At 72.4% G+C, this 113,967-nt stretch carries 114 protein-coding genes (2 of these 114 running past the window's edge); 89 read left to right on the top strand and 25 right to left on the bottom strand.

Annotated features, from left to right (window positions below):
- From rpsC to map, 17 genes are all read left to right on the top strand, one after another.
- Window positions 1–575: the 3' portion of a 30S ribosomal protein S3 gene (gene rpsC, locus IEX42_RS08045; protein ID WP_188779311.1), read on the top strand. The gene continues 280 nt to the left of window position 1, outside the view; 575 of the gene's 855 nt are visible here — the last part of the coding sequence; its start codon lies beyond the left edge, outside the window; it ends in the stop codon at window positions 573–575.
- Between the two features lie 4 nt (window positions 576–579).
- The gene (gene rplP / locus IEX42_RS08040; protein ID WP_188779310.1) at window positions 580–996 is read left to right on the top strand and encodes a 50S ribosomal protein L16; all 417 of its coding nucleotides are present in this window, start codon (window positions 580–582) and stop codon (window positions 994–996) included.
- Entirely contained in the window at window positions 996–1,235 is a 240-nt protein-coding gene (gene rpmC / locus IEX42_RS08035; protein ID WP_188779309.1) for a 50S ribosomal protein L29, read from the top strand. Before rplP ends, rpmC begins: the two co-directional genes overlap by 1 nt.
- A complete protein-coding gene (rpsQ, locus tag IEX42_RS08030) occupies window positions 1,232–1,501 on the top strand; it encodes a 30S ribosomal protein S17 (RefSeq protein ID WP_188779308.1) in 270 nt (89 codons plus the stop codon). Before rpmC ends, rpsQ begins: the two co-directional genes overlap by 4 nt.
- Window positions 1,502–1,585: 84 nt before the next feature.
- The gene (rplN, locus tag IEX42_RS08025) at window positions 1,586–1,954 is read left to right on the top strand and encodes a 50S ribosomal protein L14 (protein ID WP_188779307.1); all 369 of its coding nucleotides are present in this window, start codon (window positions 1,586–1,588) and stop codon (window positions 1,952–1,954) included.
- 4 nt (window positions 1,955–1,958) lie between these two features.
- Window positions 1,959–2,321: a 50S ribosomal protein L24 gene (rplX, locus tag IEX42_RS08020; protein WP_229660708.1), complete on the top strand. Its 363-nt coding sequence runs from the start codon at window positions 1,959–1,961 to the stop codon at window positions 2,319–2,321.
- Window positions 2,321–2,896 (top strand): 50S ribosomal protein L5, encoded by a 576-nt coding sequence (gene rplE, locus IEX42_RS08015; RefSeq protein ID WP_188779306.1) that lies wholly within the window; start codon window positions 2,321–2,323, stop codon window positions 2,894–2,896. The genes rplX and rplE overlap by 1 nt, the downstream gene beginning before the upstream one ends.
- 1 nt (window position 2,897) lies before the next feature.
- Complete coding sequence (locus IEX42_RS08010; protein WP_188779305.1) at window positions 2,898–3,083, top strand: type Z 30S ribosomal protein S14; 186 nt, start codon at window positions 2,898–2,900, stop codon at window positions 3,081–3,083.
- A gap of 106 nt (window positions 3,084–3,189) precedes the next feature.
- Window positions 3,190–3,609 carry a 30S ribosomal protein S8 gene (gene rpsH / locus IEX42_RS08005; protein ID WP_188779304.1) on the top strand — a complete coding sequence of 140 codons (420 nt, stop codon included), beginning with the start codon at window positions 3,190–3,192 and terminating at the stop codon, window positions 3,607–3,609.
- Window positions 3,610–3,634: 25 nt separating this feature from the next.
- Window positions 3,635–4,177 (top strand): 50S ribosomal protein L6, encoded by a 543-nt coding sequence (rplF, locus tag IEX42_RS08000; protein WP_188779303.1) that lies wholly within the window; start codon window positions 3,635–3,637, stop codon window positions 4,175–4,177.
- Between the two features lie 2 nt (window positions 4,178–4,179).
- Complete coding sequence (gene rplR, locus IEX42_RS07995) at window positions 4,180–4,563, top strand: 50S ribosomal protein L18 (RefSeq protein WP_188779302.1); 384 nt, start codon at window positions 4,180–4,182, stop codon at window positions 4,561–4,563.
- 46 nt (window positions 4,564–4,609) lie between these two features.
- Window positions 4,610–5,224 carry a 30S ribosomal protein S5 gene (rpsE, locus tag IEX42_RS07990; RefSeq protein WP_188779301.1) on the top strand — a complete coding sequence of 205 codons (615 nt, stop codon included), beginning with the start codon at window positions 4,610–4,612 and terminating at the stop codon, window positions 5,222–5,224.
- Entirely contained in the window at window positions 5,224–5,412 is a 189-nt protein-coding gene (gene rpmD, locus IEX42_RS07985) for a 50S ribosomal protein L30 (protein ID WP_188779300.1), read from the top strand. Before rpsE ends, rpmD begins: the two co-directional genes overlap by 1 nt.
- Window positions 5,413–5,417: 5 nt before the next feature.
- Entirely contained in the window at window positions 5,418–5,858 is a 441-nt protein-coding gene (gene rplO / locus IEX42_RS07980; protein ID WP_188779299.1) for a 50S ribosomal protein L15, read from the top strand.
- 174 nt (window positions 5,859–6,032) lie between these two features.
- A complete protein-coding gene (gene secY, locus IEX42_RS07975) occupies window positions 6,033–7,337 on the top strand; it encodes a preprotein translocase subunit SecY (protein ID WP_188779298.1) in 1,305 nt (434 codons plus the stop codon).
- Window positions 7,337–7,912, top strand: coding sequence for an adenylate kinase (locus IEX42_RS07970; protein WP_188779297.1), 576 nt, complete (start codon window positions 7,337–7,339; stop codon window positions 7,910–7,912). Before secY ends, IEX42_RS07970 begins: the two co-directional genes overlap by 1 nt.
- A 4-nt stretch (window positions 7,913–7,916) precedes the next feature.
- Complete coding sequence (gene map, locus IEX42_RS07965; protein WP_188779296.1) at window positions 7,917–8,756, top strand: type I methionyl aminopeptidase; 840 nt, start codon at window positions 7,917–7,919, stop codon at window positions 8,754–8,756.
- Between the two features lie 35 nt (window positions 8,757–8,791).
- Here map and IEX42_RS07960 read toward each other — a convergent pair whose 3' ends face one another.
- Window positions 8,792–9,271, bottom strand: coding sequence for an SRPBCC family protein (locus IEX42_RS07960; RefSeq protein WP_188779295.1), 480 nt, complete (start codon window positions 9,269–9,271; stop codon window positions 8,792–8,794).
- A 256-nt stretch (window positions 9,272–9,527) separates the two neighbouring features.
- On the opposite strand from IEX42_RS07960, the gene IEX42_RS07955 reads away from it, so the two are divergent.
- The 8 genes from IEX42_RS07955 (at window position 9,528) to rplQ (ending at window position 14,922) form a co-directional block, all read left to right on the top strand.
- Window positions 9,528–10,571, top strand: a complete 1,044-nt coding sequence (locus tag IEX42_RS07955) for an LLM class flavin-dependent oxidoreductase (RefSeq protein ID WP_229660707.1) — start codon at window positions 9,528–9,530, stop codon at window positions 10,569–10,571.
- Window positions 10,572–10,831: 260 nt separating this feature from the next.
- Entirely contained in the window at window positions 10,832–11,053 is a 222-nt protein-coding gene (gene infA / locus IEX42_RS07950; protein WP_056536352.1) for a translation initiation factor IF-1, read from the top strand.
- Window positions 11,054–11,079: 26 nt separating this feature from the next.
- On the top strand, window positions 11,080–11,193 hold the full coding sequence (gene rpmJ / locus IEX42_RS07945; protein ID WP_188779293.1) for a 50S ribosomal protein L36: 114 nt from the start codon (window positions 11,080–11,082) through the stop codon (window positions 11,191–11,193).
- A 315-nt stretch (window positions 11,194–11,508) separates the two neighbouring features.
- Complete coding sequence (gene rpsM, locus IEX42_RS07940; protein WP_188779292.1) at window positions 11,509–11,883, top strand: 30S ribosomal protein S13; 375 nt, start codon at window positions 11,509–11,511, stop codon at window positions 11,881–11,883.
- Between the two features lie 70 nt (window positions 11,884–11,953).
- Window positions 11,954–12,355, top strand: coding sequence for a 30S ribosomal protein S11 (gene rpsK, locus IEX42_RS07935; RefSeq protein WP_188779291.1), 402 nt, complete (start codon window positions 11,954–11,956; stop codon window positions 12,353–12,355).
- Between the two features lie 27 nt (window positions 12,356–12,382).
- Window positions 12,383–12,991 carry a 30S ribosomal protein S4 gene (gene rpsD, locus IEX42_RS07930; RefSeq protein ID WP_188779290.1) on the top strand — a complete coding sequence of 203 codons (609 nt, stop codon included), beginning with the start codon at window positions 12,383–12,385 and terminating at the stop codon, window positions 12,989–12,991.
- Between the two features lie 149 nt (window positions 12,992–13,140).
- Window positions 13,141–14,160 (top strand): DNA-directed RNA polymerase subunit alpha, encoded by a 1,020-nt coding sequence (locus IEX42_RS07925; RefSeq protein WP_188779289.1) that lies wholly within the window; start codon window positions 13,141–13,143, stop codon window positions 14,158–14,160.
- Window positions 14,161–14,328: 168 nt separating this feature from the next.
- Window positions 14,329–14,922, top strand: coding sequence for a 50S ribosomal protein L17 (rplQ, locus tag IEX42_RS07920; protein WP_188779288.1), 594 nt, complete (start codon window positions 14,329–14,331; stop codon window positions 14,920–14,922).
- A gap of 58 nt (window positions 14,923–14,980) precedes the next feature.
- On the opposite strand, the gene IEX42_RS07915 is transcribed toward rplQ, so the two are convergent.
- Entirely contained in the window at window positions 14,981–16,675 is a 1,695-nt protein-coding gene (locus tag IEX42_RS07915) for an NAD(P)/FAD-dependent oxidoreductase (protein WP_229660706.1), read from the bottom strand.
- A 37-nt stretch (window positions 16,676–16,712) separates the two neighbouring features.
- On the opposite strand from IEX42_RS07915, the gene truA reads away from it, so the two are divergent.
- Window positions 16,713–17,564: a tRNA pseudouridine(38-40) synthase TruA gene (truA, locus tag IEX42_RS07910; protein WP_188779287.1), complete on the top strand. Its 852-nt coding sequence runs from the start codon at window positions 16,713–16,715 to the stop codon at window positions 17,562–17,564.
- Window positions 17,561–18,166 (top strand): class I SAM-dependent methyltransferase, encoded by a 606-nt coding sequence (locus IEX42_RS07905; RefSeq protein ID WP_188779286.1) that lies wholly within the window; start codon window positions 17,561–17,563, stop codon window positions 18,164–18,166. The genes truA and IEX42_RS07905 overlap by 4 nt, the downstream gene beginning before the upstream one ends.
- Window positions 18,167–18,170: 4 nt before the next feature.
- Here the strand turns inward: IEX42_RS07905 and IEX42_RS07900 are convergent, their stop codons facing one another.
- On the bottom strand, window positions 18,171–18,458 hold the full coding sequence (locus IEX42_RS07900) for a Dabb family protein (RefSeq protein ID WP_188779285.1): 288 nt from the start codon (window positions 18,456–18,458) through the stop codon (window positions 18,171–18,173).
- Window positions 18,455–18,997: an HAD domain-containing protein gene (locus IEX42_RS07895; protein WP_188779284.1), complete on the bottom strand. Its 543-nt coding sequence runs from the start codon at window positions 18,995–18,997 to the stop codon at window positions 18,455–18,457. The genes IEX42_RS07900 and IEX42_RS07895 overlap by 4 nt, the downstream gene beginning before the upstream one ends.
- 134 nt (window positions 18,998–19,131) lie before the next feature.
- Here IEX42_RS07895 and IEX42_RS07890 point away from each other — a divergent pair, with 134 nt between their 5' ends.
- Window positions 19,132–19,617 carry a DUF4190 domain-containing protein gene (locus IEX42_RS07890; protein ID WP_188779283.1) on the top strand — a complete coding sequence of 162 codons (486 nt, stop codon included), beginning with the start codon at window positions 19,132–19,134 and terminating at the stop codon, window positions 19,615–19,617.
- Between the two features lie 65 nt (window positions 19,618–19,682).
- On the opposite strand, the gene IEX42_RS07885 is transcribed toward IEX42_RS07890, so the two are convergent.
- The gene (locus IEX42_RS07885) at window positions 19,683–20,534 is read right to left on the bottom strand and encodes an MOSC domain-containing protein (protein WP_229660705.1); all 852 of its coding nucleotides are present in this window, start codon (window positions 20,532–20,534) and stop codon (window positions 19,683–19,685) included.
- Between the two features lie 73 nt (window positions 20,535–20,607).
- Between IEX42_RS07885 and IEX42_RS07880 the strand changes: the two genes are divergently transcribed.
- Together IEX42_RS07880 and IEX42_RS07875 are read left to right on the top strand one after the other, a co-directional pair.
- A complete protein-coding gene (locus tag IEX42_RS07880) occupies window positions 20,608–22,341 on the top strand; it encodes an ABC-F family ATP-binding cassette domain-containing protein (protein ID WP_188779282.1) in 1,734 nt (577 codons plus the stop codon).
- Between the two features lie 53 nt (window positions 22,342–22,394).
- Window positions 22,395–23,621 (top strand): pyridoxal phosphate-dependent aminotransferase, encoded by a 1,227-nt coding sequence (locus IEX42_RS07875; protein WP_188779281.1) that lies wholly within the window; start codon window positions 22,395–22,397, stop codon window positions 23,619–23,621.
- A 150-nt stretch (window positions 23,622–23,771) separates the two neighbouring features.
- Here the strand turns inward: IEX42_RS07875 and IEX42_RS07870 are convergent, their stop codons facing one another.
- The 3 genes from IEX42_RS07870 to IEX42_RS07860 are packed head-to-tail and all read right to left on the bottom strand — an operon-like array spanning window position 23,772 to window position 27,212.
- Window positions 23,772–24,338: a DedA family protein gene (locus tag IEX42_RS07870; protein WP_188779280.1), complete on the bottom strand. Its 567-nt coding sequence runs from the start codon at window positions 24,336–24,338 to the stop codon at window positions 23,772–23,774.
- A complete protein-coding gene (locus IEX42_RS07865) occupies window positions 24,335–25,105 on the bottom strand; it encodes an MBL fold metallo-hydrolase (RefSeq protein WP_188779279.1) in 771 nt (256 codons plus the stop codon). The genes IEX42_RS07870 and IEX42_RS07865 overlap by 4 nt, the downstream gene beginning before the upstream one ends.
- 7 nt (window positions 25,106–25,112) lie before the next feature.
- Window positions 25,113–27,212: an alkaline phosphatase family protein gene (locus tag IEX42_RS07860; protein WP_188779278.1), complete on the bottom strand. Its 2,100-nt coding sequence runs from the start codon at window positions 27,210–27,212 to the stop codon at window positions 25,113–25,115.
- A gap of 23 nt (window positions 27,213–27,235) precedes the next feature.
- On the opposite strand from IEX42_RS07860, the gene IEX42_RS07855 reads away from it, so the two are divergent.
- From IEX42_RS07855 to IEX42_RS07830, 6 genes are all read left to right on the top strand, one after another.
- Window positions 27,236–27,925 carry an HAD family hydrolase gene (locus tag IEX42_RS07855; RefSeq protein ID WP_229660704.1) on the top strand — a complete coding sequence of 230 codons (690 nt, stop codon included), beginning with the start codon at window positions 27,236–27,238 and terminating at the stop codon, window positions 27,923–27,925.
- Between the two features lie 78 nt (window positions 27,926–28,003).
- Window positions 28,004–28,285, top strand: coding sequence for a pyrophosphorylase (locus IEX42_RS07850; protein WP_188779277.1), 282 nt, complete (start codon window positions 28,004–28,006; stop codon window positions 28,283–28,285).
- 113 nt (window positions 28,286–28,398) lie between these two features.
- Window positions 28,399–33,792 (top strand): DUF6531 domain-containing protein, encoded by a 5,394-nt coding sequence (locus IEX42_RS07845; RefSeq protein WP_188779276.1) that lies wholly within the window; start codon window positions 28,399–28,401, stop codon window positions 33,790–33,792.
- A 149-nt stretch (window positions 33,793–33,941) separates the two neighbouring features.
- Window positions 33,942–34,292, top strand: coding sequence for a hypothetical protein (locus tag IEX42_RS07840; RefSeq protein ID WP_229660703.1), 351 nt, complete (start codon window positions 33,942–33,944; stop codon window positions 34,290–34,292).
- 50 nt (window positions 34,293–34,342) lie between these two features.
- A complete protein-coding gene (locus IEX42_RS07835) occupies window positions 34,343–34,642 on the top strand; it encodes a MafI family immunity protein (RefSeq protein WP_188779274.1) in 300 nt (99 codons plus the stop codon).
- A 246-nt stretch (window positions 34,643–34,888) separates the two neighbouring features.
- Entirely contained in the window at window positions 34,889–35,143 is a 255-nt protein-coding gene (locus tag IEX42_RS07830) for a hypothetical protein (RefSeq protein WP_188779273.1), read from the top strand.
- Window positions 35,144–35,281: 138 nt separating this feature from the next.
- Here IEX42_RS07830 and IEX42_RS07825 read toward each other — a convergent pair whose 3' ends face one another.
- Entirely contained in the window at window positions 35,282–35,848 is a 567-nt protein-coding gene (locus tag IEX42_RS07825) for a DUF4291 domain-containing protein (protein WP_229660702.1), read from the bottom strand.
- Between the two features lie 219 nt (window positions 35,849–36,067).
- On the opposite strand from IEX42_RS07825, the gene IEX42_RS07820 reads away from it, so the two are divergent.
- The 4 genes from IEX42_RS07820 (at window position 36,068) to IEX42_RS07805 (ending at window position 41,274) form a co-directional block, all read left to right on the top strand.
- Entirely contained in the window at window positions 36,068–36,307 is a 240-nt protein-coding gene (locus IEX42_RS07820; RefSeq protein WP_188779271.1) for a hypothetical protein, read from the top strand.
- Between the two features lie 175 nt (window positions 36,308–36,482).
- Complete coding sequence (locus IEX42_RS07815; protein ID WP_229660701.1) at window positions 36,483–38,093, top strand: long-chain-fatty-acid--CoA ligase; 1,611 nt, start codon at window positions 36,483–36,485, stop codon at window positions 38,091–38,093.
- 26 nt (window positions 38,094–38,119) lie between these two features.
- On the top strand, window positions 38,120–39,130 hold the full coding sequence (locus IEX42_RS07810) for a class I SAM-dependent methyltransferase (protein ID WP_188779270.1): 1,011 nt from the start codon (window positions 38,120–38,122) through the stop codon (window positions 39,128–39,130).
- Window positions 39,127–41,274: a glycosyltransferase gene (locus IEX42_RS07805; protein WP_188779269.1), complete on the top strand. Its 2,148-nt coding sequence runs from the start codon at window positions 39,127–39,129 to the stop codon at window positions 41,272–41,274. Before IEX42_RS07810 ends, IEX42_RS07805 begins: the two co-directional genes overlap by 4 nt.
- Before the next feature lie 9 nt (window positions 41,275–41,283).
- On the opposite strand, the gene IEX42_RS07800 is transcribed toward IEX42_RS07805, so the two are convergent.
- Window positions 41,284–42,342 (bottom strand): class I SAM-dependent methyltransferase, encoded by a 1,059-nt coding sequence (locus IEX42_RS07800; RefSeq protein WP_188779268.1) that lies wholly within the window; start codon window positions 42,340–42,342, stop codon window positions 41,284–41,286.
- Between the two features lie 94 nt (window positions 42,343–42,436).
- Between IEX42_RS07800 and IEX42_RS07795 the strand changes: the two genes are divergently transcribed.
- From IEX42_RS07795 to IEX42_RS07780, 4 genes are all read left to right on the top strand, one after another.
- Window positions 42,437–45,631, top strand: coding sequence for a glycosyltransferase (locus IEX42_RS07795; RefSeq protein ID WP_188779267.1), 3,195 nt, complete (start codon window positions 42,437–42,439; stop codon window positions 45,629–45,631).
- A 26-nt stretch (window positions 45,632–45,657) separates the two neighbouring features.
- On the top strand, window positions 45,658–46,788 hold the full coding sequence (locus IEX42_RS07790) for a glycosyltransferase family 2 protein (protein WP_229660700.1): 1,131 nt from the start codon (window positions 45,658–45,660) through the stop codon (window positions 46,786–46,788).
- Between the two features lie 69 nt (window positions 46,789–46,857).
- Window positions 46,858–47,676 carry a class I SAM-dependent methyltransferase gene (locus IEX42_RS07785; protein WP_188779266.1) on the top strand — a complete coding sequence of 273 codons (819 nt, stop codon included), beginning with the start codon at window positions 46,858–46,860 and terminating at the stop codon, window positions 47,674–47,676.
- 4 nt (window positions 47,677–47,680) lie between these two features.
- Window positions 47,681–48,502 (top strand): class I SAM-dependent methyltransferase, encoded by an 822-nt coding sequence (locus tag IEX42_RS07780; protein ID WP_188779265.1) that lies wholly within the window; start codon window positions 47,681–47,683, stop codon window positions 48,500–48,502.
- Window positions 48,503–48,557: 55 nt separating this feature from the next.
- Here the strand turns inward: IEX42_RS07780 and IEX42_RS07775 are convergent, their stop codons facing one another.
- On the bottom strand, window positions 48,558–49,865 hold the full coding sequence (locus IEX42_RS07775; RefSeq protein ID WP_188779264.1) for a UDP-glucose dehydrogenase family protein: 1,308 nt from the start codon (window positions 49,863–49,865) through the stop codon (window positions 48,558–48,560).
- Window positions 49,866–49,988: 123 nt separating this feature from the next.
- Between IEX42_RS07775 and IEX42_RS07770 the strand changes: the two genes are divergently transcribed.
- On the top strand, window positions 49,989–50,318 hold the full coding sequence (locus IEX42_RS07770; protein ID WP_188779263.1) for a hypothetical protein: 330 nt from the start codon (window positions 49,989–49,991) through the stop codon (window positions 50,316–50,318).
- Window positions 50,319–50,385: 67 nt separating this feature from the next.
- Here IEX42_RS07770 and IEX42_RS07765 read toward each other — a convergent pair whose 3' ends face one another.
- A complete protein-coding gene (locus IEX42_RS07765) occupies window positions 50,386–54,060 on the bottom strand; it encodes a putative Ig domain-containing protein (RefSeq protein WP_188779262.1) in 3,675 nt (1,224 codons plus the stop codon).
- A 208-nt stretch (window positions 54,061–54,268) separates the two neighbouring features.
- Entirely contained in the window at window positions 54,269–57,955 is a 3,687-nt protein-coding gene (locus IEX42_RS07760; RefSeq protein WP_188779261.1) for a putative Ig domain-containing protein, read from the bottom strand.
- A gap of 217 nt (window positions 57,956–58,172) precedes the next feature.
- Here IEX42_RS07760 and IEX42_RS07755 point away from each other — a divergent pair, with 217 nt between their 5' ends.
- A complete protein-coding gene (locus tag IEX42_RS07755; RefSeq protein ID WP_188779260.1) occupies window positions 58,173–59,426 on the top strand; it encodes an MFS transporter in 1,254 nt (417 codons plus the stop codon).
- Window positions 59,427–59,761: 335 nt separating this feature from the next.
- Here IEX42_RS07755 and IEX42_RS07750 read toward each other — a convergent pair whose 3' ends face one another.
- Entirely contained in the window at window positions 59,762–61,069 is a 1,308-nt protein-coding gene (locus IEX42_RS07750) for a citrate synthase (protein WP_229660699.1), read from the bottom strand.
- A gap of 303 nt (window positions 61,070–61,372) precedes the next feature.
- On the opposite strand from IEX42_RS07750, the gene rplM reads away from it, so the two are divergent.
- From rplM to IEX42_RS07725, 5 genes are all read left to right on the top strand, one after another.
- On the top strand, window positions 61,373–61,816 hold the full coding sequence (gene rplM, locus IEX42_RS07745) for a 50S ribosomal protein L13 (protein ID WP_188779259.1): 444 nt from the start codon (window positions 61,373–61,375) through the stop codon (window positions 61,814–61,816).
- Window positions 61,817–61,855: 39 nt separating this feature from the next.
- On the top strand, window positions 61,856–62,356 hold the full coding sequence (gene rpsI / locus IEX42_RS07740; protein ID WP_188779258.1) for a 30S ribosomal protein S9: 501 nt from the start codon (window positions 61,856–61,858) through the stop codon (window positions 62,354–62,356).
- 124 nt (window positions 62,357–62,480) lie between these two features.
- A complete protein-coding gene (gene glmM / locus IEX42_RS07735) occupies window positions 62,481–63,836 on the top strand; it encodes a phosphoglucosamine mutase (RefSeq protein ID WP_188779257.1) in 1,356 nt (451 codons plus the stop codon).
- A gap of 61 nt (window positions 63,837–63,897) precedes the next feature.
- Window positions 63,898–64,332, top strand: a complete 435-nt coding sequence (locus IEX42_RS07730) for an organic hydroperoxide resistance protein (RefSeq protein ID WP_188779256.1) — start codon at window positions 63,898–63,900, stop codon at window positions 64,330–64,332.
- Window positions 64,333–64,347: 15 nt separating this feature from the next.
- Window positions 64,348–65,343, top strand: a complete 996-nt coding sequence (locus tag IEX42_RS07725) for an NHL repeat-containing protein (protein ID WP_188779255.1) — start codon at window positions 64,348–64,350, stop codon at window positions 65,341–65,343.
- Between the two features lie 3 nt (window positions 65,344–65,346).
- Here IEX42_RS07725 and IEX42_RS07720 read toward each other — a convergent pair whose 3' ends face one another.
- A complete protein-coding gene (locus IEX42_RS07720) occupies window positions 65,347–66,339 on the bottom strand; it encodes a DUF389 domain-containing protein (protein WP_188779254.1) in 993 nt (330 codons plus the stop codon).
- A gap of 133 nt (window positions 66,340–66,472) precedes the next feature.
- Here IEX42_RS07720 and IEX42_RS07715 point away from each other — a divergent pair, with 133 nt between their 5' ends.
- Genes IEX42_RS07715 through IEX42_RS07705 form a run of 3 tightly spaced genes read left to right on the top strand, consistent with a single transcriptional unit; the run spans window position 66,473 to window position 68,865 of the window.
- On the top strand, window positions 66,473–67,129 hold the full coding sequence (locus tag IEX42_RS07715; protein ID WP_188779253.1) for a hypothetical protein: 657 nt from the start codon (window positions 66,473–66,475) through the stop codon (window positions 67,127–67,129).
- A 36-nt stretch (window positions 67,130–67,165) separates the two neighbouring features.
- Window positions 67,166–67,981 carry a S24/S26 family peptidase gene (locus IEX42_RS07710; RefSeq protein WP_188779252.1) on the top strand — a complete coding sequence of 272 codons (816 nt, stop codon included), beginning with the start codon at window positions 67,166–67,168 and terminating at the stop codon, window positions 67,979–67,981.
- Entirely contained in the window at window positions 67,978–68,865 is an 888-nt protein-coding gene (locus IEX42_RS07705; protein ID WP_188779251.1) for a LamG domain-containing protein, read from the top strand. Before IEX42_RS07710 ends, IEX42_RS07705 begins: the two co-directional genes overlap by 4 nt.
- A 15-nt stretch (window positions 68,866–68,880) precedes the next feature.
- Here IEX42_RS07705 and coaA read toward each other — a convergent pair whose 3' ends face one another.
- A complete protein-coding gene (coaA, locus tag IEX42_RS07700) occupies window positions 68,881–69,864 on the bottom strand; it encodes a type I pantothenate kinase (protein ID WP_188779250.1) in 984 nt (327 codons plus the stop codon).
- A gap of 84 nt (window positions 69,865–69,948) precedes the next feature.
- Between coaA and glmS the strand changes: the two genes are divergently transcribed.
- Window positions 69,949–71,796: a glutamine--fructose-6-phosphate transaminase (isomerizing) gene (gene glmS, locus IEX42_RS07695; RefSeq protein WP_188779249.1), complete on the top strand. Its 1,848-nt coding sequence runs from the start codon at window positions 69,949–69,951 to the stop codon at window positions 71,794–71,796.
- Window positions 71,797–71,803: 7 nt separating this feature from the next.
- Window positions 71,804–72,157: a holo-ACP synthase gene (locus IEX42_RS07690; protein ID WP_188779248.1), complete on the top strand. Its 354-nt coding sequence runs from the start codon at window positions 71,804–71,806 to the stop codon at window positions 72,155–72,157.
- 26 nt (window positions 72,158–72,183) lie between these two features.
- On the opposite strand, the gene IEX42_RS07685 is transcribed toward IEX42_RS07690, so the two are convergent.
- Window positions 72,184–72,801 carry a DUF559 domain-containing protein gene (locus tag IEX42_RS07685; protein ID WP_188779247.1) on the bottom strand — a complete coding sequence of 206 codons (618 nt, stop codon included), beginning with the start codon at window positions 72,799–72,801 and terminating at the stop codon, window positions 72,184–72,186.
- Window positions 72,802–73,206: 405 nt separating this feature from the next.
- Here IEX42_RS07685 and IEX42_RS07680 point away from each other — a divergent pair, with 405 nt between their 5' ends.
- Genes IEX42_RS07680 through IEX42_RS07655 form a run of 6 tightly spaced genes read left to right on the top strand, consistent with a single transcriptional unit; the run spans window position 73,207 to window position 78,915 of the window.
- Window positions 73,207–74,595 (top strand): NAD(P)H-hydrate epimerase, encoded by a 1,389-nt coding sequence (locus IEX42_RS07680; RefSeq protein WP_188779246.1) that lies wholly within the window; start codon window positions 73,207–73,209, stop codon window positions 74,593–74,595.
- A gap of 12 nt (window positions 74,596–74,607) precedes the next feature.
- On the top strand, window positions 74,608–75,756 hold the full coding sequence (alr, locus tag IEX42_RS07675) for an alanine racemase (RefSeq protein WP_188779245.1): 1,149 nt from the start codon (window positions 74,608–74,610) through the stop codon (window positions 75,754–75,756).
- Window positions 75,757–76,836 carry an alpha/beta fold hydrolase gene (locus IEX42_RS07670; RefSeq protein WP_188779244.1) on the top strand — a complete coding sequence of 360 codons (1,080 nt, stop codon included), beginning with the start codon at window positions 75,757–75,759 and terminating at the stop codon, window positions 76,834–76,836. It begins immediately after the preceding gene.
- Window positions 76,833–77,852 carry a tRNA (adenosine(37)-N6)-threonylcarbamoyltransferase complex ATPase subunit type 1 TsaE gene (tsaE, locus tag IEX42_RS07665; protein ID WP_188779243.1) on the top strand — a complete coding sequence of 340 codons (1,020 nt, stop codon included), beginning with the start codon at window positions 76,833–76,835 and terminating at the stop codon, window positions 77,850–77,852. Before IEX42_RS07670 ends, tsaE begins: the two co-directional genes overlap by 4 nt.
- A complete protein-coding gene (gene tsaB / locus IEX42_RS07660; RefSeq protein WP_229660698.1) occupies window positions 77,852–78,490 on the top strand; it encodes a tRNA (adenosine(37)-N6)-threonylcarbamoyltransferase complex dimerization subunit type 1 TsaB in 639 nt (212 codons plus the stop codon). The genes tsaE and tsaB overlap by 1 nt, the downstream gene beginning before the upstream one ends.
- Entirely contained in the window at window positions 78,487–78,915 is a 429-nt protein-coding gene (locus IEX42_RS07655; protein ID WP_229660697.1) for a GNAT family N-acetyltransferase, read from the top strand. Before tsaB ends, IEX42_RS07655 begins: the two co-directional genes overlap by 4 nt.
- 26 nt (window positions 78,916–78,941) lie before the next feature.
- On the opposite strand, the gene IEX42_RS07650 is transcribed toward IEX42_RS07655, so the two are convergent.
- Entirely contained in the window at window positions 78,942–79,655 is a 714-nt protein-coding gene (locus IEX42_RS07650) for a PaaX family transcriptional regulator C-terminal domain-containing protein (protein WP_188779242.1), read from the bottom strand.
- Between the two features lie 122 nt (window positions 79,656–79,777).
- Between IEX42_RS07650 and IEX42_RS07645 the strand changes: the two genes are divergently transcribed.
- The 5 genes from IEX42_RS07645 to IEX42_RS07625 all read left to right on the top strand — a co-directional run bounded on the left by IEX42_RS07645 (window position 79,778) and on the right by IEX42_RS07625 (window position 84,690).
- A complete protein-coding gene (locus IEX42_RS07645; RefSeq protein ID WP_188779241.1) occupies window positions 79,778–81,409 on the top strand; it encodes an acyl-CoA dehydrogenase family protein in 1,632 nt (543 codons plus the stop codon).
- A 33-nt stretch (window positions 81,410–81,442) separates the two neighbouring features.
- On the top strand, window positions 81,443–82,507 hold the full coding sequence (gene tsaD / locus IEX42_RS07640) for a tRNA (adenosine(37)-N6)-threonylcarbamoyltransferase complex transferase subunit TsaD (RefSeq protein WP_188779240.1): 1,065 nt from the start codon (window positions 81,443–81,445) through the stop codon (window positions 82,505–82,507).
- An 80-nt stretch (window positions 82,508–82,587) separates the two neighbouring features.
- Window positions 82,588–83,688 carry an S-(hydroxymethyl)mycothiol dehydrogenase gene (locus IEX42_RS07635; RefSeq protein ID WP_188779239.1) on the top strand — a complete coding sequence of 367 codons (1,101 nt, stop codon included), beginning with the start codon at window positions 82,588–82,590 and terminating at the stop codon, window positions 83,686–83,688.
- Window positions 83,688–84,317 (top strand): MBL fold metallo-hydrolase, encoded by a 630-nt coding sequence (locus tag IEX42_RS07630; RefSeq protein WP_188779238.1) that lies wholly within the window; start codon window positions 83,688–83,690, stop codon window positions 84,315–84,317. Before IEX42_RS07635 ends, IEX42_RS07630 begins: the two co-directional genes overlap by 1 nt.
- A complete protein-coding gene (locus tag IEX42_RS07625; RefSeq protein ID WP_188779237.1) occupies window positions 84,310–84,690 on the top strand; it encodes a VanZ family protein in 381 nt (126 codons plus the stop codon). The genes IEX42_RS07630 and IEX42_RS07625 overlap by 8 nt, the downstream gene beginning before the upstream one ends.
- Here IEX42_RS07625 and IEX42_RS07620 read toward each other — a convergent pair.
- The 3 genes from IEX42_RS07620 to IEX42_RS07610 form a co-directional block, all read right to left on the bottom strand.
- On the bottom strand, window positions 84,678–85,172 hold the full coding sequence (locus tag IEX42_RS07620) for a pyridoxamine 5'-phosphate oxidase family protein (protein WP_188779236.1): 495 nt from the start codon (window positions 85,170–85,172) through the stop codon (window positions 84,678–84,680). The two genes, IEX42_RS07625 and IEX42_RS07620, sit on opposite strands and share 13 nt — an antisense overlap.
- A gap of 76 nt (window positions 85,173–85,248) precedes the next feature.
- Window positions 85,249–86,703, bottom strand: a complete 1,455-nt coding sequence (locus tag IEX42_RS07615; protein WP_188779235.1) for an MFS transporter — start codon at window positions 86,701–86,703, stop codon at window positions 85,249–85,251.
- Complete coding sequence (locus IEX42_RS07610; RefSeq protein ID WP_188779234.1) at window positions 86,700–87,869, bottom strand: class I SAM-dependent methyltransferase; 1,170 nt, start codon at window positions 87,867–87,869, stop codon at window positions 86,700–86,702. The genes IEX42_RS07615 and IEX42_RS07610 overlap by 4 nt, the downstream gene beginning before the upstream one ends.
- A gap of 212 nt (window positions 87,870–88,081) precedes the next feature.
- On the opposite strand from IEX42_RS07610, the gene groES reads away from it, so the two are divergent.
- From groES to IEX42_RS07545, 13 genes are all read left to right on the top strand, one after another.
- Entirely contained in the window at window positions 88,082–88,375 is a 294-nt protein-coding gene (gene groES, locus IEX42_RS07605) for a co-chaperone GroES (protein WP_188780994.1), read from the top strand.
- Between the two features lie 191 nt (window positions 88,376–88,566).
- On the top strand, window positions 88,567–90,186 hold the full coding sequence (gene groL / locus IEX42_RS07600) for a chaperonin GroEL (protein WP_188779233.1): 1,620 nt from the start codon (window positions 88,567–88,569) through the stop codon (window positions 90,184–90,186).
- A 114-nt stretch (window positions 90,187–90,300) separates the two neighbouring features.
- A complete protein-coding gene (locus IEX42_RS07595) occupies window positions 90,301–91,086 on the top strand; it encodes a GNAT family N-acetyltransferase (protein WP_188780993.1) in 786 nt (261 codons plus the stop codon).
- Window positions 91,087–91,128: 42 nt separating this feature from the next.
- Complete coding sequence (gene guaB, locus IEX42_RS07590) at window positions 91,129–92,637, top strand: IMP dehydrogenase (RefSeq protein ID WP_188779232.1); 1,509 nt, start codon at window positions 91,129–91,131, stop codon at window positions 92,635–92,637.
- Window positions 92,638–92,646: 9 nt separating this feature from the next.
- Window positions 92,647–93,138 carry a GNAT family N-acetyltransferase gene (locus IEX42_RS07585; RefSeq protein ID WP_229660696.1) on the top strand — a complete coding sequence of 164 codons (492 nt, stop codon included), beginning with the start codon at window positions 92,647–92,649 and terminating at the stop codon, window positions 93,136–93,138.
- Window positions 93,139–93,202: 64 nt separating this feature from the next.
- A complete protein-coding gene (locus IEX42_RS07580; RefSeq protein WP_188779231.1) occupies window positions 93,203–93,841 on the top strand; it encodes a TetR/AcrR family transcriptional regulator in 639 nt (212 codons plus the stop codon).
- A 190-nt stretch (window positions 93,842–94,031) separates the two neighbouring features.
- Window positions 94,032–94,733 (top strand): response regulator, encoded by a 702-nt coding sequence (locus IEX42_RS07575; RefSeq protein WP_188779230.1) that lies wholly within the window; start codon window positions 94,032–94,034, stop codon window positions 94,731–94,733.
- Window positions 94,730–96,019: a sensor histidine kinase gene (locus IEX42_RS07570; RefSeq protein WP_188779229.1), complete on the top strand. Its 1,290-nt coding sequence runs from the start codon at window positions 94,730–94,732 to the stop codon at window positions 96,017–96,019. The genes IEX42_RS07575 and IEX42_RS07570 overlap by 4 nt, the downstream gene beginning before the upstream one ends.
- Before the next feature lie 68 nt (window positions 96,020–96,087).
- Window positions 96,088–96,822, top strand: a complete 735-nt coding sequence (locus IEX42_RS07565) for a DUF4232 domain-containing protein (RefSeq protein WP_188779228.1) — start codon at window positions 96,088–96,090, stop codon at window positions 96,820–96,822.
- 78 nt (window positions 96,823–96,900) lie between these two features.
- Window positions 96,901–98,007 carry a GuaB3 family IMP dehydrogenase-related protein gene (locus IEX42_RS07560; protein WP_188779227.1) on the top strand — a complete coding sequence of 369 codons (1,107 nt, stop codon included), beginning with the start codon at window positions 96,901–96,903 and terminating at the stop codon, window positions 98,005–98,007.
- 53 nt (window positions 98,008–98,060) lie between these two features.
- Window positions 98,061–99,185 (top strand): endonuclease/exonuclease/phosphatase family protein, encoded by a 1,125-nt coding sequence (locus tag IEX42_RS07555; protein WP_188779226.1) that lies wholly within the window; start codon window positions 98,061–98,063, stop codon window positions 99,183–99,185.
- Window positions 99,186–99,261: 76 nt separating this feature from the next.
- The gene (locus IEX42_RS07550) at window positions 99,262–100,980 is read left to right on the top strand and encodes a glycerol-3-phosphate dehydrogenase/oxidase (RefSeq protein WP_188779225.1); all 1,719 of its coding nucleotides are present in this window, start codon (window positions 99,262–99,264) and stop codon (window positions 100,978–100,980) included.
- A gap of 77 nt (window positions 100,981–101,057) precedes the next feature.
- Window positions 101,058–101,450 carry a GatB/YqeY domain-containing protein gene (locus IEX42_RS07545; RefSeq protein WP_229660695.1) on the top strand — a complete coding sequence of 131 codons (393 nt, stop codon included), beginning with the start codon at window positions 101,058–101,060 and terminating at the stop codon, window positions 101,448–101,450.
- 4 nt (window positions 101,451–101,454) lie between these two features.
- On the opposite strand, the gene IEX42_RS07540 is transcribed toward IEX42_RS07545, so the two are convergent.
- The 4 genes from IEX42_RS07540 to IEX42_RS07525 all read right to left on the bottom strand — a co-directional run bounded on the left by IEX42_RS07540 (window position 101,455) and on the right by IEX42_RS07525 (window position 103,646).
- Window positions 101,455–101,913 carry a nuclear transport factor 2 family protein gene (locus IEX42_RS07540; protein WP_188779224.1) on the bottom strand — a complete coding sequence of 153 codons (459 nt, stop codon included), beginning with the start codon at window positions 101,911–101,913 and terminating at the stop codon, window positions 101,455–101,457.
- 167 nt (window positions 101,914–102,080) lie between these two features.
- The gene (locus IEX42_RS07535; RefSeq protein ID WP_188779223.1) at window positions 102,081–102,830 is read right to left on the bottom strand and encodes a DUF899 family protein; all 750 of its coding nucleotides are present in this window, start codon (window positions 102,828–102,830) and stop codon (window positions 102,081–102,083) included.
- A complete protein-coding gene (locus IEX42_RS07530; protein WP_188779222.1) occupies window positions 102,827–103,183 on the bottom strand; it encodes an ArsR/SmtB family transcription factor in 357 nt (118 codons plus the stop codon). The genes IEX42_RS07535 and IEX42_RS07530 overlap by 4 nt, the downstream gene beginning before the upstream one ends.
- 22 nt (window positions 103,184–103,205) lie before the next feature.
- The gene (locus IEX42_RS07525) at window positions 103,206–103,646 is read right to left on the bottom strand and encodes an SRPBCC domain-containing protein (RefSeq protein WP_188779221.1); all 441 of its coding nucleotides are present in this window, start codon (window positions 103,644–103,646) and stop codon (window positions 103,206–103,208) included.
- A 318-nt stretch (window positions 103,647–103,964) separates the two neighbouring features.
- Here IEX42_RS07525 and mfd point away from each other — a divergent pair, with 318 nt between their 5' ends.
- The 9 genes from mfd to IEX42_RS07480 all read left to right on the top strand — a co-directional run.
- Window positions 103,965–107,531: a transcription-repair coupling factor gene (gene mfd, locus IEX42_RS07520; RefSeq protein WP_188779220.1), complete on the top strand. Its 3,567-nt coding sequence runs from the start codon at window positions 103,965–103,967 to the stop codon at window positions 107,529–107,531.
- Window positions 107,528–108,214, top strand: a complete 687-nt coding sequence (locus IEX42_RS07515) for a hypothetical protein (RefSeq protein ID WP_188779219.1) — start codon at window positions 107,528–107,530, stop codon at window positions 108,212–108,214. The genes mfd and IEX42_RS07515 overlap by 4 nt, the downstream gene beginning before the upstream one ends.
- Window positions 108,211–108,849 (top strand): nucleoside triphosphate pyrophosphohydrolase, encoded by a 639-nt coding sequence (locus IEX42_RS07510; protein ID WP_188779218.1) that lies wholly within the window; start codon window positions 108,211–108,213, stop codon window positions 108,847–108,849. Before IEX42_RS07515 ends, IEX42_RS07510 begins: the two co-directional genes overlap by 4 nt.
- Window positions 108,850–108,859: 10 nt before the next feature.
- The gene (locus IEX42_RS07505; RefSeq protein ID WP_188779217.1) at window positions 108,860–109,456 is read left to right on the top strand and encodes a class I SAM-dependent methyltransferase; all 597 of its coding nucleotides are present in this window, start codon (window positions 108,860–108,862) and stop codon (window positions 109,454–109,456) included.
- A gap of 96 nt (window positions 109,457–109,552) precedes the next feature.
- Window positions 109,553–110,836, top strand: a complete 1,284-nt coding sequence (gene eno / locus IEX42_RS07500; protein ID WP_188779216.1) for a phosphopyruvate hydratase — start codon at window positions 109,553–109,555, stop codon at window positions 110,834–110,836.
- 7 nt (window positions 110,837–110,843) lie between these two features.
- Window positions 110,844–111,332: an FtsB family cell division protein gene (locus tag IEX42_RS07495; RefSeq protein WP_188779215.1), complete on the top strand. Its 489-nt coding sequence runs from the start codon at window positions 110,844–110,846 to the stop codon at window positions 111,330–111,332.
- Entirely contained in the window at window positions 111,329–111,814 is a 486-nt protein-coding gene (locus IEX42_RS07490) for a DUF501 domain-containing protein (protein WP_188779214.1), read from the top strand. The genes IEX42_RS07495 and IEX42_RS07490 overlap by 4 nt, the downstream gene beginning before the upstream one ends.
- Before the next feature lie 153 nt (window positions 111,815–111,967).
- Window positions 111,968–112,900 (top strand): Ppx/GppA phosphatase family protein, encoded by a 933-nt coding sequence (locus IEX42_RS07485; RefSeq protein WP_188779213.1) that lies wholly within the window; start codon window positions 111,968–111,970, stop codon window positions 112,898–112,900.
- A gap of 25 nt (window positions 112,901–112,925) precedes the next feature.
- Window positions 112,926–113,967 carry the 5' portion of a YhjD/YihY/BrkB family envelope integrity protein gene (locus IEX42_RS07480; protein WP_188779212.1) on the top strand. 317 nt of this gene lie beyond the right edge of the window, so only the first 1,042 of its 1,359 coding nucleotides appear in the window; the start codon lies at window positions 112,926–112,928; its stop codon lies off the right edge, out of view.

Genomic DNA, 113,967 nt, shown 5'->3' with positions numbered 1-113,967 from the left:
AGCTGGAGAAGCTCACCGGCAAGCAGGTGCAGCTCAACATCCTCGAGGTGAAGCAGCCCGAGATCGACGCGCAGCTGGTCGCCCAGGGCGTGGCCGAGCAGCTCGCCGGCCGCGTGCAGTTCCGGCGTGCGATGAAGAAGGCGATCCAGACCTCGATGCGCTCGGGTGCCAAGGGTGTCCGGATCCAGTGCTCGGGCCGTCTGAACGGTGCCGAGATGTCGCGCTCGGAGTTCTACCGCGAGGGTCGGGTGCCGCTGCACACGCTGCGCGCCGACATCGACTACGGCTTCTTCGAGGCCAAGACCACCTTCGGCCGGATCGGCGTGAAGGTCTGGATCTACAAGGGCGAGGTCGCCGGCACCCGCGCCGAGCGTGAGGCGGCCCAGGCCGCGCGCGCCGGTGCTCCCGGCCGCAACCGCGGTGCTCGTGGCGAGCGTCCGGGTCGTGGCAACCGGCCGACCCGCGCCGACCGTCAGGGCGGCGAGGCCACCGAGAACGCACCGGCCGAGGCGACCGGTGCGGCTCCCGCCGAGTCCGCCGCCCCGGCGGCGGCTCCGACCGGACAGGAGGGCTGACCTCATGCTGATGCCCCGCAGGGTCAAGCACCGCAAGCAGCACCACCCCAAGCGCACCGGCGCCGCCAAGGGCGGCACGTCGCTGGCGTTCGGTGACTACGGCATCCAGGCGATCGAGAGCCACTACGTCACCAACCGGCAGATCGAGTCGGCGCGTATCGCGATGACCCGTCACATCAAGCGAGGCGGGAAGGTGTGGATCAACATCTACCCCGACCGTCCGCTGACCAAGAAGCCCGCCGAGACCCGGATGGGTTCCGGGAAGGGCTCGCCCGAGTGGTGGGTCGCCAACGTCAAGGCCGGCCGCGTGATGTTCGAGCTGTCCGGAGTCCCGGAGGACGTTGCTCGCGAGGCGATGCGACGCGCGATCCACAAGCTCCCCATGAAGTGCAAGTTCGTGACCCGGGAGGGTGGTGCCTGATGGCGACGCAGAGTCTGGCGGCCGAGCTCGACGACCTCAACGACGTCGACCTCGAGACCCGCCTCAAGGACGCCAAGGAGGAGCTGTTCAACCTCCGCTTCCAGGCGGCCACCGGCCAGCTGGAGAGCCACGGGCGGCTGCGCACCGTGAAGCGGGACATCGCCCGCATCTACACCGTGGTCCGCGAGCGCGAGCTCGGGATCCGCACCGCGCCCGGTGCCCAGGAGGAGAAGGCATGAGCGAGAACACGTCTGTGCGTACGAACCGCAAGGTCCGTGAGGGCCTCGTCGTCAGCGACAAGATGGACAAGACCGTCGTGGTCTCGGTCGAGGACCGCGTCAAGCACGGGCTCTACGGCAAGGTGCTGCGTCGGACCTCGAAGCTGAAGGTGCACGACGAGGAGAACACCGCCGGTGTCGGTGACCGCGTCCAGATCATGGAGACCCGGCCGCTGAGCGCCACCAAGCGCTGGCGCCTGGTCCAGGTCGTCGAGAAGGCCAAGTAACCCCCGTACCCATCACGTTCCCCCAGGCTCGCACCGCCACGAAGGCGGCGTCTCGAGAACCAGGGCGACAAGGAGAACTAAGCAATGATCCAGCAGGAGTCGCGACTCAAGGTCGCCGACAACACCGGTGCCAAGGAGATCCTGTGCATCCGCGTGCTCGGTGGCTCCGGTCGCCGGTACGCCGGCATCGGTGACGTCGTCGTGGCCACGGTCAAGGACGCGATCCCCGGCGGCAACGTCAAGAAGGGCGACGTCGTCAAGGCCGTGGTCGTGCGCACCGTGAAGGAGCGCCGCCGCGCCGACGGCTCGTACATCCGCTTCGACGAGAACGCTGCCGTCATCCTCAAGGCCGACGGCGAGCCGCGCGGTACCCGCATCTTCGGTCCCGTGGGTCGCGAGCTGCGCGAGCGTCGGTTCATGCGCATCATCAGCCTGGCCCCGGAGGTGCTCTGAAGTCATGAGCAAGTCGCTGAACATCAAGAAGGGCGACACCGTCAAGGTGATCGCCGGCAAGGACAAGGGCGTCGAGGGCAAGGTCATCGCGGTCCACCGCGAGAACGACCGGGTCGTCGTCGAGGGCGTCAACCGGATCAAGAAGCACACGAAGTCGATCGACCAGGGCGGTCGGGGCGGCAAGTCCGGCGGCATCGTGACGACCGAGGCGCCGATCCACGTGTCCAACGTGATGCTGACCTCGGGCGACGGCGTGACCCGTGTGGGCTTCCGCCGCGACGAGGTGACCAAGCGCCGGGCCGACGGCTCGGAGAGGAAGGCGCAGCGCTCCGTCCGGGTCGCGCGCAAGACGGGTGATGAGATCTGATGACTGACACCGCCACCGAGAAGACCACCAGCGGCCCCCGGCTGCGTGCGACGTACCGCGAGGAGGTGCTCCCCGCCCTGCGCGAGGAGTTCTCCATCGCGAACGTGATGCAGGTCCCCGGCCTGACCAAGATCGTGGTCAACATGGGTGTGGGCGAGGCCGCCCGCGACTCCAAGCTGATCGAGGGTGCCGTGGCCGACCTGACCGCGATCACCGGTCAGAAGCCGCAGGTCACCAAGGCGCGCAAGTCCATCGCGCAGTTCAAGCTGCGCGAGGGCATGCCGATCGGGTGCCACGTCACGCTGCGCGGCGACCGGATGTGGGAGTTCCTGGACCGGCTGCTGTCCCTGGCGCTGCCCCGGATCCGCGACTTCCGCGGCCTCTCGGACCGCCAGTTCGACGGCCGGGGGAACTACACCTTCGGGCTGACCGAGCAGGTGATGTTCCACGAGATCGACCAGGACCGCATCGACCGGCCTCGCGGCATGGACATCACGGTCGTCACGACGGCGACCGACGACGACCAGGGACGTGCGCTGCTTCGGCGGCTGGGCTTCCCGTTCAAGGAGAACTGACATGGCCAAGACCGGTCTGAGGGCCAAGGCGGCCCGCAAGCCCAAGTTCAAGGTCCGCGCCTACACCCGCTGCCAGCGCTGCGGCCGGCCCAAGGCCGTCTACCGCAAGTTCGGCCTGTGCCGCGTGTGCCTGCGCGAGATGGCGCACCGCGGCGAGCTGCCCGGCGTCACCAAGAGCTCCTGGTGATCGCTCGGGGTCGCGTCCGCGGCCCCGGTGACCACCACATCCCACGAACGCTGCAGGTCCCGCCCGACGTGGCGGGAAACCACAACGAGAGAGAACGAACCAGACCATGACGATGACTGACCCGATCGCAGACATGCTCACCCGTCTGCGCAACGCCAACCAGGCGTTCCACGACGACGTGACCATGCCGTACAGCAAGCTGAAGGAGGGCGTTGCCGAGATCCTGAAGCAGGAGGGCTACATCACCTCCTGGAAGGTCGAGGACAACGTCGACGGCGAGGGCAACCCCTCCGTCGGCAAGGCCCTGACCGTGACGCTGAAGTACGGCCGCAACCGTGAGCGCTCGATCGCCGGTGTCCGGCGGATCAGCAAGCCCGGGCTGCGCGTGTACGCCAAGCACACCGGTCTCCCGAAGGTGCTCGGCGGCCTCGGCGTCGCGATCATCTCGACCAGCCAGGGCCTGCTGACGGACCGTCAGGCCAACTCCAAGGGCGTCGGCGGGGAAGTCCTCGCCTACGTCTGGTGACCAGGGATAGCGAGGAGAACGAGTAATGTCGCGCATCGGCAAGCTGCCCGTCGCCGTCCCGTCCGGGGTCGACGTGAGCATCGAGCAGGCCACCGTGAAGGTGAAGGGCCCCAAGGGGGAGCTCTCGCACACGGTCGCCGCCCCCATCACCGTCGTCCGTGACGACGACGGTGCGGTCAAGGTGGAGCGGCCCGACGACGAGCGGGAGTCCCGCTCGCTGCACGGGCTGACCCGCACCCTGATCAACAACATGGTCCTGGGCGTCACCGAGGGCTTCGAGAAGAAGCTCGAGATCGTGGGCGTGGGCTACCGCGTCCTTTCCAAGGGCCCGACCCAGCTGGAGTTCCAGCTCGGCTACTCCCACTCGATCACCTTCGACGCGCCGCAGGGCATCACCTTCACCGTCGAGAACCCCACCCACCTCGGGGTCCAGGGAATCGACAAGCAGCTGGTCGGTGAGGTCGCGGCCAACATCCGCAAGCTGCGCAAGCCCGAGCCGTACAAGGGCAAGGGTGTCCGTTACGTGGGCGAGCACGTCCGTCGCAAGGTCGGAAAGGCTGGTAAGTGACCATGGCGATCGCACTCAAGACCGGCAAGCACACCAGCGCCCGTGTCGCGTCGCGACAGCGGCGTCAGGTGCGCGGCCGCAAGAAGGTCTCGGGCACCGCGGAGCGTCCGCGCCTGGTGGTCACGAGGTCCTCCAAGCACATCACCGTCCAGGTCGTCGACGACCTGGTCGGCAAGACGGTGGCGTACGCCTCGACGATGGAGGCCGACCTGCGCGGCTCGTCCGACGACAAGACCGCGAAGGCCAAGCGCGTGGGCGAGCTCGTCGCCGAGCGCGCCAAGGCCGAGGGTGTCGAGTCGGTCGTGTTCGACCGGGCCGGCAACCGCTACCACGGCCGCGTCGCCGCTCTGGCCGACGCCGCTCGTGAGGGTGGGCTGACGTTCTGATGCGTACCCACCACCAGTTCAGCTACGACGACAAGGGAGCAATCCGATGAGCGGACCGCAGCGCGGACGCGCCGGGGGCGACCGCCGCGGCGGGCGTGACGGCCGTGGCCAGCAGGGCGACAAGAACCAGTACCTCGAGCGCGTGGTGGCGATCAACCGCGTCGCGAAGGTGGTCAAGGGCGGACGACGCTTCAGCTTCACCGCCCTGGTCATCGTCGGCGACGGCGACGGCACCGTCGGGGTCGGCTACGGCAAGGCCAAGGAGGTGCCGGCGGCGATCGCCAAGGGCGTCGAGGAGGCCAAGAAGAACTTCTTCCGGGTCCCCCGCATCCAGGGCACGATCCCGCACCCGGTGCAGGGTGAGAAGGCCGCCGGAGTCGTGCTCCTGCGCCCCGCGTCTCCCGGTACCGGTGTGATCGCCGGCGGTCCGGTGCGCGCGGTGCTCGAGTGCGCCGGCGTCCACGACATCCTCAGCAAGTCGCTGGGCTCGTCGAACCAGATCAACATCGTGCACGCGACCGTCGAGGCGCTGCGCTCGCTGGAGGAGCCCGAGGCCGTGGCCGCTCGCCGTGGTCTCCCGGTCGAGGACGTCGCCCCGGCCGCCCTGCTCAAGGCCCGCAACGAGGTGCCCGAGGGTGTCTCCGAGGAGGTCACCGTCTGATGGCCACCCTGCAGGTCACTCAGCTCAAGTCCACCATCGGCTGCAAGGCCAACCAGCGCGACACGCTTCGTACGCTGGGGCTCAAGCGGATCGGTGACGTGGTCGTCAAGGAGGATCGCCCCGAGGTTCGTGGGATGGTCCACACCGTCCGTCACCTGGTGGCGGTCACCGAGATCAAGGAGGGGTGAGCGCGATGCCGATCAAGCTCCACCACCTGCGTCCGGCCCCCGGCTCCCGTACCGCCCGCACCCGGGTGGGTCGTGGTGAGGCCTCGAAGGGCAAGACCGCCGGGCGCGGCACCAAGGGCACGAAGGCTCGCTACCAGGTGCCCGCGTCCTTCGAGGGTGGGCAGATGCCCATCCACATGCGGCTCCCGAAGCTCAAGGGCTTCTCGAACCCGTTCAAGGTCGAGTTCCAGGTCGTGAACCTGGACCGGATCGGCCAGCTGTTCCCCGAGGGCGGCGCCGTCGGGGTCGACGAGCTCGTCGCCCGGGGTGCGGTCCGCAAGGGTCAGCCGGTGAAGGTCCTCGGCACCGGTGACCTCGGTGTCGCCGTCCAGGTCACCGCGCACAAGTTCTCGGCCTCGGCCAAGGACAAGATCGCGGCCGCCGGTGGTTCCGCCACCGAGCTGTGAGGACCAGCACCACCACCTGACCTCGACAGGGCAGGACCTCCTACGTCGGCTCCGACGGTGAGGTCCTGCCCTGTTAGGCTTCCGGAGGCCCTGGTGGTCCGGGTCACGCCCGGCTCGTCGGCCTCGCCGGCCCCGTCGTCCGACGGGGTCGTTCGGTAGAAAGTAGAGGAACCCGTGCTCGGCGCCTTCGCGAACGCCTTCCGGACCCCGGACCTGCGCAAGAAGCTCCTGTTCGTGCTCGGGATCGTCATCCTCTTCCGGCTGGGCTCCCAGGTTCCCGCCCCCGGGGTCGACGTCGGCAACGTCCAGCAGTGCTTCACCCAGGCCACCGAGTCCGGCGGCATCTACAGCCTGATCAACACCTTCTCCGGTGGCGCGCTGCTGCAGCTGACGATCTTCGCGCTCGGGATCATGCCGTACATCACCGCGAGCATCATCCTGCAGCTCCTCGTGGTGGTCATCCCGCGCCTGGAGGCCCTCAAGAAGGAGGGTCAGGCGGGGCAGACGAAGATCACGCAGTACACCCGCTACCTCACGCTCGCGCTCGCGGTCCTGCAGGGCACCGGCATCGTGGCCCTCGCACGCTCGAACCAGCTGCTCCAGGGCTGCCAGCTGGACCTGCTCTACGACGACGACGTGATCACGGCGCTGATCATGGTCATCACGCTGACCGCCGGCACCGCGATCATCATGTGGCTCGGGGAGCTGATCACCGAGCGCGGCATCGGCAACGGCATGTCGATCCTCATCTTCACCCAGGTCGTCGCGACCTTCCCCGCGACCCTGTGGCAGCTCCGCCAGACCAAGGGCTGGTGGATCTTCGTCGCCACGATCGTCGTCGGGTTCGCGATCATCGCGGCGGTGATCTTCATCGAGCAGGCGCAGCGCCGGATCCCGGTGCAGTACGCCCGCCGCATGGTGGGGCGCAAGATGTTCGGCGGCTCGTCGACGTACATCCCGCTGAAGGTCAACCAGGCCGGGATCATCCCCGTCATCTTCGCCTCGAGCCTGCTCTACCTGCCGGCGCTCATCGTCCAGTTCAACCAGGGCAGCGACAACCCGCCGGCCTGGGTCCAGTGGGTCGCGGTCCACTTCGTCAGGGGCGACCACCCGCTCTACATGGCGGTGTTCTTCCTGCTGATCCTCTTCTTCACCTACTTCTACGTCTCGATCACCTTCAACCCGGAGGAAGTCGCGGACAACATGAAGAAGTACGGAGGCTTCATCCCCGGGATCCGGGCGGGCAAGCCGACGGAGCAGTACCTCAACTACGTCCTGTCCCGCATCACGCTGCCCGGCGCGCTCTACCTCGGGATCATCGCGCTGATCCCGCTGGTCGCACTCTCCTTGGTGAACGCCAACCAGAACTTCCCCTTCGGAGGCACGTCCTTGCTGATCATGGTCGGGGTCGCCCTCGACACGGTGAAGCAGGTGGAGAGCCAGCTCCAGCAGCGCAACTACGAAGGGTTCCTCCGCTGATGCGTCTGATCCTCATGGGCCCCCCCGGTGCCGGCAAGGGCACGCAGGCCGGCACGCTCGCGTCGTCGTACGACATCCCCGCCATCTCGACCGGCGACATCTTCCGTGCCAACGTCTCCGAGGGCACCGACCTCGGCAAGGAGGCGCAGCGCTACATGGACGCCGGGGAGTACGTCCCCGACGAGGTCACCAACAAGATGGTCCGCAACCGGATCGACGAGGACGACGCCACGAAGGGCTTCCTCCTCGACGGCTACCCGCGCACCCTCGCCCAGGTCGAGGAGCTCGACGGCATGATCGGGCACACCGGCCACTCGCTCGACGCCGTGGTGGTGCTCGCCGTCGACCCCGAGGAGCTCGTGCAGCGGCTGGTCCAGCGCGCCGAGACCGACGGCCGCTCCGATGACACCGAGGACGTCATCCGGCGCCGCCAGGAGGTCTACGCCGAGCAGACCGAGCCGCTGATCGACGTCTACCGCGAGCGTGGTCTGCTGCACGAGGTCGACGGCATGGGCGAGGTCGCCGAGGTGACCGAGCGGGTGCTCGCCGCCCTGCGCGACGTCACCGCGAGCTAGGCCCGTGGGTCTCTTCGACTGGTCCCGGCCGGGCGTCGAGGTCAAGACTCCCGACCAGGTCCGGGCGATGCGTCGCGCCGGTCTGCTGACCGGGCAGACCCTCGAGACCCTTCGCGACGCCGTCCGTCCGGGGATCAGCACCGGCGAGCTGGACGCGATCGCCGAGGACCGGATCCGCTCGGGCGGCGGTGTGCCGAGCTTCCTCGGGTACAGCGTCCCGCCGTACCCCGGCAGCATCTGCGCCTCGGTCAACGACGTCGTCGTCCACGGGGTGCCCGGGGACCTGGTCCTCGCCGAGGGCGACGTCATCTCGATCGACTGCGGCGCCATCGTCGACGGCTGGCACGGCGACTCCGCGATCACGGTCGCGGTCGGCGAGGTCGCCGACGAGGTCGAGACCCTCAGCGACGTCACCCGCGAGGCGATGTGGGTCGGCATCGCCGCCGCCCGTCCCGGCGGCAGGGTCGTCGACATCTCCGGCGCGGTGGAGGACCACGTCCGCGCGCGTGGCGACTACGGCATCATCGAGGACTTCACCGGCCACGGCATCGGCACGGCCATGCACCAGCCGCCGGACGTCCCCAACGTGCGCCGGTCCCTGCGAGGCCCCCGCCTCGAGCCGGGCCTCGCGCTCGCCGTCGAGCCGATGGTCACCCTCGGCGGCATCGCCTGGACCGAGGACGACGACCAGTGGACGATCCGTACCGCCGACGGCAGCGTCTCCGCGCACTGGGAGCACACCTTCACCCTGACCGAGCACGGCGCCTGGGTGCTGACAGCCCTCGACGGGGGCGAGAGCGAGCTGGCTCGGCTCGGCGTGCCCTTCGGACCGCTCGGCGACTGACTCCGCGGCGGCCGGGCGTACCGCTCGTCCAGGGGTCAGCCTGAGACGGCAGCGAGGATCTCGGGGTCGGCGCAGGCGCGTCCGAACGCCCCGATGCGGGCGCGGATCTCACGGCCGAGCAGCCACTGCCCGATCGGCTCCGCGACCGGCGCCAGCCAGGCCGGCCGGATCGTGTAGGTGTACTTCCACACGGCGAGAGTGCCCTCGACACCGTTCCGTGCCGCCGGGGTGAACCGCCACCCCCCGCCGAAGCCGGCGAAGAACCACGGTCCATGCTCCATCGTCATCCCCACCGAGGACGGCGGTCGGAAGGAGACGTACCGGCTGATCATCGTCGGGCCGACGCGTGCCTTCGTCAGCGTGCGTACGTCCTTGCCGGGGTGCTCGGCGTCGATCAGGTGCTGGTGCCGGATGAAGGGGTCCCACCTCAGGCGCAGCTCGCCGGTCGTCTGGCTGACGGCGAACGCCGTCTCGGTGGCCACGGCCACCCACTGCTCGGCGACGACCTGGGGCACGTGCTCATCCTCGCACCGAGCCGAGCCGAGCCGAGCCGAGCCGAGCCGAGCCGAGCCGGGCCGGGCCGGGCCGCAGTGCCGTGGGCTGTGTGGGGCGCGGGGCACGCGCACGAGGTGGTCGCTCCTCTCCAGGCCGTGCGCGAGAGCGCGCTGCAGGACCTGCAGGGACCCGGCGTCGCGCAGCTGCGGGACGCCTCGGCGCGGTGACGCCGAGGCGGCCCAGGAATCGCGAGACCGCCGGAGTGGTTGCGCCGAGGTGACACCCCGACTCTCCGTCCTCGACCTCGTCCCCGTCCGCAGCGACCAGTCCAGCGCCGACGCCGTCGCGGCCTCGGTCTCGCTCGCCCGGGTCGCCGACGACCTCGGCTACCACCGGTACTGGGTCGCCGAGCACCACAACATGCCCGCAGTCGCCGCGACGAACCCGCCCGTGATGATCGCGCTCCTCGCGGCACGCACCAGCCGGATCCGGGTGGGGTCGGGCGGCGTGATGCTGCCCAACCACGCGCCGCTGGTGGTGGCCGAGCAGTTCGCGCTCCTCGAGGCGGCGTTCCCGGGACGGATCGACCTCGGCATCGGCCGTGCGCCGGGCAGCGACCCGGTGACCAGCTTCGCGCTCCGCCACGGTGCCGGCGGGGTCGACGACCAGGCGGTCGCCCGCTTCCCCGAGTACGTCGAGAACGTACGCGCCATGCTCGAGCCCGGCGGCGTGGGGCTCACGGTCCAGGGACGCACCCACCCGCTGCGGGCCACCCCCGAGGCGGGTTCCACCCCTCCGGTGTGGCTGCTCGGGTCCTCGGACTACTCCGCGCAGCTCGCGGCGCAGCTCGGCCTGCCGTACGTCTTCGCCCACCACTTCTCCGGGCAGGGCACCGAGCAGGCGCTGGCGCTCTACCGTGACGGCTTCCGCGCCTCCGACGCCGCGTCGGTGCCGACGACGTTCCTCACCGCCAACGTCGTCGTGGCCGAGACCGAGGAGGAGGCCGAGCGGCTCGCGCTGCCGCAGCTGCAGCAGATGGTCTCGCTGCGGACCGGTGGCCCGCTCTCGCCCCAGCGGCTCGTGGAGGACGCCGAGACGGTCGGCATCTCCGCCGAGCACGAGGGGCTGGTGCGCGCGATGCGCGAGCGGTGGTACGTCGGCACGCCCGACCGGGTCGCCGCCGAGCTCGGCGGGCTGGCCGAGCGGTTCGGCGTGGACGAGGTCATGGTCAACCCGGTGGCCTCGGCCGTGCGGGGTACCGACCTCGCGTCGGCACCCGCCCGCGAGGAGACGCTGCGGCTGCTCGCCAAGGCGTCCTGAGGACCACGCGCGCCCCGGCCGATTAGGGTTCTCGGTCCGCGGGTGCCTACACTGGCGTGTCGGCCCAACGTGGGCTGCGTCCTGTGCTGCCTCACGGCTGCCGTCGTACTTCCCCCGGAAGTGTCCGCGGATGCGGATTCCGGTGGCGTGCGCGGCGGAGGTGCCCAGGTCGTCCCGACGAGGTCCACCCGCAGCAGCGGGAGGTTCCCGGGCCGGCGCACGAACGGTAGACGACGTCGACGAAGAAGATTGTGGAGGACATGCCGAAGAAGGAAGGCGTGATCGAGATGGAGGGCTCCGTCGTGGAGGCCCTTCCCAATGCCATGTTCCGCGTGGAGCTCTCCAACGGACACAAGGTGCTCGCCCACATCAGCGGCAAGATGCGCCAGCACTACATCCGGATCCTCCCCGAGGACCGCGTGGTGGTGGAGCTCTCCCCGTACGACCTGACCCGCGGCCGCATCGTCTACCGCTACAAGTAGCAGCCACCGAGAGAAAGGCTCCGACCATGAAGGTCCAGCCGAGCGTCAAGAAGATCTGTGACAAGTGCAAGACGATCCGTCGTCACGGTCGCGTCATGGTCATCTGCGACAACCCCCGCCACAAGCAGCGGCAAGGCTGAAGCACACGCGACGAAGGAGCGTGGGCGTCTCAGCCGCAGGTTGAGCAAGCCTACGGCTGAGCTTGCGAAGCCGGAAGGGCGCGTCGAAACCCGGTGAGCCGGGCGACAACCCCAGCCACACAGCACCACCACAACTGAATACATCCACCACGTATCGCTTAGTGGTCTCGACAAGCGCGACTTCCGGGTACAGCCCGACCTCCGGGTCGATCGCCGAGACCGCGAACCACTTCCGGAACGGATGGCCGGGACCTGCTCCGACCGAGCGGGACGCGACACGACCAGACCACCGTGAACCACCAAGAAAGGCCACTCATGGCACGCCTCGTCGGTGTTGATCTCCCGCGCGACAAGCGGATCGAGATCGCACTCACCTACATCTACGGCATCGGCCGTACCCGCTCCCAGCAGGTGCTGGCCGCCACGGGGATCGACCCCAACACGCGCGTCCACACCCTGGGCGAGGACGAGCTGGTCAAGCTCCGCGACGAGATCGAAGCGAACTTCCAGATCGAGGGCGACCTGCGGCGCGAGGTCCAGGCGGACATCCGGCGCAAGGTCGAGATCGGCACCTACCAGGGTCGCCGTCACCGCATGGGTCTCCCGGTCCGCGGTCAGCGCACCAAGACCAACGCGCGCACCCGCAAGGGTCCCAAGCGCACCGTCGCCGGCAAGAAGAAGGCCAAGTGACCCTGCGGCCTCGGCCGCGTCACTGACCTCTCACCCAGACCAGACTCACTCGTACTCGTAGGAGAACCAGATGCCTCCCAAGGCTCGTGCGGGCGCCAAGAAGGTGCGCCGCAAGGAGAAGAAGAACGTCGTCCAGGGCGAAGCCCACATCAAGAGCACGTTCAACAACACCATCGTCACCCTGACCGACCCCTCGGGCGCGGTCATCTCGTGGGCCTCCGCCGGCACCGTCGGCTTCAAGGGCTCGCGCAAGTCCACCCCGTTCGCCGCGCAGATGGCCGCCGAGGCCGCCGGGCGCCGGGCGATGGACCACGGCATGAAGAAGATCGACGTCTTCGTCAAGGGCCCGGGCTCCGGTCGCGAGACCGCGATCCGCTCCCTGGGTGCGATCGGCCTCGAGGTCGGCACCATCCAGGACGTCACGCCCACCCCGCACAACGGTTGCCGCCCGCCCAAGCGCCGGCGCGTCTGAGACCCGAGACGAACAGGAGACGACCCCATGGCCCGCTACACCGGACCGATCACGAAGAAGTCCCGCCGTCTCGGCGTGGACCTCATCGGAGGCGACGCCGCCTTCGAGAAGCGCCCCTACGCACCCGGCCAGCACGGCCGCGCGCGGATCAAGGAGAGCGAGTACCGCAACCAGCTGCAGGAGAAGCAGAAGGCACGCTTCACCTACGGCGTGATGGAGAAGCAGTTCCACAACTACTACGACGAGGCCAGCCGTCGTCCCGGCAAGACCGGTGACAACCTGCTGCAGATGCTCGAGCGTCGCCTCGACAACGTGGTCTACCGCGGTGGCTTCGCGCGTACCCGGCGCCACGCCCGCCAGCTGGTCGTGCACGGGCACTTCATGGTCAACGGCAAGAAGGTCGACATCCCGTCGTACCAGGTCGACGAGCACGACGTGATCGACGTGCGCTCGAAGTCCCAGGACACCACGCCGTTCATCGTGGCTCGTGAGACCCACGGCGAGCGGATCGTCCCGGCCTGGCTCGAGGCGCTGCCCGAGCGGATGCGGATCCTCGTGCACTCGCTCCCGGTGCGTGCGCAGATCGAGATCCCCGTCCAGGAGCAGCTGATCGTGGAGTACTACTCCAAGAAGTGATCCTCACGTGCCGGGCCGCTGCGGCGGCCCGGCACCTCACAGCAGGGGGTTCCGCCACCCTCCTGCGGCCTCGCGGGTGATCGCCGCGTGGCCCATCCCACACAGTCGAGCCCGTCAAATAGCGGGTGGGCTCGGAAAGGAAAACCTCAGTGCTTATCGCTCAGCGCCCGACCCTGTCGGAGGAGACCGTCGACGAGTTCCGCTCGCGGTTCGTCATCGAGCCGCTCGAGCCGGGCTTCGGCTACACGCTCGGCAACTCGCTGCGTCGTACGCTCCTGTCCTCGATCCCGGGGGCGTCGGTCACCAGCATCAAGGTCGACTCGGCCCTGCACGAGTTCTCCACCATCGAGGGCGTCAAGGAGGACGTCACCGAGGTGATCCTCAACCTGAAGTCGCTCGTCGTCTCCTCCGAGAACGACGAGCCGGTCACGATGTACCTGCGCAAGCAGGGCGCCGGTGAGGTCACCGCCGCCGACATCGCGCCGCCGGCCGGCGTCGAGGTGCACAACCCCGACCTGAAGATCGCCACGCTCAACGACAAGGGCAAGCTGGAGATGGAGCTGGTGGTCGAGCGCGGCCGCGGCTACGTCTCCTCGGTGCAGAACAAGGGTGCCGACAACGAGATCGGCCGGATGCCGGTCGACTCCATCTACTCGCCGGTCCTCAAGGTGACCTACAAGGTCGAGGCCACCCGAGTCGAGCAGCGCACCGACTTCGACAAGCTGGTCATCGACGTCGAGACCAAGCAGTCGATCCTGCCGCGCGACGCGATCGCCTCGGCCGGCAAGACGCTGGTCGAGCTGTTCGGCCTGGCCCGCGAGCTCAACGTCGAGGCCGAGGGCATCGACATCGGGCCCAGCCCGGTGGACGAGCAGATGGCCGCCGACCTGGCCCTGCCGGTCGAGGACCTGCAGCTGACGGTCCGCTCGTACAACTGCCTCAAGCGCGAGGGCATCCACACGGTCGGCGAGCTCGTCGGTCGTTCGGAGCAGGACCTGCTCGACATCCGGAACTTCGGCGCCAAGTCCATCGACGAGGTCAAGCTGAAGCTGCACGAGATGGGCCTGAGCCTCAAGGACAGTGCTCCCGGGTTCGACCCGTCCGCCGTGCTCGCGGCGTACGAGGAGGACGACTACGACGAGGGCTCGCTCGAGGACGAGCAGTTCTGATCTGATGGCGCGAGCGTGTCGGACTTCGTCCGCCACGCTGCCGCGCTGGCCGTTGGTCGCCGCAGTGCTTGGGCGACGTAGGGCCCTCACCGGGTGCCACTCACGGTCCCTGGTTCCATCACCATCTACTCCGGTACCTGACACGGCCGGGGAGAAACGAGAGACACGATGCCGACTCCCAAGAAGGGGCCCCGCCTCGGCGGCAGCCCCGAGCACCAGCGCCTGCTGATCTCGAACCTCGCCACCTCGCTGTTCGAGCACGGCCGGATCACCACCACCGAGGCCAAGGCGCGCGTGCTGCGCCCGTTCGCGGAGAAGCTGATCTCCAAGGCCAAGAAGGCGCACCTCGACGAGGCCGTCGCGCTGCACAACCGTCGCGAGGTCCTCAAGACCATCCGTGACAAGTCGGTCGTGCACACGCTGTTCGCCGACATCGCGCCGACCTTCGCCGAGCGTCCCGGTGGCTACACCCGGATCACGAAGATCGGTCCGCGCAAGGGCGACAACGCCCCGATGGCGGTCATCGAGCTGGTCACCGAGGCCTATACGCCGGCCCCCGCGAAGCCGGCCGCCCAGGCGCCGGCCCAGGCCGCGCCGGTCGAGGAGGCTCCTGCGGACGAGTCCGCCGAGGCCACCGAGGTGCCGACCGACCGCACCGACGAGACCCCCGTCGAGGGTGACGCCCCGGTCGAGACCGAGGCCGTGACCGAGGAGGGCGCCTCCGAGGAGGCGCCCGCCGAGGACGGCGACGAGAAGGCCTGAGCCTGCACGGACGACGGCCCGCCACCTGGACCCAGGTGGCGGGCCGTCGTGCGTCTGCTCAGGTACGTGCCCGCGCGAGGGTGGCGAGGTGGTTGTGGACGAGCGGCACGACCGAGGCGCCCTCGCCGGCCGCGGCGGCGACCCGCTTCATCGAGCCCGCACGGACGTCGCCGGCGGCGAAGACACCCGGCACGACCGACTCCAGGCCCGCCGGCGGCATCCCGTCGCGCCACAGGGCCGCGGGGACGTCTCGCCCGGTGAGCACGAAGCCGCGCGCGTCGCGGCACACCTCCGGCGGGATCCAGTCGCAGTGCGGCGCCGCGCCGAGCAGGAGGAAGAGTCCGGCCGCCTCGTGCCGGGTCACCGCGCCCGTCTCGACGTCCTCGACGGCGATCCACTCCAGGGTGGGCTGGCCGCCGGCCTCCACGACCTCGGCGCACGGACGGACCGCGACCCGGTCGTTGTACGCCAGCTCGCGGACCAGGTAGTCCGACATCGTCTCGCTCAGGGACCGGCGCCGGACCAGGATGGTGACCGAGCGGGCGAAGCGCGACAGGTGCACCGCGGCCTGACCGGCGGAGTTGCCGCCGCCGACGACGTACACGTCGCGACCCTCGGTCTCCCGGGCGGCGCTCACGGCGGCGCCGTAGTGCACGCCGAGGCCGACCCGGTCCTCCACGCTGTCGATGCCGAGGCGGCGGTACGCCACCCCCGTGGCCACGACGACCGCTCGGGCGGCGACCTCGCCGTCCTCGGTGCGGATCCGGTGCGGCGCGCCGTCGTGCCCCGGGACCAGGCCCTCGACCGACCAGCCGGTGAGGAAGCGGGTGCCGAAGCGCATCGCCTGGTTGCGTGAGCGCTGCGCCAGCCGCATGCCGGAGATCCCACGGGGGAAGCCGAGGTAGTTGCGGATCATCGAGCTCGTACCGGCCTGACCACCGACGGCCTCGGCCTCGAAGGCGACGGTGCTCAGCCCCTCCGAGGAGGCGTACACCGCCGCCGCGAGTCCGGCCGGCCCGGTGCCCACCACCGCCACGTCGACCGTCTCGCCGGGTCGGTCGATCACGGCGTGCGACGGGCTGGAGCCGTGGACGCGGCGCGCCACCTCGCGCACCGACGTCACCGCGGCGACGTCGCCCTGGGCGGTGGCCACCACCGGCAGGGCGGGCCGCTCGCCGCTCTCCTCCGTCAGGCGGGCGAGCACGTGCCGGCCGACCTCCGATCCCGGCGGGTACGTGCGCGCCGGCAGCCCCATCCGGTCGAAGAAGTCCTTGATGCCGACGGCCAGCGGGTCGTCGCCGTCCGTCACGATCTTCGCCGTGACGACCTCGGGGTCGGCGACCGTGGCGCCCCAGTCCGAGAGCAGCTCGGTGATCGCGGTGTGGAACTCCTCGTCCCGTGCGCCGCGGGGGAGCAGCAGGTAGGCGTCGTACTTGCCCAGCGCGAGGCCCGGTCGCAGCTCGTCGGACTGACGCAGGAAGTGGTCCCAGTGCGCGGCGACGACCCGTCGCGCGGTCGGCACCACGGCGCGCCAGTCGCGGACGGCCTCGTAGAACGGCTCGTCGGGCAGCACCGACTCGGTGACGAGCAGGGCGACCCGGCCGCCAGCGGCCCGGACCTCCTGCAGGTCGGCGGTCATCGCCGCCGCGCTGCGGTGGCAGCGGACGTCGTACTCCGCGGCGTAACGGGCGAACTGGGTCTCCAGGACGTCGTGGTGGTACGGCGCGCAGAGGGCGATCACGGGATCGGGCACGTCGCCATCATCCTCCCCGCGGTGCGAGGATGACGCGGTGCGGCTGCGGATCGATCTCGGGTACGACGGCCGCGCCTTCCACGGCTGGGCGTCCCAGCCCGGCCTGCGGACGGTGCAGGGGGAGATCGAGGCGGCCCTCGCGACGGTGCTGCGCTCCGACCCGCCCCAGGTGACCGTGGCCGGGCGTACCGACACCGGCGTGCACGCCCGTGGCCAGGTCCTCCACGTCGACGTCGACCCCGCCGCGGTGGCGGCGAGCCGGGGGCACGCCGACCGGCCGGTCGAGCAGACGCTGCTGCGCCGGCTCAACGGCGTCCTGCCCGCAGACGTCCGGGTCCACGGCGTGCGGGAGGCGGCACCGGGGTTCGACGCCCGCTTCTCGGCGCTGTGGCGGCGCTACGCCTACCGCCTGGCCGACCGCCCCGAGCTGGTCGACCCGCTCTCCCGTGGGCACGTGACCGCGTGGGGACGCCCGCTGGACGAGGCGCGGATGAGCGAGGCGGGGCGCCTGCTCGTGGGCGAGCGTGACTTCGCCGCGTACTGCAAGCGGCGCGAGGGCGCGAGCACCGTCCGTACGCTCATCGGCGTCGAGTGCTCCCGGCACCTGAACGGGATCCTGGTCGCCGAGGTGCGCGCCGACGCGTTCTGCCACTCGATGGTGCGCTCGCTGATGGGCGCGCTGGTCGCCGTGGGGGAGGGGCGCCGGGGGACCTCGTGGCCCGCCGACGTCCTCGCTCGCGGCGAGCGCGACGGCGGCGTGCTCGTGATGCCTGCGCACGGGCTGGTCCTCGAGGAGGTCGGCTACCCCGCCGACGACGCCCTCGCCGCGCAGGCCGACCGCGCACGGGTCGTCCGGACCCTGACGCTGCAGCCTGGAGGCGAGGCGTGAGCGAGCACTACTTCTCCGCCGACCCGTCGGTGGCCTTCGAGCGGGCGCGGGTCGAGGCGACGGTGTGGGGCCACGACCTGGCCCTGCAGTCCGGGTCCGGCGTCTTCGCCCGGGGCCGGGTGGACATCGGCACCGCGGTGCTGCTGCGCGAGACCGAGCCGCCGGCGCCCGGACGGGTGCTCGACCTCGGCTGCGGGTACGGCGTCATCGGCCTCGCCATCGCGGTGGCACAGGCCGGCGCACGGGTCGACGGGGTCGACGTCAACGAGCGGGCGGTGCGGCTGGCCAACGAGAACGCACGCTCCCTCGGCGTGGACGAGCGCTACGCCGCTCGTACGGTCGACGCCACGCAGATGCCGCCGCCCGAGACGGCGTACGACGAGATCTGGTCCAACCCCCCGATCCGGATCGGCAAGCAGGCGCTGCACGCCCTCCTGCTCGGCTGGCTCCCGAGCCTGGCCGAGGGCGGGCGCGCCGTGCTGGTGGTCGGCAAGAACCTGGGCGCGGACTCGCTGGCCGGGTGGCTGGGCGACCAGGGGTGGCCGACGACGAGGCTGGCCAGCGCGAAGGGCTTCCGGGTGCTGGAGGCGCGCCGCGGGTGAGCGCTCAGCCCGGGATCTCGAACTGCACCCGGGCGACCTGCTCGCAGGCCTCCACGACGCTCGCGCGGTGCACGTTGTGCTCGGGATCGACGTCGTAGGCCTGGTAGGCCGCGCCGTCCGTCCAGTCGTTGGTGATCGCGAAGTCCCACCCGCCGGCACGCAGCCCGGCGTCGCGGCCGACGTGGTTGGCCAGCATCCCGGGCAGGTCGAGCGCGGCGATGCCGGCCAGGCCGTCCTCGAGCGCGGCCTCGGCCCCGGGGCGTACTCGACCCATCACGACGTTGCGGATCACGGGGACGACGCTCCCACACCGCCGACGCGGTCCACGTGCGCCTCCATCGCGGCCAGGTCGGCGGGGGTGAGCGCGAGCGACGTCGACGGCGAGAGGGGCAGCAGGCCCGGCTGCTCGTACGCCCACCGCACGGCGGAGGGGTCGCGGTCCAGGTCGTCGTCGACCCAGATCGCGGGTGTACCGGGCGCCAGGTGGGACCGGACCGCCTGCAGCTTCCACCAGCCGGCGGTCCCGGAGAGGGCGAGGGTGTCGATCGCCCGCTCCCGGTCCTCCTCGCCGAGGACGCTCCAGCCGGTGGCGTCCAGCCCGAGCGCCGGCGCGAGCAGCTCCGCGGCGTCGGAGCCCCAGGTGGTCAGCCAGTACGCCGTGACCTCCTCGCGTGCGACCAGCCGGTTCAGGCGGGCGACCATCGTCGTCGACCACCGGATCGGGTAGCCGTTGACCGTGCTCAGCTGCGCGTCCGGCCAACCCCAGTCGGGCGTGTCGAGGCTGACGGCGTTGAGCACGCCGTCGACGTCGAGGTAGAGGTTCACCGGCACGGGTCGCGATGGTGCCACCTCGCGCCGAGGTCCGGCACGTCGGACGGGACGGATGGCGGCGTTTACGGATACGCTCCGGCCCAGACGGACCGAACCCGACCGAAACCGACAGATCCGCCTCAGAGGAGCGCACCATGTCGCAGAGCCCGCCGCCCCCGCCCGAGAACAACCCCTACGGCCAGCAGCCGCCGTCGTACGGCGACCAGCCGGTCGAGCCCGGCCAGTCGTACCCGCCGCCCGCACCGGGGCAGGGCTACCCGCCGGCCCAGCCGAAGGGCGGGTCCGGCCTCGCCATCGGCGCACTCGTGCTGGGCATCCTCGCGCTGCTGCTCTCCCTGACCGTCGTCGGCGGGATCCTGCTCGGCCTCGTGGCGCTGATCCTGGGGATCGTGGCCTCCGGCCGAGCAAAGCGAGGCGTCGCCACCGGGCGGGGCATCGCCATCACCGGCATCGTCCTGGGCGTGATCGGGGCGCTGATCTCGATCGGCGTGATCGTCGTGGGCGTGCTCTTCGTGAACAGCGACTCCGGCAAGAACCTCCAGGACTGCGTGAACAACGCGCAGACCCAGGCGGACCGCGACCAGTGCTCGCGAGACTTCGCCAACGACCTGCAGAACTGAGTCGGATCGGCTGCCGGTGAGCACGGTGGTCGAGCTCGTCGAGACCTTGCCGACGGCGTTGCGCGCTAGCGGATCGGACCGCCACCCGGCTCGACCACGTCCAGCACCTCGACCCCGTCACCGGCCCGCAGCAGCGGACGGTGGGCGGGGTCGAGCGCGTCGGGGACCAGGTTGACGCCGAACCAGGTCTGGCCGTCCCAGCGCCGGGTCCTGGCCAGGGAGGCCAGCGGCTCCTTGCCACCCTCGGCGGTCTCGGGGTCCTTGGTGGTCATCACGCAGCGTGCGCAGCCCTTGACGACGCGGAAGGTCGCCTCCCCGATCCGTACCCGGCGCCAGTCGTCCTCCGTCCACGGCGCGCTGCCGCCGACCACGACGTTGGGACGAAAGCGCGTCATCGGCAGCGGGTCGGCGGCTCCGCCAGAGCTCTCCAGGACCGTGTCGTTCAGCGCGCCGAGGGAGGCCTCGGTGGCCAGCAGCAGCGGGTAGCCGTCGGCGAGCGAGACCACGTCGCCCTCGCGGGAGTACGCCGGGTCGCTGGCTCGTACGGTCGGATCGGCCAGGTGGACCAGGCGCAGCGGACGCCCCAGCAGGTCGCTGAGCCATGCCGCGGCGGCCGGCCCGGCGTCGTACGCCTCGAAGGTCGAGCGCCACACGGTGACGGTCCTGCCTCCGTCGGCCGGTCGGGCGACCTCGAGAGGGGGCGCGTCGGCCGCGTCCAGGCACAGCCCCCCGGCGGTGACCGTCGGCGTGACCAGCAGCAGCCGGGGCAGCTCACGGGCCGTCACGAAGCGGCCGTCCTCGTCGACCACCATCCAGCGCCGGTCGTCGGCGAGACCCCAGGGCTCGACGGCGGCCGTGTCCAGGTCGGCGCCGCGCATCGACTTCACGGGGTAGCGCCGGATCGAGGTCAGCTGCACGGCGCTCAGCCTATGACGGCTCGCCGGGAAACCCGGTGGGCAGCCGACGCCGCCGGCGGGCACGATGGTGCGCGTGGGACACGTCGACGTCGCGGGGGTGCGCTTCGAGCTCCCCGACGGCCGGGTGCTCCTCGACGACGTCTCCTTCCGGGTCGGGGAGGGTGCCAAGGTCGCGCTGGTCGGCGCGAACGGCGCCGGCAAGTCGACCCTCCTGCGGATCGTCAGCGGTGAGTCCGACCCCCATGCCGGCGTCGTGACGCGCAGCGGCGGCCTGGGCGTGATGCGGCAGATGGTCGCAGCGGGTGCCACGAGCGTGGCCGAGCTGCTGCTGTCCGTGGCGCCGCCGCGGGTACGTGCGGCCGTCGCCGAGGTCGACGCGTGCGAGCTGCTGCTCATGGAGCACGACGACGAGCCCACGCAGATGCGCTACGCGACCGCGCTGGGGGAGCTGGCCGACGCCGGCGGCTACGACATCGAGGTGGTCTGGGACGTGTGCTGCACCGCGGCCCTCGGCGTCGGGTACGACCGGGTCAAGCACCGTGACCTGTCGACCCTCTCGGGCGGGGAGCAGAAGCGGCTGGTGCTGGAGTACCTCCTCGCCGGTCCCGACCAGGTGCTCCTGCTCGACGAGCCGGACAACTTCCTCGACGTGCCCGGCAAGCAGTGGCTCGAGCGGCGGATCGCCGGCTCGCCGAAGACGGTGCTGATGGTCAGCCACGACCGTGAGCTGCTGGCGAACACCGCGACCCGGGTGGTCACGGTCGAGCTGGGGGCAGCAGGGAACACCGTGTGGACCCACCCCGGCGGCTTCGCGTCGTACCACGAGGCGCGCCGGGCGCGCTTCGAGCGCTTCGAGGAGCTGGCCCGACGCTGGGACGAGGAGCACGTCAAGCTCAAGGCGCTGGTGCTGCGCTACAAGGTGAAGGCCGAGTTCAACGACGGCCTGGCCGCGCAGTACAAGGCCGCGCAGACCCGGCTGCGGAAGTTCGAGGAGGCCGGTCCACCGCAGGCGGTGCCTCGCGAGCAGCAGGTGACGATGCGGCTGACCGGTGGGCGTACGGGCAAGCGTGCGGTCGTCTGCGAGGACCTGGGGATGTACCTGCGTGGATCGAGCAGCGAGGGAGGAACGACCGAGCGTGTCGAGATCATGCGGCCCTTCGACCTCGAGGTCTGGTACGGCGAGCGGGTCGCCGTCCTCGGCTCGAACGGCTCGGGCAAGTCCCACCTGCTGCGGCTGCTGGCGGCCGGCGGCTCGGACCCCGAGCCTGAGAACCGCCCGCTCGGCGACCGGGTCGTCGAGCCGGTGGCCCACACTGGCCGGGCCAGGCTCGGCGCCCGCGTCCGTCCCGGCTGGTTCGTGCAGACGCACGCCCACCCCGAGCTGGTGGGGCGGACCCTGGTCGAGATCCTGCACCGAGGCGAGACCGGGCCGGACGGATCCGGACGCCGGGGGATGGGGCGCGAGCACGCCGCACGCGTGCTGGACCGCTACGAGCTCGCACCCGCCGCGGAGCAGCGCTTCGAGCGGCTCTCCGGCGGCCAGCAGGCCCGGTTCCAGATCCTGCTGCTCGAGCTCTCCGGGGCCACGCTGCTGCTGCTGGACGAGCCGACCGACAACCTCGACGTCGAGTCCGCCGAGGCGCTCGAGGCCGGCCTGGCGGCGTACGACGGCACGGTGCTGGCCGTGACCCACGACCGCTGGTTCGCCCGCGGCTTCGACCGCTTCCTCGTCCTCGGCTCCGACGGGACCGTGAGGGAGTCCGACGTCCCCGTGTGGGACGAGACCCGTGTCGAGCGGGCCCGCTGAGGCCGCAGACCCACCACCGAGAAAACCCCGAGAACCACTGAGAGGATCCGAGGATGACCCCGCGCCCGATCACGCAGTCCCGCAAGCTCCAGGACGTCCGCTACGACGTCCGCGGACCGATCCTGGTCGAGGCGCAGCGGCTGGAGGCCGAGGGGCACCGGATCCTGAAGCTGAACATCGGCAACCCGGCGCCGTTCGGCTTCGAGGCGCCCGAGACGATCCTGCAGGACATGGTGCACAACCTGCCGCAGGCGCAGGGCTACTCCGACTCGCGCGGCATCTACTCCGCGCGGACCGCGGTCGCGAACTACTACCAGTCCCGCGGCCTGCAGGAGACGTACGTCGACGACGTGTTCATCGGCAACGGCGTCTCCGAGCTGATCTCGATGGTGCTGCAGGCCTTCGTCGACGACGGCAACGAGATCCTGGTGCCGGCGCCGGACTACCCGCTGTGGACCGGTGCGGTGACCCTGTCCGGCGGGAGGCCGGTGCACTACGCGTGCGACGAGGAGGCCGACTGGGCGCCGGACCTCGCCGACATCGAGGCCAAGATCACCGAGGACACACGGGCGCTGGTGATCATCAACCCGAACAACCCGACCGGCGCCGTGTACTCCGAGTCCGTGGTCAAGGCTCTCGTCGACGTGGCACGGCGTCACGACCTGGTCGTCTTCGCCGACGAGATCTACGAGAAGATCCTGTACGACGACGCCGTGCACCACCACGCCGCGGCGTACACCGGCGACGACGTGCTGTGCCTGACGTTCTCGGGGCTCTCCAAGGCGTACCGGGTGGCCGGCTTCCGGTCCGGGTGGGTGATGGTCAGCGGACCGAAGGAGCGGGCCGCCGACTTCCTCGAGGGCCTGACGCTGCTCTCCAACATGCGGATGTGCGCCAACGTGCCCGCGCAGCACGCGATCCAGACGGCGCTCGGCGGCTACCAGAGCATCGACGAGCTGATCCTGCCTGGCGGCCGGCTGCTGGAGCAGCGCGACCTGGCGCACCGGATGCTGAACGAGATCCCGGGGGTCTCCTCGGTCAAGGCCAGCGGCGCGCTGTACTGCTTCCCACGGCTGGACCCCGAGGTCTACCCCGTCGAGGACGACGAGTCGCTGGTGATCGAGCTGCTGCGCGCGAAGAAGATCCTCGTCACCCACGGCACCGGCTTCAACTGGCCGACCCCGGACCACTTCCGCCTGGTCACCCTCCCGAGCGTCGAGGTGCTCGAGGAGGCCATCGAGCGGATCGCGGCGTTCCTGGCAGGAGTCCGCGCCGGCTGAGTGGGTAGTCCCTGACGTTCGCGCAGACGAATCGGACAGCGAACCACTCGTACGTCCTGCAGCGTCGCGTCCAGCTCGTCGTACGACATCGGCGCGCTGCAGGACGTTCGGGTGGTCGTGGCGCTCGACTGAGCGCACGAACGTCAGGGACTACCGCTTGGGGGTGAGCCGGGGGAGGACCACCGAGACGAGGACGGCCACGAGCACGACGGCGCCGAGGGCGAGGCGGGTGTCGGGGATGATCGTGTTGCCGAGGATGCCGATGAGGGAGTACATCACCGCCCACAGCAGGGCGGCCCCGATGTTGGCGGTGACGAAGCGGCCCCAGGGGTAGCCGCCGAGCGCGGCGGCGAGCAGGACCGGGATCCGGCCGGCCGGGATCAGCCGCGAGAGCAGCAGCGAGCGGACCTCGTGCTCCTCGATCCCGTGGCGCAGCCGCTGCAGCGCGCCGTCGGGGTCGTCGGCGTGGAGCCAGCCGATCCGCTGTGCGAGCGGAGCGCCGGCGGCGCGGAGGATCGCGTACATCACCAGGTCGCCGAGGTAGGCGCCCAGGCCGCCGAAGCCGACCACGAGGACCAGCTCCCACGGGTGCTCGGCGCGGGCGAGCACGGCCGACGCCGCGACGGCGGCGCCGGTCGGGACGATCGGGACGACGGCCCCGAACAGCACGACCCCGGTCAGCGCGAGCAGGCCGAGGAACCCGAGGTCCGGTGTCATGTCACCAGCTCCACGGACACGCCGTGCAACGGGGTCAGCGGCGCGACGTCGGGCGCGAGCTCCGCCATCGCCTCCCGGAAGCGGTCCGGCGGCGTCTCGAAGAAGTACCGGTGGTTCGCGGGGTGCAGCCGGCGCATCGCGACCGGCCAGAACGTGCCGTAGTGCACCGCCAGCGCCCAGCGCGCGCCGACGTCGGCCACCGCCTGCGCCGCCTGCCGCGGGTCGAGGTGCTCCTCGCCGAGCGTGGGCCCCCATCCGCCGATCGGGACGGCGGCGAGGTCCACGGGGCGTACGCCTGAGTTGTCCTGCTGCCCCGTGTCGCCGGGGTACCAGACGCTGCGGTGCCCGTCGTCGACACGGAACCCGACGGCCGGGGCGTCCCCGTTCTCGACCACGCTGCGCCGGCCGTCGTGGTGCGCGGGGTGCACCTCGACCTCCACCCCCGCGACCTCGACCCGGTCGCCCGGGGCGACCTCGACGAGCGTACGACCGGCCAGCCCCTTGACCAGCCGGGTCGCTCCCCGCGGCACCACCACCGGGATCGACGGGTCGAAGCGGTCCAGCGAGGGCAGGTGCAGGTGGTCGCGGTGCAGGTGGCTGACGAGGACGACGTCCGCCGTCTCGGCCGCCGGCGGTGGCGGCGGGCTGGGCCGGCGCAGGTGCAGGAGTCGCCGCGAGAGCAGCGGGTCGGTGGCCACGACGACGTCGCCGAGCCGCAGCGACATGGAGGAGTGGCCCCACCAGGTGACGCCGAGCCGCGCCGTCACGAGGAGCTCACCGGGCCGCCTGCAGGGTCGGGTCCGAGGCGTCGTCCGCGCCGGCCGTCTCGCTCGGCTCGGGCGTACGCAGGCCCAGCTGCACGAGCCGGCCGCACAGCGCCGTGTGCACGGCCATCCCGTCCAGCGGTGCGTCCGGCACGTCCCAGTCGGCGGGGTGCACCAGGAGCGCCTCGGTCTGCCAGCCGCCGAGCCCACCGTGGGAGCCGACCAGCTCCTCGAACGCGGCGACCTCGGTCAGCACCGGGTCGAAGCGGCCGAGCACGACGACGTCGCCGACGTGGTGCTTGGCCTCGAGGGCGTACAGGTCCGCGGCGGCGAGGTCGCCGTACGCCGCCAACGGGTCCTCGCCCTCGCCGCCCTCACAGCCGTCGGCGGTGAGCAGCCGGTGACCGCGGCCGTTCTCGACGCGCAGCACGCCCGCGGCGTCCCGGGTCATCACCACGCCGACGCTCTCGATCGCGCACAGCCCGGGCACCAGCGAGGGGACCAGCCGGTCGACGACGTCGCGGGACAGCCGGCCCGGCTCCCCGGTGAGGTAGAGGTGCGCGATGCTGCCCGAGGCCACCACCTCGACGTTCGGCACGTCGTCGTGGCGGTCGGCGCCGTCCTCGCGGCCGCGACCCAGCCGCGGCGGGAGGAGGGTACGACGACCGCTCGCCCGCAGCAGGTTCGCCGGACCGAGCGTCTCGGCCGGCGTGCCGTGGGAGCGGGAGCGGGGTGCGCCCTCGACGATCCCGCGCACCGCGTCGGCGAGCGTGCGCCCCTCCAGCTGCAGGAAGGTGCTGCCCTGGGTCTGCCCGTGGTCGGACACGATCGCGATCTCGTAGTCGCGCCCGACCTCGGCGGAGAGCTCGGTGAAGAAGCCGATCAGGTTGTCCAGGCTCTCCAGCGTCCGCAGCGACTCCGGCCGGGTCGGGCCGGCGTGGTGGGCGACCTCGTCGTAGTCGACGAAGTCGACGTAGATCACCGGGGCGCCCCGCGCCATCTGGTCGGCCACGATCGAGACCGCGAGGTCGCGCAGCACGACGGTGGTCAGCCCGCGCAGCAGGACGAAGGCGCCGCGCCGCGGGACCCGGGGGACGACGTTGCGCAGCCGCTGCCGCCGCCCCTGGTAGAGCTCGACGGCGATCTGCCCGACGAGCATCACGAAGGACCGGGCGAAGCCGCTGCGCGCCGCGGCGAAGGCGGCGGCGCCGCGCTCGGAGCCGGGCAGCCGGGGGTGGCTCATCGTCAGCGCGTAGTAGGCGGCGTCGCCGGAGAACTGGTTGGCCACCGACACGCCGTCCTGGGAGAGCAGCCCGTCGCCGCGGGCGAAGTCGCCCTCGATGACGCCCGCGTCGGCGGGCTTGCTGCACTCCAGCACGCGGCCGCGCTGCTTGTCGTACCAGCGGAAGGCCGGGATCGGAGCCGTCTGGCCGTGCAGCAGCACGGCCTGGCCGGCCGGCGTCGTCGAGGGGAGTCCGGTGTGCCAGCCGCGCAGCCGGTGCTCGCCGGAGCGGACCATGCGGGTGAGGAACGGCATCGCCCCCGCTGCCGCGGCCTGGCGGAGCAGCGGCTGCGCGACGCCGTCGAGCTGGATCACCAGCAGGCCGGGGCCGGAGACCTCGCGCTGCCGTGCCGTCCGCACGGCGCGGCCCATCACCTGACCGTGGAAGACCTCCTCCGAGGAGGTGTCCACCAGCCAGTTGAGGACCGCGGCGACGACGGCCACGCACCAGGCCACCACCACGAGCTCGGGGACCGGGATCGGCTCGATGCCGGGCACCAGGGAGAGGGCGACGCCGAGGATGATCGTCTGGGCGAGGAACCCGATCACCAGCAGCCCGGCCACCCCGGTCAGCACCGTCAGCGCGGTGAGGAAGGGCCGCAGCAGGGCGCCGACGACGAGCACGGTCACGACCAGCGTCGCGACGGCCTCGGTGCCGCCCTCGGGCACCTGCTCGCCGGGGACCACCCACAAGGTCACGCCCAGGGCGGCGAAGGAGACCAGGAACCCGCGCACCACCCCGACCAGCCAGCGCCAGGTGGGTCTCCATGCCGCCAGCGCCCGGCCGGAGAGGACCAGGCGCCGGGTCAGGGAGCCACGGCGGTTCACGTCGGGGATTCTAGGGTGAGCCGGTGACTGCTCAGGACCCGCTGGACCTCCGCTCGTACGACCTCGTGATCTTCGACAACGACGGTGTCCTGGTCGACTCCGAGACGCTCACCGTCGAGGTCGAGCAGCAGCTGCTGGCCGAGCTCGGCTGGGAGATGAGCACCGCGGAGGTGGTCGCGCGGTTCATGGGCCGCAGCCTCGCCGCGGAGGTCGCCGAGGTGGGGGACCGGCTCGGCGCGGACGTGGGCGCACGGTTCGGCGAGCTGCTGGTCGAGCGGTGCACGCAGGCGTACGCCGATCACCTCGCGGCCGTCGCCGGCGTCCCCGAGCTGCTGGACCGGCTCGCCGTCGCCGGGGTCCCCACCTGCGTGGCCTCCAGCGGTACGCCAGAGGGCATCGCGGCCAAGCTGGAGCGCACCGGGCTCGCCGCGCACTTCGGCGACCGGGTCTCCTCGGCGGTCGAGGTCGAGCACGGGAAGCCGGCGCCGGACCTGTTCCTCCTCGCGGCGCGCAAGGCGGGTGCCGACCCGGCGCGCTGCGTCGTCGTCGAGGACAGCGTCGCCGGTGTCACCGGTGCGGTCGCGGCCGGCACGACCGCACTGGCGTACGGCGGCAGTCTCGCCCCGCGGGCCGAGCTCGAGGCCGCCGGCGGCACGTGGTTCGCGCGGATGTCCGACCTGCGGATCTCAGCTCGTCCTCCCCGAGGGGTTTGAAGTGCTCGGCGACCGGGAAGGACACAGCCAGGACGATCAACCGATTCGCCCCGGAAGCGGGGCAGTGGAGGTAGCACCATGTCTCGTGTTCTCTCGACCCCGGAGGCCAAGACGGCCATCCAGCAGCTGCGGACGCTGATCACCGGTGGGTTCACCGACCAGATCACGCAGATGGACGCGCAGGGCAAGACGCTGTCGGACCCGAACGTGTGGGACGGGCCGCTGGCGGAGAAGTTCCGGTCCTCGACGTGGCCGGAGACCCGTTCGGCGCTGGACAAGGCCAAGCAGGAGCTGGAGGAGCTGCGTACCCAGCTGGACCAGATCTCGCAGAACATCATGCAGGCCGGCGGCGGTTCCTGAGCTGCTGCGTGCGGCTTCTCCGTCCTCCTCTGCAGTCTGCGGTGGAGGGGGACGGGGTGGAGGCACGCAGCGTGCGGTCCGGTCGTGGTGCAGAACGAGGGTGAGGAGTCGTCATGGGTGACCCGATGAAGGGCATCGAGAGCGATGTGCGGTTCGCGTTCGACGCGGCGGGGCGGCTGGAGCGGTTGTGCGACCACTCGGCGTCGCAGATCGACGGGCAGGCGGGGTCGCGGGCGTCGTACGTGACGACGGCGATGAAGGACTTCGAGGGCCACTACTCCGAGCTGTTCACGACCAACGCGAACACCGCGAAGGCGGACGCCTCGGAGATCGCCTCGGCGTTGCGGACCACGGCGGGCTACGTGCGCGACCTGGTGCGGGAGGCGCACGAGGAGAACAAGCGGCGTGCGGATGCGCGTGCGTGGAAGAAGCAGCACGACAACCGGGGGTTCGGCGGCTGGCTGGACGACCACTTCGGCGACGGCGACGACTGCCCGATCCCGGACCCGAAGGAGCCGATCAACCACCACCCTTCCGCGCCGCCGGCCAAGCAGCGTCAGCCGCTGTCGGGTGGCGGCGGCGCTGGGGGGACGTCCTCGGCGCGTCCGGAGGACCTGAGGAGCTTCGCGACGGGCTCCTCGACGTTGAACGGCGTGCTGCACGGGCGGCCTTCGTCGCTGTCGTCGGTGGCGGGTGAGTTCACCTCGGGCACCGACTGGGGCACCCTGGACGCCAGCGGTGTGTTCACGGCGTTCTCGACGTGGATGAGCCAGAACGCCAACGACGTGCACTGGGCACGGACGGTGGCGGACGCGTTCGCCGCGGCGGGCGGCTCGGGCAGCGTGTCGAGCCTGCCGAACTCCTCCATCGGTGCGGCGCTGCAGGCCGCGGGCGTGAACGCGTCGCGTCAGGACATCACGATCACGATGCCGACCGCGATCGGGCACCCGCCGACCACGGGGTACGCCAACGACCCGGTGAACACGGCGACGGGCAACTTCGTCGAGACCGAGTCCGACCTGGAGTTCGGCCAGGGCTGCGCGGATCTGTGGTGGCGGCGGTCGTACAACTCGGTGCACGACCACGACGGCCCGTACGGGCGGGGCTGGTCGAGCTGGTGCGAGGCGGGGCTGTCGTTCACCGACGAGGCGGCGGCGTTCACCACTCCCGACGGCCGCCAGGTGTCGTTCCCGCGACTCGGTGAGGGCTGGGACCGCGCCGAGGGGGAGAGCCTGTGGCTGACCCGCGAGGGGGAGCTGCTGGTCGTCTCCGACAACCAGGGCCGACGGTGGAGCCACCGGAGCACCGGACGGCTGGTCTCGGTCAGCCAGGGTGCGGGCACGACGGTCACCGCACGCTGGGACGGCGACCGGCTGGTGGCGCTCTCGCACGAGCGTGGCCGCGCGATCAGCATCGAGTGGGACCTGACCGAGACCGGGCACGGTGAGCGGATCGTCGCGGTGCACGCCTCGGACGGGCGCTCGGTGGGCTACTCCTACGACGCCGACGGGCTGCTGGTCGCCGCGACGGGCCCGTTGGGCACGCGCCGCTACGCGTGGAACGACGAGGCCACTCACCGGATCGCGAGCGTGACCGACGCCGACGGCGTGGTCGAGGTGGAGAACGTCTACGACGAGCACGGGCGGGTGGTCTCGCAGCGCTCGCCGTTCGGTCGTACGACGCGGTTCGCGTACCTCCCGGGGCGGGTGACGGTGGTCTCCGACGAGGACGGGACGCGGGCGAACACCTGGATCGCGGACGCCAAGGGTCGTCAGGTCGGGGTGATCGACGCCCACGACCAGCGCCAGTCCACCGCCTACGACGCGTACGGCAACACGGTGATGGTCACCGAGCGCGACGGCACGGTCACCATCCGCGAGTACGACGACCGGGGCCGGATGGTCCGCGAGGTCGTCCCCGACGGTGCCGACGTCACCTACGACTACGACGACGCCGACCGGGTGGTCCGCGTCGAGGTCACCGGCGGCGACCCCACGATCGAGGACAGCGTCGATGCCGGCGAAGGGACCGGCCAGGTGGCGGTCACCACCATGACCTACACCGGTGACCAGCGCAGCCCCTCGACGATCACCGACCCCGAGGGCGGCCTCACCCGGATGGAGTGGGACGGCGGACTGCTCCAGCGCGTCACCGACCCGATGGGTGTCGTCGTGGTGTTCGGCTACGACGCCCACGGCGAGCTGACCACCACGACCGACGCCCTGGGCAACGTCGCGACCCTCGAGCGCGACGACGCAGGCCGCGTGGTCGCCGCGACGACGCCGTCGGGCGCGCGGACGACGTACGCCTACGACGAGCACTCGGGCCTGCTGGCGACCCGGACCGGTCCCGACGACGCGGTGTGGGCCTACGAGCAGACGGCCGCCGGCCGGCAGACGGTGGTGGTCGACCCGCTCGGAGGCCGCACCGAGGTCGAGTACGACTCCGCGGGCGAAGCAGCGGCGACCATCGACCCGATCGGTCGCGCGATCCGCCGGACGTACGACGACCTGGGCAACCTCGCCGGTGCCGAGCTCCCCGACGGCTCGCGCTGGGAGTTCGCCCACGACGCGCTCGGTCGCGTCGTCCGCTCGATCGATCCCGACGGCGGCGTGAGCCGGGCCGAGTACGACGCCGTCGGCGCGCCGACCGCGACGACCGACCCGTCGGGCGTGCGTCGCGAGATCCGAGACGCTCGCCACGGCCTGGCGCTCGAGGTGGTCGAAGGGCTCGACTCGACCCGGCTGGACCTCGACAGGCTGGGTCGGCTGGTCTCCGAGACCAGCGCGGACGGTGCGACGACCCTGACCCGCTACGACCTCTGCGGCCGGCCGGTCGAGGTCGTCGACCCCGTCGGCGGGCTCACCCGGGTGATCCGCGACGCCGCGGGTCGCGTCGTCACGCTGATCAGGCCGTCCGGGGCCGAGGTCGGCTACACCTACGACGCCGCCGGGCGGGTGGAGAGCGTCACCGACGAGACCGGTGCGACGACGCGCCGGGTCCACGACGCCGACGGCCGGGTCGTCGAGCAGCACCTGCCGACCGGTGAGGTCGCCGAGACCCGCTTCGACGCCGCCGGTCGGGTCGTTGCCCGCCGGGTCCCGGGAGTCGGGACGACCACGTACGCCTACGACGCGGCCGGCCGGGTCGCCGAGGCCCGCGACCCCCGCAACGGACGGCGACGCTTCGGCTACGACGCAGCCGGTCAGCTGGTCACCGCGACCGACGGCAACGGCGGGGTCACCGCGTACGCCTACGACGTCAACGGTCGCTGCACCGCCCTCACCCACCCCGACGGCGGCGTCACGCGTCGTGAGTACGACGGCGGCGACCGGGTGGTGGCCGAGACCGACCCGCTGGGTCGTCGTACCACCGCCGAGTACGACGCTGCCGGCCGCCAGGTCGCCCAGACCGACCCGACCGGCTCGCGCACCGAGTGGCACCACGACGAGCACGGGCTGCTGGCCTCCACGTGGGTCGACGGAGTCGAGCGCTCGAGCATCGAGCGGGACCTCGCGGGCCGGAGCGTGCGGATCACCGACCGGTCCGGCACGGACGGATCGGTCGTCGTGCACGAGATGGTCTGGGACGCCCGTGGGCTGCTGACCTCGCGGACCCGCGACGGCCGGGGGCCGTCGTGGACCTACGACGCCGACGGGGCCTGCACCGCCCTGACGATGCCGGACGGCACGACGACGTCGTACGCCCGCGACGCCGCCGGGCGGCTGGTCGGGGTGTCCCACCCGCTGCTCGGCGCGTGCGTCATCGAGCGCGACGGGTCCGGACGGATGGTCTCGGCGAGTGCCGGCGGCACCACCCAGCGGTGGTCGTACGACGCCGGCTTCCTCGCCGTCCACGAGGTCGTGGGCGGCGCCCGTACCGGCATCACTCGTGACGAGGGGGGGCGGATCCGGCGCGTCGACGTGGCCGACGGCGCGGCGAGCCAGTCCACCTCGTACTCCTACGACGAGGCGCACCAGCTCGTCTCCGCCGCGACCACCACGGGTGCGGGCGAGCAGATGCTGCGCTGGCGCTACGACGCCGCCGGTCGGATGGTGGCGGAGTCGGCCGACGGGGTGTCGCGTCACCTGGACTACGACCTGGCCGGGCAGATCACCAGGGTGCGGATCGACGACGAGGACGTCGTCACCTACCGCTACGACGGGGCGGGGCGCCGCACCGTCGAGCAGTACGCCGACGGCTCGACGCGCGGCTTCGACTGGTCCGCGACCGGCTGGCTGGCCGCGATCACGGCGACGGACCGGGTCGGGGACGCGTCCCGCACCGACCTCGTGGTCGATGCGCTGGGTGAGCTGGCCTCCGTCGACGGGGTCGAGGTGGTCGCGGACTCGGCGAACCCGTGGAACGGGCTGCTCGCGCTCGGTGGGGAGCAGGTCACGCGGGCCGGCGCCTTCACCGGGCTGAGCGGTGCGAGCGGCAGCACCTGGGCCGATCCGGGGTGGCGTGACGCCAGGTCGGTGGGGCCGGACCCGTGGGCCGGGCCGGAGAACGCCGGGTCGGACCGCTCGACGGCGGGTGCCGGCTTCGGGCTCTCGGCGACCGGTGAGCTCTCGGTGGCAGGGCTGGAGTGGATGGGCAACCGGGTCTACGACCCGGCGTCGCGGGGGTTCCTCTCGGTCGATCCGCTGGATCCCACGACGGGGTCGGGGTGGTCGGGCAACCCGTACTCCTACGCCGGCAACGACCCGTTGCACTCGTTGGACCCGATGGGGTTGCACCCGGTCACGGATGCCGAGCTGCGGGCGTACAACTCCAGCAACGGCATCGCAGGCACGGTGAACGCGGCCGGCAAGTGGTTGAAGAACAACTGGGAGTACGTCGCCGGTGGCGCGATGGTCGTTGCCGGCGGGGTGCTGATGGCGACCGGTGTCGGTGGGCCGGCGGGGATGATGCTGATCTCGGCGGGCGCTGACACGATCATCCAGAAGGCGACCACCGGTGAGGTGAACTGGGGTCAGGTCGCGGTCTCGGGTGCGCTGGGCGCTGTCCCGTTCGGTGCCCTGGCCAAGGGAGCGACGGCGGCCAAGGGTGCGCTGATGGCGACCAGGGCCGGTACGGCTGCTCGGACCACGTTGACCGCGGTCAGGTCCGGGGTGAAGTCGGCCGGTGAGAGGGTGCTCGGCAAGGTCACCGCCACCGGCGGCCGGATGTTGGGCAGGCTGCACCCAGAGCCGCACGTCCCAGAGGGAATCGTCTATCGTCGAACGGATCTGCTCGGTTCAAAGCCTTATATCGGGCAGGCGAAGAGTGAGGCTCGGTACCTTTCACGGCAGGCCGAGCATGCGCGTGCACATCCGGACGCTGACTTCGAGTTTGAGGTCGTGGGCCGAGCGAACCCCGGCCGTGAGCTCGATCGCATGGAGGAGTTCTTCATCAGGCGTGAAGGAGGACCGACCAATCTCGGAAACCCTGATGGTGGACTCGCGAATCTTCGGCATCAAATGAGCGAAACCAGGTACCAGGACGCAGGAGGCGATCTGTGGTGAGTCGGCTCTCAGTGGGAGACGTCTTCGTCGTTCCGACCGGGGACGGGAGGGCTGGCGTTGGTCAAGTTGTCGGACTGTATGGAAAAGACGCGTACTACTTCGCAATCTTCGACGCCGTCTTCCCTGCTGCGGAGGCGGAGTCTCGGGCGGTGGATGCTCTGTCCGCGCCTCTCCTGTTCCTGGCTCTGTCGCTGGACGCCAAGGTGCATGCTGGGCACTGGTCCGTGGTGAGTCATGCCGAGGTACGGGCGTCGATCCCTCTTCCCGCGTACAAGGAGGTCGTGAGTTCGCCAGAAAATGTCGAGGTCGTCGACTTCTCAGGCACCCGTCGACGGTCGGCAACTCGGCTTGAGGCCGCCGCCCTGCGCGAGCGAAAGGTCGTCGCTCCGGTCCGTCTTGAGCGGGCCTTTCGCGCATCGCTCGGGCTGGAGCCGTGGATCGACGCTTTCGACGATCTGCTTGTTCGAGGTCAGGTGACCTCCTCGGACATCTTCGGGTGACCAGTGGGCGCGCCGGTAGGCCGTCGGCACGAAGACCGATCTGGAGGCACGTGGAGGAAGGCACGCGTCACTGCGCATCCGATCGCATTAGGTGGGACGCGATTGCGGCCCGGTGTCAGGCGTTGTTCGCGTCTTTGGGCACCCACGTCGAGCCGTGGGTGCTGGAGGAGCCGGAAGCATTGTGGGGCGCCGGTGAGTGGGGACTGGCTTTCGAGGAGGCCTGCGACAACATCTACGAGTCCGACACCCGGGTCTTCCCGGCTGAGGTGGCGGAGATCGAGAGTCTGGGCGAAGCCCTGCACTCCACGCGGCGGTCTTGGCGCAGGGTCCGTGAACTCGTTCCCGAATAGCCCATTGCCCGAGAGGCGAGACGCGGTGAGCGCTCACGACTCGGTGCGTGAAGCGGCCACGTGGGAGGCGCTGAGGTTCCTCGATCTGGTCGATGCCCGATCTGTCGTGGAGTGGGCTGGCGGCGTGGTGGCCTCGGGCGAGGACGGGGTGGACGTACTGGTCGACGTCGCAGCGCTGAGCGGCGATTCCGGGGCGGACGTCGATCGTGCCCTTGCCGGCGTGAGCGCTGCGGCTGGCCGCGCCCGGTGGACGGCGAGACGGCGGCGTTGCTGGCGGCGAGAGCGGTCTGCCAGGACATCGGTCTCGGTACGAGGAGCGAGGTCGAGGGTGCCCGTACTCTGTGGCGGATCGCGAGACTCGTCCCGGAGGTCGAGCCGGAGCTGCGCACCTTCGCGGGACTGGTCAGCGAGTGGGACGACGACCGCGAGCACCGTGCGCACTTCGAGGAGGAGATTCGGTCGGCGGCGCTCCGGTTCTCGCAGCGGGGTGAGGATGCGTGAGGGAGATGCGCGGTGACGGGACAGTCATCGACTCCTTCGGCACCGGTACCAGGAGAAGCTCGAAGAGATGATCCCTGGACGGTCAGACCTGAGAGGCACCCGTCGTAGCCTGCAGCTCAGCGGTGATCGGGTACACCTTCACCTGCGGAAGCAGGTCCGTCGCGCGAGCGGTGTGTCCTCGTTCCCCGAGGCGTGGGTCGTGCCAGCGAGCTCTGAGACGTCCTCGACGTCGATGATCCAGTCGTCGACGTACTGGGCAGCGGCCTTGCCCTTGAGGCCTACCTGGATCGAACGGTGCGGAAGGGAATCAAGCGAGATCGCGCGCTCGGGGTCCCACTGCACACGGACGTCCGTTGCGCCCAGCCGAGCCTTCCAAGTGCCGGGGTCGAACGAGCTCAACGTCGCTCGAGAGAGGGCCTCCTCGAAGCCGGCCCGCGTCATCCGTACTGCGAGGACGAGGTCCTGGCCCGGCTTGGTGCCCCACCCGGAACGGTGCATCATCCAGAGGAAGGACGGCTTGATCCAGGTCATCCGGTCACGCTTGAAGGGCGGTACGAACGTCCCGGCCCGAAGTGCTGCCGGTCGTGCGATGTCTGGTGAGTAGGCCTGATAGACCGTGATCGTCGCGTCGTCGAACGAGGCTCTGATCTCCCGCTCGTTCGGGATGCCCTCGTCGGGCTCGACACTGAGGTCCTTCGCAGGCACGACGTCAGCGTGCTGCCTCCCCGAGACGGGACTCGCGGCGACCCGATCAGCACGACTGGGAGTACGTCGCCGGCGCGATGGTCGTGGCCGGCGGGGTGCTGATGGCGACCGGTGTCGGTGGGCCGGCCGGGATGATGCTGATCTCTCGGGTGCGGACACGATCATCCAGAAGGCGAGAACATCGACTGGTTCTCGACGGTCGGTCCGAAGGGGTAGGTCGTGGCAGAGGACTACGTGGGCGAGGCGCGTGCGCTGGGCGTCAGGGTGTGGGATGCCGGGTGGCCGGAGTGGTCGCGTCGCATCGACGAATCTGTCGCCAGTGGCGCGACCTCGTCGGAGATCCTCATGGGCGTTCGCTGGACACTGGGCCAGATGGTGGCAGAGGAGCCCGAGATCCCGCGTGAGCTGAGCCGCGATGCCGAGAAGCTGGCGAAACGGATCGGCAAGGCGCTGCGCTGATCCACTCGTGGTGGCAGTCGGCGGTGGACCGTCCGGGGTCTCATGGGCGTGACCGCCGTCGTGGTGGCTCGACCTCTTGTCGCGTCCCGGTCGCCGTGGCGGGACGTGTCGGTGGGACGGTGCGTGCTGTGCGGTGTGTCACAGTGGGCGCACCGTCCTGACCGAGGAGCCCACCGTGACGCAGACCGTCGAGCCCGCTCACCCGATCGACACCTCCGACCTCCCCGAGCCGAGGTTCCTCGACGACCGGCTCGTCCACTGGGCGCAGGCCACCCCGGACGCCGAGGCGGTCACCTACCTCGGGCGCAGCTGGACGTGGGCGCAGTGGCACGACCGCGTACGCCGCCTCACCGGCGCGCTGGCGGACCTCGGCGTCGGCCGCGGCGACGTCGTCGCGTTCCTCGACAAGAACCACCCGGCCTGCGTCGAGCTGACCCTGGCCGCCTCGTCGCTGGGCGCCGCCAACGCGATCGTCAACTTCCGTCTCGCCGGCGCCGAGGTCGACTACGCCCTCAACGACTCGGGGGCGACGGTGCTGCTCGTCGGCTCGGAGCTGGTGCCGCTGGTGGACTCGATCCGCGACAAGCTGCCCGGTGTCGAGCACGTGGTGGAGGTGACGCCGGACGGTGCCGACGGCGACGCGTACGAGGCCCTGCTGGCCGCGGCGACCCCGCAGGACCGCTCGGCCGACGTCGAGCCGGACGACACCGCGCTGCTGATGTACTCCTCGGGCACCACCGGCTACCCCAAGGGCGTGATGATCACGCACCGCAACCTGCTCGCGCACACGGTCGCGGCGCACGACGGGTGGGCGTTCGACCACGGTGACAAGAACCTCGTCGCGATGCCGCTGTTCCACGTCGGCGGCTCGTCGTACGTCATGTTCAGCGTGTACGACGGCGTCCCCAGCGTGATGACCCGCGACCCCGACGGCGCGTCGCTGGCGGGGGCGATCATGCAGGGGGCCAACCGCACCTTCCTGGTGCCTGCGGTGCTGGCGCAGGTGCTCGGCTCCGGCGAGGACGCGGTGAAGCTGTTCGGGAGGCTGAAGACCTTCACGTACGGCGCGGCCCCGATGCCGCTGCCGCTGCTGCGCAAGGCGATCGAGGCCTGGCCGGACACCGAGTTCGTGCAGGTCTACGGCCTGACCGAGGTGTGCGGCGTGGTCACGCACCTGATGGATGCCGACCACCGGGACCCGGCTCACACCGAGCGGCTGGTCTCGGCGGGGACACCGGTCCCCGGAGTCGAGATGCGCATCGTCTCGCCGGAGACCGGCGAGGACGTGGCGAGCGGCGAGCACGGCGAGATCTGGTTCCGCACGCCGCAGCTGACCAAGGGCTACCACCACAAGCCGGAGGCGACGGCCGAGGCGATCGACGCCGACGGCTGGTTCCGCACCGGCGACATGGGCAAGGTCGACGAGGCGGGCTACCTCTACGTCGAGGACCGGCTCAAGGACATGATCATCTCCGGCGGGGAGAACATCTACTCCCCGGAGATCGAGCGGGTGCTGGCCGAGCACCCGGCCGTCATGGAGGTCGCCGTGATCGGCGTGCCCGACGACCAGTGGGGCGAGGTCGTCAAGGCCGTCGTCAGCCTGAACCCCGGCGCGAGCGCGACCGAGGAGGAGCTGATCGAGCACTGCCGCAGCCAGCTGGCGCGCTACAAGTGCCCGAAGTCGGTGGACATCATCGAGGCGCTGCCCCGCAACCCCACCGGCAAGATCCTCAAGCGCGACCTGCGCTCGGAGTACTGGGACAGCCGGGAGCGGCGCACCGTCTGACCACGAACGGGCACCCTAGGGTGGGCGTGCCCCCGCACGCGACCCCGAAGGACGACGTGACCGCCGACGCCCGCGCCACCTCCATCCTCTGCCCCGTCTGCCTGCACCTGGGTCGACTCGGCCCGGGTCCGGGCGGGCGCCCCTCGGCGTCGTGCCGGCGGTGCGGGAGCCTCGAGCGGCACCGCGCCCTGACCTGCCTGCTCGAGGGGGCCGGGGCGGCGGTCGCCGCGGGCAGCCTGCTCGACGTCGCGCCGACGCCGCTGCTGGCCGGTCGGCTGCAGGCGCTGGCGGCGCAGGCCGAGGTGACGTACGTCGGGATGGACTTCGACCCCGCGGCCGACAACCGCACGGTCACCCTGCAGGCCAGCCTGACCGACCTGCCCCTGCCCGACGACAGCGTCGGGCTGATGGTCTGCTTCCACGTCCTCGAGCACATCCCCGACGACGCCGCCGCGATGGCGGACATGGCCCGCGTGCTGGCCCCCGGCGGGGCTGCCGTGGTGCAGGTGCCGCGCCGGCCCGGCCGACCCACCGACGAGGACCCCTCGGCCCCGGTGGAGGAGCGGCTGCGGCGCTTCGGCCAGGCCGACCACGTGCGGTGGTACGGCGACGACTTCGAGGACCGGCTGCGCGCGGGCGGACTCAGCGTCACCACGCTGGCCTTCGGCGACCTCTTCGACGCCGATCTCGCGTTCGTGCTCGGCATCGACGCGCGAGAGCCGTTGTGGCTGTGCACCGCGGGGGAGGCGTACGACACCGCGCCGCTGGCCCGCGCCTGCGACACGGCGGCCCGCGACATCCTCCGGCGCGGGATCGACGCGGCGGGGGAGCAGCAGCACGAGAGCGACGAGCAGCTGCGCGCCACCACCAAGGAGCTGCGCGGCGCCCGGCGTCGCCTGGAGCGGGTGCGCCGCGAGCGCGACGAGGCCCAGCAGCGCGAGCAGCACCTGAGGCGCCGGCCCGACGTCCGCGTGGTCGGGGCGGTCGGGCGCCGGGTGCGCCGAGTCGTCCGTCGCCGGTCGGAGGGGCGCGGATGAGCGCGGGCGACCGGGCTCGCAGGCTGGCCGGCCGGGTGGCGCGTCGACTGCGCCCCGACGGCGACCACCCCGCCGAGCAGCAGCCCGCCCAGCAGCCCGACGGCCCCGCGCCCTGGGAGCGGGTCCGCGACAGCGGGCTGTTCGACCGGGCCTACTACGAGATCCAGACCGGCACGGCCTTCCCCGACGAGGGGGCGGCGGTCCGGCACTACCTGCGCAGAGGTGGACCGGTCGGCCTGGCCCCGCACCCGCTCTTCGAGCCCGAGTGGTTCCGTCCCGAGGGCTGGCGGGAGCGACCCGACGCGCTGCTCGGCTACCTCGACGGGCAGGCCGGCGACCCGTCGCCGTGGATCGACGAGGCGGCGTACGTCGCGGCGCACCCCGAGGCTGCCGCGCACCCCGGCCGGGCGATGGGCCACTTCCTCGAGCACGCCTCGGACACGACGCCGGTGCCCGCGCCGTACCTCCACCAGCAGCTCCCGCTGGCCGAGGTCCGGAGCCGGATGGCGGCGATCGCGGAGGAGGGACAGCGCTTCCGTGCCGCGCGGACCGCCAGGCCGCGTGGGCCGTGGGACGAGAGCGCGGACGGCGCCTTCCTGGCGCAGTGGGCCGAGGGCGACCCGGTGCCCCCGGGCGCGGACGGCGCGCCGGCGGTCACCGTCGTCATGCCGGTCCGCAACCGTCCCGAGCAGGTGCGCGAGGCGATCGCCAGCGTCCAGGCCCAGCAGCACCGGGACTGGGAGCTGCTCGTGGTCGACGACGGCTCCACCGACGACACGGCCGACGTCGTCGAGGCGTACGACGACCCCCGCGTGCAGGTGCTGCGCCGCGAGCACGGGGGAGTCAGCGCCGCCCGCAACGCCGGCATCGAGGCGGCGCGGGGCCGCTGGCTGGCGTTCCTCGACTCCGACAACACCTGGGAGCCGCTGTTCCTGCAGGTGATGCTGCGCTACCTCGAGGCGGAGGGCCGCCGGGCCGGCTACTGCGTCGTCGACCAGGGCGAGACCGAGGACGAGGCCAGTCGCTACCTCTGCCTCGACGCGGGCCTGGACCACCTGCTGGTGCGCAACCACATCGACCTCAACAGCCTGGTCGTCGCCACCGAGGTCGCGAGGGCGGCGGGCGGCTTCGACACCACGATGCGCCGCTGGGTCGACCACGACTTCGCGATCGGCCTCGCACGGCAGGTCGAGATCGGGCTGGTGCCGTTCGTCGGGGTCCGCTACGACCACAGCGAGGACGCGGCCGACCGGATCACCACGAGCGAGGCCGACTACTGGCAGTGGTTCGCGCTGAGCAACAGCCACCTGGACTGGGACGCGCAGCGGCGCGGGCTTCCCGAGCGGCGGGCCGGGCTGGTGTCGGTGTGCATCGCGACCTTCGAGGACTGGGCGATGACGACCGCCGCGGTGGAGTCGGTGCTCGCCGCCGCCGACCTGGTGCCGGAGGGGGCACCGGGTGCGGACGTCGAGGTCGTCGTGCTCGACAACGGCTCGCGACGCGGGGTCGCCGGCGTGCTCGGGTCCCGCTTCGCCGGCGAGGACCGGGTCCGGGTACGCACGGTTCCGTGCAACCTCAACCTCGCGATCGGCGCCGACGTCGCGTTCCACGAGTCCCGCGGGGAGCACGTCGTCTTCCTCGACAACGACACCCAGGTGCACCCGGGCTGGCTGCCACCCCTGCTCGCGGCGCTCGAGGACCCCGACGTCCTGGGCGCCCAGCCGCTCCTGGTCCACCCCGACGGCACCGTGCAGAGCGCGGGTCTGGTGTTCACCGGGGCCCAGGAGCCGCCCGAGACGCTGCTGGCCGGTCGTCCGGGCGCGGACGCCCGGCGGCTGGGGTCGTACCCCCTGCACGCGGTCAGCGCGTCCGCCCTGGCCGTGCGGGCCTCGGACGTCGTCGACCTGAAGGGGTTCGACGTCCGGTTCGTGAACGGTCTGGAGGACTCCGACCTGTGCCTGCGCGCCGTCGACGGCGGCGAGCGTCGCTTCCGCGTCGTCACCGAGGCGAGCGTCACCCACCTCGGACGCGGTACGGAGGGTCGCCGCGACCGGGTCGAGGGCAACCTCCGGCTCTGGCACGAGCGCTGGGCGGGACGGGTCCCTTTCTCGGAGCTCGGCCTGCTCGACGACCTCGGGTCCTGACGGCTCCGGTCAGCCGGGCGGCTGCTGGAACCTCAGCGGGTCCAGCCCGCGCTTCTCCGCGTCGGCGCGGCGCGCCAGCTCCTCGCGCGAGATGCCCGGACCCGCGCCGTCGCGGGAGAGGTTGAGGAAGAACTCGTGCCCGATCGTGGGGTGGAAGTAGCGCTCCCGCAGGTCGATCAGCCCGAGCTCGGCGAGGTCGTGCAGCAGCAGACGCAGGTGGTTCGGGCTGAAGATCCAGTTGTGCACGTCGATGTAGTCCGGCCCCTTCGCCTTCTCCATCGTGCTCACCGCGGCGGGTGCGTCGTTGAGGAACCGGTAGCGCCCGCGGTGGCCGGCCGCCCAGGACCGGGCGTCGCCGTGGGCGACGGCGTTGAGGGTGAACTCCGCCAACGTCCCCGGCGTGTGCACGGACGGTGGCTGCAGGTGCGCGTCGATCACCCGCGAGATCGCGCTGCGCTCGCGAAAGCGGTCGAAGCAGAAGCGGTGGTCGGGGACGACGAGTGCGACGTGGCCCGTGGGCTCCAGCAGCGCCGAGCACTCGTTGAGGAAGTCCACCAGCGACGTCGTGTGCTCGAGCACGTGGGAGGCCAGCACCAGGTCGAACCGCTCGGGGATCCGCTCCGCGAGCGCCGCGCCCGCCTCGAGGACGTAGTCCACCTCCTCGATGTCGTCGGGGTCGTACTGCGCGAACTCGGCGTACTTCGCCACCAGCCCGGCCCGGTCGAGGTAGTCGACGTTGCGGGTGTCGAAGCCGTCGCGCCGGGGGAGGGTGCCGTTGTGGGCGGGACCGATCTCGAGGAACCTGCCGCTGCGTGACGACTCGCCGAAGACGTGGTCCTGGCGGTACTCCTTGCGGGTCTTCCCGTCGGGCTTGGGCGCGGTCGCGATCGGCCGGCCGGCCTTCGTGCGTCGCGGCGCCGGTACGGAGGGGGCCGGCTCGGGCTGGTCGAGGACGGCGCGCTTGATCCGGCCCAGACGGCGGCGGGTGTCGGCCGGGAGCCGGTCGGCCACCGCGTTCTTGATCCGGGTACGGGGAGCGGCGGCGGGGCCGGGAGCGGAGTCGGGCATCGGGCAAGGATAGGCGCACCCCGCGGGTCGGTAGGGTGCCAGCGACCGTGTGCCGACCCGCCTGCTCCCCAGGTGGTGCGAAGGAGGATCCGCCGTGGCGCAGAGCTCGCCGTTCCGGGACAACCCGGCACGCCGCCTCGCCGGTCGCGTCGTCCGTCGACTGCGCCGGGAGGCCGCCGCTCCGGCGCCCGCGCCCGACGCCGACACCGTGCTCCTGCTCGACACCGCGCTGTTCGACCACGAGTGGTACGCGCTGCTCGCCGGTGAGGACCTCACCCGCGAGCAGGCGGTGGCGTCGTACCTCGGCGGGGGGTGGCGCCGACACGCCCCGCACCCGCTGTTCGACCCCGAGGTGGCGCGTCGCTCGCTGGAGCTGACCGAGGACGGCGACGACCGCCGCGACCCGCTGCGGGTCTACCTGCGGCGTCGGGACTGGGAGGCGCGGACGCACCCCCTCTTCGACGCCGGGCGCCACCTCGAGCGGCACCCCGAGGCGAGCGAGCACCCCGAGGGCCCGCTGGGGCACTTCCTCGCGATGCCGCCCGCACGACGCGCGTCGGAGGTGGACTGGCTCGCCGACGTCCCGCTCGACGAGTGGCTGCGGGAGGACGCCACGCAGTGGTCCGCCCGGAAGGCGCAGGCGCTGCCGATGTGGTCGCGGACCGCTCCGCCCTCCGAGGCCCGCGCGGACCTGCCCGCGAGCGGAGGCGACCCGGGGAGGACCACCGTCGTCCTGCTCGCCGAGCACGGCGACCACCGGCTCGCGCGCTCGGTGACCAGCGTGCTCGAGCAGACCGAGCAGGACTGGGAGCTGCTCGTCGTGCCGATGCGCGACGTCCCGGCCCTGGAGGAGTACGACGTCCCCGACGACCCGCGCATCCGGGTGCTGCCCGAGCAGCCGCACGACCGGTGGGCGGCCCGCAACACCGCCGTCGAGGAGGCCTCCGGCACCCACGTCGCCTGGCTGGTCGAGGGCGACCGCTGGCTACCGGGCCGGCTCCGTTCGGTCCGCGGGGCCGTGGCCGCCGGGGCGCGGTGGGTCCACGACGCGGCGCGCGACGACAAGCCCGGCGCCGTACGCCGCTTCGCCACCCGGTCCACCTCCCCGGAGCGCCTGCGGCTCGGGCTGGCCCCCGACCTCGGCACCCAGGTCGTGGCGACCGACCTGTTCCGCTCGGTCGGGGGCTTCGACACCTCCCGGGTGACCGGCTTCGAGCTGGACCTCGCCCTGCGGCTGGCCGACGAGCTCGGCGGCGCGCCGGCGTACCTCGACCGCCTCGGCGTGATCGCCATCCGCCGCAACCCGCGCGACCGCCGTCGCGGCCGTGGCAACGCCCGGCCCTGGCTGGCCCACGAGTCCCTGGCCAGCGGGGCGGACACCGTGCTCAACGAGGTGCTGGTCGACTGGGCCGAGCTCGCCGCGCGGGCGGTCGACCCCAGCACGGTGAGCGTGATCATCCCGACCAACCACGACTGGGAGATGACCCGGCTGGCGGTGCAGCGCGTCGTCGAGGCGCGCGACCTGGCGCGGGAGAGCGGCGGACCGGTCTCGGTGCAGGTGGTCCTCGTCGACAACGGCGCACCGGTCACCACCTCGGCCGTCCTCGCGTCCCTGGCGTTGTCGTACGACGACGTCGACGTGGTCCGCGCGGGGATCAACCACGGCTTCGCCCTCGGCAACAACGTCGGGCTCGTCGCCGCCCGCGGGGGCACAGTCGTCTTCCTCAACAACGACACCGAGGTCCGGCCGGGGTGGCTCGAGCCGGTCCTCGAGCAGCTGCAGGACCCCGACGTGCTCGGGGTGCAGTCGCTGCTCGTCTACCCGACCGGGGCGGTCCAGTCCGCCGGCGTCGTGTTCCCGCCCGGCGGCGGGATCCCGCACCCGCTGCTGCAGGGCTTCCCCGTCGAGGACGCGGTCGGGATGGACGCGGACCCGCTGCACGCGCTGACCGGGGCCGCGCTGGTCATGCGCTGGCCCGACGTCGTCGACCTGCGCGGCTTCGACCCGATCTTCCGCAACGGCATGGAGGACGTCGACATCTGCCTGCGGCTCGAGGAGCGCAGGCCCGGGCGGTTCGTCGTGTGCCCCGACTCCGTCGTCGTCCACCACGAGTCGCGCAGCCCGGGCCGTTTCCTGCGCTCGGTGGCCAACCGGTTCGTGCTGATGGACCGCTGGTCGGGCAGGCTCCCCGAGGACGACGTCGAGGCCTGGGCCCGCCGTGGCTACGCCGTGCTCGGCCACGAGATCCGGTCGGTGGTCGATCCCGACCAGCGCGTGTGCGTCGCGGAGCCGGTGCTGGTGCCCACCCGGCTGCTCGAGCGGCGCGTCGCGTCGCTCACCGGCGTCTCCGAGCCGGCGCCCCGTCTGCGCTGGGCCCTGAAGAACCCGGCGCCGGCCGGGCCCGAGGGGGACGCCTGGGGGGACACGCACTTCCTCGAGGTGCTGGCCGACGCCCTGAGGGCCCTCGGCCAGGAGGTGGTCGTCGACCGCCGCGGCGAGATGGGACGTCGAACGGGCTGGACCGACGACGTCGTACTCCTGCTGCGCGGGCTCGCGCCCCACGGGCCGAAGCCCGACCAGGTCAACCTGCAGTGGATCATCAGCCACCCCGACATGGTGGAGCTGGGCTACCAGCACGGCTGGGACCGGATCTACGTCGCCAGTCCCACCTTCGCCGAGCGGATGGCCGCGCTGGGGCTGCCGGCGGTGCCGCTGCTCCAGGCCACCGAGCCGTCGCGGTTCACCCCCGACGCCGGGGTGCCCGACACCGGGCCCCGAGCGCTGTTCGTGGGCAGCCACCGCAAGAAGGGTCGCCCGCTGATCATGGCGGCGGTCGAGGAGGACCTCCCGCTGTCGATCATCGGAGCCAAGTGGGAGGGCGTGGTCCCCGACCGCTTCCTCGCTGCCCCGTACCTCGCCAACGACCGGCTCGCCGCCGCCTACCGGTCGGCCGGGGTCGTCCTCAACGACCACTGGCACGACATGGCCGAGCAGGGCTTCTTGTCCAACCGGCTCTTCGACGCCGTCGCGGCGGGTGCGCGGGTGGTCAGCGACCCGGTCCCCGGCCTCGAGGACGTGTTCGGCGACGCCGTGCAGGTGGCGCACACCCCGGCCGAGCTGCGCGAGCTGGTCACCGCTCCCGACCTCGACGCGGTCTTCGGCACCGACGAGGTGCGCCGTCAGCGCGCCGCGTGGGTGGCCGAGAACCACTCGTTCGCCGCCCGTGCACGGGTGCTGCTCGACGACGCGCTGGCCGTCCGGGCCGGGCGCACGGGGGCGCAGCGGTGAGCGGGGAGGCTCCTACAGTGGCGCCCATGAAGCTGGTGGCGACGATGATGGTCCGCGACGAGGTGGACATCGTGGCGGCGACGATCGAGCACCACCTCGACCAGGGTGTCGACCTGATCATCGTCACCGACAACGCCTCGGTCGACGGGACCACGGAGGTCCTCCAGCGCTACGCCGACGCGGGCCACGTCGAGCTCCACCACGACCCCGAGCACCGCAAGCAGCACGGCGAGGTGGTCACCACGATGGCCCGCCGCGCGGCGACGGAGCACGGTGCCGACTGGGTGCTCAACATCGACGCCGACGAGTTCACGGTGGCCGCCGACCGCGACCTGACCGTCCGTGAGGCGCTCGAGCAGCTGCCGAAGGCGCTGGCCTCGTTCAGCGCTCCGGTCACCAACCTCGTCGGCCCGCCCGCACGGCGCGGCGGAGGCGTCGGCCGGCTGCTGTGGCGCGACGAGCGCACCGAGGAGCAGATCCGCGAGGTCGGGATCCACGCCCAGCCGTCGCCGAACGCGATCCACATCGGGGCACCGAAGATCACCGTGCGGCAGGGCAACCACTTCGTGTCCCGCAAGAGTCGCGGGTGCCCGATGCCGGCGTACGCCCTGGAGGTGCTGCACCTGCCCTGGCGCTCCTGGGAGCAGTTCGAGCGCAAGGTGATGCACGCCGGCCGCGGCTACGACGCCAGTCCCACGCTGCGTCCCAGCCGCAACCACCACGGGATGGCCGACTACCGCCGCGCCAAGCAGGGCCGGCTGGTCCAGTCGTTCCTGCTGCGGATGCCCCAGGTGGCCGACCTCGAGGCCGGCGACGGCTTCACCCGCGACGACTGGCTGGCGACGTACCTCACCGACCTGGTCTCGCGCGCGGTGGCACCGGACCTGCTCGAGGCGGTCCTCGCCGCCGACGACGACGAGCCGTGGTCACCCGAGGAGCACGCCCGTGAGGCGGAGACGGGCGCGAAGTTCCTCCTGCTCGAGCGCGAGCTGCGTGCCGAGCAGGACGAGGTGCTCCGGCTGCAGGAGCTCCTCGACGCCCTCGAGGCGCCGGAGCCCGAGGCGGTCGAGGACGGCGCGGGACGGGTCCGAGCGGCGCTCTCGCGGGTACGCGGCCGGGTCGCCCGGGGCGTACGCCGCCGCGACACGGCGCGCTGAGCCGGACGGGTCCGCCCGCGTGGCCGGGACGTCCCGGGACGAGACGGCGCATGGCCTAGCATCTGCCCGGTGAATCCCGTCATCAAAGGCACCCAGACCGAGATCCCGATGGCGCCGTCGAACCTGCGCCTGATGAACGAGAGCGACGAGCGCTTCCTCGCGCGGGCCGACGACCTGGTCCGGCTGATCCGGCGCCTGGGGCTGCAGATGGATCACGAGCTGCTCGACGTCGGGTGCAGCATCGGGCGCCTGGCGACAGGTCTGCTGGCGGGGACGGACTTCCGGGGCCGCTACGTCGGCTTCGACGTGATGCCGAGGCACATCCGCTGGGCGCGCCGCCACCTGGCGCCGATCGCCGAGGGCTACCACTTCCGCCACGTCGACGTACGCAACGACCGCTACAACCCCGCGGGCACCGTCGAGCCGAAGGACCTCGTCTTCCCGGCGCGCAGCGGCGGCTTCCACATGGCGACGCTGTTCAGCATCTTCACGCACTTCTACAAGGAGGACGTCGACCTCTACCTGCGTGAGCTGCGGCGCGTCCTGCGTCCCGGCGGTCGGGTCGTCGCCACCTGGTTCCTCTACGACGACGACCGCTACGAGGCCGCGCTGACGTCGGTCTACCCGATGACCCACCGCCTCGACGAGGTCACGATCTACAACGACGCGGACGACCCGCTGCGGGCCATCGCCTTCCACGAGGACCACGTGCGGGCGCAGATCGCCGCGGCGGGGCTGGAGATCGAGAAGATCGAGTACGGCGAGTGGGCCGGCGGTGCTGGTCCGGAGTTCCAGGACGTCGTCGTCCTGCGTCGTCCCGTCGACCCGCCGCCGTCGTTCCTCGACCGGGTCAAGGGCAAGGTCCGTCGTACCCTCTCGAAGCGCTGAGCCGGTGGCAGCCACGATCAAGGGCACCGACGTCGAGGTGCCGCTCGCCCCGACGGCGCTGCGCTTCATGAACGAGAACGACGACGAGAGGTTCCTGGCCAACGCCGCCCAGCTGGCGTCCGCCGTGCAGCGACTCGGGCTTCGACCCGACGACGAGGTCCTCGACGTGGGCTGCAGCATCGGACGCCTGGCGACGGGGCTGATGGTCAACACCGACTTCCGCGGCCGGTACGTCGGGTTCGACGTGATGCCGCGGCAGGTCCGCTGGGCGCGCCGCCACCTGGCGCCGATCGCGGAGGGCTACCACTTCCGCCACATCGACGTGCGCAACGACCGCTACAACCCGGGCGGGGCGCTCGAGGCCGAGGACGTCACGTTCCCCGCACGCAGCGACGGGTTCCACGTCGCCGTGCTGTTCAGCATCTTCACGCACTTCTACAAGGAGGACGTCGACCGCTACCTGCGCGAGCTGCGCCGCGTCCTGCGGCCGGGTGGGCGGGTGATCGCGACCTGGTTCCTCTACGACGAGGACAGCTACGAGGCCGCGCTGACCAGCGCGTACCCCATGGTGCACCGGCTCGACGACGTCACGATCTACAACGACCCGGACGACCCGCTGCGGGCCATCGCCTTCGACGAGGGCCACGTGCGGGCGCAGGTCGCCGCGGCCGGGCTGGAGATCGAGCTGGTCGAGTACGGCCGGTGGAACGGCGGTCCCGGCCCCGAGTGGCAGGACCTGATGGTGCTGCGGCGCCCGGAGGACCCGCCGCCGTCGTTCCTCGACCGGGTCAAGGGCAAGGTCCGTCGTACGTTCTCGCGCGGCTGAGCGCCGGGCTCGCGCCGCGCCGCGCCGGGCAGGCGCACGAGCACGGCGCGAGTGGTCAGGGCCGGCCGAGCGACCTGACCTCCCAGCCGGCGGCACGCCAGGCGGGCACGTCGAGCAGGGTGCGCCCGTCGACGAGTCGCGCGTGGCGGACCAGGGTCGCGACCCGGGCGGGGTCGATCTGCCGGTAGACGGGCCACTCCGTCAGGTGCAGGACGATGTCGGCACCGGCGAGCGCCTCGTCGAGGTCCTCGGTGTACGTCGCGTCCGGCAGCTTCGCGCGCGCGGGGCCGATGGCCTCCGGGTCGTGGACGACGACGTCGTACCCGTCGGTGTGCAGCTTCTGGGCGATCCACAGCGCGGGGGAGTCGCGGACGTCGTCGCTGTCCGGCTTGAACGCCGCGCCCAGCACGGCGACCCGCGGTGAGTCGTCCCCGGCGGTGAGCTCGCGGGTCAGCTCGACGACGTGCTCGCGGCGGCGCTGGTTGATCGCGTCGATGTCGCGCAGGAACGCCGTCGCGTGGTCCACCCCGAGCTCGGAGGCGCGGTGCTGGAAGGCCCGGATGTCCTTGGGCAGGCAGCCGCCACCGAAGCCGACGCCGGCGTTGAGGAACTTGCGCCCGATCCGCTTGTCGTGGCCGATCGCGTCGGCGAGGTGGGTGACGTCCGCGCCGACCTTCTCGCAGATCTCCGCCATCGCGTTGATGAAGGAGATCTTGGTGGCCAGGAACGCGTTGGCCGACACCTTCACCAGCTCGGCGGTGGCCAGGTCGGTCACCACCAGTGGCGTGTCGGCGGCCAGGGCCGTGGCGTACACCTCGCGCAGCGTCTGCTCGGCGCGGTCATGGGTCACGCCGAAGACCAGTCGGTCCGGGCGCAGGGTGTCCTCGACGGCGAAGCCCTCGCGCAGGAACTCCGGGTTCCACGCGAGCAGTGCCTCCGTGCCCGCGGGTGCCAGCTCGGCGAGCCGTGCGGTCAGCCGCTCCGCGGTCCCCACGGGGACCGTCGACTTGCCGACGACCACGGTCGGCCGGGTCAGCAGCGGGGCCAGGGACTCGATCGCCGCGTCGACGTACGTCAGGTCCGCGCCGAGGCTCCCCGCCTGCTGCGGGGTGCCCACGCAGACGAAGTGGACGTCGGCGTCGGTCGCCTCGGCGATGTCGTCGGTGAACCGCAGCCGCCCACCCTCCACGTGTCGCGACAGCAGCTCGGGCAGACCCGGCTCGTAGAACGGCACGCGCCCGTCGCGCAGCGCCGCGACCTTGGTGGGGTCGGACTCGACCCCGACCACGTCGAAGCCGAGCTCGGCCATGCCCGCCGCGTGGGTGGCGCCCAGGTACCCGCATCCGATGACACTGATCAGCACCCGCCCGATCGTAGGGGTATCCCACCTCGGCGTTGCAGGAGCGGCCTCAGAAAGTGTCTCGGGAGGGCGGGACCTGCCTCACACCGGTTTGATCGCGGGCGGCCCCGGCGGCACCATGTGGCGGTGACTTCCGCCCCCGTCGACCTCTTCCGCGTCCGCGAGCAGGCGACCCCGCGGGCCGACGTGGGCTCGACGGCCGCGCAGGAGCCGGTCTCCCCCGCGAGCCGCGTACTGCCCTGGGCGCTGCTGCTGCTCGTCCTGAGCCTGGTCGCCACGGCGTACGCCGTCGTGCTGCAGGCAGGCAGCGTCCTCACCGGTGCCCTGGTGGTCGCCGTCGCCGTGCTCGGCGCCGTCGCGGGGCTGTGCGTCCGCGACGCGCGCGACCGCTGGGTGTCCACGGGGCGGGCCCTGGGCGACGGCGCGCGTCGCCTCGGCCGCGCGCTGTGGCACTGAGGCGCTGAGGCGCTGAAGACAGCGAGGCGCCGCCCGTCCGTGCGGACGAACGGCGCCTCGTGGGCGTTCAGCCGACGCCGAGGACGGCAGTCGGGCTGAACCGGTCCTGACGTGTGCCGTCACCGGTGTACGCCGCGCCCCAGCACCGCGAGCTGCCGCCCGACAGCGCGGTGCAGGAGCGGCCGTCGCCGGCCATGACCGATACCACCCCGCTGAGACCAGGGACGGCGGCCGCGGCATTGCGCGATACGCGGTCGTCGTCCGTGCCGTCTCCGAGCTGTCCGACAGAGTTGTCTCCCCAGCACGAGACGCTCTTGTCCGACTTCAGCGCACAGCCGTGGGCGCCGTCGGTCGAGATCTGCGTCGGGGTGGACGCGCCCAGGCCGGTGATCGCACGGTTCGTGCCCTCGGTCGAGGCGTCCCAGCACCGGACGGTGCCGGTGGTGAGCAGCGCGCATCCACCGTCGCCGCCCGCGGAGATCGACGAGGCGGTCACGTTGCGGACCGTGGTCGGCGCGTCGCCGTAGTAGGAGTAGGTGCACTGCACGGCGCCGGTGGAGAGCAAGCCACACAGGTAGCCGCCACCGCCCTCGATCGAGGAGACCGTGCCGCCGAAGTCGAGCGGAGCGGCGACCTCGTCGCCCTCGTCGTCGTACCCCTGGCACTCGACCGTCCCTCCCGTCATGACGACGCACAGGTTGTCGGCGTCGGCGAGGTCGGTGACGTCCGAGCCGAACACGGTCCGCGGCTCGGCGGTGTTGTCCTGGGCGTCCCAGCACCACACCGTCTTGTCCGAGAGGAGTGCACAGCCGGTGTACGAGCCGCTGACGACCTGCGTGACGGTCCGCTGCGCGGGCAGGCCGGTGACCCGCACCGGTGCCCGCTGGGCCAGCGCGTCGCCGGGCTCGCCACCCCAGCAGGTCACACCGGCGGTCTGCAGCTTCGCGCAGGTGTAGCCCGCGCCGGTGACGTCGGCCACCTTCCCGACCGCGGTGTACACCCGCAGAGACTGTCGGCCGTTCGTCCTCGTGCCACGGGAGTCCGTGACGGTGACGGTGACCTTCGCGGAGGCCTGTGCGGTGGGCGTGCCGCTGATGGTGCCCGTGCTCGGGTTGATGGTCAGGCCGCCGGGCAGGCCCGACGCGGACCAGGTGTACGGCGCCTTTCCACCCCGTGCCGCGAGGGAGGCCGAGTACGCCTTGCCCACCAGCCCCGCCGGCAGGTCGGCGCCGACCAGCTCCAGTGCGCGACCGGCGGCGGGGTCGCGCGGGTTGGGGCCCCACAGCGCGATCTGACCGTCGCCGGTGATGAAGGCGACGTGGCTGCCGTCGCGGGAGATCACACCCCCGTACGGCATCGCGCTGTCGTCCTGGTCGGGGGTGTAGGACTCGGCGCCGGCGACGGTGATCAGCCGGCTGGTCTGGGTGTCCCACAGCCGGACCCCGACCGGGTACGTGTCGCCCTCGCCGTCGCTGTCGTAGTGGTCCACGTCGTGGACGACGTAGCGGCCGTCAGCGCTCTGCTGACCGCCGTACTCCTCGAGGGAGTCCTCCGTGGTGAGCTTGGCGGAGCTGCCGGTCGCCCGCTTCCAGACCGAGAGGTCGTAGACGTCGTCGTCGGCGGTTTGGTTCTGGAAGACGGCTGAGCTGCCGTCCGCACTGAGCTGTGCGCTGCTGTACTTGCTCGCGCCCGGGATGGCGGTCCTCGCGCCGTTCGACCGGGTCCAGACCTCCGCGCGCCCGCCGGAGTACACGTCCGCGTCGCCCTCGGCGTAGTCGCCGTAGGCGACCGCGGAGCCGTCGGCGGCGATCGAGCTGACGGTCGCCGACGTCCCCGGCGGGCTGACCTGGACCGCTGCCGTGCTCGCGCTGACGTCCTTGACCATCACGCGCGTGACCGCTTCGCCGTGGGCGTTGTCGAGGTCCTCGCCGCTGGGCTCGTCGTAGGCGACGTAGCGGCCGTCCGGGGTGGCGGCGAAGTTCTCGTCGAAGTAGTTGTCGGAGTCGAAGTCGAAGCGCGTGATCGTGGTGCTCTGGCCGGTCGACCGGTCCATGCGAGCCAGGACACGGCTCTCGGCCGACACGTAACCCTCATCGTCGAAGGTGACGTCGTCGAAGGTGTAGAAGACGTACCTCGCGTCTGCGCTCAGCTGGTAGCCGCTGGTGTCGAGGAACCCGTTCTCCGGAAGGTCGGAGGAGTCCAGCACGGTCGTCGTGGCACCGCTCGTGGCGTCGTACAGACGCAGGCGCGGACCGCCCACCTCCTCGTCGTCCGCGGCGCGCAGGGCGTGCTCGGCGCGGATCTCCTGCTGGTGCTGCGCCTGGTCGTCGGAGCCCTCCTCCGCCCGCCGCTGAGCCGAAGGTTCGTCGTCGGTCGAGTTGTCGCCGTCGTCGGCGTAGAGAACCTTCGATCCGTCGGCGTTCAGGCTGGGCGTGCCGACGGTGCTGTCGCCGCTGGTGATGGTGGCGATCGTCGGGTACGCGCCGGACGGTGAACCGGCGGTGCCGGAGAAGTAGCCGACGACGTCGATGATGACGTCGGTGTTGGCGGGGGTGTAGAGGGTGATCTTGCCGTCGGTGCCGAGCCCGGTGGTGGCGGAGTTGGCGATGGTCTGGGCCTTGGCGAAGTTCACGGTCGACACGGTGGGTCGGGTCACGCCGGTGGGGTAGGTGGTCACGAAGCCGGCGGCCTCGGGGCCGGTGGCGGTGACGGTGATCTCGACGGCGCTCGGGGCGCCTGGGGCGCCGGTGGCGGGGACGCCGTTGGTGCCGGCGATCTGGAGGTCGAGGGTGGTGCCGGCCTTGAGCTGGCCGGCACTGCGGGTGCGGGTGTCCAGGGCGCGGGTGGGGGTCAGGGGGGTGTAGCCGGGAGTGTCGGTGGTGGTGGGGAACCAGCCGGCGACGTCGGCGATCACGTGGGAGGAGGCGGAGGTGTAGAGGTCGACGTACCCGTCGTCGCCGACCTTGGCGATGGTCATCCCGGCGGCGGTCTGGGCCTTGGCGTAGTTCAGGGTCGAGGCGTTGGGACGTGTGACGCCCTCGGGGTAGGCGGTGACGAACCCGGGACCGGTCGAGGCGGTGTCGGTGAGGTTGAGGACGACGGCGCCGGCGCCGGTGGCGGGGACGCCGGCGGTGTCGGTGACCTTGAGGCGGACGACGCCGTCCTTGGCGACGATCTTCTTGGGCGCGCCGGTGCCGGTGCGGGTGTCGAGGATCCGGGTGGGGTTCAGCGGGGTGTAGGCGGCGCCGGTGGGGACGTAGCCGGTGATGTCGACCAGGGCGTGGGTGGCGGCCGAGGCGTAGAGGGTGAAGGAGCCGGTGGCGTCGACCTTGACGATGGCCTGGTTGGCGACGGTCTGGGCCTTGGCGTAGTTGACGGTGGACGCCTCGGGACGCTGCGCGCCGGTGGGGTAGGCGGTGAGGTAGCCCGGTGCGGTGGGGGCGGTGACGGTCAGGTTCACCACCACCGCGGCCACGCCCGAGGAGGGCAGTCCGCCCTGACCGGCGGCCTGGACCTTCACGGTCCCACCGGTCTTGACCATTCCGCCGGTGGTGCGGGTGTCCAGCAGCCGGGCCGGACTCACCGGCACCAGGACCGGCGCCGCGTCATCGGCAGCCGGCGTCGCGGCCGGAGTCCGGGCAGCAGCACCCGCAGCGGGACCGGCCAGCGCCGGGCCGGCCGACCACACCAGGGAGAATGCGACCAGCAAGGCACCGACCAGTCCGACCAGACGCTTCAGCATCGAGGGTCTCCGTTCCGCGCACCACCGTGGGACCGACGGTCGCCTCGACAGTGGTGCGGCGGAGACAACCTAAGAGCGCGCTGAGTGTGGTGTCAGCGAAATGGCGGACTCCGCGTACCCACGAAAGGGTGGGGCTGCCCGACGGCTGCCGCCGAACGTCCGCGAGGCGCCGCCCGTCCGTGCGGACGAACGGCGCCTCGCGACGACCTCAGCCGAGGGCCAGCACCCGGACCGGCCGGGGCCGGCCCCTCGCGGTCCCGTCCCCGGTGGGTGCGGCACCCCAGCACCGGACGCCGCCGTCGGAGAGCAGCGCGCACGAGCGACCGTCGCCGGCCGCGACCGCGGACGCCCCGCTGAGCCCGGCGACCGCCTTGCCGGCGGTGGGCGAGGCCGGGTCGGTGGTGGTGCCGTTCCCGAGCTGGCCGTCGTCGTTGTAGCCCCAGCAGGAGACCGCGCCGGTGGATATCCGGGCGCACCCGTGGTTGCTGTCGGTCGCGACCTGGGTCGCGCTCGACACGCCGGAGATCGCGTACGGGCTGCCCTCGTCGTCGCCGTCCCAGCAGCGGACGGTGGCACCGGTGACGACCGCGCAGGCACCGTCGTACCCGACGGAGAACGACTTCGCGCTGACCCCGCGCACGGTGACCGGAGGCTCGCCGTAGCCGACGTAGAGACACCTCAGCGCCCCGGTGGAGAGCGTGCCGCAGAGGTACTCGCCCAGACCGGACACCGCCTTGACCTTGCCGCCGAACGCCACGGTCTGCACGGACTGGTCGCCGTCCTCGTCGTAGACCACGCAGCGCACCACCCCGGTGGACTGCAGTGCGCAGGGCGCGTCGTCGCTGGCCGTGACGTCGACGATGCCGGTGCCGAGGATCGAGAGGCGGTAGGCCGCCTCCTCGCCGGCGTCCCAGCAGTACAGGGACTGGTTGGCCAGCACGGCGCAGCCGGAGTAGCTGCCGGCGACGACCTTGCTCACCGTGGCTCCCCGCGGCAGCCCGCTGACCGCATGGGGGGCCAGGACCGTGGCGAAGACGGAGCCGCCCCAGCACGCGACGGCACCGCTCTGCAGCTTCGAGCAGCTGTAGCCGGCGCCCGTGGCCGAGGCCGCCTTGCCGAGCGGGGCGTACACGGTCAGCGCGACGGTGCCGGTCGCCTGGGAGCCACGGGAGTCGGTGAGGGTGACCTCCACCGGCTCGTCCGAGGCCTCGCTCGGGGTGCCCGCGACGGCCCCGGTGGAGGGGTCCAGCGACAGGCCGGCGGGCAGACCGGTCACGCTCCAGGTGTACGGCGCCTTGCCTCCTCGGGCGTGCAGGGTGCCGGAGTACGACGTACCCACCTCACCGGGCGGCAGGTCGCTCTCGTCGACCTCCAGGGCCCGGCCGACGTTCGGGTCTCGCGGGTTGGGGCCCCACAGGGCGACCTGGCCGCGCCCGGTGAGGAACCCGACGTGACTGCCGTCGCCCGAGATCGTGCCGGCCACCGGCATCGTCGAGTCGTCCTGGCCGACGGTGTAGGAGTCGGCGCCGGCAACGGTGGTCAGCCGCCGGGTCTGGGTGTCCCAGAGCCGGATGCCGACCGGGTGGCCGTCGCCGAACTCGCCGTCCTCGTCGACGTCGTCGGCGTCGTAGTAGTCCACGCCGTGGACGACGTAGCGGCCGTCGGTGCTCTGCTCGCCGCCGTACTCCTCGAGCTCGGTCTGCGAGGTCAGCTTGGTCGAGGTGTTCCCGCTGCGCCGCCAGGAGTCGAGGTAGTACACGGCGTCCGCCGCGCTCTGGTCCTGGAAGACCGCGCTGTCACCGTCGGGCGCGAGCTGGGCGGCGCTGTCGCTGCTCGACCGGGGGATCGCGACGCGGGCGCCGCTGGTGCGGCTCCAGACCTTGCTGCTGCCGGCGGGGTAGGAGTCCGCCTGGGCCTTGGTGAACGCGCCGTAGGCGACCGCGGACCCGTCGTCCGCGATGGACGCGACGTTGGCGGAGACGCCCGACTCGTTGACCAGGACCGGCTTCGCGCTCGAGCTCAGGTCCTTCAGCATCACGTTGACGATCGGGACGGAGTCGTCGTCGGTCTCCCAGTACTTCCCGGTCGGCACCTCGTAGGCCACGAACCGGCCGTCGGGAGTGGTGGCGAAGGACGAGGAGGGGACGTAGTCCTCGTCGGCCGCCGTGGAGCTGTAGATGTCGAGCGTCTGACCGGTCGTGCGGTCCAGCCGCTTCAGGGCGTACGTCGAGGAGCCCTCGTCGGTCGTCTCGTCGTAGTCGTAGGTGTCGTAGCTGTAGACGACGTACCGGCCGTCCGCGCTGAGCTGGTAGTCCTCGATGCTCGAGTCGGCCGGAAGTGCGGGCGACCCGACCACGGTGCTGGTGGTGCCGGTGCTCGCGTCGTAGAGACGCAGCCGGGCGCCGCCGTCCTCGTCGTCCGCGGTCACTCGGCGGGCCTCGGCGCGCAGTGCGTCGTTGTCGGCGCTCGTCTGCTCGGCGGGCGTCTGGCGGTCGCCGGTCTCGGCAGCCCGGCTCGCCGCGTAGAAGACCGCGCTCTCCTCCGAGAAGAGGACCTGGCCGCCGTCCGCGCTCAGGCTCGGCGGACCGTGGTAGGCGTTGCCGCTGGTGATCGCCTTGACCACCGGGTAGCCGCCGGCGGGCGGCTCGGTGGTGGTGGCCGGTCCGGAGAAGTAGCCGACGACGTCGACGACCACGTGGGTGGCGGCGGGGGTGTAGATGGTGATCCTGCCGTCCGGCCCGACACCGGTCGTGGCCGAGTTGGCCACGGTCTGGGCCTTGGCGTAGTTCACGGTGGAGACCCCGGGGCGGTCGACGCCGGAGGGGAAGGCCGTCACGAACCCGGCCGCCTTGGGCCCGGTCGCGGTGACGGTGACCTCCACGGCGGTCGGCGCGGTGGCCCCGTCCGACTCGGGCACGCCGTTCACGCCGGTGATCTGCAGGTCGAGCGACTTGCCCGCCTTCAGCTGGGTCTTCACGCCTCCGCGGCCCACGCCCGTACGGGTGTCGAGCGCGCGGGTGGGCGTCAGCGCGGTGTAGTCCGACGTGGTGGGGAACCACCCGACGACGTCGGCGACCAGGTGGGAGGTCGCGGAGGTGTAGAGGTCGACGTAGCCGCCCGCGCCGACCTTGGCGATGGTCATGCCGGCGGCGGTCCGGGCCTTGTCGTAGTTCAGGGTCGAGGCCAGCGGTCGCTGCGCGCCGTCGGGGTAGGCGGTCACGAACCCGGGGCCGGCCGACGCGGTGTCGGTGACGTTGAGGACCACGGCTCCGGCACCGGTGTCCGGGACGCCTCCGGCGCCCGTCACCTTGAGCCGGACGACGCCGCCGGCCTTGACGATCGCCTTGGGCGCGCCGGTGCCGGTACGGGTGTCGAGGACGCGGGAGGGGGAGAGGGCGGAGTACGCGGCGCCGTCCGGGACGTAGCCGGTCACGTCGACCAGCACGTGGGTCCCGGCGGAGGCGTAGATCGTGAACGAGCCCGCCTCGTCGACCTTGACGATCGCCTGGTTGGCGACGGTCTGCGCCTTGGCGTAGTTGACCGAGGACGCCTCCGGGCGCTGCGAGCCGGTCGGGTAGGCGGTGAGGAAGCCCGGGCCGGTGGGCCCCGTCACGGTCAGGTTGACCACCACGGCGGCGATGCCGGAGCCCGGGAGCCCGCCCTCGCCCGCGGCCTGGACCGTGACGGTGCCGCCCGCGCCGACCATCCCGCCGGTGGTGCGCGTGTCGAGGAGCCGCGCCGGGCTCACCGGGACCAGGCCGGGGGTGGCAGGGTCCGCGGCGGGGACCGCGGCGGGCCGGGTCGTCGTCCTGGCGACGGCGACGGCGGGACCCGCCGTCCAGGTCAGCGTGAGACCCATCATGAGAACACCGAGCAGAGCGAGCAGACGCTTCACCGCGAGACTCCATCCGTGGCTCCCGGGGACCGACGGTCACCTCGGCGGGAGCGAGCAGGGAGGACGCTAGGTGAGGCCCCCGACCGTTGTCCGGGAGTTGCCGAAATGTGACGTCCGGCCGGGCCGCGTCCGCGGCGGTAGAGTGGCGTCCGCAGAGGGTACGTGCGCGTCTCGGAGGTGGGTACGACGCGCCGCTGCGCCGTACCCAGAGGTCCCTGTGTCCCCGCTCTCCTCCTACCGCCGCCTGCTCGCGCTCGCCGGGCCGGCGTACGTCCTCGTCGCCTTCCTCGGCCGGCTGCCGCTGGCGATGAGCCAGCTCGGCACGCTGCTGCTGGTCTCCACCGCCACCGGGTCGTACGGCGCGGGCGGTGCCGCTGCCGGGTCCCTCGCCGTCGCGAACGCCGTCGGCTCGCCGGTGGCGGCCGCGGTGGCCGACCGGCGTGGCCAGCGCCCCGTCGTCCTCGTGCAGTCGCTGCTCGGCGCGGTCGGGCTCGTCGTGCTGGTCCACCTCGCCGCGAGTGGCGTGGGGGAGGCGGGCCTGGTCGCCGTCGCCGCCGTCACCGGGCTCGCGCTGCCCCAGGTCGGCCCGCTCGCGCGGGTGCGGTGGCGACCGATCACCGCGGGTGACGGGCACCAGCGTCGGCTGGTGGATGCCGCCTTCTCGTACGAGGGCGCCGCCGACGAGGCGTCGTTCGTCCTCGGGCCGGCGCTGGTCGGCGTCGTCGCGGTGGCGGTCTCGCCGTCCGGTGCGCTGGTCATCGCCGCCGCCGTGCTGGCGGTCTTCGGCTGCGCCTTCGGGCTGCACCGCACCGCCGCGCTGACCGGTGCCTCGGCCGCCGGCGGCGCCGTCGTACGACGCTCCGGGCGGCTGGTCACCGGTGCGTTCGTCGTGCTCCTGCTCGCGCAGGCCGCCATCGGCGTGCTGTTCGGCTCGAGCCAGACCGGCGCCACCGTGCTGACCACCGCGGCCGGGCAGCCGGGTCTCGCCGGGCTGGTGCACGCGACTCTCGGCATCGGCAGCGTGACGGCGGGCCTGGCCACGGCGTTCCTGCCCGAGCGCGTGCCGCACGAGCGGCGCTGGTTGGTGGCGGCCGTCGCCCTCGCGGTGCTGTCGGTCCCGCTGCTGCTGGTCGACACGGTGGCGTCGGCGTTCCTCGCGGTGCTGCTCCTCGGGTTCGCCGTCGCGCCATACATGATCGCGGTCTTCACCCTCGGCGAGCGGATCGTGCCTCCGGCCCGGGTCGGCGCCGCGCTGACGCTGCTGGCCGCCGCGACCGGCGTCGGGTACGCCCTCGGCTCCAGCCTCGCCGGACGGCTCAGCGACTCCCACGGCCACACCGCCGCCTTCGCGGTCACCGTCACCACGACCTGCCTGGCCGCGCTCCTCGCCCTGACCCAGCACCGCCGGGTGATCCGGGCCCGGCTGGCCGTCGCCGACGACGTGGACGCGCCAGCGGTGGCCGCTGCCTGAGGCCGGCGTGGGTCTCGACGGGCGCCTCGTCGCTGGCGCTCCTCGGCTGCTCGACCTCCGGTGATTGCTGTCCAGGACTCGGGTGGGTGGTCTCGACAGGCTCGACCTCCGGTGGTCGCTGCCCGAGTTGGTGCGGGTTGGGTGGTCTCGACGTCCTCGCTCGCTGCGCTCGCTTCGGGCTCGACCACCTCTTGTGCGCCGGGCTCGACCACCGGCCGCGACCATCGGTGGTCGAGCAGCGAGCGCCAGCGAGCGCGTCGAGACCTCCGACGTCCCACAACGCACGAGCGCCCGCACCCCAGCAGAGAGGTGCGGGCGCTCGGGGCGAGCGGGAGCTACTTCCAGCGCTCCTCGCGCGGGGTGAACTCCAGGCCGCGGTCGCCGGTGTAGATCTGCTTCGGGCGAGCGATCTTCTGGTCCTTGTCCTGGACCAGCTCCAGCCACTGCGCCAGCCAGCCCGGGGTGCGGCCGATGGCGAAGAGCACCGTGAACATCTCCGGGGGGAAGTTCAGCGCCTCGTAGATGAGGCCGGAGTAGAAGTCGACGTTCGGGTAGAGCTTGCGGGAGATGAAGTAGTCGTCCTCCAGCGCGATCTTCTCCAGCTCCTGGGCGATCTCCAGCAGCGGGTTGACCCCGGTGACCTCGAAGACCTCGTCGCAGGTCTTCTTGATGATCTTCGCGCGCGGGTCGTAGTTCTTGTAGACGCGGTGACCGAAGCCCATCAGCTTCTCGTCGCCGTTCTTGACGCCCTCGATGAAGCCGGGGATGTTCTCCTTCGAGCCGATCCGGCGCAGCATCCGCAGCACGGCCTCGTTGGCGCCGCCGTGCAGCGGGCCGTAGAGCGCGCCGATGCCGGCGGCCACCGAGGAGTACGGGTCGACCTGCGAGGAGCCCACCGAGCGCACCGCGTTGGCCGAGCAGTTCTGCTCGTGGTCGGCGTGCAGGATGAACAGCACGTCGAGCGCCTTCGCCAGGCGCGGGTCCGGCTCGTACTTCTGCTCGCTCATCTTGAACAGCATCGCGAGGAAGTTCTCGGTGTAGGACAGGTCGTTGTCGGGGTAGACGTACGGCTTGCCCTGCGCGTGCCGGAACGCCCAGGCGCCGAGCGTCGGCATCTTGGCGATCATCCGCACGATCTGCATGTTGCGGTTGTCGGCGTCGGTGATGTTGCTGGACTCGGGGTAGAACGTCGACAGCGCGGCGACGGAGGCCTCGAGCATCCCCATCGGGTGGCCGTCGTAGCGGAAGCCCTGCATGAACGTCTTGACGTTCTCGTGGACGAACGTGTGGTACGTGATGTCGTGCACCCACTGCTCGTACTGCGCCTTGTCCGGCAGGTCGCCGTGGATCAGCAGGTAGGCCACCTCGAGGAACGTCGAGCTCTCGGCGAGCTGCTCGATGGGGTAGCCGCGGTACTCGAGGATCCCCTTCTCGCCGTCGATGAAGGTGACCGCGCTGCGGCACGAGGCGGTGTTGGTGAAGCCGGGGTCGTAGGTGCACAGCCCGGGGGTGTCGTCGTCGAGCCTGATCTGGCCGAGGTCCTTGGCCTTGATCGCGTTGTCGGTGATCGGGATGTCGTACTCCTGGCCGGTGCGGTTGTCCCGCACGGTCAGGGTCTCCCCCGTTGCGTTGGTGTCGCTCACGTGTCGCTCCTTAGCGGATCTTCGTCGCGGTACATCCAACCTATTCCTCGGGTGTGACACGCCGGCACCCCGGGCTCACGGTTTTGACCCTTCCGCGACGCCGCCCGTACTCTTGGCGGCTGCGACTCCTGCCGCGCCCGCGTCCTCACCGGATGCGCGCGCAGATCCGGACGACGTACCCCAGGTCCCATCCCTGGTGCGATCGAGCCGGGCCGTGTTCGTCAGGAGCCGCTGCAGCACCGCGCACCACCCGGAGCAGGGTTCGTCTGCACCGGGCCACACGAACGAATGAGGCACACACCCATGGGTACCTACACGCCCAGGCCCGGCGACATCGAGCGCCAGTGGCACGTCATCGACGCCACCGACGTCGTCCTCGGACGGCTCTCCGTCCAGGTCGCCAACCTGATCCGCGGCAAGCACAAGCCGATGTTCGCCAACCACGTCGACACCGGCGACTTCGTCATCGTCGTCAACGCCTCCAAGGTGGCGCTGGCCGGCGACAAGGCGACCAAGTCGCTGCGCTACCGCCACTCCGGCTTCCCCGGTGGCCTGCGGACCGACACCGTCGGCGAGCTGCTCGAGAAGGACCCGCGTCGCGTCATCGAGTCCGCGGTCTGGGGCATGCTCCCCAAGAACCGCCTCGGTCGGCAGATGCTGAAGAAGCTGAAGGTCTACGCCGGTCCGGAGCACCCGCACCGTGCCCAGAAGGCCCAGCCCTACGAGATCACGCAGATCTCCCAGTAACTCTCCGACCCATCACAGACTTCGAGAAGGTAGACACGCGTGACTGAGAACCAGTTCGAGAACGAGGAGACCTACCAGGTCGACGACCAGGGCGTCGCCTACTCCTCCGAGAGTGCACCCAGCGCGGACGCGCCGGCCCGTCCCGCCACCATCGCCCCCGCGGCCGCCACCGGGCGCCGCAAGGAGGCCGTGGCCCGGGTCCGGATCGTCCCCGGCACCGGTGAGTGGACCGTAAACGGCCGCCCGCTGGACTCGTACTTCCCCAACAAGCTGCACCAGCAGGTCGTCAACGAGCCCTTCGTGACCACCGACCTCGCCGGCCGCTTCGACGTCATCGCCCGCGTGCACGGCGGCGGCATCACCGGCCAGGCCGGTGCGCTGCGCCTGGGCGTGGCCCGTGCGCTGAACGCCGTCGACGTCGAGGCGAACCGCCCGTCGTTGAAGTCGGCCGGGCTGCTGACCCGCGACGCGCGCGTCATCGAGCGCAAGAAGGCCGGTCTGAAGAAGGCCCGTAAGGCGCCGCAGTACAGCAAGCGCTGATCTGAGGCCCGTGGCGGGCACCTCGCGGCGTTGTCGTCACTCGACGACCCGCTCCGCTCAGAGGTCGCCTTCGCTCCTCCGCCTTGCGAGGCACTCCGCCACGGGCCCCAGACCCATTGCAGCTATGACGAGACTCTTCGGCACCGACGGTGTGCGCGGGCTGGCCAACGCCGACCTGACACCCGAGCTCGCGCTCGGGTTGTCGGTCGCGGCCGCCCGCGTCCTGGTCGACCCGCTCGTCCCCGACCAGCCGCGGCCCGTGGCCGTGGTCGGTCGGGACACGAGGTTGTCCGGGCAGATGCTCGAGGCGGCCGTCGTCGCCGGGCTGACGTCCGCGGGGGTGGACGTCGTCCTCCTCGGCGAGCTGCCCACGCCCGGCGTCGCGCACCTGACCGCACGGCTCGGGGCGGACCTCGGGGTGATGATCTCGGCGTCGCACAACGCGATGCCCGACAACGGGATCAAGTTCTTCGCGCGCGGCGGGCTGAAGCTCGAGGACGACGTCGAGGACGAGATCGAGTCCGAGACGGGCGCGGACGCGACGAGCGCGCCCCGTCCGGTCGGTGGCGGGCTCGGCAGGGTCCGTACGCACCCCTCGCCGGTCGAGGACTACGCCTCGCACCTGGTCGGCACGATCGAGCCGTCGCTGGCCGGCCTGACCGTCGTGCTGGACTGCGCCAACGGCGCCGCCAGCGAGGTCGGACCGAAGGCGCTGCGCGACGCCGGCGCCGAGGTGATCACGCTCGCCGCGGAGCCCGACGGGCTGAACATCAACGACGGCTGCGGCTCGACCCACATCGACCTCCTGCGCGCGGCCGTCGTCGAGCACGGCGCCGACGCCGGCTTCGCGGTCGACGGCGACGCCGACCGCTGCCTCGCCGTCGACGCCGCCGGCGAGGTCGTCGACGGCGACCAGATCCTCGCGATCCTCGCTCTCGCGCTCCACGAGCGCGGGGCACTGCGCTCGGACACCGTGGTGGCGACCGTGATGAGCAACCTCGGCTTCGTGCGCGCGATGGCCACCGCAGGCGTGTCGGTGCGACAGACCGCTGTCGGGGACCGCTACGTGCTCGAGGCGATGAAGGCGTCGGGCCACAACCTCGGCGGCGAGCAGTCCGGGCACGTGATCATGAGCGACCACGCCACCACGGGCGACGGACTGCTCAGCGCGCTGCACGTGCTGGCCCGGATGGCCGTCACCCGGTCGTCGCTGGCCGACCTCGCGGGAGTCGTCCAGCGGATGCCCCAGGTGCTGGTCAACGTCGCCGGGGTGGACCGCACCCGGGTCGCGACCGACGTCGACCTCGCCGACGCGGTCGCCAAGGCGGAGGCCGAGCTGGGGGAGACCGGCCGCGTGCTCCTGCGCCCGTCCGGCACCGAGCAGCTCGTACGGGTCATGGTCGAGGCGGCGGACGTCGAGACGGCTCAGCAGGTCGCGGGCGAGCTGGCCGACGTCGTACGACGGCGCCTGGCGCTGTAGCGCACCGGACCCGACCCGCCGCGGCAGGAACACCGACGTACCGCCTCCGGTTGGGCCGGTCATGACCACCACACCGGACAAGATCGTCTACACCGCACGCGCCTCCGTCACGGGCGGCCGGACCGGGCACGCGACCACCGAGGACGGCGTGCTCGACCTCGACCTCACTGCGCCCAAGGAGACCGGCGGGCCGGGCACCGGGACGAACCCCGAGCAGCTGTTCGCGGTCGGCTACGCCGCCTGCTTCCGCACCGCACTGGGATCGGTGGCCGAGAAGGCCGGCGTGTCGGGCGCGGACGGCATCGTCCTCGACTCCGCGGTCGGGTTCGGGCCGCACGAGAGCTCGTTCGCGATCACCGTCGAGCTCACCGGCAAGGTCCCCGGTGTCGACGACGCGACCGCGCAGCAGCTGATGGAGAAGGCGCACGAGGTGTGCCCGTACTCCAAGGCGACCCGGGGCAACGTCCCGGTCACCCTGGTCGGGCGAGGGGTCTGACGTAGCGTCCGAGGCATGAGCACGTCGAGGAGGGTCGCGGCACTCGGTGCCGCGACCCTGCTGGCGTGCACGGCGTCCTGCGGCGGAGGTTCGTCCGCGGAGCCGGCCCCGAAGGCCGCGCCGGCCACCTCACCGCGCCTGGTCGAGGCTCCCGCCGGCACCGTCACCCACGTTGCGCCGAAGCCCCAGGGCATCGTCTACGACCCCGGCACGCGGACCCTCTCGGTCGCGGTGCACGATCCTGACCGGCTGCTGGTGCTCGACCCGGAGACCCTGGCCGTCGAGCACGCGGTGCCGCTGCCCGGCAAGGCCCGGCACGTGAAGCTGGGCAGACCGGGCGGGCCCGTGCTCGTCCCCGACGAGACCTCCGACCGGCTCTACGAGGTCGCCCCCGCGACCGGCCGGGCCACCTCGGTCGGCGTGGGTGCGCACCCGCACGACGCGGTCGAGACCGCCGGCGGCGCCGTCGTGGTCGGCAACGAGTTCGGCCACGAGCTGTCGGTGGTGCGCGGCGGCAGGGTCGTCGGCACCGTGCCCGGCTTCGCCCGCCCCGGTGGGCTGGTCACCGACGGCGACGTCCTGGCTGCGTTGGATGACAAGACCTTCTCGCTGACGACCTACGCGCTGCCGTCGCTCACCCGTACCGCCCGGGTCCACGGCGGAGTGGGCACCACCCACGCCGCGGCGACGACCGGGCACCGCGAGGTCGTCGTCGACACCGCGGCCGGGCGGGTCCGGGTCTTCGACCTCGACCCGCTGCGCGAGGTCGGGAGCACCGAGGTCGGCGGGGTCCCGTACGGCATCGCGACGGACCGCCGGACCGCGACGGTCTGGGTCACCCTGACCGCGGAGAACCGGCTCGTCGGGCTGGACGTGTCCGGTGCGCGGCCACGGGTCGTGGCGACGTACCCGACGGTGCGGCAGCCGGACACGGTCGCGGTCGCGCCGGGTGCGCACACGCTGTGGGTGACCGGCACCCGCGGCGACGAGGTCGAGCGGATCACCCGCTGAGGGTCAGCGCGGCCCTCCGCGTCGCCGGGTCCGCGGGCGCGCCGACAGCGCCAGCATGGTGTCGCGGTTGACCGCGGGGATGCCGAGCCGGTTCCACACCTGCTTGAGTGCGAGGAGCGTGAGCGTCCCGCTGATCAGCAGGCCCGCGACGTTGATCCCCAGCTGCAGCGCCGACTCGGCGGCCTCCAGCCACAGCCCGCAGGCCAGGCAGACCGCCGCCGTACCGACCGCCGGGATGGTCGTGACCGAGATGAAGACGCCCACGAGCGGGCCGGACTTGTTCGTGGTCAGGGAGAGCGTGCCGGCGACGCCGGCGAGCAGCGCGACCACGAACGACCAGCCGTCGGGCTTGACGATGAAGTCCGTCATCTCGCCGTTCGAGGCCTCGGCACGGGTGAACGCGCCGAGGCCGTACGCCACCGCCCACAGCGCCGTGCCGACGACGAGGGCGAGGGCGAACCCACCGACCAGCGAGAGCGTCGAGTCGCGCAGCATCCGCGGGCGCAGGCGTACCAGCCCGAAGCAGAACGCCGCGATGGGGGAGAACTCCGGGCCGACCACCATCGCCCCGACGATGAGGATCGGCTGGTCCAGGATCCGGCCGGCGCCGGCGATCAACGCCGCGAGGGTCATGAAGGCCGCGAAGGACCAGGTCCAGCGGGAGTCCGCGCGCAGCCGGTTCTCCACCGACTCCCACACCACGCCGTCGTCCGGTGCGCCGGGTGCGGCCTTCTCCGCCCGCTCGGCGTCGCGGCTGAGCATCGTGTCGACCGGCCACATCGCGATCGAGCCCCGCTCGTCGAGCTGCAGCTCCTTCAGTGCTGCGATGACGGTCGAGGCGTTCTCCCGGGCGACATCGGCGGAGACCAGGCACCCGGCGGGCGCCCGGAACCCGTGCGCGTGCACGGCCACGTTGGTGACGGTGTCGTCGTCGGTGAGCATCGCCACGACCTCGTCGGTGAGGTCGCTCGGCACACGCAGCTGAAGGTGCAGCACGGGGCGATGGTGCCAGACGCGAGGGGGTTGTCGGGTTCGAGCGAGATGCGCTTCATGTTTGTGAATTGCACATTTCTGTAGTTTGTCGTTTACAGTTCAACCACCAACCCGCGCCACCGAAAGGCACACGCTCGTGACCAAGCACGCTCGCCACACCTCCACCCCCGGCCGTCGGCGCCGACTCGCCTGGCCCGCACTGGCCGCGGGCGTGGTCGGCACGATCGCGATCGCCGCCTCGATGGGCGCCTCCCTCTCGGGCCTGACCGCCACCATCACGAACAGCACGAACACCGCGGCCAGCGCCAGCATGGCGATCACCGAGACCTCGGGCTCCAGCACGTGCAAGAGCTACGACACGACCGCGACCTGCGCCGACATCAACAAGTACGGCGGCACGGGCACCCCGCTCACGCCGGGCGGCTCGCAGAGCACCAAGGTGACCTTCAACAACGTCGGTCAGGTCGCGGTCGGCACCAGCACGCTGACTCCCGCCGCCTGCACCGCTTCCAGCACCGGCGCCACGGGCTCGTCCACACCCACCACGCCCAACACCAGCGCCGGCAACCTGTGCTCGGTCCTCCAGGTGAAGATCTACCAGAGCGCCTCGGCTTCCGGGACCCCGATCTACACCGGCTCCGCCGCCGGCCTGACCTCCGCGATCTCCCTGGGCAAGCTCGCGGCCGGGGCCAGCCAGGACTACACCTTCGTGGTCAGCCTGCCCGCGGACGCGACGACCGCCGTCCAGGGTCAGTCCGTGAGCCAGGCGCTCACCTGGTCCTTCAACCAGTAGTCCCACCCGTCCACCGTCAGACCAGAGAGGCTCGTCGTGCTGCGTTCACGATCCACCGCGCTCGCGGTGATCGCCGCGCTCGCCGTGGGCGCGACGCTGCTCACGGCCCTGGTCTGGTGGAGCACGGGAGGGCGGTGGTACGACGTCCGCACCGCCTCGATGGGCCGCACCGCTCCGGTCGGCGCCCTGCTGCTGACGCGTCCGGCCTCGGCCGACGCCGTGCAGGTGGGAGACCTCGTCACCTTCCGCCAGCCCGACTCGGGGAAGGTCTACACGCACCGGGCGGTCGAGGTGTCCGCCGGCGGGATCCGTACCAAGGGCGACGTCAACCCGGCGGCGGACCCGTGGAGCATCGACCAGGCGCACCTGGTCGGGAAGGTCGTGGCGGTCTGGCCGGCCGTGGGCTGGGTCCTGCGTGGCGCTCCGCTGCTCCTCCTCGGCCTCGGTCTGGTCTGGCTGGTCTCCGGGCTCGTGCGCGCCTCCTGGCGCTCACCGGTCCGGGTCGTCGGCGCCGCTGTCGCCTTCGCGGCGGTCTGCCTGCTGATGCAGCCGTGGGTCGGTCTGGACCGTGTCGGGGTGACCGACACCGTCGACGGGCCCCGGCTGGAGGCCGTGTCGACCGGCGTCCTGCCGGTACGGGCCCAGCTCGCCGACGAGATGGTCTCGCCCCGGATGCGCAGCGGCGAGGTCGCCCGGATCGCCGTGCCCTCCGACGGCACGCGCTACAGCGTCGCGGCCGTGCCCAGCCTCAGCGGCTGGTGGTGGGTGGTGGTGGCAGGCATCTGCCTGGCCCCCCTGCTGTGGACGCTCGTGGTGGGGCTGGCCCCGCTCGCGCGGGAGGAAGAGCAGTGACTCGTCGTGGACGGACCCTGGCCGCGGCCGGCGCCGTGCTGGCCGGGCTGGTGCTGCTCCTGCTCGGCACGCCGACCTCGCTGGGGGCGTACTCGTCGAAGGTGACGAACACGCAGAACACCGCGGCCAGCGGCAGCTGGGCCTCGAGCTGCGCACCCGCCGACGTCCTCGGTGCGGCGAGGGCGGACTCCGCGTACTTCTTCTACCAGCTGAACGAGGCCTCGGGCACCCGGGCCGCGGACACCGGCGGCAACAACCTGTCCGGCACGTACACCAGGTTCGGCGTCTCCTACCGCGACTCCGCGGCTCCCTGCGGTCAGCGCGACAGCGACCGTGCCGTCAGCTTCGACGGCGGGAGCGGGTACCTCACCGGAGCGCAGATCGCCGGCGACATTCCCACGAGCCTCTCCCTCGAGGTCTGGTTCAAGACGACCACGGGTCAGGGGGGCAAGCTGGTCGGCGTCGGCAACCAGTCGACCGGGGCGTCGGGGGTCTACGACAGGCACCTGTTCATGTCCAACGACGGCCGGCTCTCCTTCGGCACCTACGACGGTGGCGCCCACGTCATCACCGGCTCGCGGAGCTACAACGACGGCGTGTGGCACCAGGCGGTGGCCACCTTGACCCCCAGCGGGAGCCTCAAGGGCATGCGGCTCTACGTCGACGGCAAGGTCGTGGCCAGCAACACCAGCTGGACCAAGGGCGAGCCCGTCTCGAACGGGTACGTGCGGATCGGCTACGACAACCTCGGCGGCTGGTCGGCGGTCGGCGACTCGGGCCCCCCGAACAGCTACTACTTCAAGGGGTCGATGGCCTACGTGTCCGGCTACGGCACGGCGCTCTCCCCGGCTCGGGTGCAGGCGCACTACGACGCCGGCTCCTGAGCCGCCCGCCGGCGCTCAGAGCTTCCGCAGACGCACGTAGCGCACGGAGTGGTCGGCGTCCTTGCGCAGGACCAAGGTGGCGCGCGACCGGGTCGGGGCGATGTTCTCGCGCAGGTTCGGGCCGTTGATCGTGGTCCACAGCTGGTCGGCGGTGGCCACCGCCTCGTGGTCGGACAGGTCGGCGTACTTGCGGAAGTACGACGCCGGGTCGGTGAAGGCGGTCTCGCGCAGCCGGAGGAAGCGGTGGGTGTACCAGCTCTTGATGTCGGCCTCGCTGGCGTCGACGTACACCGAGAAGTCGAAGAAGTCGGAGACCGCCAGCCCGGTCCGGCCGTCCTCGCGGGTGCGTGCGGGCTGCAGGACGTTGAGGCCCTCGACGATGACGATGTCGGGGTGCTGCACGACGACCCGCTCGTCGGGGACGACGTCGTACACCAGGTGGGAGTAGATCGGCGCGCTCACCTCGTCGACGCCGGACTTGATGTCGACGACGAACTTCAGCAGCGCGCGGCGGTCGTACGACTCCGGGAAGCCCTTGCGGTGCAGGATCCCGCGACGCTCCAGCTCGGCGTTGGGGTGCAGGAAGCCGTCGGTCGTGACCAGCGCGACCGAGGGGTGCTCGGGCCAGTGCGCCAGCATCTGCTGCAGCACGCGTGCGGTCGTCGACTTGCCGACGGCCACCGACCCGGCCAGCCCGATGACGAAGGGGGTGCGCGGCGGCGTCGGCCGGCGCAGGAACAGCTCCTGGTTGCGGTGCAGCCCGCCCTTCGCCTCGACGTAGAGGCTGAGCAGGCGGGAGAGCGGGAGGTAGACCTCCTCGACCTCGTGCAGGTCCAGCTGGTCGCCGAGGCCGCGGACCCGGTCGATCTCGGCGGCGTTCAGCGGCTGCGCGGTCGCCTCGGTGCCCTCGGAGGCCAGTGCGGCCCAGTCGGCGCGGTCGAGCTCGACGTACGGGGAGGAGTCCCGCAGGTGTTCCCGTGGGGTCTGACCGTGGCCCATGGTCGCCGATTGTGGCGCATGCCGGGCTGCGGGGTGCGGCCGGTCGCGGCCGAGGGCACGTCCCTCGCCCTAGACTCACCAGCCATGTGCGGAATCGTGGGGTACGTCGGCTCGAAGCGTGCGCAGGACGTCGTGGTCGAGGGCCTGCGCCGGCTGGAGTACCGCGGCTACGACTCCGCGGGCGTCGCCCTGGTCGACGGCAGCGGTCGGATCGCGACCGACAAGCGGGCCGGCCGGCTGGCCAACCTGGAGAAGGCCATCGACGAGAACCCGCTGCCCGACGCCACGACCGGGATCGGGCACACCCGCTGGGCCACCCACGGCGCGCCCAACGACGTCAACGCCCACCCGCACCTGGGCGCCACGGGGCGGGTCGCGCTGGTCCACAACGGGATCATCGAGAACTTCGCGATGCTGCGGGCCGAGCTGGAGCGCGACGGCGTCGAGGGTGTCTCCGAGACCGACACCGAGGTCGCGGCCCAGCTGCTCGAGCGCGAGGTGCTGGCCGGTGCCGACCTGACCACCGCGATGCGGGCCGTCGTACGCCGTCTGGAGGGGGCCTTCACGCTGGTCGCCGTGGACGCGGGCGACCCCGACCGGGTGGTCGCCGCGCGGCGCAACTCCCCGCTCGTCGTCGGTCTGGGCGAGGGGGAGAACTTCCTCGGGTCGGACGTCGCCGCCTTCATCGAGCACACCCGGGAGGCGCTCGAGCTCGGGCAGGACCAGGTCGTCACGATCACCCGCGACGGGGTCGAGGTCACCGGCTTCGACGGATCGCCTGCCGAGGGCACGCGCTACCACGTCGACTGGGACCTGTCCGCGGCCGAGAAGGACGGCTACGACTGGTTCATGCGCAAGGAGATCTTCGAGCAGCCGCGGGCGGTCACCGACGCGCTGCTGGGACGCCACAGCGAGACCGGCCGGCTGCAGCTCGACGAGGTCCGGATCAGCGAGGACGAGCTGCGCGAGGTCGACCGGATCGTCATCATCGGCTGCGGCACCGCGAACTACTCCGGGCTGGTCGCGAAGTACGCCGTCGAGCACTGGACCCGCGTCCCGTGCGAGGTCGAGCTGGCCCACGAGTTCCGCTACCGCGACCCGATCCTCACCCGCAACACCCTGGTCGTGGCGATCAGCCAGTCCGGGGAGACCGCGGACACGCTGATGGCGATCCGCCACGCGCGGGAGCAGAACGCGAAGGTGCTCGCGATCTGCAACACCAACGGCTCGACGATCCCGCGCGAGTCGGACGCGGTGATCTACACCCACGCCGGGCCCGAGATCGCGGTCGCCTCGACCAAGGGCTTCATCACCCAGATGATCGCCTGCTACCTGCTCGGGCTGTACCTCGCCCAGGTGCGCGGCACGATGTACGGCGACGAGATCGCCGCCGTCGTCGACGAGCTCCGCCGGATCCCCGGCCACGTCGAGGGCGAGCTGGCCAAGGCCGAGGAGGTCTACGCCCTCGCCCGGGACCTCTCCGCCGCGCCGGCGGTGCTGTTCCTGGGCCGGCACGCGGGCTTCCCGATCGCCCTCGAGGGGGCGCTGAAGCTCAAGGAGCTGGCCTACATCCACGCCGAGGGCTTCGCCGCGGGCGAGCTCAAGCACGGGCCGATCGCGCTCGTCGAGGACGGCCTGCCGATCTTCTGCATCGTGCCGCCGCGCGGACGCGACCAGCTGCACGCCAAGATGCTCAGCGCGATCCAGGAGGTCCGCGCGCGGGGCGCACGCACGATCGTCCTGGCCGAGGAGGGCGACACCGAGGTGGGGTCGTACGCCGACACCGTGCTGTCGCTGCCGCGGGTCCCGACGCTGCTGCAGCCCCTGGTCGCGGTGGTGCCGCTGCAGCTGTTCGGCTGCGAGCTGGCCACGCTGCTCGGCAACGACGTCGACCAGCCGCGCAACCTCGCCAAGTCCGTCACGGTCGAGTGACGTCCCCGTGATCGTCGGGGTCGGCATCGACGTCGTCGGCGTGGACCGCTTCGCCGAGACCATGCAGCGCACGCCCGCCCTGCGCGAGCGGCTGTTCACCCCCGCCGAGCGCGAGCGTTCGGTGCAGTCCCTGGCGGCGCGGTTCGCCGCGAAGGAGGCGCTGGCCAAGGCGCTCGGCGCCCCCGGCGACCTCGAGTGGCACGACGCCGAGGTGGAGTCCGAGGACTCCGGCCGGCCACGACTGGTGCTCACCGGCACGGTCGCGGCGCGCGCGAGCGCCGTGGGCGCCGCGACCTGGCACCTCTCGCTGTCCCACGACGCCGGCATCGCCTCCGCGGTGGTGGTCCTCGAGGGGTCGTGAGCCTGTGACCGGTCCACAGACCGGCCTCAGGCACACGACCTGACTCCGAACCGGACGAGGTCGACCGCCACACGCTCCGGGTCGGCGCGCAGCTCGTGAGCCGTGGCCCGGACGACCAGCCTGCCCGGCGTCGTGAGGGCCCGCTGGCGGGCTAGGTCCTGCTCCCAGCTCTCGACGTCCATGTGGAACGCTCCGTCGACCTCGAGCACGACGGTCCCGCCCGGGACCGGCCACTCGCAGTCGGTGTAGCGCAAGTGGCCGTGCCCGTCTCGCCGCTTCACCTGCCGGCGGGGGAGAGGCAGCTCGAATCGGCGGCACATCCGGCGTACGTCCAGCTCGGCGACCGACTGCGCGCCGCTGCTCATCTCGGCGAGATCGGCCTGGAACTGTCTGGACCGCCGGAGGGGCCGCATCCGCAGGGTCCACTCGACGAGCCGCTGCGGGGTGGTGAGGCGTTGCTGGACGCAGGCGGCCAGGAGTCCGGTGGCCCGGGGGCTGCGCGTACAGGCGGCGAAGAGGAGAACGGCGGGCTCGAGGCGGCACAGCGGGAGCTCGCCGCGCGGCTCGCGGAAGTCGGTCAGCGAGCGGCGCGTCCGCACCGCTGCCAAACCCGGGACGGGCTCGAAGGCCCTCTCGTCGTCCACCAGTACGCACACCTGGTCTCGTCCCAGCCGCGCAGCCCGTGCACCGCGGCAGCAGTGAGACCCCGATCAGCGATGCGCCGCCACAGTGCAGCACTCCTGCCCACCGCTGCTGGGCGACCGACAACGGACCGGTCGTCGTGCAGACGACCGTGCTGGTCACCGTCTGCCAGCGCCGGGCGGCCACCTGGGCGGCCACGTGGTCAGCGTCGAGGCCCATGCAATTGAGCTGGCGGCGGGCCAGCACGCCCTCTTGCAGGAGCGCCAACCCGTGCCAGACCGGTGTCGTCATGGGCGGCAGCCTGCCTCGGTGGACGCCAAGACATCCGGGTTCTCCACAGTGCTGTGGTCGTGTGCCCCACGACGGTCCAGGAGCCGACCTTGGGCACACGACCCGATACTGGGGGGATGAGGCGGGCGCACACGGTCGAGCAGGTCCGGGCGGCGGAGGGCGAGCTGATGGCGCGGCTGCCCGAGGGAGCGCTGATGCAGCGGGCGGCTCACGGGCTCGCGGCGGCGGTCGCCGACCTCCTCGGCGAGGTGTACGGCGCCCGCGTGCGCCTGCTCGTCGGCCCGGGCGACAACGGCGGGGACGCCCTGTGGGCAGGTGCGCTGCTGGCTCGCCGAGGCGCGGGCGTCGAGGCGGTGCTGCTCTCGGAGAAGGCGCACGCCGAGGGGCTCGCGGCACTGCGGGCCGCCGGCGGGCGCGTCGTCGACTCCGGGGGTGCGCGGCCCGACGTCGTCGTCGACGGCATCCTCGGCATCGGTGGGCGGCCCGGGCTCCGCGAGAACGCCGTGGCCGCGCTCGCCGACGTCGCCGGGGTGCCGGTGGTCGCGGTCGACGTGCCCTCGGGCGTCGAGGTCGACACCGGGCGGGTCGACGGGCCGCACGTGCGCGCTCACCTCACCGTCACGTTCGGCACGCACAAGCTCGCCCACCTGGTCGACCCGGCGGCCGAGGCGTGCGGCGCTCTCCACCTGGTCGACATCGGGCTCGACCTGCCCGAGGCGGCACTCGAGGCGCTGCAGCCCGCGGACGCCGGTGCCCTGCTGCCGGTGCCGGGCCCGTTCGACCACAAGTACACGCGCGGCGTGGTCGGCGTCCGCGCCGGCAGCGAGCAGTACCCGGGCGCCGCCGTCCTCTGCACGTCCGGCGCCGGCACCGGGCTGGCCGGCATGGTGAGGTACGTCGGCTCAGCCGCCGACCAGGTGCGTGCCGTCCACCCCGAGGTCGTGGTCGGCGCGGGTCGCGTGCAGGCCTGGGTGGTCGGCTCGGGCGGCTCCGAGGGCGCCGCCGAGGCGCTCGCCGAGGCGGCGGCCGACGGCGTGCCGCTGGTCGTCGACGCCGACGCGATCGCGCACGTGCGGTCGCTCGAGCCCGACGCCGACGTGCTGATCACGCCGCACGCCGGCGAGCTGGCCGCGCTGCTGGACGTCGACCGGGCCGAGGTCGAGGCCGACCAGCTCGGGTACGCGCGCCGGGCCGCGGCAGACCTCGGGGTGACGGTGCTGCTCAAGGGACGGCACACGCTGTGCGCGGCGCCGGACGGTCGGGTCCGGGTGACGACCACCGGCACGCCCTGGCTGGGCACGGCCGGCGCGGGGGACGTGCTGGCCGGGCTGTGCGGGGCGCTGCGTGCCGCCGGCCTGTCGTCGTACGACGCCGGCTCGCTGGGGTCCTGGCTGCACGGGGCCGCCGCCCAGCTGGCCTCGGACGGCGGGCCGCTGGTCGCCGCGCGCGTCGCCGACGCGGTCCCGCCGGTGGTACGTGGGCTGCTGAGGTCGACCCTCTCCTAGAATCGTCGGGCCATGCCCGAGAACCCGACCGTCCCGCGCGCGGAGATCGTGGTGGACCTCGACGCGGTCCGGCACAACGTCGGCCGGCTGCGCGAGATCGCCTCCGCCGAGCGGCCGGTGGCGATGATGACGGTGGTCAAGGCCGACGGCTACGGTCACGGGATGCTGCCCGTCGCGCGGGCGGCGCGCGAGGCCGGGGCCGAGTGGCTGGGGGTCGCGACACTCGACGAGGCCCTCGCCCTGCGTGCCGGCGGCGACACCGGCCGGGTGCTGTGCTGGCTGACGGTGCCGGGGGAGGACTACGCCGCGGCGGTGGCCGCCGACGTCGACCTGACGGCGTACTCCGTCGCCGAGCTGGACGAGATCGCCGCAGCGGTCGACGGCACCCCGGCGCGCGTCCAGGTCAAGGTCGACACCGGCCTCTCCCGCGGAGGAGCGGCCCGTGCCGACTGGGAGGCGGTGCTGTCCCGCGCGGCCGAGCTCGAGGCGGCCGGGACGATCCGGTTCACGGGCCTGTGGTCCCACCTCGCGTGCGCCGACGAGCCCGCGCACCCCGCCAACGACGCCCAGGAGAGCGCCTTCCGCGACGCACTCGCGCTGGCCGACCGTCTCGGCCTGGCCCCCGAGGTCGTGCACCTGGCGAACTCCGCCGCAGCCGTGCTGCGGCCGAGCGCGCGCTTCGGCCTCGTCCGGTGCGGGATCGCCTCGTACGGGCTCGACCCGGCGCCCGGTCACACCGGCGACCTCGGGCTGCGCCCGGCGATGACCGTGCGCGCCCGGCTGGCGCTGACCAAGCCCGTCGGCGCGGGTGCGGGCGTCTCGTACGGTCACACGTGGGTCGCGCCGGAGGACACCACCCTCGGCGTGGTCCCGGTGGGGTACGCCGACGGCGTGCTGCGGCACGCCGGCAACGCGGTCTCGGTGTGGGTGGACGGCGTGCAGCGCCCGGTGCGGGGTCGGGTCTGCATGGACCAGCTGGTGGTGGACCTCGGCGGCGAGCTGCCGCCAGCGGGGACCGAGGCCGTGCTCTTCGGGCCCGGCGACGCCGGCGAGCCCACCGCACAGGAGTGGGCCGAGGCGTGCGGGACCATCAGCTACGAGATCGTCAGCCGGGTGGGCGGCCGGATGCGACGGCGCCACACTGGCGAAGGAGAGAGGTAGATGAACGCCTGGGTGAAGGGTGTCGCCGGCGTCGGCCTGGCCGGGCTGGGTGCCGTCGCCGCCGGTGCGGTGGTCGAGCGGCGCGTGGTCAAGGCGCGCCGCCTGGGGGCCCGGGACGTCGACGACCTGACCGCGCTGTCGGCGCCTGCCCGCGAGGTGCTCACCGCCGACGGCGTCGTGCTGCACGCGGAGGTCGACGAGCAGGCGCCGTACGCCACCAGCGCGCCGCGCGAGCCCGGTCCGACGCTGGTCTTCGTGCACGGCTACGCGCTGAACCTGCACTGCTGGCACTTCCAGCGGCGCGCGCTGCGCGGGCGGCACCGGATGGTGTTCTACGACCAGCGGTCGCACGGCCGGTCGGGCCGCTCGGACCGCGAGCACGCCACGATCGACCAGCTCGGCGACGACCTGATGCGGGTGCTCGACACGATGGTGCCCGTCCCCGAAGGGGAGGACGACCCCGGCGTCGTGCTCGTCGGCCACTCGATGGGCGGCATGTCGATCATGGCGTTCGCCGAGCAGTACCCCGAGACCTTCGACGCCCGGGTCCGTGGCGTGGCGCTGGTCGCGACGACCGCCGGGGGTCTCAAGCCGGCCCGGATCCTGTCGCCGCTGATCCCCGACGTGCTCGGCGGCTTCTTCGCGCCCCGGGTGATCGCGGCGCTGGCCTCGGCGCCGGAGCTGATCGACTCCGCCCGTTCTAAGGGCTCCAACCTCGGCTTCCTCGTCGCCGACCGCTTCGCCTTCGGCGGCGAGGCCCCCGCCGCGCACGTCGAGCTGCTCGACCAGATGCTGGCCGGCACGCCGACGGAGGTGCTCGCGGAGTTCTTCGACACCTTCGCGACGCTGGACAAGTTCGCCGTTCTCGACCGGTTCGGCACGGTGCCGACCACGGTCCTGTGCGGCACGAAGGACCGGATCACCTCGATCGGGCACAGCCGGAAGATGGCCGCCCGGATCGAGGGGTCCCGGCTGGTCGAGGTCGAGGGCGCCGGCCACATGGTGCTCTTCGAGGACCCCGAGCTGATCGAGGCCGAGATCGAGCGACTGGTGCGTACCGGCGAGGAGGTGGCGCGATGACCGCGTCCACGAGCGAGCCCGTGATCGAGCTGGTCGGCAGCGAGCGGGCGGCCGAGGTGCTCGCGGTGATCCACGGCGCCTTCGGCGACCGGCCCGCTCTCGACCCGCCGGCCACCGCGATGGAGGAGACCCAGGAGTCCGTGGCGGCCGCGCTGGCCGAGCACGGCGGTGTGCTCGGCTGGATCGACGACAAGCCGGTCGCGACCCTGATCTTCCTGCCGCTCGAGGACATGCTCGGGCTGCGCCGGGTGGGCACCCTGGCCGAGGGACGCGGCACCGGTATCGCCCGCAAGGTGGTCGCGGCGGCCGAGGACGAGGCCGTACGACGCCGCTTCAACGGGCTGCGCCTGATCGCCCGCGAGGAGCTGCCCTCGACGGTGCGGTTCTGGAACAAGCAGGGCTACACGCTGGCCGGCCGGGACGGTCCGCAGCTGTTCCTGCGCAAGATGCTGCCCGTACGCATGAGAGTCGACACCCCCGACGACACCCGCGACCTCGGCCGCCGCCTGGCCGGCCTGCTGGCGCCGGGCGACCTGGTGATCCTGTCCGGCGACCTCGGCGCCGGGAAGACGACGCTCACCCAGGGCATCGGCGCCGGTCTCGCGGTGCGCGGCGACGTCACCTCACCCACGTTCGTCATCTCCCGCGTCCACCGCGCGCAGGAGTCGGGGCCGGGCCTGGTGCACGTCGACGCCTACCGGCTGCACGGCTCGGCGGAGCTCGACGACCTGGACCTCGACACCGACCTCGACGAGGCGGTCACCGTCGTCGAGTGGGGCGAGGGGCTGGCCGAGACGCTCGCCGAGGACCGGCTGGAGATCCGGCTGCTGCGTCCGCACGGCGACGCGGTCCCGGAGGACCTCGAGGACAGCGGTGCCGAGCCGCGCGAGGTGGAGATCACGCCGTTCGGCAAGCGCTGGTTCGACACAGGGCTGGCCGACGCCCTCGCGCCCTTCGACGCTGCCCGCATCCACTCCCGCTCGATCACGCCCGTCGTCGCCGAGGGGGCGCTCTGATGCTTCTCGGACTCGACACCGCGACCACGCGGGTCACCGTCGCGCTGCACGACGGGGAGCGCGTCGTCGCCCAGCGCACCGCCGACGAGGCCATGCGGCACGGCGAGCTTCTCGCGCCGGCGATCGAGGCGGTCCTGGCCGAGGTCGGGGCCCTGCCCTCCGACGTCACCGCGGTCGCCGCCGGTGCCGGGCCGGGGCCCTTCACCGGGCTCCGGGTCGGTCTGGTGACCGCGCGCACGATGGCGTTCGCGCTCGGCGTCCCGGCGTACGCCGTCTGCACGCTCGACGTGCTCGCGGCCGAGGCCGTCGACGCGGGTCTGGAGGACTTCGTGGTGGCCACCGACGCGCGCCGCAAGGAGGTCTACCTCGCCGTGTACGCCGGAGGGGTGCGTACGGCGGGCCCGGTCGTCACCCGTCCCTCGGACGCGGCCACCGAGGCGCTGGTCGTGGGCCGCGGCGGGGTGCTCTACCCGGAGGCGTTCCCGCACCGCGCCGGGCCGGAGCTGCCCAGCGCGGCGGTGCTGTGCGACGTGGTGGTCGGTGAGCGCTACGAGCTCGTCGACCCCGAGCCGATGTACCTCCGTCGCCCGGACGCCCAGGAGCTGTCGCCCCCGCCGGGAGCGGTGCGCCCCCGGTGACGGCGATCCGGCCCGGCGGGCCGGGCGACGTGACCGCGGTCATGGCGCTCGAGGCGGAGGCCTTCGGGGTGGACGCGTGGTCCCGCGAGTCGGTCGTCGCCGCGCTGCCGGACCTGCTGGTCGGCGGGGGCGGGTACGTCGTCCTCACCGTCGCCGGGGACGTCGCCGACCTGCAGCGCATCGCGGTGCCGACGGGGGTACGTCGCGCCGGCGCCGGTCGCGCGCTGCTGGCGGCCGCCGTCGAGCGCGCCGACGCAGCCGGGGCGGAGCGGGTGCTGGTCGAGGTCTCGGAGGCGAACGCGGCCGGGCGGGCGTTCTACGCCGCGAACGGGTTCAGCGAGATCCACCGCCGGCGCCGCTACTACCGCGACGGCACCGACGCCCTCGTGCTGACCCGGCTCGCCCGCACGCCCACGGCGCCCTGACCCGGCTCGTCCGCTCGCGCGGAGGTTCACGAGAGTGCGAGGACCCGCAGCTCGGCCTGGTACGACGCGTACCCCGCGCGCAGGTCCTCGCTCGGCCAGTCGGCCGGGAGCAGCTGCGGTGGCAGGAGGGGGTCGGAGGCGAGGTGGCGCACGAGGGCCGCGGCGACCGCCAGGCGTGGAGCCGGGTCGGGCGTACGGCGCAGGTCGTCCAGCAGCCGCCGTCCCTCGGTGGCCCAGGCGTCGAGGTCCCACAGCGAGCGCACCAGCTCCGCGGGCTCGTCGGGCTCGGCACGGAACGTGCGCAGGACCGGGTCCTCGCCGTAGCGAGGAGTGCGCCGGAGGTTCGCCGGTCGGGTCCACACGCCCTCCCGCAGCTCCGCGAGTCGGTGCGCCGCGAGCTCGCCGCGCAGCGCCGCGCGGTCGGCGGCCGTACGCCCGGCGACCACCACCACGGCCATCTCCCAGCTGCCGTCCCAGGGCTTCTCCGCGTCCCGCACGGCCTCGTCCTGGCGCCGCTGACGCCGGACCAGCCGCTCGCCGAGGCCGTACTCGCTGCCACGGCGTACGAGGTCCCCGGCGGCGACGGCGCGGGTCAGGGCGACCCGGGTCGTGGCCGACGGGACGCCGAGGTGCTCGCCGGCGTGGGTCAGCACTGCGGAGCTCATGGGGTCCGGGTGGGAGCCCAGCAGCAGGCTGAGTGCGACCGACCGCGCGGAGAGCGTCGGCGGCGTGTGGGGCATGGGTCGTAGCGTCTCACGCTACAGATGTGGACTCACTTGTCAGAAAGTATGTAACATCACGACGGAGCAGGTGGCCCCCGAGGGCCACCCAACGCCAGCGCCGAGGCCAGGAGAGGACGCCGATGAGCACGCACGAGGTCGTCAACCAGGTCCCGCCGCTGGTCGGGCACAGCACCGCCGCCGACCCCGCGCTGCGCGAGGGGGTGGAGCGCGAGGGGGCCGGCTGGGCCCTGCCCGAGATCGACGACCTCGGCCGGCTCTCCGGCACCGAGGCGGCGATCGAGTGGGGCCGGCTCGCCGAGCGCGTACCCCCGCGGCTGCACACCCACGACCGCTACGGCAACCGCGTCGACGAGGTCGAGTACGTCCCCGCCTACCACCAGCTCATGCGCACCGCCGTCGAGCACGGCCTGCACGGGGCTCCGTGGGCCGACGACCGGCCCGGCGCCCACGTCGCCCGCGCCGCGAAGTTCTACACCTGGCGGGTCGACGCGGGCCACGGCTGCCCGATCTCGATGACGTACGCCGTCGTGCCCGCGCTGCGCGCGAACCCGGAGCTGGCCGCGCGGTTCGAGCCGCTGCTGACCAACGAGGTCTACGACCTCGGGCTGCGCGACCCCGAGACCAAGGGCGGCCTGATCGCCGGCATGTCGATGACCGAGAAGCAGGGCGGGTCCGACGTCCGCGCCAACACCACGACCGCGACCCGCCAGTCCGACGGGACCTACGTGCTGCGCGGGCACAAGTGGTTCACCAGCGCGCCGATGAGCGACCTGTTCCTCACCCTCGCGCAGACACCGGCGGGCGTCACCTGCTTCCTGGTGCCGCGGGTCCTGCCCGGCGGGGCCCCGAACGCGATGCGGTTCATGCGTCTGAAGGACAAGCTCGGGAACCGGTCCAACGCCTCCTCCGAGATCGAGTACGACGCCGCCGTCGGCTGGCTCGTGGGCGAGGAGGGCCGTGGGGTGCGGACCATCGTGGAGATGGTCAACATGACCCGCCTGGACTGCGTGATCGGCTCGGCCGCCGGGATGCGCGCGGGAGTGACCGCGGCGGCGCACCACGCCCGGCACCGCAGCGCGTTCGGCGAGCTGCTGATCGACCAGCCGGCGATGCGCAACGTCCTGGCCGACCTGCAGGTCGAGTCCGAGGCGGCGACGACCGCGATGCTCCGGCTCGCCGGTGCCAACGACCGTGCCGTACGCGGCGACGAGGCCGAGGCCGGTCTGCGCCGGATCGCCCTGGCCGTGACGAAGTACTACGTGTGCAAGCGGGCGCCCGCGATGGTCAACGAGGCGCTGGAGTGCCTGGGTGGCAACGGGTACATCGAGGACTTCGACCTCGCTCGGACGTACCGCGAGATGCCGTTGCTCTCGATCTGGGAGGGGTCGGGCAGCGTCGCGGCGCTCGACGCGCTGCGGGCGATCGCCAGGGAGCCGCACACCCTCGAGCTGCTCTTCGCCGAGGCCGAGCGGGCGTGCGGCGCGGACGCCCGCTTCGACGACGCGGTCGACCGGCTGAAGAAGGAGCTCACCTCCGCCGACGACATCGAGCTGCGCGCACGGCGGGTCGTGGAGCAGATGGCGCTCGTCTTCCAGGGGGCGCAGCTGCTCCGGCACGCGCCGGCGGCGGTGGCCGACGCCTTCTGCGCCTCGCGGCTGGGCCGCGACTGGGGTGGCGCCTTCGGCACGCTGCCGCCGGGGCTGGACCTCGGGCCGATCCTGGAGCGCACCGCGACGGGGTTCCCGGGCTGAGCGCCGGCAGCCGGTGAGTGGGAGGATCACGGGGTGAGCCCGACCCGTACCGACGCCCCCCTGGTCCTCGGCATCGAGACCTCGTGCGACGAGACGGGCGTCGGCGTCGTGCACGGCCACACGCTGCTCGCCGACGCGGTCGCCTCCAGCGTGGAGGAGCACGCGCGCTTCGGTGGCGTCGTGCCCGAGGTGGCCTCGCGCGCCCACCTGGAGGCCATGGTCCCGACGGTCGAGCGGGCCTGCGAGACGGCGGGCATCGCGGTCGGCGACGTCGACGCGATCGCGGTGACCTCCGGGCCGGGCCTCGCGGGGGCGCTGCTGGTCGGGGTGGCGGCGGCGAAGGCGCTGGCGCTCTCCCTCGGCAAGCCGCTGTACGGCGTCAACCACCTCGCCTCCCACGTCGCCGTCGACCAGCTGGAGCACGGCGCGCTGCCGGAGCCGTGCCTGGCGATGCTGGTCTCCGGTGGGCACTCGTCGATCCTCCGGGTGGCCGACGTGACCGGCGCGGACGACGGCGTCGTCCCCCTCGGCGCCACCATCGACGACGCGGCGGGCGAGGCGTTCGACAAGGTGGCACGACTGCTGGGGCTGCCGTTCCCCGGCGGTCCGCACATCGACCGGGCGGCTCGCGAGGGCAGCATCACCATCGACTTCCCGCGCGGGCTCACCTCCCGGCGCGACCTCGAGCGGCACCGCTTCGACTACTCGTTCTCCGGGCTCAAGACGGCCGTCGCGCGCTGGGTCGAGGCGCGCGAGCGCAGTGGTGAGCCGGTGCCGGTCGCCGACGTGGCCGCCTCGTTCCAGGAGGCGGTCTGCGACGTGCTGACCCGCAAGGCCGTCGACGCCGCGGCCGACCAGGGCATCGAGGACATCCTCATCGGGGGAGGGGTGGCCGCGAACTCCCGGCTGCGCGTGCTCTGCGAGGAGCGCGCCGCGGCGAAGGGGATCCGGGTCCGCGTGCCCCGCCCCGGCCTGTGCACCGACAACGGTGCGATGGTCGCGGCTCTCGGTGCGGAGATGGTCGCGCGCGGCCGGACGCCGTCGTCGTACGACCTGCCGGCCGACTCCTCGCTCCCCGTCACCGAGGTCCTCGTCTAGGGTGCCCCGACCGCCGACACGTGGCCGCTAGGTTGGCCGCACTCGCGGGACCGCGACGACACGAGACGCAGGAGGCCGGGATGCAGCAGGTGCAGGCAGTGGTGGCGAAGGCGAAGGGCGCGCCGGTCGAGCTGGTCACGATCAACGTGCCCGACCCCGGCCCGGGCGAGGCGGTGGTGGCGATCCAGGCCTGCGGGGTCTGCCACACCGACCTGCACTACCGCGAGGGTGGGATCAACGACGACTTCCCGTTCCTGCTCGGTCACGAGGCGTCCGGCGTCGTCGAGTCCGTCGGCGAGGGGGTCACCGAGGTGGCGCCCGGGGACTTCGTCGTCCTCAACTGGCGCGCCGTGTGCGGCGAGTGCCGGGCCTGCAAGCGGGGCGAGCACAAGTACTGCTTCGCCACCCACAACGCCGAGCAGAAGATGACGCTCGAGGACGGTACCGAGCTGAGCCCCGCGCTGGGGATCGGCGCGTTCGCGGAGAAGACGCTGGTCGCCGCCGGTCAGTGCACCAAGGTCGACCCCGACGCGCGCCCGGCCGCCGTCGGCCTGCTCGGCTGCGGGATCATGGCCGGCATCGGGGCCGCCATCAACACCGGTGCCGCCACCCGTGGCAAGTCCGTGGCCGTCATCGGCTGCGGCGGGGTCGGCGTGGCCGCCGTCGCGGGGGCCGCCCTGGCCGGCGCCAGCCCGGTCATCGCGGTCGACATCGACGCGAAGAAGCTCGAGGCCGCGAAGGCCAACGGCGCCACCCACACCGTCGACTCCTCGCAGGTCGACCCGGTCGAGGAGATCAAGCGGATCTGCGCCGGGACGTACGAGGGCGCCGAGGGCGCCGACGTGGTCATCGAGGCGGTCGGCCGCCCCGAGACCTGGAAGCAGGCGTTCTACGCCCGCGACCTGGCCGGCGTGCTGGTCCTCGTCGGCGTGCCCACCCCGGACATGACCCTCCCCGACCTGCCGCTGATCGACGTCTTCGGCCGCGGCGGCGCGCTGAAGTCCAGCTGGTACGGCGACTGCCTGCCGAGCCGCGACTTCCCGATGCTCACCGACCTCTACACCTCCGGCCGGCTCGACCTGGACGCGTTCGTGTCCGAGGAGATCGGGATCGGCGACGTCGAGGCGGCGTTCGACAAGATGCACGACGGCTCGGTCCTCCGCTCGGTGGTGATCCTCTGATGACGCTCCGGGTCGACCATGGCGTCGCGAGCGGCACCTTCAGCCTCGACGGCGAGACCCACGAGGTGGACAACAACCTCTGGGTGGTCGGCGACGACGAGGAGTGCGTGGTCATCGACGCCCCGCACGACGCGAGCGCGATCACACGCCTGGTCGGCGGACGCCGCGTCAAGGCGATCCTGCTGACCCACGCCCACGACGACCACAGCCGGGTCGCCCCCGAGCTGCGCCAGCAGGTGGGCGCACCGATCCTGCTGCACCCCGACGACAAGCCGCTGTGGGAGCTCACCCACGGTGGCCCGGACGACCCCGACGCGCAGCTGTGGGACGTCGACCTCACCGACGAGCAGAGCGTCAAGGTCGCCGGCGCGTCGATCAAGGTGCTGCACACGCCCGGCCACGCGCCGGGCGCGGTGTGCTTCTACGTCCACGACCTCGGCTGCGTCTTCACCGGCGACACCCTGTTCCAGGGCGGACCCGGTGCGACGGGACGCTCGTACAGCGACGAGGACGTGATCAAGGACTCGATCCGCGCGCGTCTGCTCGCCCTGCCCGACGAGACGGTGGTCCACACCGGCCACGGCGACGACACCACGATCGGTGCCGAGCGCGCCGGGCTGGATGCCTGAGCCGCGGCAGCCCGGCGGCTGGGGCGCGGACCCGCGCGACCTCTGGCGCACCGCGTTCTCCGTCCTGTTCGCCGCCAGCGCGTACGCCTTCCTCTCGCCGCAGGCGCAGGTCCCCGGCGACGTCCCGGTGTCGGACAAGCTGGTACACGCCGTGCTGTTCGTCCTGCTCGCGGTCACCGGGGTGAGAGCCGGGCTGTCCTGGCGGGCGGTGCTGGTCGCGCTGCTCGCCTGGGCGGTCGTCTCCGAGGTCCTCCAGGCCGTGCTCCCGATCGGCCGCGACGGCAACGTCGCCGACGCCGTCGCCGACGCGGCGGGCGTGCTGGTCGGCCTCGCGATCGTCGTCGGGCTGCGCCAGCTGCCTCAGAAGCGGTAGCTCGTCTGCGTGTGCGGGCTCTTGGCGAACGCGAGCACCTTGGTCACCTCGACGCCCCACAGGTCCGCTCGGTGGCCGCCCCCAGCCGTGAGCTGCTCCCCGGTGCGCTCGAAGGGCCAGCTGCCGGCGTACTTCGACCGGTACGCCGCTGCCACGTCCTCCAGCTCCGTGTGGTCGCGCCGCAGGCTCGCACGGCCTTCCAGCACCACGTCGATGCCTTCGGCCCAGCGGTTGGCCCCGGTCGTGACAGCCACGGCGGTGCCGTGCGCGAGGTTGCGGCTCTTCTGCTCCTCGGCGCCGGTGGTGAACCAGAACGTCTGGTCGAGCCAGACCCCGACCAGCGGGGTCACGTGCGGCCGGCCGTCCGCACGCACCGTGCTCAGCCAGTAGAGCTCGGCGGCGCCCAGCTGCCGGTCGGTGAGGTCCCACGGCGTCGCCGGGGCGCCGGGGTCGCTGAATGCTTCGGTGAGGATCGTCTCCATGGCGGGACCGACCCGGGAGCGGGGCCGGACTCATCGCGTTCGGTGAGGCGGCCGACGGTGTGCCGCGAAGAGCGGGTCAGGACGACGCGCGGCGCCGGGTGCGTACGAGGTCGAGCACGCCGACCCCGATCGCCGCGGCGACGAAGACCAGGGCGGCAGCGACGGCAGCGGTGAGCGCGGTGCCGTACGAGGACGCGCCCGGCCCCGCGACCGCGGCCAGGAACGTCGCCCCGATCACTGCCTGGCCGACCGCCAGCCCGATGCGCTGAGCCGTCTGCAGCACCCCGCCGGCGGTGCTGCCGGCGACCGGGTCGACCTCCATCAGGGTCAGCGCCTGGTTGGGCGTGATCAGACCACCCGAGCCGGCACCCATCACGAACAGCGGCGCGAACAGCAGCAGCCCGACGTGCTCGGTCGGTCCGGTGCGCGCGACGAGCGCGAGCGCGACGGCACCGACCGCGAAGGTGCTCGCCGCGCCGACCACCAGCGGGCGCCCGACCCGGTGCACGACCCGCCCGGCCAGCAGTGCCGAGGTCGCGCTGCCGAGCGCGAACGCCGTGACGCCCAGGGCCGACTGCAGCGCGGTGTAGCCGAGGCCGCGCTGGAAGTAGAGCGCCATCACCAGCGGCAGGCCCGCCTGGGCGGGGAAGAACAGCAGCGCCAGCACCACGCCCGAGGTGTACGACGGCACCCGGAACAGCCGCAGGTCGATCAGCGGGTCCTTGCGAGTCCGGGTCAGCCGGGCCTCGCGACGCACGAACAGCCCGAGCAGCACCAGCACCGGCACGGCGAGCGCGAGGACGAGCGGCCCGACGGCGTCGTACTCGATCGCCGCGATCAGGACCGAGAAGGTCGCCAGTCCCAGCGTCAGCGAGCCGAGCAGGTCGAGGCGGTGGCTGCCGGTGCTCGGGGTGACGGGCAGCAGCCGCCGGCTCAGCAGCATCACCACGATCCCGACGGGGACGTTGACGAAGAACACCAGGCGCCAGCCCAGGTCCGGGCCGCCCAGCGCGATCAGCGCCCCGCCGACCAGCGGCCCGAGCGCCGTGGCCAGACCGACGTTCGTGCCGAGCACACCGAAGGCACGACCGCGCTCGCGCCCGGAGAACATCTGCTGGATCAGCCCCGAGACCTGCGGGTTGATCAGCCCGCCGGCGACGCCCTGCAGCACGCGGGCGGCGATCAGGACCTCGGCGTTCGGGGCGAGCCCGGACAGCGCGCTGGTCACGACGAAGCCACCGACCCCGACCTGGAACATCAGCCGTCGGCCGTGGTCGTCGCCCAGCCGCCCCGCCAGCACCGGCACCAGGCCGAAGGACAGCGTGTAGCCGGAGACCACCCACTGCAGCTGGCTGGACCCGGCGCCGGTCGCGTCGGCGATCGAGGGCAGCGCCACGTTGGTGACCGAGACGTCGAGCAGGGTCATGAACAGCGCGCTGCAGCACACCGCGAGCGCGATCCAGCGCTCCCGGCCCGCAGGACCGTCGGGGACGGGACCGGGCTCCGGCGCGGGTCGCGGGTGCTCGCTCACGGCAGCCGCTCCACGAGGAGGGCCGTCCCCCGTCCGGCGACCCGGGTGAGGACCAGCGTCGCCTCCGTGTCCCCCTGCAGCTGCAGCCGTCGGCGCAGCACCTCGGGGACCACGTCGACGCCGCGCTTCTTGATGGCCAGCGTCCCGATCCCTCTCTCGCGCAGCGCCGCGCGCAGCGGCTTCTCGCGGTACGGCAGCTCCTCGAGCACCCGGTAGCCGGTCGCGAACGGTGTCGTACGACGCACCGCCGACGTCACGTAGGCGATGTGCTCGTCCAGCAGCCCGCCCTCCACCTGGGCGGCGACGGCACTCACCAGCCCGGCTCGGACGACGGCCCCGTCCGGCTCGTAGAGGTGCTCGGCGAGCGCGTGGACCTCGGCCGGCGGCGCGTCCTCGTCGGTCAGCGTGGCCAGACCCGCCCCGGCGAGCACCGTCGCCCGGCGGGCCGTCGTCGCCAGCGGCCCCGACCACAGCGCGGCCTCCTTGACCTCGCCGCGGTGGCTGACCCACTCCGCCTCGACGCCCTCGGGCACGAGGTCGTGGGGGATGCCCGGCGCCACCTTCACGCAGGCGGCACGGGCCAGCAGCCGCTCGACGAAGTCCCAGGGCGGGACCCAGGAGTCGGGCGCGAACCGGCGCCCCGCGCCCGTACGCCGTGCCGGGTCCGCGAAGGCGACGGCGAACGGGGAGAGGTCCATCGTCGTCGCGTCGGCGACGCTGACGGCGCCGGCCAGGCCGAGCGCGTCCAGGTTGGCGCGGGCCACCTCCACGCGAACGGGGTCCAGGTCGACGCCCGCGCAGGTGAGGCCGGCCGCCGCGAACGCGATCAGGTCCCCGCCGACACCGCAGCCGAGGTCGACGAGGGAGGACGGCGCCGCCGCCGCCATCCGTCCCGCCCGGTGCTCGGCGACCGGGACCCGGGTGGCCTGCTCCAGCCCGTCGGGGGTGAAGTACATCCGCTCCGCCAGCCCGCCGAACTTCGTCTCCGCCCGCGCCCGCAGCTCGACCTGCCCGAGCGCGGTCGCCACGCGGTCCGACGACTCGTCGCGCCGCAGCCGGTCCCCGGCCTTGAGGGCGGGGACCCCGTCCGCGACCAGCCGGGTCGCCCGCTCGAGCAGCTGCTGGCCCGGCGGGGTCAGCAGCCACCGGAAGGCGTCGAGGTCCACCCGGGCATCCTCGCGCGGCGGGCGGTGAGCGCCGCGGCCGCCCCGGGCGTCTGGCACTCGCTCCACCTGAGTGCTAGTTTCGCCACTGGCACTCTCCCCGTGAGGGTGCCAGCACCGACCCGGCACGCGCGACCCCCGCGACGGCGCGCGTGAGGCAGGTCGGTGACCCGCTCATCCCAAGTCACCCATCGTTGAAAGTGGAGGTCGACATCGTGTCGGTCAACATCAAGCCGCTCGAGGACCGGATCGTGGTCCAGGCCGTGGACGCCGAGCAGACCACCGCCTCCGGCCTGGTCATCCCGGACACCGCCAAGGAGAAGCCCCAGGAGGGCGAGGTCGTCGCGATCGGCCCGGGCCGTGTCGACGACAACGGCAACCGCGTCCCCGTCGACGTCACCGTCGGCGACAAGGTCATCTACTCCAAGTACGGCGGCACCGAGGTCAAGTTCGGCGGCGAGGAGTACCTCATCCTCTCCGCCCGCGACGTCCTCGCCGTCGTCTCCTGAGGCACCTGGCATCCCGGCTGGCGGCGTTGTCGTCGGTCGACGACCGCTCCGCTCTTCAGGTCGCCTTCCCTCCTCCGCCTTGCCAGCCGGGCGCCAGGCACCTCAGGTCCTGACACACCGCGAAGACCGGGGCCGCCTCGCGGTCCCGGTCTTCTCGTTCCACCACACTTTCCTTCCGCTAAGGAGCAGCAATGCCGAAGATCCTGGAGTTCGACGAGGACGCCCGCCGCGCGCTCGAGCGCGGCGTCGACGCCCTCGCCAACGCCGTCAAGGTCACGCTCGGTCCCAAGGGCCGCTACGTCGTCCTCGACAAGAAGTGGGGCGCGCCCACGATCACCAACGACGGGGTCACCGTCGCGCGCGAGGTCGAGCTGGACGACCCCTTCGAGAACCTCGGGGCCCAGCTGACCAAGGAGGTCGCCACCAAGACCAACGACGTCGCCGGTGACGGCACGACGACGGCGACCGTGCTGGCCCAGGCGATGGTCCACGAGGGCCTTCGCGCCGTGGCCGCCGGTGCCAACCCGATGGCGCTCAAGCGCGGCATGGACCTCGCCTCCGAGGCCGTGTCCGGCGCCCTGTCCCAGGCCGCCCGCGACGTCGACTCCAAGGACGACATGGCCGCGGTCGCGACCGTGTCCAGCCGTGACGAGACCATCGGCGCCCTGCTGGCCGAGGCGTTCGACAAGGTCGGCAAGGACGGTGTGATCACGGTCGAGGAGTCCAACAGCATGGGCACCGACCTCGAGTTCACCGAGGGCATGCAGTTCGACAAGGGCTACCTCTCGCCGCACTTCGTCACCGACCAGGAGGCCATGGAGGCGGTGCTGGACGACCCGTACGTCCTCCTCCATCAGGGCAAGATCTCCTCCGTGCAGGAGCTGCTGCCGCTGCTGGAGAAGGTGATCGGCACCGGCAAGTCGCTGTTCATCCTCGCCGAGGACGTCGACGGCGAGGCCCTCTCGACGCTGGTCGTCAACAAGATCCGCGGCACCTTCTCGGCCGTGGCCGTGAAGTCGCCCGCCTTCGGCGACCGTCGCAAGGCGATGATGCAGGACATCGCCGTCCTCACCGGCGGCCAGGTGATCGCCCCCGAGCTGGGCCTCAAGCTCGACCAGGTCGGCGTCGACGTGCTGGGCACCGCCCGCCGCGTCGTCGTCACTAAGGACAACACCACGATCGTCGAGGGTGGTGGCGACGCCGCCGAGCTCGAGGGCCGCGTCTCGCAGATCAAGGCGGAGATCGAGAGCACCGACTCCGACTGGGACCGCGAGAAGCTGCAGGAGCGCCTGGCCAAGCTGGCCGGCGGCGTCTGCGTCGTCCAGGTCGGTGCCGCCACCGAGGTGGAGCTGAAGGAGAAGAAGCACCGCATCGAGGACGCCGTGTCCGCCACGCGCGCCGCGATCGAGGAGGGCATCGTCGCCGGTGGCGGCTCGGCCCTCGTGCACGCGGTCTCCGTCCTCGAGGACGGCCTCGGGCTCACCGGCGACGAGGCGATCGGCGCGCGGATCGTGCGCCGCTCGGCCGACGAGCCGCTGCGCTGGATCGCCGAGAACGGCGGCGAGAACGGCTACGTCGTCACCACCAAGGTGCGCGAGCTCGGCGTCGGGCAGGGCTACAACGCCGCGACCGCCGAGTACGGCGACCTCGTCGCGCAGGGCGTTCTCGACCCGGTGAAGGTGACCAAGTCGGCGCTGACCAATGCGACCTCGATCGCCGGGATGCTGCTGACCACCGAGACCCTCGTGGTCGACAAGCCCGAGGAGGAGGAGCCCGCCGCGGCCGGACACGGCCACGGTCACGGGCACTGACGCCTCGACGACGTACGACGGCCCCTCCGGCAGCTGCCGGAGGGGCCGTCGGCGTTCTCGCGCCCGCAACAGCGATGACGCGAGCCGGTCACACCCGCGCCCGAGGATGGCGCCATGTGGTGGACCGTGCGGACGACGACGGCCGACCGGCCGGGCGCCCTGGCGCGGATCGCCGGCGCCTGCGGTGAGCGCGGCGTGAACGTGCTCGGCCTGCAGATCCACCCCGCTCTCGGAGAGGTGCGCGACGAGCTCGTGCTGGAGACCCCCGCCGGCTGGGTCGCCACCGACCTGGCCGACCTGATCGGTGCGGCGGGCCGCCTGGCGGTCGAGGTCGAGCCCCGACCCGACCAGAGCATCGTCGACGAGACCGTCCGGTGGTTGCGGGCCGCGCACCGTGTCCTCGCCGCGCCCGAGCGGCGTGCCGCCGTCGTCGCGGGGCTCGTCCCCGGAGCGCCGTCCGGCATCGAGCAGGCCCGCCTGGACGCCCTCGGCGCGGTGCTCGACGCGGCGGCCGAGCCACCGCCCGAGGACGACCTCGAGGTGGATGTCGAGGTCGCGGGCTCCGTGGTCCGCGCCCGGGCCGGCTCGACGGTGGTGGCGACCGGTCGGCTCGCGGAAGGGCCGGAGCCGGAGGTCCCGCAGCTCACGGTCGTCGTACGCGCGGCCTGGCGTCGCCGCGGCATCGGACGGGCCGTCCTCGCGCAGACGCTCGGCCTGGCCCTGGCGACGGGGGCCCACGAGGTGGTGCTGGTCGCGCCGGCCGCGGACGAGGGCACCCTCCCGCTGCTCGACGCGCTCGGCCTCCGCGGCCGGATGCGCCTGCACGGCGGCGACCTCCACGTGCGGCTCGCCGTGCCGCAGCGGCATAGACTCGAGGGCCCAGCGATGCGCAGCCGGTGAGCGAGCACCGGACGGCGCCCCGGCACGACCGCGGAAGGTGACATGAGCGACGAGGTCCCCGACAAGTTCGCCGCCCTCGGGCTGACGTACGACGACGTCCTGCTGCTCCCCGGCGAGAGCGACCTGGCGCCGTCCGAGATCGACACCAGCACCCGGCTCACCCGGGACCTGACGATCAAGGTGCCGCTGGTCAGTGCGGCGATGGACACCGTCACCGAGGCCCGGATGGCGATCGCCATGGCCCGCCAGGGCGGGCTCGGCGTGCTGCACCGCAACCTCTCGACCGAGGACCAGGCCTACCAGGTCGACCTGGTCAAGCGGACCCAGACCGGGATGATCTCCAACCCGGTCACGATCACCCCCGACCGGACGCTGGAGGAGCTCGACACCATCTGCGGCGAGTACCGCGTCTCCGGTCTCCCCGTCGTCGACGTCGACAACCGGCTGCTCGGCATCATCACCAACCGCGACCTGCGCTTCACCCCCGTCGCGGAGTGGGCGACCACGAAGGTCGACGAGGTGATGACCCCGATGCCGCTGATCACCGCACCGGTCGGCATCTCCCGCGACGACGCCACCACGCTGCTGCGCCGCCACAAGCGCGAGCGGCTGCCGATCGTGGACGACGCGGGCCGGCTGGCCGGGCTGATCACGGTCAAGGACTTCGTCAAGTCCGAGCAGTTCCCCCTGGCCTCCAACGACGCCCACGGCCGGCTGATGGTCGGCGCGGCGATCGGCTACTTCGGCGACGCGTGGGAGCGCGCGACGACGCTGATCGACGCCGGGGTCGACGTGCTCGTCGCCGACACCGCCCACGGCCACGTCCGGATGCTGACCGACATGGTCCGCCGGCTCAAGAGCGACCCGGCCACGCGGCACGTCCAGGTGATCGGCGGCAACGTCGCCACCCGCGCCGGCGCCCAGGCCTTCGTCGACGCCGGTGCCGACGCGGTCAAGGTCGGCGTGGGTCCCGGGTCGATCTGCACCACCCGGATCGTCACCGGCGTCGGCGCGCCACAGGTCACCGCGGTGTACGAGGCCTCCCTGGCCTGTGGTCCTGCCGGCGTCCCCGTCATCGCCGACGGTGGCCTGCAGCACTCCGGCGACATCGCCAAGGCGATCGTCGCCGGGGCCAGCTCGGTCATGGTCGGCTCCCTGCTGGCCGGCTGCGAGGAGAGCCCCGGCGAGCTGGTCTTCGTCAACGGCAAGCAGTTCAAGGCCTACCGCGGGATGGGCTCCCTGGGCGCGATGAGCAGCCGCGGCAAGAAGTCGTACTCCAAGGACCGCTACTTCCAGGCCGAGGTCACCAGCGACGACCAGCTGGTGCCCGAGGGGATCGAGGGCCAGGTCGCCTACCGCGGGCCGCTGTCGGCGGTGGCCCACCAGCTGGTCGGCGGGCTGCACCAGTCGATGTTCTACGTCGGCGCGCGCACGGTGCCCGAGCTGCAGGACAAGGGCCGGTTCGTCCGGATCACCCAGGCCAGCCTCAAGGAGTCGCACCCGCACGACGTGCGGATGACGGTCGAGGCGCCGAACTACCCGGGGCACTGAGGCGTGGCCGTGCGCCTGCGCGCCCTGCAGGAGGGCGACTGGCCGGGCGTGCTGGCGATCATCGCGACGGTGGCGGCGGAGGGGGAGACGTACACCCTCGACCACGGGATCGGCCAGGCGCAGGCGCGCGCCTTCTGGTCCGACGCCGCGCACATCGTCGTGGCGGTCGACGGCGACCGGGTGCTGGGCACGGCGAAGATGGGTCCGAACCGCGCGGCCCAGGGCTCGCACGTCGGCACCGCCTCGTTCATGGTCTCGCCGCAGGCGCAGGGTCGCGGGGTGGGTCGGGCGCTCGCCGACCACGTCGTCGAGTGGCACCGCGAGAACGGCTTCCGCGCGATCTGCTTCAACGCGGTCGTCGCGACCAACCAGGCGGCAGTACGCCTGTGGCAGCGGGTCGGCTTTCGGGTCGTCGGGACGGTGCCGGGCGCCTTCCGGCGACCGAACGGCGACTACGCCGACCTCCACGTGATGTATCTCGAGCTCGTCGGTGAGCCGTGACCTCCCCCGTGCGGGGGACCTGGCATCATCGACGAGAGCAGGATCCCGACGTCAGGAAGAGTGCATGACAGCCACACCGACGCGCACCAAGCGTGCGTACGACTCCTCCGGGCGCCAGGCGGCCGCGCAGCGGCGCCGTGAGCGCGTGGTCGAGGTCGCGACCCGCCTGTTCGCCCAGCACGGCTGGACCGGCACCACCCTCGCCCTGGTGGCCAAGGAGGCGGGCGTCTCGACCGAGCTGGTCTCGGGTGCCTTCGGCGGCAAGCCGGGCCTGCTCCTGACCGCGGTCCGCAGCAGCACCTTCGGCGACGGCGGCGACATCACCGGGGCGACCGCGGCCCTGCACCTGGAGCAGGTCGACGACCGCGAGGAGCGGCTGGACCGTGCGGTCGAGTTCGTCGTGCGGTCGCTGCGCACGATGGCCCCGCTGATGCCGGCGATGATCCACGCGGCGGGCGAGGACGCCCAGGCCCTGGAGCTGATCCGCGATGGCCGTGCCCAGCGTGCCGCCATGGCGCACGACCTCGTGACGATGCTGGGCGAGGGCCCCTCGGACGGCAGCCCGGACCAGCAGACCGTCGACCTGGTGTACCTCACCACCTCGGGCGAGGTGTACCTCCAGCTCACCCAGGAGCTCGGCTGGGACGAGGCGCACTACACCGCGTGGCTGCGTGCCGAGCTCGACCGGATCATCCGCGGCTGAGGGCCAATCTTTTTGCCTGTTGCCACCGTGCATCGAACTCTGCGAGACTGCGTGCTCGTGACGGGCTCGGCCGTCGGGCGCTGAGCGCCGGACCAGTCTCTGGGGGGAGACGCGCGAGCCCGTCACGCCCCCTCGCGCCGACCGTGAGACTGTGCGTCGTACGCCACGCACCCGACGGGAGGAACGCTCGGTGACGCAGACGGGTCGACTGCTGCTGGTCGAGGACGATCCCGTGATCGGGGAGGCGACCGCGCTGCACCTGGAGCGGCACGGCTACACCGTGACCTGGTCCCAGGACGGCCTCGAGGCGTGGGAGAGCTTCGCCGACGAGGCGTACGACCTCGTGCTCAGCGACGTCATGCTGCCGGGCATGGACGGGGTGACCCTGTGCCGGCGCGTCCGTGAGTCCGGACCCACCCCGGTGGTGCTGATCTCGGCCCGCAGCGACTCCGTCGACGTCGTCGGTGGGCTCGAGGCCGGCGCCGACGACTACGTGACGAAGCCGTTCGACGTGCAGGTGCTCCTCGCCCGGCTGCGCAGCGTGCTCCGCCGGGCCGAGCAGCCGGCCACGGGTGCCGAGAGCGCGGGGGAGGAGTCGTCGGCCGGCGTCGAGGAGGTCGGCGACCTCACCGTCGACCGGCGCGCTATGGAGGTGCGCCGAGACGGGGAGCCGGTCCCGCTGACGCCCACCGAGCTGCGGCTGCTGATCGAGCTGATCGACGCCCGCGGCGCAGTGCTGTCCCGCGGTCAGCTGCTGCAGCGCGTGTGGGACTACGAGGACTGGGAGGACGACGCCCACCTGGTCAACGTCCACGTGCAGCGGCTGCGCACGAAGGTCGGTGCCGAGCTCGTCGAGACGGTCCGTGGCTTCGGCTACCGGCTGCGCACGTGAGCGGGCGCTCCGGTCGGTCGCGCAGGGGTCTGCAGCTGCGGATCGCCGCCACCGTGGCGGGCATCGTGCTGCTCGCCGTCGCCGCCCTCGGGCTCGCGGTGCACCAGATGGTGGTGCTCGACCGGGTCCGCCAGTCGCGCGACACCGCCGACGCGCAGATCGCGGCGGCCGTCGACGTCTACCGGCGGACCCGGCTGCTCAGCTTCGACGCCTCCCTCGACGACACCCGGCTGCCGGCCGAGCTGCGACGCGCGGTCCGCAGCAGCGGCGACCGCGGCACGCTCGTCACCGGTGGCCGGACCCGCGTCGTGTGGGCGGCGGCGCGGGTCGGCGACGAGGTGATCAGCACGCGCACCAGCGTCGACGTCGTCGACGGGTCGGTCCGGGCTCTGGACCGGGCGCTGCTGCTCGCCGGTGGGACGACCGTCGTCGTCGCCATCCTCCTCGGGCTGCTGTCGGCCGCGCGGATCGCCCGGCCGCTGCGCGGTGCCGCTCGGACCGCACGTCGGGTCGCCGCCGGTGAGCCGGCCGGATCGTTGCGCGAGGCGGTCGGCGGACGCAGCGACGAGATCGGCGAGCTCGCGGACGCCGTCGACGCGATGGCCGCGAGGCTGGACGCCCGGCTGCGTGCCGAGCAGCAGTTCACGGCCGACGTCGCCCACGACCTGCGTACGCCCGTGACAGGTCTGACCACGGCCGCCGACCTGCTCGACGACTCCCGCCCGGCGGTGCTGGTCCGCGACCGCGCCGCCGCGTTGGCCGCGCTCGTCGAGGACCTGCTCGAGGTCGCCCGGCTCGACCGCGGGTCCGAGACGGCCGACCTGGAGAGCGTCGACCTCGCCGAGGCGGTGCGCCGAGCCGTACGACGTGGGGTCGCGACCGGGGAACTCGTCGAGCAGGCGGTCCGGGTCGGCGCCGACCCGGACCCGGTACGCGTCGTCACCGACCCCCGCCGCCTCGAGCGTGTGCTGAGCAACCTCGTACGCAACGCGGTCGCGCACGGTGCGCCTCCGGTGGAGGTGGTCCAGCGCGGCTCGTCGGTCCTGGTGCGCGACCACGGCGCGGGCTTCGACGAGACGATGCTCGCCGACGGGCCGCGCCGCTTCCGGCGCTCGCGTCGCACCCCCGGCAACGGGCTGGGGCTGGTGATCGCCGCCGGGCAGGCCGACGTCATCGGCGCCGACCTGCGGTTCGCCAACGCCGAGGGCGGCGGAGCGCTGGTCACCCTGGTGCTGCCGGGCGAGCCGGGGTCACGGTCACCTCACGGCGAGGTCACGATCTCGTGAGAGGACCGGCCCCGACCCGTGACGTCGGTGTGCCCGGGCCGCGACCGGCCTCGCCTAGCGTCGTCCCCATGACGAACCCGATGGCACACCGAACCCCGGCCCGACGCGTACGGGCCGCCTCCTGCGCGGTGCTGGTCGCCGGTCTCGGCGTCACCCTCGCCGGCTGCGGCAACGGCGTGGAGTCCTCGACCGGCACGGCCCCGGCCACGACCGTGTCCGTCACCCCGACCCCGACCCCGGCGACCTCCCCGTCGCAGAGCGCCTCGGCCGAGCCGTCCGGCTCGACCTCCGGCGACAGCTCGTCGGGTGGCTCCGGGAGCAGCTCGGGCGGCTCGTCCGGCTCCCCGTCCGGCTCGTCCGGTACGAGCATCTGCTCGGCCGGCGACCTGAAGGTCTCCGAGTCCTCGCCGGCCGGCAACGGCGGCGGGACCGCCGGCAGCGTCTACACCGAGCTCACCTTCGCGAACACGTCCTCCTCGACCTGCGTCCTCGACGGGCACCCGGGGGTCTCCTTCGTCGGCAACGGGTCCGGGACCCAGCTCGGACGCGGCGCGACCTTCATCGGACCCACCAAGCGGACGACCCTGGCCCCGGGTTCGCAGGCGCGCGCACAGCTGCGCATCGCCAGCCCGGGCGTGTACGGCGACTCCTGCGCCCCCGTCGCCGCCGACGGCTTCCGGATCTACCCGCCGGACTCCCGGGCGAGCGTGTTCGTGCGGGAGTCCTCGTTCCGGGCCTGCTCGAAGAAGCTGCCCGGCGGCAAGTCCCAGCTGAGCGTCACCGCCGTCGGCACCGTGCAGTGACCTCGCACTGAGCAGCACGGACGCACCCGGCCCCGCGCGGCTCCTCGTGAGCGGCGCGGGGCCGGTACCGTGCTGCGGGTGAACGACCTCGAGATCGGCGCCGCCAAGCGGGCCCGCCGTGCCTACGCCTTCGACGACATCGCGATCGTGCCCAGCCGTCGCACGAGGGACCCGGAGGAGGTCTCGATCGACTGGCAGATCGACGCCTACCGCTTCGAGCTCCCGATCGTGGCCGCGCCGATGGACTCGGTGATGTCGCCGGAGACCGCGATCGCGCTCGGCCACCACGGCGGCCTCGGCGTGCTCAACCTCGAGGGCCTGTGGACCAGGTACGACGACCCCTCGGACCTGCTCTCCGAGGTGGCCTCCCTCTCGGGCGACGCCGCCGTGCGCCGGATGCAGGAGATCTACGCCGAGCCGGTGAAGGCGGAGCTGATCACCGAGCGGCTGCGCGAGGTCCGCGAGTCGGGCGTGACCGTCGCCGGCTCGTTGAGCCCCCAGCGGACCAAGGAGTTCGCCAAGACCGTCGTCGACGCCGGGGTCGACATGTTCGTCATCCGGGGGACGACCGTCTCGGCGGAGCACGTCTCGTCGCAGGCGGAGCCGCTGAACCTCAAGGAGTTCATCTACGAGCTCGACGTCCCGGTGATCGTCGGCGGCTGCGCGACCCACCAGGCCGCGCTGCACCTGATGCGTACGGGTGCGGCCGGCGTCCTGGTCGGCTTCGGCGGCGGTGCCGCCCACACCACCCGCACCGTCCTCGGGATCTCGGTGCCGATGGCCTCGGCGGTCGCCGACGTCGCAGCGGCCAGGCGCGACTACCTCGACGAGTCCGGTGGGCGCTACGTCCACGTCATCGCCGACGGGTCGATCGGCCGCAGCGGGGACGTCGCCAAGGCGATCGCCTGCGGCGCCGACGCGGTGATGGTCGGCTCGCCGTTCGCCCGCGCGATCGACGCGCCCGGACAGGGCTTCCACTGGGGCAGCGAGGCCGTGCACGCAGAGCTGCCGCGCGGCGAGCGCGTCGAGATGGAGCGCGTCGGCACGCTGGAGGAGATCCTGTTCGGGCCCGCACGCGTGGCGGACGGCACGATGAACCTCGTCGGCGCCCTGCGACGGTCGATGGCCACCACCGGCTACACCGAGCTCAAGGAGTTCCAGCGGGTCGAGGTCGTCGTCCAGTAGCCGCGTGTGGCCGTCCTTCACCGTTTCGCGTCGTTCGCGGTTAGGGTTGCGCGGTGCCGGACGGACCCCTCACGCCTGAACCCGAGCGCGCCAGGCCGCCTTCTCGGCCGGCGCGTGCCTGGCCGGTGCTCGCGCTGGTGGTCGGTGTCGTCCTCGTGGTGCTCGTCGGCAGCTTCGCGCTCGTGTGGCGCGATGCGGGAAGCTCGAAGGCCTCGCTGACCGACGGCCGTCCGGACCGGCCGCAGCCGTCAGCCACCGCGACACCGAGCGCCACACCGACCGGGCCGACGAAGGCCGAGCGGGTCGCCCTGGACCAGGCGCTCGACGGGCGGAAGGACGCGCTGGCCAAGCTGGCGGGCAAGGCGCAGGCGCAGACCAGGAAGCGGGCGGCCCAAGCGTCCGCGCAGGCGTCCGCCCGGGCCTCCGCCCGGGCCTCCGCCACCGCGGCCCCCCGCGCCACGTTCGTCTTCGCGGAGTTCAACGTGCAGGGCGCCAGCCACCGAGGCAACGTCCCGCAGCGCTCGCGCAACGCGCTGACGCTGCTGAACCGGTCGGGCGCCACCGTCGCGGCGCTGCAGGAGTTCGCGGGCGCGAACCGACGCGCGTTCTTCGGCGCCGCGAACGGACGCTGGTCCGAGGCGAGCCTCGGCGTGAAGTCGTACGAGGCCGACAACGCGATCCTCTGGCGCTCCGACACCTGGACGCTGGTCAAGGGGGAGACCCGGACCTACCCGTACTTCGGCGGCGCGCAGCGCCGGATGCCCCGGGTGCTGCTGCAGAACAAGCAGACCGGCGCGCAGGTCTGGTTCGCCAGCTACCACAACGCGGCCTCCTGCTGCGGGCACGCCAACTCCGCGAAGTGGCGGCGGGTGGCGGTCGGCAAGCAGGTCGCCGACGCCAACGCCCTGCGCGCGGCGACCAAGCAGCCGCTGATCGTGGCCGGCGACATGAACGACCGGCGAGAGTACTTCTGCGACATGGGACCGCGGGCGGCCATGCACTCCGCCGACGGGAGCACCGCCTCCGGGGGGTGCCGGGTGGCGCCGCGACCCTGGATCGACTGGGTGATGGGCACGAGCGACGTGTCGTTCACCGACTACGTGCGGGAGAACTCCGGCTTCGTCCGCGCGTCCTCCGACCACCCGTTCCTCACCACGACGGTGACGGTCGGCGGTTAGGACATCCTCGGGGCTGCTGTGAGAACAGTCGCCTCCGTACTGGGATGAGTGGCCGCCCGACCGGCATTATGGAGGCATGAGCCTCACCGCAGACCTTGGTCCTGGAGCCCGCTCCCGCGCACTGGAGGCGATGGGCGCCGGCGAGCTCGACGTCCTCGTCGTGGGCGGTGGCATCACCGGCGTGGGCACCGCGCTGGACTCGGTGTCGCGTGGCCTGAACACCGGGCTGATCGAGCAGCGCGACTGGGCCTCGGGCACCTCCTCGCGCTCCTCGAAGCTCGTGCACGGTGGCCTGCGCTACCTCGAGATGTTCGACTTCGGCCTGGTCAAGGAGGCGCTGGAGGAGCGCGGCCTGCTCCTCACCCGGCTCGCCCCGCACCTGGTCCGCCCGGTGCCGTTCCTCTACCCGCTGCACCACGCGTGGGAGCGGCCGTACGTCGGCGCCGGCCTCGTGCTCTACGACGGCATGGCCATGGCCGGGAAGTACGACATGGGCGTCCCGAAGCACAAGCACCTGTTCCGCAAGCAGATCGAGCGGATGGCCCCCGACCTGCGCACCCAGGACCTGCACGGCGCGATCCGCTACTACGACTGCCAGGTCGACGACGCGCGCCTGGCGATGACCGTGGCGCGCACGGCGGCGTCGTACGGCGCCCACGTCGCCTCCCGCACGAAGGTGACCGGGTTCCTGCGCGAGGGCGACGCCGTGGTCGGCGTGACCGCTCGCGACCTGGAGAACGACGCCGACCTGGAGATCCGCGCCAAGGTCGTGATCAACGGCGCCGGGGTGTGGTCCGACGAGATCCAGGAGATGGTCGGCGGCCGCGGGCAGCTCAAGGTCGAGGCGTCCAAGGGCGTGCACATCGTGGTCCCGCGGGACCGGATCCGCTCCTCGGCCGGCTTCATCACCAAGACCGAGAAGTCGGTGCTCTTCGTGATCCCGTGGGGACGGCACTGGATCATCGGCACCACGGACACCCCGTGGAAGCACGACCTCGCGCACCCGGCCGCCTCCCGCGCCGACATCGACTACATCCTCCAGCACGTGAACACCCTGCTGAAGGAGCCGCTGGACCACGAGGACGTGGAGGGCGTGTACGCCGGCCTGCGACCGCTGGCGAAGGGCGAGTCGGAGCCGACCTCGAAGATCTCGCGGGAGCACACCGTCGTCGCTCCCGTGCCCGGCCTGGTGATGATCGCCGGCGGCAAGATGACCACGTACCGCGTGATGGCGAAGGACGCCGTGGACGTCGCCGCCGAGACGCTGGCCCAGCGCGGCGCGTCCGTGCGCGACTCGATCACCGACCGGGTGCCGCTGATCGGTGCGTCCGGCTTCGAGCTCCGCACCGCCCAGCGGGTGTCGCTCGCCCGCTCGTCGGGGCTGAGCGTCTCCCGGATCGACCACCTGCTCGGCCGGTACGGCGGGCTCGTCGACGAGGTCCTCTCGATCATCGCCGACGACGCGTCGCTGGGCGAGCCGCTCGAGGGCAACGACGACTACCTGGCCGCCGAGGTGGTGTACGCCGTCACGCACGAGGGTGCCCGGCACCTCGACGACGTGCTCACCCGGCGTACCCGGCTCTCCATCGAGACCTTCGACCGCGGCACCGGCGCCGCCCGCCCCGCCGCCGAGCTGATGGCCGGCGTCCTCGGCTGGGACTCCGCACGCGTCGACGACGAGGTGGACCACTACCTGCGCCGGGTCGAGGCCGAGCGGCAGAGCCAGGAGATGATGACCGACTCCGAGGCCGACGAGGCCCGCGTCAGCGCGCCCGAGGGCTCCTGGGCGGTCTGAGCGGTCGGGGCCGGCCTGCTGCGCGTTCCCCAGGAACAGGGGACACCGCAGCCTCGGCACGTGCCTCGCTCAAAGCAATGGCGGGCACGACGGTGTCGCGAGACGATCGGCCCATGAGCTCGTCGCTGAGAGAACGTCTGCGATCGGCCCTGCTCGAGGCGCGCCGCGCGCGTGATCGCGACCTGGCCGACGCGCTGCGCACCTGCTTGGCCGCCATCGACAACGCGGAGGCGGTCCCCGTCGTGTCGCCTGGGTCCAGTGCCGTCGAGACGAGCCCGCTTGGGGTCGGCACCACCGAGGCTGCTCGCCGCGCGCTCTCCGTCGACGACCAGGCTCAGGTCGTGCGCGGCGAGCTCGATGACCTGCGCGAGGCTTCGGCGACGTACGACGCTCACGGCCGCCTGGACCGCGCGAGTGCCTCACGGCGCGTGGCCGCAGCGGTCGCCGACCTGCTCGGCGACACGGCCTGAGCCGTCAGCGCAGTGGGATCCCCTCGGCCTCGCCGTTCACCCTCGGCCCACGGATCCGGCGCGCTGTCTCCGCGATGGCGACGTCGTTGATCGAGGCTTCGCGCCGAGCCATGTAGCCGTCGGCGTCGAACTCCCAGTTCTCGTTGCCGTGGCTGCGCCACCACTGGCCGGCATCGTCGTGCCACTCGTACTGGAAGCGGACCGCGATCCGGTTGCCGGCGTACGCCCAGAGGCTCTTGCGGAGGGCGTACTCGTGCTCGTGCTCCCACTTGCGGGTCAGGAAGGCGACGACCTCCTCGCGCCCCGTGAGGAACTCGTCGCGGTTGCGCCAGACCGTGTCCGGTGTGTAGGCGCCGGCGACCTTCTCCGGGTCCCTGGTGTTCCAGGCGTCTTCTGCCGCCTGCACCTTCGCCCGGGCGGACTGCTCGTCGAACGGCGGCAGGGGAGGACGTGGATCGCTCATCACGCCATGCTGGCACGTCCACGTCACGGCCAGGTGACGCGCAGCCCCATCGCCTCTCGACGTACCCAAGTCCTCGACCCTACGACGAGTGCGTTTGCGACGGCGAGCCGGGCGACCGGCCTCGCGAGAGGTCGACCCTGTCGTCGATCCAGATCTCGACGCCGGCGTCACCCGGTCAGCGAGTCGTCGCATCCCGACTCCACGCGCGCCCACTGCGCGATCGGGCGCCCGTCGTGACACAGGACGTGCTCGCCGTCCACGTTGTGCCACCCCTGTGGCCAGCCGTCAGGGGAGTCCTCGTGGCGCTCCTGCCGGCCCCAGACGGTCAGGTCCATCAGCCGGTAGCTGCTGTCCAGGACCTCGACGCCCCGTCGCGTCGTCCAGTACGTCTCGAAGACCCGGTCCCGGCACCGGACGTACGACACCAGGTGCATCATCCCGCGGGCCCTTCCCACGAGCAGCCGGTCCAGCGAGGGCAGCGCGGAGTACCACGGCACCGACCAGCCCATGAAGTCGCGGTAGCGGCGACCCTCGTCGTACGGCCCCTGGGCGAGCACGGCGACGGTGATGTCGCGCGAGTGGAGGTACGACAGCTCGCCGAGGTGGGCCATGCACCACGTGCACCCCGGGCACTGCTCGCTCGCCGGGCTTCCGGTGTGCCACATCGCGAAGTACGCCAGCAGCTGGCGCCGCCCGTCGAAGGCCTCCAGCAGCGTCGTCGTGCCCTGCGGTCCGACGAGCTCGAGCGAGGCGTCGACCTCGACCATCGGCAGGCGGCGTCGCTCGGCCGCGATCGCGTCGCCCTCCCTGCTGTGTGCCTTCTCGCGCCCCCGCAGGTCCTCCAGCCGCGTCTCGCGCTCGTCGCGCTCGACGACCGCGGGGAGGGTCGCGTCCTCGGGCACCCGGGAGTACCTCATGTCGTGCTCCTCGACTCCTCGACGTGGTCGCGCAGGCGCTCCAGCCGGCCGTCCCAGTCGCGCGCGAGGACGACGAGGTAGCGCTCGGCCACCCGCATCGGTGCGGGGTCGAGCCGGTGTCGCACGCGACGGCCCTCTCCCGGCTCGGGCACCACCAGCCCGGCCTCGACCAGCAGGGCGACGTGCTTGGCGACGCCCTGCCGGGTGATCGGCAGCCGCGAGGCCAGGTCGGTCGCCGTGAGCGGTCCCGTCTGGGCCAGCTCGGTCAGGATCGCGCGCCGTGTCGGGTCTGCCAGCGCGGCGAACACGTGGTGCGCCACCTCGTCGAGACCGTCGGGTACCTCGCCGGGCACTCCTGGTGGGTCGGTGGCCACTTCAGGAGCGGACGAGGCCGAGGACGTGGTCGACCAGCTCGCCGAGCTCACGCTCCCAGCCGTCCCGGTGGCCGTCGTACGTCGACTGGTAGCGGTCCTCCGGCAGCTGCGCGAAGCCGCTCTCGACGACCGTCAGCCGGGTGCCGTCCGCGGTCGCCTGGAGAGTGAGCTCGACGTACGTCCGAGGCAGCGTGTCGACCCCGTTCTCGTCCAGCGGCCAGCTGAACGCGAACAACCGCGGCTCCTCGACCTGCTCCACACGCATGGTCGGCGCATGTGTCTCGGTCCACGTCATGGTGGCGGCGCCGCCCGGTCGCAGGTCGACGTCGGCGGACTCGGGGAACCACGACGACAGCCCCTCGGCGGTGGTGAGGACCGGCCAGAGCTCGGTCGGTGACAGCGGCAGCTCGACGCTGCGCTCGATGCGATCGGGGAAACCCATGACGACCTCCGAAAAGTAGCAACTAAATGGTTGCATCAACGTATAGCAACCTCAGAGTTGCGACAAGAGGGCGACGTGTACCGACTGTCGCAACCTCGTGCTGTGCGGCTCCGGCACCCGCGTGGTCGCCGAGGGCGGGCCGCGACGCCGTCGTCGAGGACGTGTGACAGTCGGTGGACCCGCTCGCTGTCGCACACCCCGGCAGGCGATGGGCGCGTGGCACGACGCTCGTAGACTGCGACCAGCAGCACCCGCACCCCCGTTCCGTCCCGGATCGGGGGTGGCAGCGCGTGCGCCCACAGCACAGAGAGGCACCGTGTGAGCATCTCCGGACTCAGCCGTCTGGTCCTGACCGAGCCGACCCTCGCGCAGGCGATGGAGGACGCCGGGACCGTCGCGGCACTGGACCTGACCGGGCCGGGCGCGCTGCGGCCGTTCGTGGTCAGGGGGCTGGTCGACGCCGGCCGGACGGTGCTGGTCGTGGCGGCGACGGCCCGCGAGGCCGAGGACCTGGTCGAGGTGCTCAGCGACGTGGTCGACCCCGCGCGGATCGGCTACTACCCGGCCTGGGAGACGCTCCCGCACGAGCGGCTGAGCCCGCGCAGCGACACGGTCGGACGTCGGCTCGCCGTCCTGCGGCGGATCACGCACCCCGGCACGGGCGAGGACAACGGGCCGCTGGACGTGGTGGTCGCCCCGATCCGCTCGGTGCTGCAGCCGCAGGTCGAGGGTCTCGGCGACCTGGAGCCGGTCGAGCTGGCGAAGGGCGACACCGCCGACCTCGAGGACGTCGTACGCCGCCTCGCCCTCGCGGCGTACTCGCGCGTCGACCTGGTGGAGCGACGCGGTGAGTTCGCTGTCCGCGGGGGGATCATCGACGTCTTCCCGCCCACCGAGGAGCACCCGCTGCGCCTCGAGCTGTTCGGCGACGAGGTCGACGAGATCCGTACCTTCGCGGTCGCCGACCAGCGCACGATGGACCCGGTCGACCGGCTGTGGGCGCCGCCGTGCCGCGAGCTGATCCTCGACGAGACGACCCGCGAGCGCGCTCGTGCCCTGGGCGAGGCCCACCCCGAGCTGCGCGACCTCACCGAGCAGATGGCGCAGGGCATCGCGGTCGAGGGCATGGAGTCGCTGAGCCCCGCCCTGGTCGACGAGATGGAGATGCTCACCGACCTGCTCCCGGCGACGACGACCGTGCTGCTGGCCGACCCCGAGCGGGTACGCACCCGGGCGCACGACCTGGTGGCGACCAGCGAGGAGTTCCTCGGCGCGAGCTGGGCGGCCGCGGCCGCCGGCGGGGAGTCGCCGATCGACCTCGGCGCCGCCTCGCTGCGCGACCTGCGCGACGTCCGCGAAGGTGCGATGGAGGCCGGGCAGGCGTGGTGGTCGCTGAGTCCGTTCGGGCTGGGCAACGGCGACGAGCCGGGGACCCTCACCATCGACCCCGAGGCGCCGGAGGCGCGCACCGTCGACGCCCAGCCCGCCGAGGAGTACCGCGGTCAGGTCGAGCGCGCGATCGAGGACATCCGGAAGGCGCTCTCCTCCGGCACGCGGGTCGTCCTCCTCTCCGAGGGCGTCGGCCCCGCCGAGCGGATGGTCGAGGTGCTCGGCGAGCACGACGTCCCCGCCAAGCTCGTCGAGGACCTCACCCACGAGCCGGACTCCGCCAGCGTCACGGTCACCTGTGGCGCGCTCGACCACGGCCTCACCGTCCCCGCTGTCGGGCTCTCCCTGCTCACCCGCGAGGACGTCCTCGGCCAGCGCGCGCAGACCCGCGACATGCGCAAGATGCCCGCGCGCCGCAAGAAGCAGATCGACCCGCTCGAGCTCAAGGCCGGCGACTACGTGGTCCACGAGCAGCACGGCGTGGGGCGGTTCGTGGAGATGCGGCAGCGCGAGGTGCAGGGCGCGATGCGGGAGTACCTCGTGCTCGAGTACGGCGCCTCCAAGCGCGGTCAGCCCGCGGACAAGCTCTTCGTCCCGGCCGACACCCTCGACCAGGTCACGAGGTACGTCGGTGGCGAGCAGCCGGCCCTGGACCGGCTCGGCGGCGGCGACTGGGCCAAGCGCAAGGGCCGCGCCCGCAAGGCGGTCAAGGAGATCGCGGCCGAGCTGATCAAGCTGTACGCCGCCCGCCAGGCCACCCGGGGCCACGCCTTCGGCCCGGACACCCCCTGGCAGCGCGAGCTGGAGGACGCGTTCCCCTTCGCCGAGACGCCCGACCAGCTCACCACCGTCGACGAGGTCAAGCACGACATGGAGCAGGTCGTGCCGATGGACCGGCTGGTCTGCGGCGACGTCGGCTACGGCAAGACCGAGATCTCGGTGCGCGCGGTGTTCAAGGCCGTGCAGGACGGCAAGCAGGTCGTCGTCCTCGTCCCGACGACGCTGCTCGTGCAGCAGCACCTCGCCACCTTCGAGGAGCGGTTCTCCGGCTTCCCGGTGACGGTCAAGGCGCTGAGCCGCTTCCAGTCCGACAAGGACGCGGCCGAGGTGATGGCCGGTGCCGCCGACGGCTCGATCGACGTCGTCATCGGCACGCACCGCCTGCTCAACCCCGACGTGCGGTTCAAGGACCTCGGGCTGATCGTGGTCGACGAGGAGCAGCGCTTCGGTGTCGAGCACAAGGAGCAGATGAAGCGGCTGCGCACCAGCGTCGACGTCTTGTCGATGAGCGCGACGCCGATCCCGCGGACGCTCGAGATGTCGATCACCGGCATCCGCGAGATGTCCACGATCGCCACCCCGCCGGAGGAGCGGCACCCGGTGCTGACGTACGTCGGGGCGTACGAGGACCGCCAGGTCACCGCCGCCATCCGCCGCGAGCTGTTGCGCGACGGTCAGGTCTTCTACATCCACAACCGGGTGAACTCGATCGAGAAGGCCGCCGCGCACCTCAAGGAGCTCGTCCCCGAGGCGCGGGTCGCGACCGCGCACGGGCAGATGAACGAGCGTCAGCTCGAGCAGGTGATGGTCGACTTCTGGGAGAAGCGCTTCGACGTGCTCGTGTGCACGACGCTGGTCGAGTCGGGTCTCGACGTCTCGAACGCGAACACGATGATCATCGAGCGCTCCGACGCCCTCGGTCTCTCCCAGCTGCACCAGCTGCGCGGGCGGGTCGGGCGCAGCCGCGAGCGGGCGTACGCGTACTTCCTCTACCCGACGGAGAAGCCGCTGACCGAGACCGCGCACGAGCGGCTCGCGACGCTGGCGCAGCACTCCGACCTCGGTGGGGGCATGGCGATCGCGATGAAGGACCTGGAGATCCGCGGCGCCGGCAACCTGCTCGGCGGCGAGCAGTCCGGCCACATCGCCGACGTCGGCTTCGACCTCTACGTCCGCCTCGTCGGCGAGGCGGTGGGGGAGTACCGCGCCCAGACCGCCGGTGGCCCACAGCCCGAGCAGCTCGACGAGGTCCGTATCGAGATCCCGGTCGACGCGCACCTGCCGCACGACTACATCGGCTCCGAGCGGCTGCGCCTGGAGATGTACAAGCGGCTCTCCGAGGTCCGCTCCGACGACGACGTGCGGGCGCTGGCCGAGGAGATGACCGACCGCTACGGTCCGATGCCGGCCGAGGTCACCCGGCTCCTCGCCGTGGCCAGCTTCCGAGCGCGGTGCCGGCAGGCCGGCGTCACCGAGGTCCAGACCCAGGGCAAGTACGTCCGCTTCGGCCCGGTCGAGCTGGCCGAGTCCGCGACCGTACGTCTGCAGCGGCTCTACCCCAAGAGCCTGGTCAAGGCCCCCGTGCGTACCATCCTCGTACCCCGACCACTTGCCGCCACCATCGGCGGGGAGCAGCCTCGCGACGAGGAGCTGCTGGCCTGGTGCCGGCAGGTGATCGACGCCGTGATCGACCCCGCGAAGGGACCCGTCTCGTGAGCCGCACCCGTCTCGTCCTGGCCGCTGCGCTGTCCTCCGGGCTGCTGCTCTCCTCGTGCGCCACCCAGCCCGGGACGGCGCTGAAGGTCGGCGACTACACGCTCTCGCGCGACACCCTCGACGACGTCACCCAGGCGCAGTGCGCGCTGGCCGGGTCCGGGCAGGGGGCCCAGCCCACCTCGCGCGGTGCGATCGCGCAGTCGACGCTCGCGGTGGTGGTCCAGTCCCAGCAGGCCCTGCGCTACGCCCGTACCCACGACGTCAGCGTCGACGCCTCGGCGCTGAGCCAGGTCCGGACCCAGTTCGAGGACCAGCTGAAGGGGAAGCGGGTCTCCGGGGCCGAGCGCGACGCCCTGCTGGACATCGCTGACCTGGTCAACCGCGGTCAGCTGGTCCAGCAGCAGGTCGGGGCGAAGGACCTCGGTCTGTCGGGCAGTGCGGTGGGCGCGGCGGCCCAGCAGGCGACCACCGCGGGCGCGCAGGTGATCTCCGCCTGGGCCGCGAAGAGCGGCCCGGACGTCAGCCTCGATCCGCGCTACAACCTCACCGTCGACGAGGGGCAGCTGAAGCTGCGCGACGCCTCGGTCTCCGAGCCGGTCTCGGCCGCGGCCAAGCAGTCGGCCTCGCAGCAGCCGAGCGCGTCGTACGTGTCCGCGCTTCCGGTCCCGCAGCGCTGCGCGTGACGACCCCGGCCGACTCTCCCCTGGAGGACCTGGTCGCGCTGATGGCGCGCCTGCGCGCCGAGTGCGCGTGGAAGTCGGCCCAGACGCACCGCTCGCTGGCGCGGTACCTCCTCGAGGAGACGCACGAGACGCTCGAGGCGATCGACGAGGGCGAGCGCACCGGCGACTGGACCCACCTGCGCGAGGAGCTCGGCGACCTGCTGCTCCAGGTGTACTTCCACGCGGCGATCGACGCCGAGGCCGGGCGCTACGACGTCCGTGACGTCGCGGCGGACCTCGCCGCCAAGCTCGTACGCCGCAACCCGCACGTCTTCGGTGCCGGGAGCGGCGCCACCCCGGTCGCCGACCAGGACCCCCACGAGATCAACGAGGCGTGGGAGAACATCAAGCGCACCGAGAAGCAGCGCTCCCACCCCACCGAGGGGCTGCCCGCCTCACTGCCCGCGCTGCTGTACGCCGACAAGGTGATCGACCGGATGGGTCGCGCCGGGCGGCCGGTGCACGCGGACCTCGCCGCCGCGGACGACGGCGACCTGGGCGAGCGCCTGCTGGCGCTCGCCGTCGAGGCCCAGGCATCGGGTCTCGACGCGGAGCAGGCGCTCCGCGATGCCGTGCGCCGCCGGGTCTCTGGCTAGGGTCGTGCCGGTGAGCGACCAGCAGCGACCTGCCCTCAGCACCAACCAGGAGCGGATCCACCGCTTCGACCGGCTCCTGGCGATGTTCCCGCCGGGACGTGCGCTCGACCTCGGCGCCGGGCACGGAGGCTTCTCCGTGCGTGCCGCGGACCAGGGCTGGCAGGTGACCGCGGTCGACGCGCGCGCCGAGCGCTATCCCGACGACGACCGGATCGAGTGGCGGGTCGAGGACATCCGCACCACCGACTGCCAGGGCTACGACCTGATCATCAACCTCGGGCTCTTCTACCACCTCACGCTGGCCGACCAGCTCTCCCTGCTGGACCGCTCGGTGGGGACCGCGATGATCCTCGACACCCACGTCGCGGTGCCCGGTGACGCCGCCTTCGACCTCAGTGAGATCACCACGGTCGACGGCTACCGCGGCCGGCTCTACTCCGAGCAGGACAAGCAGCACGACCCGCGGTCCTCGTTCGGCAACGACGACTCCTTCTGGCCCACCCAGCGCGAGCTGCAGCGGATGCTGCACGAGCGTGGGTGGGACATCCTGCCGTGGCGGCCGTACTACCTCCGCACCCGGACGTTCTTCCTCTGCCTGCCCCGCTGAGACCGGTCGGGGGTGGGCTGCGCGTCGTACGACGACGGGCGGCGCGGCGTCGCTAGGGTGGGCTGCGACCCCGTCCCCCGCAGCAGGAGCAGCCCCGTGGCCCTGATCGAAGACGTCCACGCCCGCGAGATCCTCGACTCCCGTGGCAACCCCACGGTCGAGGTCGAGGTGTTCCTCGACGACGGCGCGCAGGGCCGCGCCGCGGTGCCCAGCGGCGCGTCGACGGGCCAGTTCGAGGCGGTCGAGCTGCGCGACGGCGGCGACCGCTACCTCGGGAAGGGCACCCAGCAGGCCGTGGCGGCCGTCCTGGACCAGATCGGCCCGGCCATCGAGGACGAGGACGCTGCCGACCAGCGGGCCATCGACCGGATCATGATCGACCTCGACGCCACGCCCAACAAGGCCGCGCTCGGCGCGAACGCGATCCTCGGCGTCTCTCTGGCGGTCGCGCAGGCCGCCGCGCAGTCGGCGGAGCTCCCGCTCTACCGCTATGTCGGCGGCCCGAACGCCCACCTGCTGCCGGTGCCGATGATGAACATCCTCAACGGTGGCGCGCACGCCGACTCCAACGTCGACGTCCAGGAGTTCATGATCGCCCCGGTCGGTGCGCCGAGCTTCGCCGAGGCGCTGCGCCAGGGCGCGGAGGTCTACCACGCGCTGAAGTCGGTGCTGAAGAAGAAGGGGCTCTCCACCGGTCTCGGCGACGAGGGCGGCTTCGCCCCGAGCCTGGAGTCGAACCGCGCCGCGCTGGACCTGATCGGCGAGGCCGTGCAGGCGGCCGGGCTGAGGCTGGGCACCGACATCGCGCTGGCGATGGACGTGGCGGCCAGCGAGTTCTTCGACGGTGGCAGCTACGCCTTCGAGGGCGGCACCAAGTCCGCCGCCGAGATGACCGCGTACTACGCCGAGCTCGTCGACGCCTACCCGATCGTCTCCATCGAGGACCCGCTCGACGAGGAGGACTGGGACGGCTGGCGCACGATCACCGAGCAGCTCGGCGGGCGCGTGCAGATCGTCGGCGACGACCTGTTCGTCACCAACCCCGAGCGGCTCCAGCGCGGCATCGACGGCGGGCAGGCCAACGCCCTGCTGGTCAAGGTCAACCAGATCGGCAGCCTCACCGAGACCCTCGACGCGGTCGAGCTCGCGCACCGCAACGGCTACCGCTGCATGATGAGCCACCGCTCCGGCGAGACCGAGGACGTCACGATCGCCGACCTCGCCGTGGCCACGAACTGCGGCCAGATCAAGACCGGCGCGCCCGCCCGCTCGGACCGGGTCGCGAAGTACAACCAGCTGCTGCGCATCGAGGAGGAGCTCGGCGACGCCGCCCGGTACGCCGGCGCCGCCGCCTTCCCGCGCGCACTCGGGAAGGGCTGAGCCGAGGGTGGCTCCAGCACGCGGGACGGCACGGGAGGCGTCGGCGGCGAGTGGCCGCCGCCCTCGGCTGACCCCGCGCGCGCTCGTGGTCGCGCTGGTGCTGGCCGTGCTGCTGGTCTCGTACGCCTCGAGCATGAAGGCGTACCTCCAGCAGCGCTCGCACCTGGCCGACCTGCGCAGCCAGATCACCGCCTCGCAGACGGAGGTGGACCGGCTGGAGAAGGCGAACGAGCGCTGGAAGGACGACGACTACGTCCGCACCCAGGCGCGGGAGCGGCTGGGCTGGGTGATGCCCGGCGAGACGGCGTACCAGGTGATCGACGAGAACGGGCACCTGCTCGACTCCGGCGACCGGCTGGCCGACCCCTCGCAGGTGGCGAAGTCCGAGGCGACGCCGTGGTGGTCGAAGCAGTACTCGTCCCTCCAGAACGCTGACCACCCGCCGACCGAGCGCGCCCCGGTCGGCACCATCACGAAGAAGACTCCCGGAGAGTGAGCCCCGAGGACACCGAGGCGGTCGCCGCTCAGCTGGGCCGGCCGCCGCGGTCGGTGCACGCCGTGGGTCACCGCTGTCCGTGCTCGCTGCCCGACGTCGTCGTCACCGAGCCGCGGCTCGAGGACGGGACGCCGTTCCCGACGACCTTCTACCTCACCTGCCCGCGCGCCGCCTCGCGGATCGGCACGCTCGAGGCCGACGGCACGATGCGGGAGATGACCGAGCGCCTGGGGGAGGACCCCGACCTGGCGTCGTCGTACGCCGAGGCGCACCGGGCCTACCTCGCCGCGCGCGCCGAGATCGGCGACGTGCCCGAGATCGCCGGGGTCTCCGCCGGCGGCATGCCCGACAGGGTGAAGTGCCTGCACGTCCTCGCGGCCCACGCCCTCGCCGCCGGCCCCGGCGTCAACGTCCTCGGCGACGAGGTCCTCGACGCGCTCGGCGAGTGGTGGTCGAGCGGCCCCTGCGTCCCGCGCGAGTAGCCGCACGTGCGCGGTGCGGCGCGGGTGGTCGAGCAGCGAGCGCCCGCGAGGGAGGACGTCGAGACCTGGTGGGGTGTCGACAGGCTCAACCTCCGGTGGTGGCGGTGAGCACGGCGGTCGAGCTCGTCGAGACCCGTACGGCAGGCTGGTCCCATGCGAGTGGCGGCGATCGACTGTGGGACCAACACCATCAAGCTGCTGGTGGCCGAGCTCGACCCCGACGCCCACGGCACGCCCGAGGTCGAGCTGGTCAGGGATATGCGGATGGTGCGGCTCGGTGAGGGCGTCGACCGCACCGGCCGGATCGGTGACGCGGCGCTGGAGCGGGTGCTGGCGGCGGTGGAGGAGTACGCCGCGATCATCGCCGAGCACTCCGTCCCGCCCGAGCGCGTCCGCTTCTGCGCGACGTCCGCGGCCAGGGACGCGGACAACGCCGAGGCGTTCAGCGACGGCGTGGCACAGCGGCTCGGGGTGCGCCCGGAGGTGCTGGCGGGCGAGGAGGAGGCACGGCTGTCGTACGCCGGGGCGACGCGGAGCCTGGCCGCCGGGCTCGAGGCGCCGTACCTCGTGCTGGACATCGGCGGTGGCTCCACCGAGCTGATCCTCGGCACGGCGGACGGCGAGGTGCTCGAGGCGCACTCCCTCGACATCGGGTCGGTACGACTCACCGAGCGGCACCTCGCCCAGGACCCGCCCACCGAGGAGCAGGTCGAGGCGGCTGTCGCCGACATCGACCTCGCGCTGGACTCCTGCCGCGTCGACCCGGGGGATGCGGCGGCGGTGATCGGGGTCGCGGGAACGATCACCACGACGGCCGCGATGGTGCTCGACCTCGACCACTACGACCGCACGATCCTGCACCACAGCGTGATCGGCACGGCCGCCGTGCAGGGTGCGCTGAGCCAGCTGCTGACGATGAGCGTCGAGCAGCGTCGCGAGCTGCCGTTCATGCATCCGGGGCGCGCCGACGTCATCTCCGCAGGCGTGCTGATCCTGGATCGGGTGCTCCGTCGCTCGCGTGTCGCGTCGCTCCTGGTCTCCGAGGCAGACATCCTGGACGGGATCGCCTGGTCGCTCGTCGAGTGAGCGCCGCGCAGAAGGGAAGCGAGCCGTGTTCGGACGCAGGAAGGGCAGCGACGCCGCCGACGTGACCGAGGACCGGCCCGCCGTGGACGAGCCGGGCTCGACCGCGCCGATCCGCAGCGTCGGCATCGATCTCGACGAGCGGCGACCCGAGCGGGAGCCTGCCGAGCAGCCTGCTCGCCCGGCGGACGACACCGCCGTCACGGCGCTCGACGGACCCGGCCGCGACGCCGAGCCGACCGGCCCTGCCGAGCCCGACGCGGCGCGACCCGTGGTCGAGCCGACACCCGACGCGGAGGCGACCCAGGCCGTCGCCGTCACGCGGGACCTGACGCCCGAGGAGCGCGAGCGCCGCGCCCGCAGCGGACGGGCGGTCGACGACCGCCCGGACCCGCGCCGCCCCTCGGCCTGGCGCGCGGCCCGCTCGGCCGTGCGTGAGTTCGGCCGCGACCAGTGCACCGACCTGGCGGCGGCACTGACGTACTACGCCGTGCTCTCGATCTTCCCGGCCGCCCTCGCGCTGCTCTCCATCCTCGGCCTGGTCAGCGACCCGGAGCGCTACGTCGACAAGATCGCCGACGTCGCGCGCCCCTTGGTCTCGCAGGACACCCTCGAGCAGATCCGGAACGCGCTGGAGAACCTCACCCGCAGCGACGTCGCCGGTGTCGGGCTGGTCGTCGGCGTCGTGGTGGCGCTGTTCTCGGCCTCGGCGTACGTCGGCGCCTTCGGCCGGGCGATGAACCGCATCCTCGAGGTCGAGGAGGGCCGCCCCGTCTGGAAGCTGCGACCCGCGCAGATCCTGGTCACGCTGGTCACCGTGCTGCTCGTCGCGGTCGCCCTGGTGATCCTCGTCGTGAGCGGACCCGTCGCGAGGTCGGTGGGCGACGTCCTCGGGCTCGAGGGCACCGCCGTCACGGTGTGGAACATCGCCAAGTGGCCGGTGCTGGCGCTGATCGTCATCGCGCTCGTCGGGATCCTCTACCGCTCCACCCCCAACGCCCGGCAGAAGTTCCGGTGGCTCAGCCCCGGCGCCTTCGTGGCGATCGTGGTGTGGCTGCTGGCCTCGGCGG

This window comes from Marmoricola endophyticus, from assembly GCF_014644415.1.
Classification (GTDB): domain Bacteria; phylum Actinomycetota; class Actinomycetes; order Propionibacteriales; family Nocardioidaceae; genus Marmoricola; species Marmoricola endophyticus.
This window is presented reverse-complemented; position numbering and strand designations above follow the sequence as displayed.

Excerpts from the sequence above, each read along its gene's own strand:
- IEX42_RS07565 (WP_188779228.1), top strand. The coding sequence starts at position 96,088 with ATGACGAACCCGATGGCACACCGAACCCCGGCCCGACGCGTACGGGCC.
- IEX42_RS08010 (WP_188779305.1), top strand. The coding sequence starts at position 2,898 with ATGGCCAAGACCGGTCTGAGGGCCAAGGCGGCCCGCAAGCCCAAGTTC.
- rplM (WP_188779259.1), top strand. The coding sequence starts at position 61,373 with ATGGGTACCTACACGCCCAGGCCCGGCGACATCGAGCGCCAGTGGCAC.
- IEX42_RS07635 (WP_188779239.1), top strand. The coding sequence starts at position 82,588 with ATGCAGCAGGTGCAGGCAGTGGTGGCGAAGGCGAAGGGCGCGCCGGTC.
- glmM (WP_188779257.1), top strand. The coding sequence starts at position 62,481 with ATGACGAGACTCTTCGGCACCGACGGTGTGCGCGGGCTGGCCAACGCC.
- IEX42_RS07535 (WP_188779223.1), bottom strand. The coding sequence starts at position 102,830 with ATGAGGTACTCCCGGGTGCCCGAGGACGCGACCCTCCCCGCGGTCGTC.
- rpsD (WP_188779290.1), top strand. The coding sequence starts at position 12,383 with ATGGCCCGCTACACCGGACCGATCACGAAGAAGTCCCGCCGTCTCGGC.
- IEX42_RS07525 (WP_188779221.1), bottom strand. The coding sequence starts at position 103,646 with ATGGGTTTCCCCGATCGCATCGAGCGCAGCGTCGAGCTGCCGCTGTCA.
- IEX42_RS07790 (WP_229660700.1), top strand. The coding sequence starts at position 45,658 with ATGAAGCTGGTGGCGACGATGATGGTCCGCGACGAGGTGGACATCGTG.
- rpsE (WP_188779301.1), top strand. The coding sequence starts at position 4,610 with ATGAGCGGACCGCAGCGCGGACGCGCCGGGGGCGACCGCCGCGGCGGG.
- IEX42_RS07765 (WP_188779262.1), bottom strand. The coding sequence starts at position 54,060 with ATGCTGAAGCGTCTGGTCGGACTGGTCGGTGCCTTGCTGGTCGCATTC.
- IEX42_RS07670 (WP_188779244.1), top strand. The coding sequence starts at position 75,757 with ATGAACGCCTGGGTGAAGGGTGTCGCCGGCGTCGGCCTGGCCGGGCTG.
- IEX42_RS07850 (WP_188779277.1), top strand. The coding sequence starts at position 28,004 with ATGTCTCGTGTTCTCTCGACCCCGGAGGCCAAGACGGCCATCCAGCAG.
- tsaE (WP_188779243.1), top strand. The coding sequence starts at position 76,833 with ATGACCGCGTCCACGAGCGAGCCCGTGATCGAGCTGGTCGGCAGCGAG.
- rplN (WP_188779307.1), top strand. The coding sequence starts at position 1,586 with ATGATCCAGCAGGAGTCGCGACTCAAGGTCGCCGACAACACCGGTGCC.
- groL (WP_188779233.1), top strand. The coding sequence starts at position 88,567 with ATGCCGAAGATCCTGGAGTTCGACGAGGACGCCCGCCGCGCGCTCGAG.
- rpsH (WP_188779304.1), top strand. The coding sequence starts at position 3,190 with ATGACGATGACTGACCCGATCGCAGACATGCTCACCCGTCTGCGCAAC.
- IEX42_RS07970 (WP_188779297.1), top strand. The coding sequence starts at position 7,337 with ATGCGTCTGATCCTCATGGGCCCCCCCGGTGCCGGCAAGGGCACGCAG.
- IEX42_RS07805 (WP_188779269.1), top strand. The coding sequence starts at position 39,127 with ATGAGCGCGGGCGACCGGGCTCGCAGGCTGGCCGGCCGGGTGGCGCGT.
- IEX42_RS07630 (WP_188779238.1), top strand. The coding sequence starts at position 83,688 with ATGACGCTCCGGGTCGACCATGGCGTCGCGAGCGGCACCTTCAGCCTC.
- rpsM (WP_188779292.1), top strand. The coding sequence starts at position 11,509 with ATGGCACGCCTCGTCGGTGTTGATCTCCCGCGCGACAAGCGGATCGAG.
- IEX42_RS07870 (WP_188779280.1), bottom strand. The coding sequence starts at position 24,338 with ATGACACCGGACCTCGGGTTCCTCGGCCTGCTCGCGCTGACCGGGGTC.
- IEX42_RS07680 (WP_188779246.1), top strand. The coding sequence starts at position 73,207 with ATGAGGCGGGCGCACACGGTCGAGCAGGTCCGGGCGGCGGAGGGCGAG.
- guaB (WP_188779232.1), top strand. The coding sequence starts at position 91,129 with ATGAGCGACGAGGTCCCCGACAAGTTCGCCGCCCTCGGGCTGACGTAC.
- rpmC (WP_188779309.1), top strand. The coding sequence starts at position 996 with ATGGCGACGCAGAGTCTGGCGGCCGAGCTCGACGACCTCAACGACGTC.
- IEX42_RS07730 (WP_188779256.1), top strand. The coding sequence starts at position 63,898 with ATGACCACCACACCGGACAAGATCGTCTACACCGCACGCGCCTCCGTC.
- tsaB (WP_229660698.1), top strand. The coding sequence starts at position 77,852 with ATGCTTCTCGGACTCGACACCGCGACCACGCGGGTCACCGTCGCGCTG.
- rpsQ (WP_188779308.1), top strand. The coding sequence starts at position 1,232 with ATGAGCGAGAACACGTCTGTGCGTACGAACCGCAAGGTCCGTGAGGGC.
- IEX42_RS07875 (WP_188779281.1), top strand. The coding sequence starts at position 22,395 with ATGACCCCGCGCCCGATCACGCAGTCCCGCAAGCTCCAGGACGTCCGC.
- IEX42_RS07845 (WP_188779276.1), top strand. The coding sequence starts at position 28,399 with ATGGGTGACCCGATGAAGGGCATCGAGAGCGATGTGCGGTTCGCGTTC.
- infA (WP_056536352.1), top strand. The coding sequence starts at position 10,832 with ATGCCGAAGAAGGAAGGCGTGATCGAGATGGAGGGCTCCGTCGTGGAG.
- coaA (WP_188779250.1), bottom strand. The coding sequence starts at position 69,864 with ATGGGCCACGGTCAGACCCCACGGGAACACCTGCGGGACTCCTCCCCG.
- rpsK (WP_188779291.1), top strand. The coding sequence starts at position 11,954 with ATGCCTCCCAAGGCTCGTGCGGGCGCCAAGAAGGTGCGCCGCAAGGAG.
- rpmJ (WP_188779293.1), top strand. The coding sequence starts at position 11,080 with ATGAAGGTCCAGCCGAGCGTCAAGAAGATCTGTGACAAGTGCAAGACG.
- IEX42_RS07625 (WP_188779237.1), top strand. The coding sequence starts at position 84,310 with ATGCCTGAGCCGCGGCAGCCCGGCGGCTGGGGCGCGGACCCGCGCGAC.
- IEX42_RS07580 (WP_188779231.1), top strand. The coding sequence starts at position 93,203 with ATGACAGCCACACCGACGCGCACCAAGCGTGCGTACGACTCCTCCGGG.
- IEX42_RS07620 (WP_188779236.1), bottom strand. The coding sequence starts at position 85,172 with ATGGAGACGATCCTCACCGAAGCATTCAGCGACCCCGGCGCCCCGGCG.
- IEX42_RS07800 (WP_188779268.1), bottom strand. The coding sequence starts at position 42,342 with ATGCCCGACTCCGCTCCCGGCCCCGCCGCCGCTCCCCGTACCCGGATC.
- glmS (WP_188779249.1), top strand. The coding sequence starts at position 69,949 with ATGTGCGGAATCGTGGGGTACGTCGGCTCGAAGCGTGCGCAGGACGTC.
- IEX42_RS07890 (WP_188779283.1), top strand. The coding sequence starts at position 19,132 with ATGTCGCAGAGCCCGCCGCCCCCGCCCGAGAACAACCCCTACGGCCAG.
- IEX42_RS07645 (WP_188779241.1), top strand. The coding sequence starts at position 79,778 with ATGAGCACGCACGAGGTCGTCAACCAGGTCCCGCCGCTGGTCGGGCAC.
- IEX42_RS07725 (WP_188779255.1), top strand. The coding sequence starts at position 64,348 with ATGAGCACGTCGAGGAGGGTCGCGGCACTCGGTGCCGCGACCCTGCTG.
- IEX42_RS07545 (WP_229660695.1), top strand. The coding sequence starts at position 101,058 with ATGGCGGGCACGACGGTGTCGCGAGACGATCGGCCCATGAGCTCGTCG.
- IEX42_RS07595 (WP_188780993.1), top strand. The coding sequence starts at position 90,301 with ATGTGGTGGACCGTGCGGACGACGACGGCCGACCGGCCGGGCGCCCTG.
- IEX42_RS07650 (WP_188779242.1), bottom strand. The coding sequence starts at position 79,655 with ATGCCCCACACGCCGCCGACGCTCTCCGCGCGGTCGGTCGCACTCAGC.
- IEX42_RS07550 (WP_188779225.1), top strand. The coding sequence starts at position 99,262 with ATGAGCCTCACCGCAGACCTTGGTCCTGGAGCCCGCTCCCGCGCACTG.
- rplE (WP_188779306.1), top strand. The coding sequence starts at position 2,321 with ATGACTGACACCGCCACCGAGAAGACCACCAGCGGCCCCCGGCTGCGT.
- alr (WP_188779245.1), top strand. The coding sequence starts at position 74,608 with ATGCCCGAGAACCCGACCGTCCCGCGCGCGGAGATCGTGGTGGACCTC.
- rplR (WP_188779302.1), top strand. The coding sequence starts at position 4,180 with ATGGCGATCGCACTCAAGACCGGCAAGCACACCAGCGCCCGTGTCGCG.
- rplO (WP_188779299.1), top strand. The coding sequence starts at position 5,418 with ATGCCGATCAAGCTCCACCACCTGCGTCCGGCCCCCGGCTCCCGTACC.
- rplX (WP_229660708.1), top strand. The coding sequence starts at position 1,959 with ATGAGCAAGTCGCTGAACATCAAGAAGGGCGACACCGTCAAGGTGATC.
- rplF (WP_188779303.1), top strand. The coding sequence starts at position 3,635 with ATGTCGCGCATCGGCAAGCTGCCCGTCGCCGTCCCGTCCGGGGTCGAC.
- rplQ (WP_188779288.1), top strand. The coding sequence starts at position 14,329 with ATGCCGACTCCCAAGAAGGGGCCCCGCCTCGGCGGCAGCCCCGAGCAC.
- rplP (WP_188779310.1), top strand. The coding sequence starts at position 580 with ATGCTGATGCCCCGCAGGGTCAAGCACCGCAAGCAGCACCACCCCAAG.
- IEX42_RS07485 (WP_188779213.1), top strand. The coding sequence starts at position 111,968 with ATGCGAGTGGCGGCGATCGACTGTGGGACCAACACCATCAAGCTGCTG.
- rpmD (WP_188779300.1), top strand. The coding sequence starts at position 5,224 with ATGGCCACCCTGCAGGTCACTCAGCTCAAGTCCACCATCGGCTGCAAG.
- IEX42_RS07540 (WP_188779224.1), bottom strand. The coding sequence starts at position 101,913 with ATGAGCGATCCACGTCCTCCCCTGCCGCCGTTCGACGAGCAGTCCGCC.